A 111164-nucleotide genomic window follows, 5' to 3' on the forward strand; every position below is an offset into this window, starting at 1 on the left:
ATCTACGCAGATACGAAGTTAGAAGTTCCAGCAGATACTGACATGATGGCTTTAGAAGCTGCAATGATCGAGAACTTCCCTGAATTAAAGAATCCGACTATCACTCGTGAAGGAAACACAATCACATTTACTGCAAAAGCAGGAACTAAGGGTTCTGATATGTTAGAAGTTATCTATGCGGACACTAAACTAGATGTGCCAGCAGATACTGATATGAAAGCATTGGAAGCAGCTATGATTGAAAACTTCCCAGAGCTAAAGAATCCGACTATCACTCGTGAAGGAAACGTTGTTACTTTCACTGCAAAAGCAGGTACAAAAGGTAATGTTGTTCCGTTTGTCCGTAAGTTTGCTATTGGTTTAGCTAAAGTAGCTTAGTAGATTTAAGGGGAAACTAACATTTTTTCCTTCTATCCACTAAAAACAAATGGAATAAATTATTTTCTAGGGGAAACTAGTTTAATACACTGGTTTCCCTCATATTTTGTTTGAATTTAATAGATTGAGAGGTTTACAGAATGGAAGAACCAGTTGTTTTAACTGTTCAAGCTGAATCTGTTGTTGAAACTGAAACCACTTCAGATGATAAAACATCTCCCCTACTGCCTTTACCAATGAGGGTTATGCAAAGTTTTGAAGTAGTTCAAGAGTCTAACTTCTGGCCATCCGAAGTCACATCAGTAGTTAGTGATTTAATGGCACCATCAACGTTTGAAGAGTTAGGAGCAATCTTAAATAACACAACATCAAATTCCATCAATAGCATGGATCAGACCATACAGGCACATAACAAGAATTATCGTGGATACTTATCCGAACTTGATAAAACGCCAAATGTCTTCTCCTTCGATGTTGATTATATTTAATGAGAAAGGAGAGTTTGGATGATTATTAATAATGATGTCCAATTTCGCCGTGGAATATTCAATATATTATTCACTTTAAAAACAAGTGTCAGAAATGATGTGTTTAGTGAAATTATTGAAGACCTTCAGGGAAAACTAGAACAGCTTCCAGCGAATGACTTGGAACAATCTAAACAGTTTTTCTTTGAGGTAACAAACAAAATAATGCAAGGTCTTTCGGATTACTACAACATTTCTCATGAACAAATTAGTGGTGATGTAGTTCATAATGATGTATTCACTTTAACGATGGATGAAAACACATCAGAAATGATTAAGACCTATGATAAATATAAAAATATGGCTCGCTTTAGAGATTCATTTCTTCAGTCATACAATTATGATTTCTGGAGAAGATTCCGCTCTAATTACTACAACCCACGAATTAGTGATGTATGTACAAAAGGGGAAGATAAAAGTCTTGTTTTTAGAACGAATGAGATTCCAGCTATGGGTCCGCTGTTCTTACCAAAAGACAGAAGTGGTAAGCCTGTAGGAGTTACTACTGAATTTCAGTATCTTAGTAGTTTATTAAACAGAGTGAACTCAGAAAAGAAATATATCGATGATCTTCGTGAGGATTACGAAACATTAAACAAAGCAGTTAAAGCGTTCGATGAACGACTTAAAGCATCCTTACGCGAAGAACATATTCGTTTTGGAATTATTCATCTTAAAGAGATTCTTTCCAAAATTGTTATCCCGGTTGCATTGATTGAGGATGATGAATTACGTGAACTATGCAAAGAAAATAACCGTCAGGTATTTGTTAAAACACCTACAATGGATGACTTAATGTATATTGGTTCATCTGTACATATCTACTCGTCACACGACATAAGTGATGATTCTAGCTATGTAGCTAAACCAATTATGATTTCTGAAACACTTCCAACTGATACGGAAGAGTTAAAGTATCTAGGTGTTGGTCAATACACAGGTTATGACGATGAATCACCGCGCAGTTTAGAAGGGGCAAACCCATTCATTATCAACAACAATATCTTTGTTAAAGCTTCTTATGAAGACTTCCTTGCACTTATCCCTGAGGAATTAGTGGAAGAAATGGGAATCTGTAAGAATCTAGTGGATTCTTTGGAGAACCCAGTGGAAGATGTTCAATTAGAAGAAAATGAAACTCTTAAGTCTATTATTGACAGTATTAAGCGTGACCAAACATTGGATCATAAAAAAATCATCGACGATTTCATGGCTTCTTCTACATATTTCGAGAGTGAAGAAGACAAGGAGACAGGACCAGTGTTTATTCATGCAGCTGAGTATCAATTTGAGAAAAGCAACGTTTCTTTCAATAGAGATCTCTTAAAGAAAACAGGTAGACATCCAAACGGTTATCTTATTCTTAAAGATAACGCAGGCAATCATGCAGGCATTCGAGTGAATGAAGAGGGAGTAAGTGAAATTTATATCAATACTGATATTGATAACATTTTCAAAGCTCTTCAATTGCCCGCTGGACTCTACACGATTTATTCTTTCGGAAACAGAGACATGACAAGGCAAAGAGCTATTCTTACAATGCAACATTACACAGGATAACTTGGAGGAGAAAATATGGTTACACCTAAAACAACGATTGTCTTAGAACCAGAGAAAGTAACTGTAGAAACGGTTAACAAAGATGGTATCAAGACAATTAAAAATACAAATATCGAAACAATTCAGCAAATCTTCATGAAAGAACAAGCAATGGAAACGCCATTGTTACCTTCTCAATGGGGAGTTGTTAAGTATTATCGTAAGAATCATTATGAAGGATATGTACTAACGACGCCTCCAACAGAACGTGTTGTTAAATTTGATATCGGGCGTAGTAGTGGGTTACCTACTGAAGTTACTCTACCAATTCCGCCTATGTTGTGGGTTTTCGAAGTAATGACAGATCAAAGCGGCAAAAAGAGATTAACTCATTCAATAACTTATGTTCTAAAGCATGAGCTTCTGTCGTTAAAGGATAAAGTATTCCACGCACCATTCTGTAATATTGGTACAAGTCATGGTATTTGTTGGGGTAGGACTTTACCTGAGGTACCTGTTCCTAAATCCATTCAAAGCATTCCAGCTCGATTCTTTTCGCAGCCGTTTAACTATGATTTATCAGGTAATCGTGTAAAACCATTTGAATGGACACATCCGAATGGGAATACAGAAGACACAGAATCAGCTATTTATCACATGATGAATGAAGCGAATAAATTAAAAGCTGCAAAAGAAGCAGGGGAGGCATACTCTTATCCATTTGACTCGTTAAAACCTGCTGGAACAATGGACGTAGACACTGCAATCAAAACATATTTACCGGGGATATTCCGTTAATTTTTAATGGAATATACGTTAATTTATTAGAAATTAATAGATTCCCCTAGATTATAGTGTATTACCATTGTTAGTAGGGGAATCTGTTGTTTTCTGATTTATACTAGTGTATAAAACTATCTTTATGATAGAAAAAGAAAAGAACGGGAGAAAAGATAATGACACTTAATCTTACAAATCTACTAGCGAGTCAAGTAACAGGGTATCTTGCTTACAATGACCATTACAACACAGACACTTTGAAAAAGATTAATTACGTTACTGCAGCAAACGGATTATTCCGTGTTGAAAAAACACCAATTGCTATTTTTAAAGTAAAGGTTCAAGAATATAAGAAACCTATTCCAGGTTTAAAGACAATGGAAGAAGGTCCAGAACTTATTGCTCCAAAGATTCCATTTAAGTTTTTACAAATGGCACTTAGCTTCTATTTAGATGTTTATGAAAAAGATAAAACAGAAGCTTCGTTGTTATTCTTCTGGAACAAAGATAACAAACGTTTACCGGACGTGTATTCTGACAACACACCAGTTAAGGGATTAATGACAGAAGGAGAACTTGTTGTTTATGTACCACGACAAGAAAACCAAGGTGGTCTTTCAGAGTTCCACAAAGATCCAGTAGTAGATTGGTTAAGAACTAACCTTTGTATTCTTTGCGAAACGCACAGCCATCACGTTATGAACGCGTATTTCAGCAGCACGGATAATGCAAATGAAAATGCTACTCAGTTTTATGGTGTTTGGGGATATATTACAAATCAACAACCAAAATTTGCATTCCGTTATGTAAGTGGAGATGCAAAAATTGAAATTAGTCCTGATGTATTATTTGATTGGCCAGTTGTTAAAACAACAACAACTTCTGTAATTACTTCTGAAGTTGAAGGGTTTGAACCGCTGACTTATGTAGAAGAAGAGACTGGATTATTCCAAGGACCACACAAGAAACTTGAGTATCCTGCTGAATGGATGGAACAACATACTGCAAAAAGAATTGTGCCATCATTCCCTAGAACAACAGCGCTTGGGCAATCAACTTACCCATTGCACAATAGAAGTTATGTCTCCCGTTTCGATGGAGGACTTGACCAAATCGGATGGGATTTTGAACACGATCCGAATGCATTTAACCCAGCTTTTGAAGAAGATCTTTCTTCGGGATTGATGTCAGGTCATACAATTGCAGGGTCAGGTTTTGAAGGTGCTGAAGTTATTCAGTTTATGAACTTAGCTGATGAAAAAAACAAGTTAGATATTCGAGACAATATTTATGACTTGTGTGCAGAATATGAACGACATGGTTATTCGCAAGTAATTGAATCTACTATTCATGGTATGAAACAAAATGCAGTTTAATAAGTGTGTACGGGGCTAACGCCCCGACACTTTATGCTATACAGGAAGGGAGAAAAATAATGGCATTTCAATTAAATTTAGAACCAACTTTTACGTTAAATACTAGCTATCAAATGGCAAAAGTTTTTGTTGTTGTTGGCGCTGGTGGTACAGGTGGTTACTTTATTCCAAACTTAGCACGACAAATTTCTATTACTAATAAACTACGTCGTATTGAGCGACTACCTGAACATAAATTACTTATTATCGATCAAGATGAAGTTAGTTTGTCTAACCTTAATCGTCAAAACTTTGTTGAAAAAGATCTTGATAGCAATAAAGCAGAAGTTTTAGCTACTAGATACGGAGTTGCTTTCCAGACGAATATTCAATTTCTGGATCAATACATCACAACTACTAAGATGTTAGAAGACATTGTACTTGCTAGTTGTAGTGACATTAACACTCAGATTCCAGTTATTGTTGATTGCGTGGACAATAACAAAACTCGTGTCTTCATTCATGAAGCAGTTCAAAACTTAAAGAAAAAAGTTCGTGGTATCTATTCTTTAAGTAGTGGTAATGAATTCTTAAATGGTCAGGTTGTTTGTGGCTTTGTTCCTGGAAAAGGAAGTAATTCATCTTCCATGTATAACAGCTCTTGGTTCCGCACACCGACAGTTACAGAAATGTTTCCTGAAATTCTTGAAGGTGGAGATAAGCTTCCAACTGAATTAAGTTGTGATGAAGCAGCTGTATCACATCCGCAAAATATCATGACAAACATCAATGCTGCTACTGAACTATTTAAGTTTGCAAACATCTTGTTAACAGCTAACACAGAAAACGAAGAGCTTCCCGGCTTAAAATACTTTGCAGTTACTTTTGATACACAGCAAGGTACTACTCGTACGTTCCTAAATAAGAAGAGTGTAATCGATGAATTTATTGCTTAATTCAAATCAGCAGATGGCTCAGGATTTTAGCCATCTGTTTTTTTCTTTTGAAGAACATATGGAACGCGGGGAGCAAGAAAAAGCAAAAGAAATTTCGAAAAAACAAGATATGCTATTGAAAGAACTTAAGGTAAGTGGCTATGATGTAGGCGCTTTGTTAGAAGAGTTAAAAACAAGAAAAGCATTTAGAAAAAGCTATGAGACTATTATTGTTTTTACTGATGGTGGTGTAAGAAATAATCATGATGTTAGTCAAGAATCTATCGCTGCAAGTGCATTTGCTATTTACGGTGACCAAAAGATGTTAACTCATGAATCTTCTTTTATTGGTGATTCAATTCAGTTACCTTCTGGTGAAAAGATTGATATTAACTCTACATTTGCTGAGTATCATGGATTGCTTCAAGCGTTACTATTTGTTGAGAAGTATAGAGCTTCAGCTAAAAGAATAATATTCCTAACTGATTGTGCATCAATGGTGCAACACATTCAACAAAAGTTACCACAACAAAGAGTATTTAAAGAATATGTTTTAGATTTAATTAGTAAATTAGATAGTATCCCTAATGTAGAGTTAAAGCACATACCAAGAGAGCATAATAAGATCACAGACGGGCTTGTTAACCAACTCTTAGATAAATATGAAAGGGGCGAATATACATGCAATTAACAAATGAAGAAGCAGCTAAGTTAATGAAACAGATACAACCACATATTAGTGGATTCTCCTACATTATTCAGAAAGATGGAGAAGACGGGCAAGAAGTGGTTTGTGGCGGAAAAATTAAACTTGTTTTTGACATGTATAAATACAATGACCAAACAGAAGGAGATCTTTCCTATGTAACAATTGAAGATGGTCTTGGTGAATTATTAATTCTAGTACCTGGTGTTTTATGGAGGAAACTCGGAGCCAAGAAAGGTGACGTTGTAATCGCAAGTGGAAAACTGTTTGCTTTAAAAAGAGAATGTAAATTCAAATCAAAAGCAGGCACAGATATTATTGTACCGCATGGATATGAACCTTTCCGCGTGCTAGTTAGAGAAATTAATATACTACCAGAAGAAGGCGCTAAATAGCGTCTTTTTTATTTACCAAAAATTTTAAGAATACTATTTTCTCCTGACCTATTGACTTTTCGTTTTCAAATGGTTGTGTTTGTACAAGCGAAAAAAGAATAATGGTCGAACGCCCTTAAATCGACTTGAAATAAGAGGTAAGGTGAGCTGAGCCAATGCATAAAATCAGCGTACTCTCCATTAGTCAAGGAATTTCCGCTGTTTACGTCCGGGAGAGGAGTCTTAGAGGGGTGACGACTACCTCTTGCAGAGAAAGGTCGGGTGGAGTCCTGGTTCTTACGAGAACGTAGCTTACGGACAATACAGTGTTGGGCAGGATTAACATTGTGTTCGTATGAAGGGAAACCTTATGTAAAAACGGCGGTGACTCATAATCTCTCAGGTACTTATACAAAAGTAAAAGTGTCATTACATTTATCCTATCCTACATGTTGAAGTCTTATCTTCGGCAGTAGGGTAGGTATATTATGATCTACTACAACTCGGCAGCTAACCAAAAGTATAAGTACCTAAGTAGCTGTCATCTATAAAGTTTTTGTCATCCATTTAGGTTATCAACTATCTGATAAAAGACAGTCAACAAAGACAGAAAGACAGTCGGTAATCTAAAAGACTACAAAAACCAAGAAACAGTAAACCAAATCATGAGGGAGATGAATAGGTTGACAACTGAAGAATTAGAACCGGTAGAAGGTATTGTTCCGGATGTAGTACCAGATGTAGTTATACCTGATGTATCTGATTTCCTTATTGGAGGAAGTAAGTACATCTTAGATCCTAGTACATTAAAAACACAAGAAGACGTCCTAAACGTTATTAAGCATTTCTCAACTAGAGTAGAGCTTCATGTGTTTGACATTGTAGGTATCGAACGCTATGTAAAACCAGTAACAAATAATCAAACACACTAAGAGATAACTCAGGAGGAATTTAATTATGAAAACATTAACTTTAACTAAAGAATATATCGAATCGGTAGCAAAATCTTTAATCCATGCAACTCCACAAGAAGTATTGGACTTCAAAGCATTAATGGAAATTCATCCGCAAGGCGAAGAAATTGTTGCAGCACTTAACGAAGTAGGTCCTCGTCTTATTGTTGAGGCATTACTTGAAGCAGTATTTGCTGATGTAGCAGAAGCTGTTCGTGAAGAAGAGAAACAAGAGCCTACACCTAATGTATCATCAGTTTCTCAATTCACTGCTGAAGAACTTTCTAACTTCATTCGTCAACAAGCTCCAAAAGCAGAAATTGAACCAGTATTTATTCCTTACATTAAACCAGAACCACAAGTTGATGTCTCTGCTTCTATTAAAGAGCAAATGAATTACAAAAAACTTGTAGAAGGTATTAAAGCTCAAGCTGAATCTAAGCCAGCGTTTGACCTTTCTGCTTCTATTAAAGGACAAGTAGAAGAGCAAAAAGCTGCTAAAACAACTGAAGAGAAAATCAAAGGTATTCTTAATGAAATCGTTGAGGAAATCATTAATGACGATGCTGCTAGTGAAGTAATTAGCTTAGACCCTAGCACAATTAAATTATATGAAGTTGCATTTTCTACTGTTTTCTATACAAAAGCAAACCAATTAGGTTTTGCAGAGCCTGTAGAATATGCTCACGAATACACAGCATATATCTTAACTTCACTTGCTTCTTACTTAGTTGAAGAAGAAGGATTCGAACTTGCATTCAATGTAGTAGAAGGCAAAGTAGTGGCGGGCTTAGTTTAATAGCCTATTTATATGAGGCGGGTTCTTCCCGCTTCTTACTATTAAACAACGAACATACTGGAGGAAAACATAGATGATAGTAGGAAAAAGTGCAGTACGTCAATTATGTAATGATGTTGACGATATCGCAGTAGAGATTCGTATGACTGTTCAGGCTCAAATTGACCGTGCAACAGATAAAATTGACTCGGAATTAAATTCTTGTGGACGTGAATTACGTTCAGCTGAAAAGATTTTACAACAGATCCCGCAACTGATGTCTCGTTTAGCACAACAAATTGGTCCCGAAGCACCAATTCATATTAAAAACTCATTAGCTTCTATTACAGATGAGGTAACGGCGAAAGTTCAGACAATCGGTGACAACATGCAAGAGGTTCAACGTAACATTGCAGATGTTGATAAATACACTGATGAAATTGACCAATTAACAGATGTTGTGAGTGGTCACTGTAAGAAATTAGATGAACTAACAGATCGTTATCAGAAGTAATCGGAGGATATGAATATGAATAATTACAACCCACAACCTGGTGGAAGCAATTTATTGGCATCTGACTGGGGAAATACAAATGCAAGATTTGTAGCACAAGATATTCGTCACGTTGCTGATAAAGTACAATTCGCATTACAAATGCTAAAAAGTGTTGTAGATGGTTCGGATGTTATTGAAAAAGAAATTATCGATGCATCAAATGCAACTACTCCAATTACTCGTGAAGGATTACGAGCATTCGCCTACCGTATTGATGGACAACAAGTTCAAATCAATCAAGTTATCAGCCACCTAGAGCAAATGATGCGAGACATCAATAGTTCTACGGAGACAATTCAACATTCGAGAACTGGCTGGTAATGAAGAAAATATAGGGTGGTTACGGCTACCCTTGTTTTCCGGAAGGAGAGAAGTAGATGGATGATAAGTTTCTTGTCCAATCCCTTTTATATGGGATTAATCAATTAGCGACGAAGCAATTAACACCAATAGACGCAGGTAAAGACGTTCTCATCTCTTCTATGAAGGTTTTAGATGTTGGTAAGGAAGTAGTTGTACCTAAATTATTTAATAAGGCAGCTTCATCTTGCTATGACATAAGCAACCACAGAATGATTAACAACTTTCCTTTATTATGCGAAGTGTTAACAGCTTATTTAAGAAAAAAGAAAGAACTAACTGCTCAAGACAGAGTTAAGCGTGAAGAACTATTTAAATATCAACGTAATGGAAGTTCTACATTACCTTTACAGTTTCATGATTTCTTCATAGTAGAGCAAGCATATATGTTTTCATCAGCGTATCTTGATTCGTCAGATGAGTATGTTTACGAATACGACGGCCTTGTAGAGTTAAGCGCATTAGTCGCTATCTATCTTTTTAAAAATATGACACGAGAAAATGAGTATAACTATCATGGGATTTGTAACAAGATGGATGAAAATCCAGGCGGTCTCTATAAGTTTAAAAGTGAAACAAACGTTGTGTCATATATCAATAGCATTGTAGCAAATATTGATGGTATTGATGAATATGAAGAAGATGAAGACGAGGACGAAGAAGAATGACGATGACACTGACTAATAACAAAATAGTACCTTTCGCACATTTGCATTTACACACCCCAGAAGGTAGCTTACTAGATGGATTCTGTCGTATTGATCCAATGATAAAACTAGCTCAAGAATTTGGTATGGATTCAATCGGAGTAAGTGATCACGGAACATGTTTCGCTCATATTCAGTTCTATAAAAAATGCAAAGCAGCGGGTCTTCATCCTGTTTTAGGAATGGAAGGATACATCGCCCCTAGAAAACAGTGGAAAAAAGCAGATTTTGATAGAATCAACTACACTGATGTTGCGTATCGTACAAAAGAAGAACTAGCGAAATTAGAAAGTGAAGGATATTTAGCTTTTGAAAAAAAGCAAAGAGATTCTTTCACTAAAGGTAAAACTACAAAAACTGAACATGTTGAGTTCTTAGCAAAATTATATGAAAAGGATCCAGCAGCGTTTGATGCATTAAAAAAATCTACTCGCTGGTATTTATCAGGAAAGCAAGATGACAAACAAAAGCGTTTATTTGAATGGTCTCCTAGAATAGCTCACTTGCTTATGATTGCTAAAAACAATGAAGGTTATAAAAACCTAATTAAGCTAACAACGATTGGTTCTGTAGAAGGGTTCTACGGAAAACCTCGTGTCGATTATGGTGATATTAAGAAGTACGGTAAAGGAATTATCGCAACTTCATCTTGTCTTGGTGGAACAATCCCACAGTTAATTCGCAGAGGTAAGTATCGTGTAGCAAAGAACCATATTAAGTTCTACCAAAAATGTTTTGATGAATTTTATCTTGAGATTCAACCTAGCACAATGGAAGATCAAATCCTTGTAAATAATGTTTTGATAGAGTGGTCGAAAGAATTAGGCGTTCCTTTAGTAGCAACTTCAGATGCACATATGTTGCGTCCTGAAGATCGTCCAGTTCATAAAGCAATTACTTCTATTAATAAAGGCAAAAAAGATGAAGATGAATCAGATATCGACGTCTATGAGCATTGCGTATTCTATTCTGCTGAAGAAATGTTAGCAATGGGAATGCCGGAAGAAGCATTGATTAATGCTTATAACATAGCTCACTCTTGTCATGTTGATTTAGATGAATCAAGTATTAAGTATCCAGAGTTCGAAGTTCCAGATGACTTTGATTTCGATAGTTATCTTGCTCATATTTCAAACAAAGGCTTAATGGAGAAAATAGCAGAGGGTAACTTTGTAGGGGCAAACTTCTACAAAATGTATAGAAAATATAAACGCAGACTTGATTATGAGTTAGAAGTCATCAAAAACAAAAACATCAGTGCTTATATGTTGATAGTTTGGGATTATATTAACTATGCAAAACGTAATGGTATTTTAGTAGGCCCTGGTCGTGGTTCAGCTGCAGGTTCACTTGTAGCATACGTCACAGGTATTACTAACTTAGATCCGATTCGTTACAATCTATTATTTGAACGTTTTATTAATCCAGAACGCCCTGGTTTCCCAGATATAGATACTGATTTCGATTACTTAAGACGACATGAAGTAATTGAGTACGTAACTAAGAAATATGGTGCAGATAAAGTAGCACAGATTGCAACATTCGGTACTCTATCTACTAAATCAGCATTGAAAGATATCGGTCGAGCACTTGGTATTGACCATAATGAAATTAATGAATTAAACAAATACATTCCTTCTCATCAAGGTAAAGTAATGCCTATCTCTGAAGCTTTAGAAGAGATTAAAGAAGTAAAGGCTTATGCGAAAAGGTATCCAAGACTATTCGAATTAGCTTTAGAAGTAGAAAGTATGCCACGTACTCAAGGTATTCACGCCTGTGGAATGCTGATAACTGCTGAACCAATTACAAATGAAGTAGCACTTGTAAGAGGAAAAGGCGGAGAAAGTATAGCGGGGTATGATGGTCCTACTTTAGAAGCTAAGGGATATATTAAGTTTGACTTCTTAGGACTTAAAAACTTATCAGTAGTTGAACTTTGCCGAAGAATGGTTGAGGATCGATACGGTTATCTAATTGATGTAGATAATCTAATACCAGAAGATCAAAAAACATTCGATATGATTCAAAGAGGAGAAACGGACGGAGTATTCCAGATTGAATCTGACGGAATGAAGAAAATGTTTATGGGTCTAAACAAGGTAGATTTTGAAACATTAATTGCAGGTGTATCATTATACCGCCCAGGCCCAATGGATTATATTCCGAAATACACTGCATTGGCGAATGGTCATGAAGAAGTACCTCAAGTACATCCTGCTTTTGATGAAATCACACGCAATACGTTCTCTATTATGATTTACCAAGAGCAAGTAATGCAGGTTTCTACTGAAATGGCTGGATATTCAAAAGGGGAAGCGGACGTTCTTCGTAAAGCGGTCGGCAAAAAAAAGATAGAAATCTTAGAGCCAGCATTAGAAGAACTTCATAATCGACTAACGCAAAATAACGTACCGACTCAGGTAGCTACAAAGATTTGTGATGATATACGTCCATTCGCTGGTTATGCATTTAACCGATCTCATGCTGCATGTTACGCATATATCGCTTATCAAACTGGTTACCTTAAAGCTAATTACCCTCTAGAATACATGACTGCATTACTTCAAGTATTCTACACAGAGGAAGATAAGGTTGTTAAATTAGTAAAAGTAATTCGAGATATGGGAATTGAAGTATTACCTCCGGATATTAACCGTTCAGAAATTGGATTTACGATTGAAGGAGAGAATGCAATTCGATTTGGATTAGGTGCTATCAAAGGTCTTGGAGAAGCAACACTAGAAGCAATTATTGAGGAAAGAAAACCACGAATGGCTCCTGCTGTTCGTGATGAAGATGGATTAGAAACTGTAATTTCAAAAGAGGAAGCAGATGAAATCGCAGCTACTCCTGATTTAGGGATTGTAGTAGGTTCTGTTGCTGTTGGTGGACCATTTACATCAGCACAAGATGTACTAAGACGTATCCCTAAGAAGAACTTCAATAAGAAAGCTATCACATCATTATGTTATTCAGGTGCTTTTGATGCATTAGCAGAAGGAGTATGTAATAACCGCTTTGAGTATTTAGCCCATATGTTTGATATTCGTGGTGAATCACCAGATACAGAACTAATTGAACAAATTACAAAATATACAGACCGTATTAAGTTCGAAAAAGAACGTGAGGTACTTGGATTGTATATTAGTGGTCATGTTCTTGATCGATTAGCTGAACCTACAGATTGGGAAGGTCTAGATGATGCTACACACACAACAATGGTATCTCTTACAGAAGCACGCGTTATACGCACGAGGAAGGGCGACAACATGGCTTTCTTACGAGTTGATACATTAGAGGGTGAACGTAGTTTAACACTGTTCCCATCCCATTACGAGCAGGTAAAAGAAGGCTTAGTCGCAGGAATGATAATGAAGGTTGGTATAAAAGGTCAGATGAACTGGCAACGAAACCAAAAAGACTTCATTATCAATTCAATTACGATTCCGAAGAAGATTAACAAAGATATTTGGAAGCGAATTGAGAAAGATAATGTCCAAGTAGGAGCGGCTTAAATATGCTAAAAAACGAAAAGAAATTGCTTCTAGTTTGGGCTCTAGTACTCTTTATAGAAGCAATATGTTATACAGAGAAACCAACTCAAATAACCCAACTGTTTCTTTCCTTGAGTATCGTTTTCTTTTTAGCTGTCCTGCTTGATATCATTGTTAAACTTATTAGAAATTCAAATTAAATAGGAGCGGAGTAAAATCCGCTTCTGCTTATTAATAAACGAGGAGAAATATAATGGCAAAAGTAGTTAGAAACAAAACAAGGTTATGGAAGAAAAGAATTGCGGAGTATTTAGCTAGCGGGGAAAGCAAGTATCATTTTTGCAATGGTAAAGACTTCCACGAATCTAATCTTGTTTATTGGATGAAGAAGCTTGGGATTGAAGATACGGGTACTAAAAGTTACCGAGCAGCACAAGCTAAAAAGAAAGAGGTAACAGATAAGCAGTATTTCGCTAAAGATGTTACTCATCTGCTTAACATTTCAAATAGAACTTTATGTCGATACTCTGTTCTTTTAGAAAAGTATGGGCACAAATTTGGTAGAAATAAATACAAACACCGTATCTACTTTATTCAAGACATTGCGCTTTTAAGAGAAGTACACGGTGCTAGATCTGTAGATAAAACAGTAGAAGAAACAGTGGCTGACCTAATTCGTGGTAAAGCTGTAGCAAATACACAAGAAGTAAAAACTACTCAGTTAGTTTTACCGTTATTAAATTCAGCGGGAGAACCTGTTAAGAAGTCAACAAACAAACAAGATAATATCAACACAGATAAAGATGATTTCTTACGAATTAAAATTGGTGAAGCTTCTATTGAAGTAAAACCTGGTTTTGATCCGGCATTTGTTAGTGACGTAGTAAAAGCACTTTCTGTAAATATCTAAGATGCGGAGCGGTGAAAAATCCGCTCTTGTTTTAATATGGGGGCAAATATGATTGTTCAACTATTTTTACGTAATAATTCAGTGGTTGAGATTAGTACAAGGCATGTAACTATAGAAGGCTTTGCTCAAGACCTTGCATCTATAGGGAATGGAACGGCTATCGAGGGCACTCAAATGGTCAAATATGGAGATTTTATTGATTTTTACAGTGGAGATTTTATTCGTTATTCAGATATTGTTGCATTTAAAGAACCAGTAGGGGGTTAGATTATGAAAAAATCAATTGGTATTGTATTACTTGGAGTCATGCTATTAGGAGCATGTGAAAACTCAGCAGGTGCTTCATTAGGCAGACTAAAAGTAATAGGAGAAGATGAAGTAGCTAGCGATATTACCATTTTTGAAGACACAGCGACAGGTTGCCAATATATGAATACAAATCAAGGTTACGCTGCATCTGTTACACCTATCTTGACACCAGAGGGTAAACCTTATTGTCCGCAGAAGTAATTAATACAAAAAGGGAGTGAAATATAATGTTAGAACTAAGAGGTAAATATAACAGCGCTAAGGTGTTTACAGACAACGTAGAGGAAACTGCTATGGGGCAGATTATTGAATTATGTAACCAACCTTTTGCTGAGGGTAGTAATATCCGTATTATGCCCGATACTCATGCAGGAGCGGGTTGTACAATTGGTACCACAATGACAATAACTGATAAAATTGTCCCAAATCTCGTCGGAGTTGACATTGGTTGTGGAATGGAAGTTGCTATTATTGATAAAAATAAAACAGAAATTAATTTTGACCAGTTAGACGAAGTTATTCGAAAGTATGTACCGAGCGGCTTCAATGTTCGTTCTAGTAGTCAGCGTCATCCATTTTCAAAACAAGTAAAATTCCGTGATGTAAGAGCACCTTTTAAGTTAGATCGTGCTAAAGATTCTATTGGTACTCTTGGGGGTGGCAATCATTTTGTTGAATTATGTCAACTTGACGACAAAGTTGTACTTGTTATTCATTCTGGTTCTCGTAATCTTGGAAAACAAATTGCAGAACACTATCAAAATCGTGCTTATGATGAGTTAATGAACGTTAAGCATGAAAAAGACCGTGTTATTGCCGAATTAATAGCAGCAGGTCGTCAATCTGAAATCCAAGAAGCATTGAGTAAGTTGAAGAAACCAAAGATTCAGAAGGATCTTGCTTACTTAGAGGGTCAAGGATTTAAGGATTATATGAACGATATGAAAATCGCTCAACACTATGCGTTACTAAACCGTAAGGCAATGGTTGATGAAATTGTTACGAGAATGGACTGGAAAGTTGTAGACTCATTCACAACTATTCACAATTACATCGACATGGATAATATGATTCTACGAAAAGGTGCTATTTCTGCTCAGGCAGGAGAGCGTGTTATTGTTCCTTTAAACATGCGTGATGGTAGTATTATAGCTTACGGCAAAGGGAATCCGGATTGGAACTTCTCTGGTCCGCATGGAGCAGGAAGATTAATGTCTCGAAGCAAAGCAAAAGAACTAATTCCTTTTGAAGATTATCAAGAGACAATGAAAGATGTATGGACAACATCTGTCGTGCAATCTACACTAGATGAAAGCCCAATGGCATATAAGCCTATGGCTGAGATTGTTGAACACACGAAAGACTCATTGGATATTGTAGATATTATTAAGCCACTATACAATTTCAAAGCTCATTAAGAAAAGCGGGCTCCTGCAGCCTGCTTTATATATGAATTCATAGGAGGGTTTTACATGTTTGATTTAAGAGCAAGATATCTTCACTTAGTAGGCGAGCTTACTATGCTTAACCACCACTACTACACAATGGATAAGCCAATTGCATCTGATGCAGAGTACGACAGACTTTATGATGAATTAGTAAAGATAGAAGAACTACATCCGGAATGGACAGTGCCTCATTCTCCTTCTAATAGAGTGGGTGGAGAAGTTCTTGATAAGTTTGAGAAGAAAGAACACACAATGCCACTTTACTCATTAGAGAAATCTCAAACTTATGATGGGGTTCGAAAGTTTGTTGAAGATGTTAAGCGTGAGTTTCCGAGCGCTACATTTACAATTGAGCAAAAGATGGATGGATTAGCTAACGTTTTACGTTATAGCGGAGGTTCTTTTACTGAGGGCAGAACAAGAGGTACTGGTAAGATCGGAGAAATTGTTTCTGAACAAATTAAAACAATCCGTTCTATCCCATTGAATATTCGATTCCAGGGCGTAATTGAGCCACGCGGAGAAGTATTCATGCCTATCTCAGGGTTCGAAGCTTACAATGCTTCCTTGCCAGAAGGAGAAGCACCATTAAAGAACCCACGAAATGGAGCTGCTGGTGCTTTAAGAAACTTAGATCCACGAATTGCAGCTTCAAGACCATTAGATGCATTCTGGTATGACGTTGCTTATAGCGAAGGAATCAAGTTTGAAACTCAAGCAGAAATGATGACATTCCTTCAAGAACAAGGATTTAAAACAAATCCGTATTTCTTTGTAACTGACTCTATTGATGTAATCATTGAGAAGTTAGAAGAAATGAAGGAAATTCGTCCTACATTAAACTGGGACATCGATGGAATGGTTATTAAAGTTAACGAGTTACATATTCGTGAAGAGCTAGGCTATACTTCAAAATTCCCTAAATGGGCTATTGCATACAAGTTTGAAGCCGTTGAAGAAACGACTACTTTAAACTCTGTTACATGGGAAGTAGGTCGTACTGGTAAACTTACACCACTAGCTCATCTTGAGCCTGTTGATATCGGTGGAACTACTGTTACAAAGGCTACTTTAAATAACTATGACGACATCTTACGTAAAGGCGTTAAGGTTGGAGCAGAAGTATTTGTTCGTCGTAGTAATGACGTTATTCCTGAAATCATGGGAATCGTTGAAGGTAGTGAAGGTACTGAAATCGTGCCACCTACTCATTGTCCAGAATGTGGAACCGTATTAATCCAAGACGGTGCTCATCTGCGTTGTATGAATATTGATAGCTGTACTGCTCAATCAGTTGGTAAATTCACTCACTTTGCTTCTCGTGAAGCGATGAATATCGACTCTTTCAGTGAGAAAACTGCAGAACAATTATTTGAAGCAGGTTTAATTCGCAATAGCTTCGTTGATCTATACCGATTAGACAGAAATGAACTATTGAAATTAGATAGATTTGGAGAAAGAAAAGTAGACCGACTATTGGCTGCTATTGAAGAATCCAAGTCAAGAACACTTGAAGCGTTCATCTATGCACTAGGTATGAGACATTCAGGAAAAGGAACTGCAGAACGACTTCTACGTTATTACAACAATATTGATGATATAGCGAATGCATCTGTAGAAGACTTAATGAGAATTGAAGATATTGGTTCGGCTGTAGCACAAAGCATTTATGACTACTTCCATAACGAACGCAATCTTCAAATGATTGAGGAGTTAAAAGCCCTTGGTTTAACACTTACACACGTAGCAGCAGTGTCTTCTGGTAATCAATTAGAAGGTAATACATTTGTTATTACAGGTAAGGTATCGCGTCCTCGTAAAGAAATTGAAGCGTTCATTAAAGAACATGGTGGTAAAGCATCTGGTTCAATTTCTAAGAACACGAATTATCTTGTTGCAGGTGAAGCTGCAGGAAGTAAATTAGCAAAAGCACAAAGTTTAGGCGTAACTGTTATCACTGAAGAACAGTTATATGAAATGGTTAACGAAGGTTAATTTAGTAGGGGCTAACGCCCCTACTTTTTTTGTTGTCCATAAAATACTAATTGACAAAACACTTTAAAGAGATTGTATTAACTAAAGTATTTTGGGATTAAGTTTAATAGTTGTAAATTTTAATCTGACAAATTAAAATCTCTTAGCAAATGAGCAAGAGAAACACACTTTTAGAGAGAGAAATGTGCATCTGGACCCAGATGGCCAGGAACAGCTGGCGCTGCACCCATCTCTGGGGCACCTGAAGCTCACCCGGATGAGGCTGCACTGCATCTCAGCTCCAGGAGCTGGAGTTAGATCCAGAGAATTGCACTATTCTTCGTCAAATATACGAACGCGCTTTCGAAGAACTATTAAACAAGAAGATAAAAAGAAAGGATATTGATATGTACTATACACACAACACAAAGAATCAAAACGATTCAAAGTATCAGCGTTTTAGTACTACTAAATTAAAATCCGAAGAAATAACAATTGAGCAGTACCGTGAGTTCGAAGCAATAAATAAACAAATACTCGGACTAACAAAGAAAATAAAAGACTGGTTAACCAATAATCAGTCTGCTATTAAGTATTCGATTTTTAATCTACCTAAAATGACTGGTGGGTTTAGAACAATTAAAGCACCGGAAGAAAAACTTAAATCTTTTATGAGAGAAATTAAATTTGATTTAGAAAGCATTGGCGTAGTACCACATGATTCAGCTTATGCATACATACCAAACCGTGACTGCTTAAAAGCAATCCAATGTCACCAACGGAATAAATCAAATTGGTTTCTCAAAATGGATTTAGAGAAATTCTTTAACAATTGTTCTGAACAAGTTATTACGATCCAATTAAAAAAGCTGTATCCATTCAGCTTAATGACTGAAACAGATTATAAGAGTTTTATTAGTAGTTTATGTGGTTTAGCTTGTCATGAAAATGAATTACCACAAGGGACTCCGCTCTCTCCGATACTTACTAATTGGTTGATGATTAGTATAGATACTCAAATTAACAACGCATTGGCAGAAAGAAGCGAGGAGTCCTTTATTTACACTAGATATGCTGATGACTTGCTTGTTAGTAGCAAACAACCATTTAGGCATGAAGAAATTGTTGAACTGGTTAAAGGAGTATTAGAACAAGAAGGAACTCCATTCACTATCAAGGATACAAAAACTAGATATGGTTCAAAATCGGGGAAGAATTGGAATCTTGGCATTATGTATAACAAAGATCATAACCTTACAGTTGGTCATAAGCGTAAGAGAAGGATTAAAACGATGTTGTTCCAATTCTATCAAGGACAACGAGATAGAGGATATGCTTTAGAACTAAACGGAGAATTAGCATATCTTAAGAACATCGAACCTGATTATCATGATTACTTAATAGGTTTTATGAATAGAAAGTATAGACTCAATTTCAAAAAAGCTATTAACTTAGCAATTAAACAAAATTGATTCTCAGGGGTGCTAACGCCCCCTCCTTTTTTGAATTTAATAAAAGGAGAGATTTTATCATGACAGAAAAAATTACAATCGCGGTTACTGCACATCGTCCAAATCGATTATACGGGTACGATTATTATTCACCAGGCAATCTTGCTATTGCTACAAAACTACGAGAACATCTTCTTTCCCATTTAAAACAAGGGAAACAAGTACATGCAATAAGCGGTATGGCATTAGGTGGAGACACAATTTACGCATTGGTTGTCCTTAAATTAAAAAGACAAGGATATAACATTACCTTAGAATCAGCTATTCCATGCACTGCACATGCTAGTCAATGGCCTAAACCATCACAAGATCAATGGAAGAGTATTGTGGAACAAGCTGATGTTGTTACATATGTTAGCAAACTCCTGTACAAGCCTTATCTTATGCAAAAACGTAATGAGTATATGGTAAATCAATGTGATGAACTAATAGCTATTTTTGATGGGACGAAAGGCGGAACTGCTAACTGTATCGATTATGCTATGAAAAAGGAGAAAAAGATTATGACGATTAATCCCAAAGAATTAATTATTCAACATAAAGGCGACATTCTACGTTCAGATTGTGACGTAATAATGCATCAAGCAAATTGTCAGTCTACGATGGGAAGTGGTATTGCTAAACAAATTCGAGCAGAATTCCCGATTGTGTATGAAGTAGATTGTGCTTCTCCGTTTTCTCCTGCAGAAAAATTAGGAACATATACTCATGCAGCTGTTCATAATAACGGAAAAGATATAGAAATCGTTAACTTGTATGGGCAACTTTACTATGGAGCAGATCGACAACTATATACAAACTATGAAGCTTTGAAAAAAGCTTTGTTCAGCTACTTGACTGACCGCTTGTTAAGAGAACGTTCCTTATCTCAATTAAAGATTGGTGTACCTAAGTTCATGGGTTGTGCAAGAGCAGGTGGAGATTGGAATGTAGTTACAGGCATCTTAGAAGAAGCTACTAAGCAATTCAATATATCTATTCATACTTATGAGTTTGCGGGGTAGTATCAATGGCTAGAGCAAGAAGTCACAAGGATTTAGTAGAATTTAAAATCCGTGAAATAAACAAGTATCTGTCTGGTTCCGGTCAATCTCTAATTCTCAACAAAGAGCTAGAGAACGACGAACCATATTGGGCTCTTAAATGGGAGAGGGATTTGGATGCTGATCATGTCATAGAAGAGCATGTTTATAGCGGTGAAATCTTTGACATCTTTGTTTGTTTAAGCGGTATAGAAAATGGTATTCGAATGCAACGATACAAGGAGGAGTCTCATAATGGAATCAGAACAAACACAGGTAGTTGATTGTATTAATAAAGGCGACCTTGAAATGTTACTAAATGTAATTTTGAATGAAACACAAAATGCAATGGAGGTCTGCAAAAATAATGACAATCCATCTATAACAATTAAATATATGCAATTAATTATATCTCAAGCTTTATTAGCCTGGGACATGCAAGAATTCGAAGAAGCAGATGGTGAAGACTATTACGACTTCATGAAGGAAGCTTATGAAAAAGTTAATCGTTTTAAAAGAATTGAATGGAGAGGGTAATCAATGGACAAGTTTGGGGATCGTATGAAGAAATACGAGAATGCATATCGTATTAAGCTACCTGAAAGAATGCCCGTAATTGTAAGGATTGACGGAGCACACTTTCATACATATACAAAAGGTTGCACTAAGCCTTTTGACCAAGATCTAGCAGAAGCATTCTGGGAAACATGTAAGTATTTAGCTCAAAACATTATGGGTGCAAAGTTGGTTTATCATCAATCGGATGAGATTAGTATTCTTATTACAAACTATGACAAGATTTCAACTCAGTCTTGGTTTGAAAATAATCTTCAAAAGATAGCTTCTGTTTCAGCTTCTATGGCAACTGCAAAATTCAATGAAGTTATGAGAGAGAAATATCCGGACAAACCCCTTGCTACATTTGATGGTCGAGCATGGGTACTGCCACAAGATGAGGTTGCAAACTATTTCCTTTGGAGGCAACAAGATGCCACAAAAAATAGTATTTCAATGGTTGCTCAAGCTAACTTCCCACATAAAGCATTACAGGGGCTTAATGGTAAGGATATGCAGGATAAGTTAATGACTGAGAAAAACATCAACTGGAATGACCTACCTGTATGGCAAAAACGTGGTGTATGTATCATTAAAGAATCCTACCAAAAGAATGGTGCTTTAAGAAGTCGATGGTCAGTAGATCATGAGACTCCTATGTTTTCTAAAGACCGTGAATATGTTGAACAATTCGTTTACTTAAATAGAGGTGCTGCAGCATGAAGAAATTAATCAAAACCGTATTAATTGTAGGATTAGCAACAGGTATTTTAGCTGGGTGTAATGATGACCCGTACATGAAGGAACAAGACGGCCAGATGGTTAGCATTGAATACAAGGTGCTAATAAAAGACAAGCTTTATTACATTCCACATGAATATGATGAAGCTGATCTTCCTCCGAGATATGACAAATTTCTATCAGACAATCCTAATTTAGAAGTTGTTAGTGTCTCTACGAATAACGATGAGAGCACTCATAATAGCATCAATGGCTACTATATCTTTACAAAGAAAAAAGAAGACCAATAGTAATTGAGCAGGTGAAAGCCTGCTCTTACTTAATCAAAGGGAGAGAGTTATAATGACAGAAAAATTTACGTTCTTTTGGAATGGACCATTTTCTCAATGGCATCAATCTATGTTTATGGAAAACGGACAAGTTTTTACGTGCGCCGAGCAATATATGATGTATCACAAAGCTATGTTAATGGGTGATATTAAAACTGCACAATTAATTATGGATGCTGGTTTTAACCCAAGAGAACATAAAGCATTAGGTCGCAAGGTAACACCATTTAATGCAGAGTTATGGAATGATAACTGCAAAGAAATTGTTTATCGTGCTAACTACCTGAAGTTCACACAAAATACTGAGCTTCTTGAAGTATTGAAATCAACAAAAGGGACAGAACTTGTTGAAGCAAGTCCATACGATAAGATTTGGGGAATTGGATTATTAGAGACAGATCCTCGTGCTCAAGATAAAAGCACATGGCAAGGAACAAATTGGTTGGGTGAGGTTATTACTCAATTACGTATTCATTTAATTGGAGAGTAGGCTAATAGCCTGCTTTCTCTACATTGTTCACTACAAGAAGGGTTGGCGTCCTTCAAACTGTTAATGTTTGTCTCATGAGAAGGGTGCGGTTAACTACGACGATCTACCTCCATACCGCACCTTTCTTGTAGTGAACAATGATTATGTACTTAGTTAATGAGTGGGCTATGCCTGCTCTTATTTTATTTGTAGAAGGGAGAGAATCATAAAATGAACGAATTACAAAACTTAGGATGGCGGCGACTGTTGTTAACCAAAGAAGAAAAGTTTCGAGTAGATTTAAAAACACTTGGTAAAGAAAAAGATAAAGTTCAGAAGGCAATTATTATCTTCGAAAACTTAACAAAACCTCGTTACGCTTTTCACTTATTAAAAAGGTCTTTACGTCCTTATATCTATAAAACATATTGGGCTATTACACCTAAGCGATTACGAGTTTGTAGAAGAGGGACAACTATTCAAGAATTCTTACCTTGGTTTAATAAAACCCATCTTTATAAAGACAGTACAGGTGTGATTAGTCGAGCATATGGTGGAGATCCCGCGTATGTATACTCTTGGAAGAAAGCCCATGAGATCATGACGAAGTATAAGAAAGAAGAAGAACAAAGACGTTTGCAATTTAAAATAGATATGTCTCTTAGAAGAATAGTTGGAGGGAAATAATATGAGCGAAGCTATGTTTACAGTAGAAGAAGTAAAGACAAAATGCCAGGAGAATAGTTGGTTGAAGATTGGTGGTTGTGATTTTGAAGACGACCCAATGATGGAACTTGACTATGATTACGGTCTTTATACTTGTTCAAGTCTTCAAGAATTAGAGCAGAAGATGAAACAGGGAAACTGGTCTATTCGTTCAGCTTTTGCATATGGTCGATTATTATTTGTAAATCAGGTGAATGGCGGAGACGAATGGTGGACATGCTATAAACATGAGGACGGTAGTATCGAAAATTTCGAATCTATTACCTTCAGAGGGTTTATTAATCAGGGCGAGTTTGAACAATTAATGGAAAGATTGCTACAGGGCCCCGATGCTTATTGGGGAAGAAACGAAGAAAAAGAGGGAGCTTAGTCCCTCTCAGTTACATTGTCTAACCAGCTTTCTATTGTCTGTTTGATGTGTTTTGAATGTCCTTTAAAACCATCTAGGATGTAGCTAATTAGCTGAGCTAATGTAATTTCGTTTGTTTCATAAGGATTTTCTTTTCTTATGTAAGTAAGAACTTTCTTAAGCTGGTCTTTTCTGTTGTCATCTAAGGTTTCTTCAACAAACCTAGTTACGTATTCGTTTACGATATCCGTATTTCTAACAGCAGCATCGAGCAAGATAGCTGTAGCTGTCGAAACTGTTGTATCTAATGCATATGCTAAATCAGCTAGATGATCATACGTTTCTTGTCTAAAACGCATTGTAATTCTTGTTGTTGATTTCGAATGTTTTCTAACTCGTTCAGACATTAATTCTCTATTACCCATATATAGAGTATCTTTAAATTTGTAACTTCTTCTGAACCTTTTGGACAAGTAATCAATTACTTTTTTAGAATACAAACCATGCGTACAAAATATTTCACCGACATCTTTCATTGGTGTGTTGGTAATGTAGGAGATTCGAGAAACGCAGTCATACAAACTGAGTTCAACAGTCGGCTTCACGTCCTTACGTTTGTCACTTCTTATCTTCCTCTCTTTTACTTTACTCATCCTATTTCACTCCTAAAATCGTATTTTAAGTTTGGGACACATTCTTTTTGTACTAGATATAAAAATCATATGTTGGGGGATGGGGAAGTAGTACAGCATGTATAATTTTTCTGCAAATGGGCATACTGAGGAATTAAGGAGGCGGTAACGATGGGCGTAAAAGTTAAAATATCTTCAGCTGAAGCAAAGAAAATTGCAAAAGGTTGCCTAAGCCAAAGTACGAAATATGGATTACCACGTAAAAAGAAATAGATATATTAAATATAGAAAAATAATTAAGTGGGGGTTTTTAGATGTATAGAATGTGGCGGGAATATGCTTCAAAACCTACTGATTTACCGACTGACGATTTATTAGAAGCGGTAAAAATGTCTATAAATTGTGAAGCTGATTTTTATATATACGGAAGAATGATAGCTAGTTGGATGGGCCTTAGTATGGAAGAGAATATTCGTCGATTAGATAAAGAAGGAATCGAAACATATGTTGTAGACGGAGATTATCGTTTCAAATACAAAGACCCTGAAAAAAATGTTAAGCGTATATTCTTTGAATTTATAAATATAGGTGACGGAAAAGGCGAAGTCCATTTGAACAGTTATCGTTCAAGAAAGGATCAGCCTTTTTATTCGTCTATTGAGGAAATTTATGAACTGTTAAAAGAGGACTGTCCTCACATTCATACACTAACTGTTGTAGATTTTTCAGGGGATAAGTATGAAGGTTCATACAAGCATGAATTAAGAAAAGCTATCTAAAAATAATGGACAAGTTCTCCCCTCACTATTGAGGGGTAATAGGGGGATTTTGAATCATTATTTTAGTAACATTTTGGAGGTTGGGTGGGTATAGATTAGATTTCACTACATTCTAGGGGAATCTACTTTAAAACACTTCAAGGGTGATTTCTTTAACATAGATAAGTCTACGAGTAAATGAATTATCAAGCGATCTTTTATTAGGTCGCTTTTTTGTTTGTGTTCACTTTTAGAAAATATATTTATTAATTCCAGAAATTACCCTTGAATTTATATAGATAACTGCTTATTTTACAACAGAGTTGAAATCAAGCAATAAAGAGTGAGTAGAGTATAGAAGAACATATATATGTGATTTATCTTCAACTAGATTTATATTGTTCTTCTCAAAATAATGGTGGGGGCTAACGCCCCTTCTCATTTTGAATAAAGGGTGATTTAGAATGGTTTCACTTAGTGAGTTAAAAATTACTCGTCCGAGACCTTATGTAAATACAGAACCGAGATATTTTGAGATGGAGTATATGAGTGAACCATATCTACCGTTTGAAACAACATATGTGAATCATAGTTTGCGTTCTCCGTACATGAGAGAATCAGACAATATAGTGGAGTATATGGCTATAGAAAGAGAAAATGAGCGCAGCAGGGATACTATGAATAGGCTCGTGGGACTACACCATGATTTTGTTCGTAATCACAGGATGCATCCGAATGCCATATTTCTTAATCGCGACGATCATTATCACGTAAGAAGATATAACGATTTCCAATACAACGGAATCGAAGAAACCTTTCAGGGTCTCAAAGTAATACCAACTATAGCAGATAGATCTTATGTAGGTATTATCAACCTTGAACATTGAGAAGGCTCCTTGAGTCTTCTGTTATTTTGTACTTAGAAAATGAGCTTCAATAAGTTGAATCTTTTTTTGTAAGTATAAAATTGAATAATTTCCTATCAAACACTTAATATGATGTGAACTCTAATTAGGAGGAATGATCATGAACGCAGAAGAGATTATGGAATCATTGAAAAAACAGATGGAAACCCATATAAATCAACTACTAGATCAGGGTGTTCGACCTCAAAATATTGAAATCGAATTACTGCATTTTGCTAGAAAATTGATTTATGTAGAAAGACATTAGATTGCTTAAACAAAAAAAGAGAGAGCGATTATTCACTCTCCTTTTTTTCTGCATCTAAACCTTTTCTAACTAATAACAGCATAGCGACAGTCCAATATCTAATATTATTTTTCTTTTGATATTCTTCGACTTCTGCTATTAATTCGTTGGGAACCCTAACGTCTTTTCTTGTGCTTCCACTATCGTTCATGGAGAACCTCCCGGTAAAATTCTACATAATATTACATTATTGTACTTGACTTGTACGTGACACGGACGTATCATGAATTAGAACTGTACGTGACTGACACGTATCACACCTGTACAAGTGTTTGGTATCTAAGAAATTATATCATCTCTTCAACAAAAATGACACAAGCGTGTCAAAAAAGGAGGAACAAATGTCTCTAGGACTAGAAAAACATCACACAGAGAATCAACAGTTCAGAAAAGAAAATGAAGTCTTATTAGGTGCAAAGCAAGCAAAACTCAGGGAAAGCTTCTTTGGTAGAGTTATCGTTATTGCCATATTCTTAATTGCTGTATATGGAATGACTATGGTAGTAGACCAAACACTTTTAAAGGGTACTAGTTATTACGTCAGCTTGTTATCGTCAATATCTTTATTGTATTTGTTATTCCGAGTTGTTTTATCTTTCTTCTACAAACCAGTGAAACAAGAACCACTGGAAGATTATAAGGTTTCTGTAATTATACCTAATTTTAATGAAGGAGTAGAATCAGTAAAAAAGAGTATTGATTGTCTTATAAATCAAGATTACCCAATACACGAAATTATTTTTATTGATGATGGAAGTGAAGACGATTCAGGATATCAAGAAGTACTTAGAATTAGTGAAGAGTTTAATTCTTATGCTGAAGTAGCAGCAACATTAGAGAATGGTGCTCAAGCATCAAATACTAGACACTTACCTAAAATAATTGCACACAAATTTGAGAAGAACCAAGGAAAGCGTGCAGCACAAACTTGGGGATTCAAAAAATCTACAGGCGACATTATCTTTATTGTGGATTCAGATGGTTATATTTATTCTGATGCATTAAGAGAACTGTTAAAACCTTTACGTGATCCTAAAGTTTCTTCTGTTGTAGGACATATCCTACCAAGAAACCAAAAGAACTCTATCATGACTAGACTACAGGATGTGTTATACACTAGCGCTTTCCGTATTGGTCGTGCAGCACAATCTGTAACAGGTACTGTACTTGTTTGTTCAGGTGCTTTAAGTGTTCATCGTAAGAAAATTATTATGGATAACTTAGATTTCTTTACTAGTGCTAAATTACTAGGAGTTGAAAATGAAGCAGGGGATGATCGCTGCTTAACAATGTTTGCTTTACAAGATGGATATAAAACTAAGTATCAAAGTACAGCACTTTGCGTAACAGATGTTCCTGAAAGAGCAAAGAATTTCTTTAAGCAACAAGTGAGATGGAATAAATCATTCTATGTTTATACTATCTACACATTAAAGTTCGCTTGGAAAAGACCAGCTATGCTATTTTGGACACTCGGAGAAGGTTTCATGTGGATCATTTTCGCGGGTACTAAAATATACGAATTGTTTAATGGAACAACTTTACCGATTTGGCTAGTGTTACTGTATTCGGCGGCATATTTAATTCTCGCTGCTATGCTAAGCGGTGCGTATTACATATTTAGAAATCCATTAGTATTTTTAATTACACCATTTTTATCATTAATTCATATGTTAATTCTTTTCCCTGTTAGAATTTATGCTTTATTAACACTTAAGAAAAGTGGCTGGGGAACTAGATAATAAAGGAGGAACAATAGTATGTCTATTCCAGCATTGGATACGTCAGCAACTATTTTAAATTCAGAATATACTAAATTATTAGAAAGAGTATCCACTAAACAGGCGATTACAACTGTAGTAGGACTTGGTTATGTAGGTCTACCAAATGTTTTATCAAAAGCAAAATCAGGTTTTAAGGTAATTGGTTTTGATGTAGACGCAAAAAAAGTAGAACAAATAAACAGAGGTATTAGTTACATTGGAGATGTACCAACTGATGAGTTAGCACCTTATGTTTTAAATGGTTCAATCATTGCAACTACAAATAGTGAAATTGCATTTTCTCATGCAGATGTTATTACTATTTGTGTTCCTACTCCGATTGATGAATTCAAACAACCAGACTTAAAGTACGTGGAATCTTCTATGGATTTCATTTTGGAAAATATTAAACCAGGTACACTAATTATGTTAGAAAGCACAACATACCCTGGTACTACGGAAGAGTACATTGTTCAGCCTTTAATCGAGAAGGGGTTTGAGGTTGGTAAAGATGTTTTCGTAGCGTATTCTCCAGAAAGAATCGACCCTTCAAATGGCGTATTTAATGTTGATAATACACCGCGCATCGTTGGCGGACATACTGATTCTTGCACTCATATCGCAAAACAATTTTTAGGACATAACACAACAGTTGTTTCTTCAACGAAAGTAGCAGAAATGGCTAAGGTTTATGAGAATACATTCCGCTACGTGAATATTGCTTTAGCTAATGAACTTGCTTTAATCTCTGATAAGATGAGTATTGATGCTTGGGAAGTTATCGATGCATCAAGTACAAAACCATTTGGGTTTATGCCATTTTATCCTTCAGCAGGTGTAGGTGGTCACTGTATACCAGTTGATCCATACTATCTTTCATATAAAGCGAAGCAATTCGATTACACAACAAAGCTCATAGACATTGCTGGTGAACTAGATAGCAAAATGAAGGAACACACTGTTAATAAGATGATTAAGATTTTGAATCAATCTGGTCAATCAATCAAGGATGCTAAGATTGCTATTCTTGGAGTAACATATAAAAAAGATGTAGATGACATGCGAGAATCTTCTATATATAAACTCCTACCTGTTCTTGAACAATATGGAGCAGATGTAACCTTGTTTGACCCGAATGTTCCTAAAATCGAAACGAAGTCAAAAACGTATGAGATTAATAATCTTGAATACGAGAAATTACAAGACTTCGATCTTGTATTTATTCTAACAGATCACTCAGCTTTTGATTTCCAACTGGTTGCTTCTCATTCTCGTGTTATTTTCGATACAAAGAATGCATGTAAGAAACAAGAAGTTAAAGGAGTGTACTACAAACTATAATGGATAAAAAAGAATTCCCTAAACTAGTAAGTATTCCCGATATTGTAAGTATTACAGAAAAAGAAAGACATGAAATTTGGAATCTCCATCGAAGAGAACCGAATTTTCCAAAGCCTTTGCAATTTGTAAACAATGGCAGAACACCTATCTTTTTCTTAGATGAAGTATTGCACTTCTTCAAGGATGCTCAATAAAGAAGAAGCCGGTTGGAATTCAATTCATATAATAATGTAGGCGAAGAGAAGAGGGGGAGCTACCTTCTTCTCTTTTGTTTTACGAATAAAAGGAGTGAGATTATGAAACCGACTCTACATGGTATAAATCAGTTAAGCAATGTTATTGTAACTAGGATTCCGTCAGATAAGATTAATGTAAATGCCCTTATCGAAACGTTTGAAAGTAATCAGGATAAAGCTACTCCTACGGATTGGCTACAGCAATATGATGAAATTTCTTCTATATATAAGATTTTATTTACAGAAGGTGAACTTCCACAAGAAATGATAGACAATACATCTCATGAAGTATTAGAGATGGCTTGTGAACACATTTCTCATGATCTTGAAGAACTCGTTCAAGAACCAACAATTACTAATGGTCGTGATTATTATTATGAATTTGGTAGAAGTTTAGGGGTGGAGGAACAAGCTTCGAAATTAAAAGAGCACTTACCTGAGGATTGTGATTTTATATGATTAATCATCTTGAAGCAGGATATTACAGAGATACACTTCGTTATTATTCCTATGTTAAAACTCAAACACATATAAATAAATTTGTTGAATACCCAAAAGACATTGTAGAACCCACTTATATTAGCTTGGGTGAGCAGATGTCTTTTTGTAATTACATACCAGAAGTATTAGAAAATCTAGCGAGCTCAACATGTTTAGATTATCCTAATGAAGATTTTGGCCGTTGTATCGGAAACATTCAATCAAATGTTCAAGATCATTGTCCAATTGAGGTGGCGGGTATTTTTCATTTTGGTTTACTGTTAGATCACCTTCATTTATTTACAGAAGCTGAGGAAGCTGAATTAAAGGTTCGAATAGATGACATGTTTCATAATCTAGGTGACGTATGTATGAGTTTTAAAGAATTTTACGAAACGTATTTTGCAAGTCAGTTTTTTGGGGGATATTCATCAAGGTATACACAATTTGAAAAACATATGGATTATACGTATATAATTTGGTGCGATTTTGAATTCCATACCACTGAAGAATTCGGACCTAGATTTATGGGAGCTTATTCAAAATTTGCTGAAGAATACTATGAATTCTATAAAGAGTTAGTAGATGAAATACAAAAAAGAAAGCAGGTGAACGCATGTTAAAGTTTCCTGTATTAGAAGCTAAACGAAATCTGTTCGTTCAAACTTTAATTAAAGCATATGACATTACAGATGATGGATTAATTCAATTCTTGAAACAATGCACCTCAGAAGAATGCGATTTATACATACACGAGTTGCAAGAGGCATTACCTTACATGTTCGATTTTGATTTTGATTGGATTGATGTACCTCATGAAGTTTCGGAAGACCATGCAGACGGATGGAACTATTTTATAGTTGGGGCTATACGTGTTCCTGCATTATTACCTTATGCGGATCAACCAGCTTTTATTGAATTCACTAGGAATATTGAAATACTTACAAATACAAGTTGCGGAAATTTAATTGAGTTTGTTTACCTACCAGATTCTAAAATTGCATCTAGTGATGATCCTGTTCATTCTACTTTTGCAAATCAGCCTGGTACTTTCATGATAGGCATGCAAGACAATGGAGGTCTTGATATAAACGAAACGATTGAATTTTTAACAGAACTTAGAGATGTTAACGACTCTATTATTTCATTAGTTGAAGGGAGAGAATTACCACATGATTAAAATTACAATTGGAGACGAAAAATTACCACTTGTCGAATACGAAAAAAATGGAACACAACGCGCATTCCATATAGACCACAATACACTATTTGAATTTGTACAGAAGAACTGCTACGAAACAAAAACAAATACTAAGAAGTTAGATATACCTGTTTTTGAAACACCTGCATTACCACCTGGAACTGTTAAATATATGGCTTTACCAGATGGAAAAATTGTTTTATTTATGGAGAAGAAAGAATTCAAACATAACTTAACATATCATTCAACAAAGTATAAGCAAATTCCATTCCCAAACTTATTGTTTGTTTTTGTATTTAGACCGAATGGAGATAAATATGTTCTTGAGAATAAGAGATGCTATGCATTCCGAGATAAAGTATTTCGTGACACAACTAAGTTATATCGTTTTCCTTTCTCACACGTACAAAAAGATGGAGAAATGTGTTTCTTCTTTTTAACAGAGATGCAGGACTTAGCCCAGATGTCTTCATTTATTCACAACTGGCTTTCTGCAGCGTTTACAGATCATTACTACAATTTAGAGACTAAAAATAAATGGGGTTGGCCTTTGCGACAAATCTTTAGTGAAACGCAGGGACAACCTCATTTTAATTATGACAAATTAATTGAAGAGGATTATACATCAGTGGACTTAGTTCAAAGGTTTGTTAATGTGTATTTCCCAGTTAAATAAACGGACAATATTAATTCACTAGGAAGAGGGTATTTATATGACAGAGAAAAAAGACTTATTCAATATTGATTTATCACAGAACGACTTCTTAGATCCAACAGAATCAAAAAAATTTGATGGCTTATTTCAAACGACAGCAGGTACAAATTTATTCGATGCTCCTAGTAGTAGTCCATTTGATAATGTAGCACAGACTGAAGCACCTGTAGTAGTTCAAGTGAAAGAAGAAGAGAAACCACCTGTAGTTCCAGCTAATAAGGAAGAAAAGAAACCAGCAGGTAAAGCAAAAGGAAAAGATAAGAAAAATACTAAACCAGCTGATAAAAAGAATATAAAAGTAGATACAACTTGGAATATCGCCTATGCTGCACAGCAATACAATCCACCAGAAAACGATATGACTTTAGAACAAGTTCGTGAATGGTTAGAACTAGACTATCCTGAGCTTTCTAAAGAACGTTGCCATATGGATGTTGATGCAGACAAAAAACTAATTGTGCCTATCGTAAAAGGCGCAAAGAATGGGTGATTAAATGAAAGCGCTAGAATTTTATCCAAGTAGAACAATGCATTTTGATATTGTACAAGTTGGTTGTGGAGGAAATGGGGGATATATAACGCAGCGATTAGCTAAGTTAATATCCTCTTTAACTAAGAATTCAAGCCACACAACTTTTGATTACACATTAGTTGATTTAGATAGAGTTGAAGAAAAGAACTTACAAAGACAACCATTCTTACCTAGAGATTTAGATAAGAATAAAGCGAAAGTGTTAGCAGAGAGATATGGAATGTCTTATCAATTTCCTATCTATCATCGTGAAGAATATGTAGAGTCAGTTGAAGAATTATCGAATTGTTTCCGATCTAACCAGGAGACATACGTTCTTGATTCTTCTCGTGTTTTGTTCCGTGTATTAATTGGCGCAGTTGATAATCATGCTTCGAGAAAAATTATGCACGAATACTTTATGAAAGATCCTAACATCATCTACATAGATTGTGGAGTTGATGGTGTATTACTTGAAGGCACAGATGAAGAAAAGATTCGTTCCGGATACGCAGGTCATTGCGTAGTGGGATTACATCATAACAACACAATGCTTGCACCGGTTGCGGGAGTTTATCCAGACATATTAGAAGATAGTGAAAGTCTCTTACCTTCACAAAGTTGCGGACAAAATATTGTTTCCCAGCCGCAAAGGATGCAATCAAATGAAATGGCTGCATTGATTACAATGGGATACCTAAATCAAATCTTTGCAGAAAGAAGATTATATCATCACTATACAAACTTTAACGCTCTTACTCATTCATCAAGAGCTACATTATTACCAGTTAGACCAACAACGGAAGGAGGTGCTAAAAATGTGTAAAAAGGTAACGTCAGTTATTTGTAAGCTTAGAAAAAAGCACAAAGTAGATTATTATTCTGATGTATGTATTACCTGTAAAAGAAAAGTAAGAAACCATTCTTAAGAGGGAGGGCTAACGCCCTTTCCCTTTTTAAATTAGTTAAACGAAAGAGTCCTTTTGCCGAAGGGCTTTTTCTTTTGTCTAATTTATTGCCGAAAAAACTATTGCCCTGTTATTGCATTTTTAGAAACAACTGCTTACGTTCATCTAAGTCAATCAGAACGTGAGAGGAGTAAGCAGATTATGAAACTAGTAAATTCAATTGAAAAACAAATCGATTCATATGAAAAGGAGAGAATACTAATGAACGTAAAAGAATTTGATCACTTATTAAAACGAGTAAACATCGAAGAGGATAATGCTGTTAAGCAACGCATGTTAACGGTTATTGAACAATACTTAAGTGCATTATCATCTAACACTGTAGTAGTACCAGATGTAGAAAAAACAGTAGCACCAGTTGAAACAGTTACAGAGGATGTTGTTCTGCCTGTAACAGAAGAAACAGTATTAGAAGCAGATAAAGAAGTAGTTCTAGATCAGAACGCGGCAGCTGCTCTGTACAGTCAACAAGTGGAGCAAGAAGCTAAAGAAGAGGATGCTAAATTAGCAGAACATCTTTTACATGAACAAGAGCAACAAGAAGAACAAGAAGCAGCTGTAAAATATGAAGCTGCAGATATGAACACTGAAGAAATTAAAACTGTTGAAAATACGGAAGACGAGGCTGAAGCAAGATTAGAAGAACCTGAGCAAGTAGAACTTCCAATCGATACACCAATCGAAGAACCAACGGTAAAAGTTGAACCTGTAACAGAAGAAGTAGTAGAAACACCAGTAGATGCAACAGAGTATGTAGAAGAGTTTGGTCTTATTTCTACAGCTAAAGAAGAAGAACATATGGCTCAAATCATTGAGCGTGGTGGTGTTATCTTCCGTGAAAAGCGTTCATTCATGTTAATGCTTTGCTTAGATGATGAAGTAGTTGCTATTGCTAAGACAATTAAGTTAGAGCAATTCCCAGAGCATGTACAGAAACATCTTAAGGGTGACGGATTCATTACTTGTGATGTAGTTTCATTTGGAGAAGTAACTAAGCGTTCTCGTGCTCGTTACACAAATGTTACATATAAAAACCTTCAATTATTAGAGAAGGATCACTGGGTTGTAAAGAACGTTACAAACCTTTTAGAAAAAGGAGAAGTTCCAGAACACGTTAAAGAAGCTGAAACTAAAGAAGTTGTGGCTGAAGAGAAACCTGTTCAAGTAGTAGAACCAACAACACAAGCAGAAGTGGAAGAAAAACCATTTATCGTATCTAGCTTTATGATTCACCCAAGCTTTGTTGCTACATTTGCAAATCAAAAAGAAGCTGTTATGGCTCAAAACTACGGAATTACTTCTGTAGATGGAATCGCTCGATTATTAACGCAAAATGCTAACGGTACAGTTGTAGTTGGTGTTGATGAGAAAACAGCTCTTAAACCAAACAACTACATGGCTAAAATCCTTGACTACACAATGAGAGAGCAAGATGGAAAAACATTTGTTCAATTTAAATTAGATGCTAGTGTTATTGAATCAACTGTGCAGCCGGCGCCAGTTGATCAAACACCTGCAGCAGAAACTCAAGTATCTGAACAAGCACCAGTAGAAGTAGTAGCTAAAGGAGAAGTCCCATCTGACTTCCCTTTAACAAATGAAATTGCATTACCATTACATCCAATGGCAGAATCTATGTTTAGTTTAGAAGCTGCTAAAGCAATGGTTGGACAAGTTGTTCACTTAGGATTATTCATTCGTCCAGAAGAACAATTGAAACGTGTTTCATTAATGTACGATGTATTTGAAATGGCGACAGCATCTAATACATTAACAAAAGAAACAATGCGTAATTCTAAATGGTTAGCTCGTATTACAGACGTTAACTTATTAGTGGATCAAGGAACTCAACGTAAATCATTATTCTTAGTCTTTGACCGATTAGAAGAAGTAACGGTATTCCCGTATGAAAAAGAAGGGGAAGCTCGTGAAGTAACAAGTTTCTTACCAATTAATGAAGAAGTATATGCTGAAAGACAACAAGAGTTAGCTAATGCACATGCAGCTGCAGCTGTTAAGACAGAAGTAGCTCCTGTAGTTGAAAATGCACCAGTAGTAAACGCACCACAGCAAGAAACGGTGTCTGCAGAAGCGTTAATGAATAAAGAATATAATCCTGCAGAAGCGAAACAATTGATTAATCCTACAGCAGGAACTAACTATACACAAGGATATCAAGAACTAGTTCAATCTCAAGCTAAAGATATGGCTGGAGCTGTTCAAGAAATCCGTAATCAAACACAAGTATTACCAACTTCTCGTCAAGAATTGACAGAAGCGGCGAATGGATTAGTTACAGGTGTTATCAATCAAACACTTAAAGAAACAGGCATCCATACACAAACTGAGCAAAAACAAACCGTTCAAGTAATGGGCAATTTACAAGACGGTGCAGGTAATTTAACTCAAACTGAAACAGTTATTCGATTTGCGACGGGCTATTCACCGCAATCTTGGGCACAATCCGTCGGCAAACGAATTGACCTCAAGAGTGAGTTGCAATTAGGAAACGGACCTGTAACAAACAAATTAGTATCAATGGTAGGTAAGAACGGAGCAGTTGTAGCACAAGGGCAAGTACCTATGACTGAAGCTCTATTGTTGGACGGCAACCAACACTCAGCAACTCTATTAGGCATTGAAGGAGCAACACAAGAGCAACATGGATATGTTATCTCTCTACGTTTAGGAGAGTTCAATAAAGTAGCTTAAGTTTAACCTTGAGCCAAATTTAGGAAGTGGTTAATTTAGTCGTGCATTCCAATCTATACGGAGGTGTACGACTATGGCCATTTCAGTTAAACAAAATCTTGTGGCTACAAGCAAATACCCAATCAAGTGTCCTTATTCTATGAAAGCAGAGTACATTACAGTGCATAACACTTACAATGATGCTCCTGCTAAGAACGAGGTAAATTACATGATCGGAAACAATAACGAGGTATCATTCCACTTCGCAGTAGATGATATTGAAGTTATTCAAGGTATTCCGGTTGATCGTAATGCTTGGCATTGTGGTGATGGTGGTGGTAACGGAAACCGAAAATCTATCGGTGTTGAAATCTGTTACTCATTATCTGGTGGTGCAAGATACACTAAAGCTGAAGCTTTAGCAATTAAATTCGTTGCTCAGTTACTAAGAGAGCGCGGATGGGGAATTGATCGTGTTCGTACTCATAAGAGTTGGACAGAGATTGGTGTTAAAAACGGTAGTTCTAGAGCAGTTAAGAATTGTCCGCACCGTATCTTAGACGAAGGACGTTGGAATAGTTTCTTAGCAGCAGTACAAGCTGAACTTAATGGTTCAACTGTAACGCCGCCAGTAACTCCACCACCTTCTACAGATGGTATTGGTGTTGTTGAGATTCTTGTTGCAGAATTAAACGTTCGTGAATCTGCTAGCTTTGATTCAAGAGTTGTTAAAACTGTGAAGAAAGGCGAAACATACCAGACTTGGGGATTATCTAACGGCATGTACAACGTTGGAGGAAACCAATGGGTATCAGCAGGACCTGCTTATGTTAAGTTTACACCTGCAGGAGGTTCTTCTAATGGAACACCTGAAGACTTAGCAGGAAAACGTAATCCAATCGGAAAAATCACAACTACTGCAAACTTAAACGTCCGTACTAAACCTTCGACAGACGGAGATATTATTCGTACTATCTCTAGTGGCGACACATGGAACATCTACGAGATTAGTGGCGGATGGGCGAGAGTGCATGATGGTTGGGTTTCTCTATCTTATGCGAACCTAACAAGATATTAATTCCCGAAAAGGTAGGCACATTATGTGTCTGCTTTTTTATTTGTAAAAAAAACTTTTAAAAATTTTAAAAAAGGTATTGACTTTCTTTACTCATAGGGTTGAATTAGTAATCTAGTAATTGCATTCAACGTTTTTTCAATAGATATTAGGATGGTCTTCGCTGTGAGGAGGAAGACCCTAGTGATGATTCACTAGTATTAAGGGAGTGGTAGGAGCCCTTAATTTACCTATGAGAATAAAGGGAGGCAATATATATGAAATTATCATTACATCGTGCATTAGCAGAGTTAAAAATGTTAAACAAACGTATTCTTTCTTCTATTAATGAAAAGAAATACGTAACATACCAAATTGGTGAAGAAAAACCAAAAGGGTATCAATCAACAAAAGAATTTGAGGAACTTGCATTAGCTGGTTATCAGTCTGTAACGGACTTAATTAAGCGCCGCAACGAAATCAAATCAAAGCTAATCTTGGCGAACGCAACGACGAAAGTGAGTATTGCTGGTGTTGAAATGACAATTGCAGAAGCGATTGATCAACAAGAATTCATCGAATATAAGCAATCACTTCTTAATGAATTAAAACGTCAATTAGCTGTAGTCAATCAGAAGATGGAAATCGAAAAGCAACAAATGGAGAATCGCTTAGATAAGCGTTTAGAAGCAGACCTTGGTTCTAAAGATCGTAAGAATCACGCTGCAGAAGTTGAAGAAATCACTGAAAACTTCTTAAAGCGTTACAATCCAAAAGTGGTTGATCCAATCGAAATCCGTAAAGAGATTGAGACACTTGAAACTGAAATCAATGCATTCTTGATTGAAGTAGACTCAGTTAAGTCAGAGGCGAATGCCACTACTTTCATTGAGATTTCTGCTTAATCTATAACTAATATTGCTACTTACACGGAACGTTAAAACGTGTATACGTCTTGCCGGGGGACGTTAAATTCCCAGCTCCAACATTTATGACCAAGATATGGGCGTACTTACATACAGAATATTCGTATAGGACGAATTAAAATTTGATTAAGAAATAATCAAAACAGGTAAGAAAAGCTCAAAGCTCAAGGTTTAAAGTGTAAGGATTAGGGTTCAAAGTTCTTATTTTCTAAAGTTTAAAACACAAAGATGAACGATTATAAAAACCCTAGATGACAGTAAAATGGTCTTTATGCACACCTTCAATCACTGCTAGGCTGTGTAGGTAGCAATTAATTAAAGTAAATGTTGACAAATAAAAAAGAAGTGCTTATGTTGTTAAAACAAAATCACAGTATAAGTACTTATGTTATTAAATATTATTATTCTGGCGTAGCACAGTGGTAGTGCGCTCGGCTGTTAACCGAAAGGTCGTAGGTTCGAATCCTACCGTCAGAGCCAAATTATGCGGACGTGGTGGAATTGGCAGACACGCTAGACTTAGGATCTAGTGCTTCGGCGTGAGAGTTCGAGTCTCTCCGTCCGTATCTAATATGGAGGGTTACTCTAATTGGTAAGAGAACAGTCTTGAAAACTGTCGTAGGGTAAAACCGATGGGGGTTCGAGTCCCTCACCCTCCGCCATATTATGCGCTTTTGGTCTAATGGCTATGATTTCTGACTTCCAATCAGACGGTGCGAGTTCGATTCTCGCAAGGCGCTTATATACGGATCTTTAGCTCAGTTGGTCAGAGCAGACGGCTCATAACCGTCCGGTCGTAGGTTCGAGTCCTACAAGTTCCATTTTCCTTACAAGGTAACCACTCCTTAGTAAGTGGGATAATCCCCTGAGGTGATTTACTAGTTCAGCCTTGAGACTCATGAACTAGTTTCTACCTATATTATAGCTGGCGGGAGGTTGGCAATCTCACTTGGGCTCATAACCCTTGAAAATCTGGTTCGATTCCAGAGCGTAGCAACCGTAATTAGAATCCGGCATCCATGTCTCATTTCAATCACTCCTTTATTTTATTTTTGTGTTACTGAATCCCCATTCGGTATTTACTTTCGCTAATGGGTGTCGGATTGTAATTATATCTTTCGTGGCGTGTTCGACAAGCGGCCTAAGTCATCGGACTTTCTATCCGATATTCAGGGGTTCGAATCCCCTACACGCTACCATTTATATCATGTTAGACTCGGGAAGGTCCAAGCCGTCTCTTGGTTTAGAGAAAATGATTCTCTGATTTTCCTTTCTAGCACCATACCGAAGTAAGTTCAAATGTCAGACTCAAGGACTAAACCTTAATTGGTCTCCGTGGCGTGCGGGTTCAAATCCTGCCTTCGGTTTCATGGCTCTTTAGCTCAGTTGGTTAGAGCGTTCCCCTCATAAGGGAGAGGTCGATTGTTCGAGTCAATCAAGAGCCATTAATTATATTGGGAATTAGCCAAGCGGTAAGGCAAGGGACTTTGACTCTCTGATGCGGTAGTTCGAATCTATCATTCCCAGCCAATTATATTATGGGTTTTAAAGCAAGAAGAGGTTGGTGCACTGAATGGCCACAGAATTCCTAGGTTCGAATCCTAGTAAAACCCGTCTTTATTATCCGGATGTAGCTCAGCTTGGTAGAGCACTTGCTTTGGGAGCAAGGGGTCGCATGTTCGAATCGTGTCATCCGGACTTTGTTTATGTTTAGGTATTTCACTTTGCCCCTATGGTGTAACAGGATAGCACATGAACCTTCTAAGTTTAGAGTCCAGGTTCGAATCCTGGTAGGGGCGTTAGAACTTTTATAAGTTTCTAATACATCCAAAAGGAGTTTGATATTATTGACAAACCTTTATGATTTAGTGCTAGAGTATGATCGAGAAACGAAAGTAATTACAAAGCGAATTGAGATTCCTTGGCGCTATGATTATGATTTCAATCAAGGCCAACAAGACTGGCAAATGCCTTCTTACCCTGAAACAGCCTATGATGAGTATGCTAATCAATTCGTACCTCATGTACGATTAGGTGCAAGCTATACAAATCTTTCGGGGAATAAATTGCAACGCGGTACTTACCAAGGAGATTTATCTTCAATTCAAGTAGGTGACTTGATCACTCAAGAGATGCTAGATGGACACTACTTAGTTGGTGGAACTGGCGCTCGTAGCCAAGACTATGATAAGGATAAAACGCAAGCAGCTTTATATGGTGTAACTGGAACTCAGTTTAATCTTGTACGTTACTTAGCTAGCGCACGATTCTACTGGCACGCTACAGATCAACACGCAGAAGATGCATTTGCAAAAGGTCTTATCACAGAAGAAGATAAGATCAATATCTTGTCTGTACATAAATCAATGTATCATTAATATCAAACAGGGGCTTATGCCCCTCTATAATGGAGCTGTAGAACAGTTGGAGTGTTCGTCTGCCTGTCACGTAGAAGGTCGCGGGTTCGAGTCCCGTCAGCTCCGCCACAAAATTTTATAAGGAGACTATCTTATGTTCAACGATTTCAGTACAGGTCAGAAAGGTAACGTTGGGTTAGGAATGGCTATCGCTTATTTTAGTAAACTAGGGTACACTGTAGCACTTCCATTAACAGATACTCAAGCTTATGACTTGATAGTTGATATGAATGGAGAGCTTAAGAAAGTCCAAGTTAAATTTACCACCCGAACCATACCAAATGGAAACTACTATGTAGACATGAGGTTAAGAGGACATGTAAATGCAGAAGGAAAATACTATCAAAAAGAAATGGATAAGACTCAGATAGATTATGTTTATATCTGTACGGCTGCATTTTCTGAGTATTTATTTCCTGCAAATGCTATAACTTCTCAAACAATGGCTTTGGGCGATAAATGGAAGGATTATAAAATTAGTTAATATTATGGCCCGGAAGTTCAAAGGGTGAATACCTAGTGTTTAGACTAGGTGGGTTTTCGGTTCAATTCCGAATGCGGGCCCCATTTATATCTCAGGCCATTTTGAGCCATATGCCGGCATAGCACAATTGGTAGCGCAACTGACTTGTAATCAGTAGGTTGGGGGTTCGAGTCCCTCTGTCGGCATCTGCTGTGCGTCTCCCCTTAAAAGAAGTGTCCCTTCGGAGGCGTACAGTTAACAGGACACACATTGTTTTTAAGTTCCTCAGCGAACAGAGTAGAAGTATTCCGATGCTCTACTCACATTATTTTTCACACACATGTATGACACCAACGAGGGCTAACGCCCTCAACCTTTTTGGGTCGATAGCGAAGTGGTTAAACGCAGCGGACTGTAAATCCGCCCTCTCAGAGTTCGATGGTTCGAATCCATCTCGGCCCACCACATAGGAGTATAGTTTAAAGGTAAAACAGAGGTCTCCAAAACCTCCGTTGTGGGTTCGATTCCTACTGCTCCTGCCAATTATATATGAAGGTGAACTGGAAATTGGAGACTGACTGGTAAAGAGCAGAGACCGTGGGGTCAATTCCCCACCACCTTCACCAGAATTATATTAGAGGTGATATTAGTTGAAGTCATTCTTTAACAACTTAATCCCTAGAGTTTATAAGACTAGAAATACAACAACTATTTACTGGTTAGGATATGAACTAGTTCTAGGTAACTAATGCAACCATAATACTACAGAGAGGTACCCAAGTGGCTTAAGGGGCTCCCCTGCTAAGGGAGTAGGCGGTAAAACGTGCGCGAGTTCGAATCTCGTCCTCTCTGCCATATAATAATAATTCTCTCCCTCAAATCACATTTAAATTTGTTACGAAACGTGTTTATCTCTACACTTAAAAAGGGATACGAAGAACCGCTAAATGTAGCGGTTTTTTTGTTTTAAATAAGGAGCCTTTTCTTGTAGAAAAAAACTACTTGAGAAGGCTCTTTTTGTCTTGATTTTTAATTTTTAAGTGCTTACGTTCTGGAAGGAGTTATTTAATTGATCAATTTATCAACAATTCATGAAAGCAACTTAACTGCATTTCATCGAAATCATTTTATTTTAGCAGTAACAGACTTAAAGGATACTTCTATTTTCAAAGACCATGACTTTACTAACGATAATCATATTTCAATCGAAACGTGTAGGCGTCTCTTCCCGAATGCTAGTGAAAAAACTGTCGCGAGTCTGCTATTAACAGCTTTGCAGATGAAGATAGAGCAGGGAGAAACGCACTTTTTATTTGTCTTCAATGATGACAATAAAGAAGAGTCTCTTGATGTGATTAATGGTTTAGTTCATATCTTTGAACTTACTCCAACCTCCGATGAACAGAAAGCGTATTTTGATTTCTTAAAAACGTATGCACTGAATTGGACACACATTCTGATTGCTGAAGAGCAACGCCTAAATAAGATTGGATCAACAAAACAACACTGATTTTTAGTAAGAGGGAGAGGGTCTAATTGGCCAAGGTAGTTTTTTATTATGGAAGCATGAACAGCTCAAAGTCAGCACAGTTGATTATGACCGCATTTAATTTCGAACAACAAGGAAAGAACTTCGAGATCGTTAAGAGTTCTCAGGATACAAGGGATACAAAGATTAAGTCTCGTGCCCTAAGTATTGAGATGGATTGCACACCAATTACTCATTTCACGGAATTAATTCAGATAGCAATGCTGAAAAAACCTGACTGGTTATTTGTAGATGAAGTTCAATTCATGGACAAGGACATGATCGATACACTTTCGCATTTAGCAGATGATTTCGGGATTAATGTTGTTGCCTACGGGTTAATGACAGATTTCCAAGGTCAGTTATTTGAAGGAAGTAAGCGATTAGTTGAATCAGCAGATAGTATTCGTGAAATTAAGAACCAATGCATTCATTGTGAGAATAAAGCAAATCGAAATGTGCGCCTAGTAAACAACATTCCTGTCTTTGAGGGAGAAGTCGTGCAGGTAGGTGGCAATGAGTCTTACTCAAGTGTTTGTCGCCGCTGCTACAACAAAATAAAAAGAGAATCTAAATCTACTCAGAAACAATAGGGGTGATATAGCGATGGCAATGCATAAGAAATTGAGCGTTGGAAGCATGTTGTTTACTTATCATGAACCACGTTATGACTATTCGAATCATCGTTATGGTCGTGATAAGTACATCATTGAATTCAAAGCCTTATACATTCATAACCGGCGTGAAAGAACGACTGGGGCGAATGTACCAAAATCATTAATACCTACGCTTGAAAAGTTAGGTATTAAATATGAAACAAATCATTACGATCAAGACAGTGTTTGTGCTGTTGGGTGCAGGAATTATATCTATAGCAGATGTAGTTCACCAATGCCTTATCCTTCAGTAGAACAAATTAAATTTGCTCAAGAAAAACTCGAAAATGAGTTAAGCGCAGCAACTGCACGTAATGAAGGAGTCTCTTTAATGGAAGTAGAGTTTGTTCAAGACTTTAAAGAGAAAAAAATGTCTAACAAAGACGCTGTATTTTCGTTGTTAAAACCGCTTCATGACTATGTAGCGAATGAAACATATATATCAAACTAAAAAGCCGGAGGTAATTTATTATGTATCAAAAACAATTAATCGTAGGTCGTTTAACTCGTGATCCAGAAAGCACTCCTTATGGGGAAAACACAGTTTGTCGTTTTGCTGTAGCAGTAGATGATGGTTACGGCGATAAAAAAACTACTGACTTCTTTAATGTCTCTGCATGGGGAAAATTAGGTGCAAACGTACAACAGTACACTAAAAAGGGTTCGGTTGTTTTAGTAGAAGGTAAAATGAAATCTTCTAAAAAAGACAATGTGACTTATTGGGAGCTTCGTGCAGATAATATCAAATTCCTTTCTTCTAATAATGATGGTGGACAAGGTAATGGTCAGCAACAACAAGGTCAAGGACAGCAGCAGTTCCAACAACAGCAACAACAGCAATTCCAGGGGCAACAGCAGTTCCAACCACAAGGTCAGCAACAACAGTTCCAAGGTCAAAACCCTTATGCTCAACAAGGTCAACAACAGTTCCAACAACCTCCATACCAACAGCAAGGACAACAAGGGCAATACAACCCTGAGATGTTCGCTGGTGGCGTGAACATTAGTGACGATGCTCTACCATTCTAGGGTAGGGTATTCGTTTCTTGAGGTGATTATATGAGTACTCAACGACGATTACGATCAGAGTTAAAACAAGGGCTTCATCAATTCCTGATGGGCCTTTATAACTCTTATTTACAAACGTTACCGCATGAAGAAGCAGTAGAACAAATTTCTGTTTGTTTAACTGAGGAGTTTGAATACTTTACTAAACAAGCTATGAAACAAGAAGAATCTCTTGATCTTGGAAGCCTTATTAATAAGGTAGAAAAGCGTGCTAGGAGTGAAAGGGACTCTGCAAAGCAGTTCGGGTTGTATGAAGATGTGGAAGTCCTAGTGCGTGCACAGGAGATTCTCGCAAAATACAACACGACGGAGGACAATAAATGAGCATTGAAAAATTAATGTCTACAATCAACAAACAACTAGGGGAAGACACAATCGGTTATTCGGTTAATACAGGTCCAACTATTAAACTCTTCTCAAGTGGTTCATTAACAATGGACTTAGCTTTAGGTGGAGGAGTAGCAAATGGTCGTATTATTGAGTACTTTGGTAACTCAATGGCTGGAAAAACAACACTAATGTTTCTTCATATAGCTGAAGTTCAACGTAAAAATGAAGGCTATGTTGCTTTCATTGATATGGAACATGCTATGAATAAAGAACTAGCACAACAATACGGAGTAGACTTAGATAAATTAATCTATGTAAACCCAAAAACTGCAGAAAATGCTGTAGATATTGCTGATAGTCTTATTCGCTCAGGGGAAGTTCGTTTGATTGCAATTGACTCTGTATCTGCAATGGTTCCGACTAAGATTGTGGAATCTTCTGCTGAACAACAAACTATGGGTCTACTAGCTCGTTTCATGAGTACAACAATGCAGAAGTTAACTGGTATTGCTTATGAGCATAATTGCACAGTTGGATTCATTAACCAAATTCGTGAAGCTATCGGTAAATTTAGTCCAAATGGTACGCCAACGACAACTTCTGGTGGTCGTGCATTGCCATTCTATGCTTCTCAACGTATTCGAGTTACGATGGGCGAATACATTAAGCAAGGTAATGAGATCATTGGTCACTGGGTAAAAATTAAGGTTGTGAAAAATAAAATTGCAGTTCCGTTCAAAGAGGCTTCGTTCCCATTGATTTATGGGCATGGTGTAGACCGTGTTGACGAAGTAGCTCAGGTTGCCAAATTAGCAGGTTTTGTTGTTCAAGCCGGAGCATGGTATCGAATTATTGATGAGGAAACCGGCGAAATCCGTACTCACAATGGACAAGACCTAAAGTTCCAAGGACAAGAAAAGTTGGTTGCTTATTTACATGCTACACCTGAGATTGCTGCTGAACTTGAAGCGAAAATCCGTGGAGTAGAAGTTGAGCTTCCAGATGGTGAACGTGTAGATGAAGATGGTTATGGTGATGTGGAAGCAGCACCAAAAACAGAATTACAAGCTGCAGCATAAAAAATAAAAACAGAATTAGTCCCTACATGATATTTCCTACTCGATTAGGCTACATTCTGTAATATCTTGAGAGGTATCGAATATGAATATGTTACGTTCAAGCTTTGGTGGACACTTCGCAGGATCTGGTATCGTTCAAGATGCTGATATGCGAGATGATTTCATTATCCGTCGCGGTGTTAAAATTGATCGTGGGGTTACACTTCCTACTGATAAATTTAGCAGCGATAAAGATGGTAAGAAAGCATTTAATGATTACTGCGAATCTATGTCCAGCGAAGTAATAACATACAATATGTATGAACAAACAGAGCCCGTTGCTCTATAGTCAAAAAGGTAAGGCCGTTCACTAGAAAGTGGGCGGTTCTTCTTTTTGTCTGAAAATATAAAACAATTACATGAAAAATGACCTAAATGAATCTTAAATGACATCTATGTCATTCAAGCCAAATCGATTTTAATTAAAAGTATAATAGCATCATAAGTTGCTAGATAAATTGGAGGACTAATTAAAATGTATATAGATAAAATGTTTGAAGAATTAAAAGCAAAAATGGTTTATGAATTACAACAGGTTACATTATCAAACTTTAACAGATATGAAGAATGGGCTAAACCTCATCACAGAATTATTGAACAGCTTGTAGAATTAAGCAAAATGAGTTACGAAGGCGGCGGTGTTGGAGTAGATGTTGTATTAGAACCAACAGAAGTATTAGCACCAGAAGCAATTGTTGTTGAACCAGTAGAAGTGGTAGACACATATCCAGTTGGACACGTATTTACTTTCCTTAAGAAAGCATTTGGCGGTGTAATTGAAGAATTAAAATATCCAATTCCAGAAGAACTAGTTCGTAAGCTTTCTATGGAAAATGAAAATAAACTTGAAATAGTAGGTATCAAAGGTGAATTCCAAGATGGTTCACCAATTTATGAATTCCGTATCGTGGATCGGAAAAATGTTCCGAACCCTAACTTAGCAGAAATTAAGATGGGTATCGTTGAAGAAATAGGTAGTCGATTAGTAGTTACAAGCACAAACAACGGAGCAATTTTTGTAAATGAATCACCTGCATGTTTATATATTAATGAAAAAGATGCACAACGTTTCAAAATTAGTAAAGACGACATTATTGATGGCCGTTTCTACACAAATAACATTACAAATAGTTTCCGTGCAACATATAAATACGACACAGACGAAATCGAAAAAGAAACTTCTGTTGAGTCAAAACGATTAACATATCGTCAAAACAATGCAGCTGAATCAGAATCGGGCTTCTCCATGATAGATCGACTTGATAAAACACCTTTTCTGAACAAAAAAATCCTATTAGTAGGATTAGAAGGACGTATGAACAACTTTAAAGATTCGTTAGATGGAGTAGAGGAAATACAACTTACTCATCTTACAGGGGATGAACACAAACAAAAAATTCGTGCTCAAATTCTTAAGTCTGACTACGTAATTATTAGTACGCAAGAAAATAGTCATGATGCAAGTAAGTATGTTGCGAAAATTTGTAATGAATTTTTCGTTCCATGCAAATCAACATCTGCAGATGGATTATTCGGCGTATTAATGGATGTAAAAGAATTAATTGACCAACAAGCAGCTTAATAGGTGAGGGCTAACGCCCTTACCTTTTTTAATATGGGAGGAAAAGTTATGAGCAATATTACTACAGAAGTAAATCATTTCATGGTAGATGGGAAACTAGTTTGCGTGGTCACCACTTATCAGGATGGTTCCTTCCTATGTGACTCAAGACATGATGTTACAAGTGAAGTACATAAAGTTATTGAAGGAATTTCGGTTGGGTGATATAGAATCATTCACTATTATATATAAAACAAAAAACTAAAAAACTGGAGAGTGTTGAAAATGAATAAAGAACTAAGCTTAAATGGGTATGGTTATAACAAAGAGGACAGCAACAACGATCAATATCCTCAATTTGAATTAAGTGTAAAGAACTTCTTTGATATGGCTATTGATTCAGGAAAGAAACTGTTCACTACAAATGTTGGTGAATTATATGAAATCTATTTAAATAATCTACCTGCAGAAGCTCGTCAGCATTACACTTGTAACGCTTGTCGTACTTTCATTAATCGCTTCGGTGGTCTTGTTACTATCGATGAAGATGGAACTATGAATTCTGCAATGTGGAACGAAGATATTACACCAGGTTTCTTCGCACCAGCAGTTTCTGCAATGAAAAAAGCGGTGTTAAATTCAAGAGTAAACGGTGTATTTATTCCAGATGCACGAGTATTAGGTATTCCTCGTACTGGTGAATGGACTCATTTATCTGTAGCATTACCTCAAACACTAGTAAATCGTTCTGTAATTCGTACTGCACATCAAGTTACGGCAGAGAAATTAGAAGACTTTAAAATGCTTATCAGAGCATTAATGGAGTATTCAGTTGATGTAGTGGATCAAGCGGTAGGACTTTTAAAAACAGAATCTTTATATCGCTCAGAGAAGTGCTTAGGTACTGCTGAATGGTTTAGAGAAGTGCATGCAAAACGCGACAGCGTTAAAAATTCTCGCAATAAAGAAAACATTGTTTGGTTAGCTGTTGCTACAGCACCGACAGGTTTCTGTCATGTTAGAAGTTCAATGATTGGAACGCTTCTTGATGATATCGCTTCTGGTATGTCATTCGATACAGTTAGTCGTCGATTTGCTGATAAGATGCACCCATTACAATACCAACGTCCACAAGCAGCTCCATCAGCAGGCAATATTGCTCAAGCTGAAAAGATTGTTGAGAAATTAGGAATTCAAAAATCTTTAAGTCGTCGATTTGCACGAGTAGAGGAACTAAAAACAGAATGGACTCCTAAAGGTAAATCAGAAACTGCTAAAAGTACTGGAGGTATCTTCTCACATCTTCAATCAAAAGATAAGAAAGAGTTACCGAAAATGAATGTACCACCAGTCACTATGACATGGAGAAAGTTCATGGAAACAGTTCTTCCATTAGCAGAAGAAATTGAATACCAAGTTAAGAGTGTTGATAACTTCTCAGCTATTCTTACAGCTTCATATGAAGATGCACCGCCGATTTTACAATGGGACAAAGAAGAACAGCGTAATCCTTTCTCTTGGTACGTTTACAGTGGTGGCTCAAATGCTAGCAAGTGGAATGTATCTACAGGCTACCAAAAAGTAACGGCAATTACATTCCAGCCGTCTATGTGGTATGACGAAAATGCTCATCAAGGAAAAGCAGTATTCCTTATTCTAGATGGAGCAAAAGATAATCGATTTAATAGTGCTGGTAATGCATTGTTCCCAGAAATCCTTAAATCAGAGTTACGTGAAATTCGCTCAACTCTTGAAGCTTATTCCAAGGGTGCAACTATTGAAGAATACGAAGAAGCTTCTGCTTGTGGCGTTCGATTACAATATGGTGCAACTTGGAACGCAATGGTTCGTGTAACAACAAAAACAGGAACAGCAGTCTACAAGCTTGATCGTTGGGATTGATAATCTCAACAACTTTAAATAAGTCTCGGGTGATTTCGGTTGCCTGAGACTCTTTTTTCAACAACGACAAAAAATAAAAAACAACGAGAGAAAAAGGAGCAATATACAATGAAAATTATTAACTTTGGAAGTACATATAAAATCTACGGTGACGACTTAAAAACTTATGACAAATTACCAGCTGCTACATATAAAGTAGAGTTCAATCCAAGATCAGGTTTCTCTTTAGAGAAGATCGATAACTTTACATCAACGGAAGCAAAGATTTACGGAAGTCACCCAGAAAAGATTAGTAAAGTATTAAAATCATATGACAAATTTGAACGTAGCTTAGGTATTATCTTGAGTGGTAATAAAGGAATGGGTAAATCTATGTTTGTTCAACTTATTGCAGAAGCAGTTGTTAAAAAGGACATCCCAGTTATTATGGTAACAAAGGCGTTCCCAGGCATTGCTGATTTCATTGAACAAATTAACCAAGAAGCATTAATTATCTTGGATGAATTTGAAAAGATGTTTAATCCTCGTAATGAAGAAGCAGAAAAACAAGAGAACTTACTTGGGTTATTTGATGGTACTTCTCAGAAGAAACGTATTTATGCAATTACGGTAAACGATCTTAACAAGGTAAATGAGTTTATGTTAAGCCGTCCTGGTCGATTCCATTACCATATCCGATTTGATTATCCAACTGCTACTGAAATTGAAATCTACCTAAAAGATAAAATTGATGAGCAGTATCACGGCGAAATCAAGCATGTTGTAGCATTTGCAAATCGCGTGAAACTTAACTATGACAGCTTACGTGCAATTGCATTTGAATTAAATGAAGGGTATTCATTCCGTTCTTCTATTGGTGATTTAAATATCTTAACAACAGATTCACAACGTTATGACGTTAAAGTGATTCTTGATAATGGCAAGACTATCGAATTAAGAAGCAAGAGTATCAATCTGTTCAGTGAAACGATTGGACTTAGTGGTTATATGAGTGGCGGGGGTTACTTCTCTATGGATTTCAATCCATCAAATATCGTTGAAGAAACACATAAGATGATTGTTGATGGAGAATTTGTAAAAGCAAAATTCCAAGATGAAGATGATGAGCCATTAAAAGGAATCAAAGTGGAGTCTGTCATCATTACACATACAGCTGAAGCGGGCGTTAACTACAAATTTGCTAGCTAATTTATAAATAAAACAAAACATGGCTCTCCCCAGTGGAGGGCCTTTTTATTTGGAGGGAATTACATTGTCAACAACTGCTACTATTACAAAAGATTCAGAAGTGCGTTTCACCATAGAAAACAAGTCGGGGTATTTAAATACAGAACTAGGTATTCGTAAAGTGAAGCTATTCAAACCTTCTACCAAACAACAAGGGATTGGTGTTGTTACAACAATGTTAGTTGATGCAGGGATTGGAGAAACCCGTATTGTGGTGTTCAACTCTAAAGAGAATTCAGGCGAACTCTACCTACGTGCTCCTCAATCAAAAAGCTTTGTTGGTGGAGAAGTTAAATTCTATGACGAAGTAAAAATTAATAAACCTTCTCAAGATTACTTACTTTCTCTATTGGATTCTTACGTAGAAAAAGAGAATGTTCAGCGAGTGAAATTACTCTAATTCGCGGGTTGACTTTCCTATTTCTAAATCCTTACGTTATAGCAAGAAAAGAAAAGGGAGGATGGAAATTGGCTTTAATAGATGACTATCAGAAGGATACTTTAAAACTTATCTTAGCTCAAGAATGGACTCCAGATAATCGTGCAGTATGGGAAGATGGATCACCGATTGCAACAAAACGAATTTTCGGTGTTGTTAATCGTTATGATTTATCAAAAGAATTCCCAGCACCAACAACTCGTCCACTACCATTAAAAACAATCTTTGATGAAGTAGATTGGATTTATCGTAAACGTTCTAACAACGTAAATGATATGAAGGCGAAAATTTGGAACCAATGGGCATTTAAAAAGACAAGACTTAGATTCTCAAAATCATTTCCTTTTGTTCGATTAGAGAAAAAAGGTTCAATTGGTAAGGCATACGGATATCAAGTAGCTAAACCTATACATGGTTATGACAATCAAATGGATTATGTCTTGGGAGAACTGAAACGAGATCCATTTACTCGTAGAGCAGTAATTGAAATGTGGAACGTAGATGATACAGGAAGAATGAATTTACCTCCATGTGCTCACCACTTGCAATTTTGGTCAGATGGAAAGAAAACAAATCTGATTTTAAAACAAAGATCTCAGGACTTTGTTACAGCAAATGCTTTTAATGTATGTGAATACGCAATACTTTTACACATGGTTGCTCGTCATATCGGGCAAGAAGTAGGGGAATTGTTACATATTATCGGAGATTGCCATATTTACAACAAACACCTTGAATTGGCAGAAGAGCTTGTTAAAAGAGAGCCTTATGCCGCTCCTACTTTATGGATTAATCCCGAAAAAACAGATTTTTATAGTTTTACAGCAGATGATTTCCGCTTAGAAAACTATGAGAAACACCCACAAATGAAAATTGAGGTAGCAGTATGATTAGCCTGATTGTAGCTGCAGATGAAAACAATGCAATTGGCTTTGAAAATAAACTGCTTTGCCGATTGAAGGACGATATGAAGCATTTCATAAAGAAAACAAAAGGCAAACCAATCATTATGGGTTATAAAACTTTTGCTTCTCTTGGTCACAAACCATTAAAGGACCGATTTAATATTGTACTCACTAGAAGTCCAATGGCTTTAACAATGGATCATCTGCATTTAGTAGATGAGAACCTTGTATTTGAAAGCTTAGAGTACATTCAATTCATGATTGAACAGTCGAAAGATAAAGAGATTATTGTTATTGGTGGTCAACAAACATATGAGTTGTTCCTACCGATGGCTTCTCGTGTTTATCTTACACGCATTCATCATAAGTTCCCTGAAGTAGATTCATACTTTCCTATGTTAGACAGTTCGGAATGGTCGTCTAAGTTAGACGCAAAACATGCAGAAAGTGAGGACAATGATCATCCGTTCAGTATATATACTTTTGAAAGGAAGGGTTAAATATGTTAAAGAATCGTTCATGTTCATGGTGTGACGGCACCGGTATTGTGAAGAGTGGCTTTTGTAGTATGTGTAAAGGAAAAGGACATGTTGAAGTACTCAAACAAGTAGAGACTTCTTCTAAAAAACAACCTAGCTTAGCTTGTCTTATTCGTTCTATTTCTAAGCATACAACTCCGGAGCAGTTTTCGAACATCATGAATGATTGCTAAGATTTACCCAACTAGAGCAAAGGCTCCTTGAAAAAGGGGCTTCCTTTCTTAAAAAGTGAATACCCTCAACAATTAATGTGAGGAGGGACTTATATGTTCCAGAGTAATCAAGGAGGAAAACAAATGACAGCAGTAACTACAGAAGCTCCACCAGTGGAGCAAGACGTTGTAGAAGAACCCGTTAAATTAGAAAAGAACTATTTTGCGGAAATGGCAGGTATGGATGTAACGAAATACCTAGAAAAGAAAAATGGATTCTCTTATATGAGTTGGGCTCATGCAGTTGAACAACTTAAACGAAAACATCCTGATGCAAAGATTAATGTAAAACGTTTCCCTGAGCCTGAAACAGGTGGTCTTTTAGTACCATATATAAGAACCGCTCTTGGATACTTTGTAGAAGTAGAAGTTATCGTAAATGGTGTTTCTGTATCTGAACCTTTCCCAGTATTAGACTTCCGTAATAAACCAATCGCTAAACCTACAACATTTGACATCAATAACAGTATCCAACGTGCAAAGGTGAAAGCTATTGCAGGTCATGGACTTGGACTATACGTATACGCTGGTGAAGACTTACCAGTTGATTCTGATGATAAGGGGCCTAATCAGGCTCCTCAAAACTATCAACAACAGAATTATCAGCAACAACAGCAATATCAAAACCCACCACAGCAACAAAACCCTTATGCAGCTACAGATCAACAGAAGATTACTATTCGTGATTTAGCAACGCAAATGGCAACATTGTCATTAGGTGCAGGGGCTGGACAAGATGCTGTAGTAGCTAAAATGAAAGAGATTTACGAGCAATTTAAGATTACTGCTAATCTTACACAAGAAATTGCAAATGTAAAAATCAACGAAATCGGAGCGGCTGTTAAAGCAATTCACGATAGTCGTATGATGCAACAAACTCAAGTATCACAGCAACAATCAAATAACCTATTCAGCATGCCACAGGCTCAATAAAGCTTGTTTCATGTGGGCTAAGTTAGGAATAGGAAAAGTATGATATGGTTCTTACTTCCGTAAATCGTTATGGTAGCTAAGTACCATATTTTCTTTTTCGAGGTGTTGCATATGTCCAAAGAATTTATTATGGATAACAAAGGGGCATTAATTCGTATTATTGTCTTTGCGTTAGCTTGGTTAAACCAGTACTTGGTTGCCAAAGGTCAACAACCGTTACCTGTTGTAGGTGAAACGGAGATTGCTGCTGTTCTTACTTTTGTCGCGTCAGTAATGACATTGGTAAAAGATAATAAAGTAGCACCTAAGGCGAAAGAAACCAAGTAATAGTGCCACCTTGTAAGACGAGTTTAAATACTCGTCTTATTTTTTTTGCTGACTTATTGACGAATCCGATTTAACTGCTTACGTTTCCATAAGAAGTTTAGGGAACGAAACAAATCAACACCTATAGTTAATCGAAAGGGGGAGGTAATTTGTTAGCTACAGTAGAGAATCCTTTGATGGGTACATTAAATAGTAGCCAACAAAGAGCAGTTTTAACAACAGAGGGACGAGTCCTTGTGTTGGCCGGAGCTGGTTCGGGAAAAACAAAAGTGTTAACTACTCGTATTGCTTATTTACTGGAGCAGGGTGTAGATCCTTGGCGTATTCTTGCCATTACATTTACGAATAAATCTGCTAAAGAAATGAAGGAACGAGTAGCTGGTATGGATAGTCGGGCTTCTAAGAGCTGGATTGGTACATTCCATAGTATCTGTAACCGTATCCTATCTACTAATATTCATCATCTAGGAATAGATATGTTTACGTTAATGGACGATACAGACCAAAAGGCAATTATGAAGACGGCAGCTGTTCAATTAGGATTAGAAGCGGACAAGACAATTGTTTATAATCTGATGTCTCAAGTTTCCACATGGAAGAATGCAGGAATAAGTCCTGGTCAAGCACAGGCCGAAAATACAGGAGATAAAGAGAAGCTTGCTGTTTCTCATATTTATCAACGATATGAAGACTTAAAAGCTATTCATAATTATTTTGACTTTGATGACTTGCTACTTAAAACGGTTCATCTATTTCAAAATAATCCAGAGTTACTAGGGAGATATCAAAACACATTCCGCTACATTCTCATAGATGAATTTCAGGACACCAACAAAATTCAATTTGATTTGATTGAAATGTTATCTCAAAAACACGGAAACATTTTCTTAGTTGGTGATGCGGATCAATCTATTTATTCATTCCGTGCAGCGAAAATTGAGAACATCTTAAACTATCAGAAGATCCATCCGGAAACTCAGCTGATATTGTTACAAGAAAATTATCGTTCTACTCAAAAAATCGTAAATGCTTCCAACTCGTTAGTTGGTAACAACAAAATGAGATTAGAAAGAGAAGCCTTTTCTGTAAGTGGAGTAGGGGATGACATTCATGTGTTCCGATTCAATGATGCATCTAGGGAAGCAGATTTTGTTGCCCGAATGATTGTGAATATGAGAAAGGCGACTCAGTGTGATTGGAAAGACTTCGCTGTTCTTTATCGAATGAACTTCCAGTCAAAGCATTTAGAACTCGCTTTACGTGATGAAAACATTCCATACAAGATTGTTGGAACAACTTCTTTCTATGATAGAAAAGAAATCAAAGATCTTGTCTCATATATTCGTGCAAGTCATAACTTAACAGATGATTATGCACTTGAGAGAGTCATCAATGTACCTAGTCGTAAGATTGGTAAAACAACGATTGAAAAAATCTATGCGTTTGCTCATGAAAGAAGAATTCCATTCTTTGTTGCTTTACAAAACATTGATGAAGTAGCAGCTCAATCAAAGATTAATAAATCGACAGTTGCAAAGATTAAAGAATTTGCGACGTTAATGCAAGAGCTTAGTCAGTTAGCATTAGTCGGTGAATTCTCTGCTACTAAATTTATGCAAACACTTATTAAGAAGACAGATTTTATGGGTCAGTTTGATAAGGAAAAAGAAGAAGATGAAGCTAGAATCGAAAACGTAACTCATTTACGTGACTACGCTCGTCATTGGGATGCACAGGAAAAAGAAATTAACTCCTTAGCTCAATTTGTTTCTGAAATCACTTTAGATGGTGATTCAGATGAAGATGAAACTGATTTCGTTACTTTAACATCTGTTCACTCTGCTAAAGGTTTAGAATGGCCTGAAACATTCGTGATTGGATTGGAAGATGATGTGTTTCCACATTATCGTTCTAAGCAAAAACTCTCAGACTTGGAAGAAGAGCGACGCTTAATGTATGTAGCTATGACCAGAGCTGGAAAACGACTGTACCTCACTCATTCAGCCTTTAAATATGAGTACGGTTCCCAGAAACCGATTAGGCAAAAACCTAGTCCGTTCTTGGGAGAGATTCCAGACGATTATAAAACGGTCATGATACAAACGGCTTAAGTCGTTATTCTCCAGGAGGTAACATCCAACATGAATATTTTAAAACTATTTAAAAACAAAAAGACTAGAGGATTTGAAGTGTTAGATGATTTTAAAGAGCACTTTGAAAACTTTTCAGTATTAAAGCCAACTCGTAAAACTCTTAACGCTGCAGGATATGATATTGCTGCAATCGGTGATTATGTTATTCCGCCGAATTCAAAAGCGATTATTAATACAGGGTTAACTGCCTATATGAAAGAGGATGAATGGTTAGCTCTATTTGTAAGAAGTGGCTTGGCTTATGGGAAGGATTTAACCTTACAGAATGCAACTGGCGTTATCGATGCTGATTTCTATGGTAACCATATTCGAATTCTACTTCGTAATGAAGGAACAGAACCGTTTGTTGTAAAACATGGAGATCGTATCGCACAAGGTATTTTCCTTCCTTATCTTACAGCCGATGATGATTATGCATCAGAACTTCGCACTGGAGGATTTGGTAGCACAGGTGGGGTGAGCGCAGCATGATTATCATAGCATTAGAAGGTTTAGATAAGTCAGGTAAGAAGTCTCAAGCAGACAAGCTACACAAAGCTTTATATGAACGCGGTTATAACGTAGAACAATCTGAGTTCCATCGTTATGATACACCAACCGGTGGGTTAATTCGTCAATTTCTTGATGGAGAATATAATCCGGGGCAACTTGCAATTGAATGTATTATGGCAGCAGATAAGTATGCTCAACTTAGCTGGTTTGAAGAGTTATCTGAGAAATTAGATGTTCTTATATTAGATCGATACTTAGTAAGCCAACTTGTATATAGTACAGCAAATGGTGTTGATATCGATTTTACAGCAAGTTTACTAGACCGTATGCCAGAGCCTAACTTCCAAATCTTTTTAGATATTGAACCGGAAGAATCAATGAAGCGAAAAGGTAAGCATGGTGAAAACGACAAGTATGAAAGCGATAAGGAATTATTAACAAGAGCTCGTGATCTTTATCTTCGTTATATGAAGTTAGAAGAGGAAGATGGAAATGCAATGATTCTAGATGGAACATTAACCGTCGAAGAATTGCATCAACAAATCTTGGAGCGCACATTATCCCTATTAACAGAAAGTAAGGAGGAATAGTGCATGAATCCAATTGTTGATATGACAGCACAAGAGTGGGTAATTTATCGCAATACTTTAAATCGTGATACACAATCTATTAACATTCCTACCGATGTGAACCCAGCGATGGCTATTAGTATTTTATCAAGAATAGATAACATATACTCAACTCTTCGTATTCAATTCTCTGATTTAGAATCATCTAAAGAACGAATTGATTTAATGGTGAAAGAGATTGAGCGTGTCGGCTTAACAGGAAAGAATGAAGACGAAAGAAAGCGTAACGCTGTTATGGAAGTAAGAAAAGTTACTACCCAAGAAGGATTAACTTTGTATGATATGCAGCGAGAATCAACAGAACGATACATGTTTATTAAAGGAATTTTAGATGTTCTTATTAACAAGCAAAATCGTCTAATAACAATCAATGGCTTACTTAAATTAGATAAGGATTTAATGGTTTCGCAAGACTCATTTAATTCTTTAGGTAGAGCCTCATAAAAATAAAGAAAGGAGAAACTTACGATGACGATTACGGAACACGCTGTCAGGAGGTATAAGCAACGTGTAGGGAAAAGAACAGCTTCTAAAAAACGTGTTGTGATGCAAATAAATCGAGATCTTGCTCGTGATGTGAAATACAAAAAGAAATCCAAAGTTAAAGATCATTACATTCTAGTCACATCTAGATACCAAGCTGTTTGTTATAAACACAGAGTAGTTACCATCACAGGTTTAAATGAAGATGCTTCTAATTTCAAGCAAACATCTAGTTGCGACGAGGAGTTGAGTCTAGTTGCATAAGTGTAATGAAGAAACACATAACAAGTGCGAAAACTCGGCTCTCTGTCATTTATGCGATGGAGTTCGTCTTTATAAGAACAGTAAAGAAGAAAGACAACGTAAACTAGAAGCAAGAGAAAGAAATAAAGAAGCGGAGCGTAATGCTGCTTTCCGAACTCATAAAAGTGAGAAGAAAGAGGGTATGGCTTTTGAAAAAGATGTAACAAAAAGATGGAACGCTGCTTTCAACAAAGTAAATAAGCAAGAGGACTTGTTTAAGCAGGGGAACAAGAAAACAAAGATTCAAAAACCTCGTATACAAGTTGATGAACCGGCGAAGGAAGAACATCCTAAGCCGATAGAAAAACCAGTTCCTTCTATTATATTATCGTCAATGGGTGCCACACCAACAATGAAGAATAAACCAATCGTAGACGCAAAACGTCAAGCGAACAGCGGAGCTTTGTGGTATGCAAAAGGAGACATTAAAACCCAAGACTACTTAATGGAATGTAAAGAACGAGGTACTATCAACGCACGAGGCGAAAAAACAATAAGTATTCCGAAAGACTGGCTTTTAAAACAAGAACTCGAAGCTTTTCAAGAGAATCGTCCTTATTGGGTGATTCCATTCCGATACAAAAATGACGACTCTATTTACTTAGTAAAGTCATTTGATCAAGAGATTGAGATGTATCAACAATTGAGAAGTCTAAGAGAAGAAAATGAAAAATTAAAAAGACAGATTGGATAGAATACTCAGAAAGATGACAAAGTTGTCATGGAACGTTTATCTAAAGTTAATTGGTATCTTACTACGGAATATGGCAGAATAAATATAGTAATAGAACTTATATTTAAAGACTTTAGGAGTGAAGTATTTGAATTCTGCAAATCTGGGATGGTTTGTTTTGTCCCAAACTATATTAGGAATTGGTAACTATGCTATTATGTGCTCCTTATTCCGTTTAAGATTCCATAGGCACATTACTATAATTTCAGTTATTTCTTTTTTAACTAGTGTGGTTAATTATTCTATATACTTTAATAAGCAGCATGAAGGGCTTGGTTATTTGGTGCCTATAATAGGTATGGTCATATCTTTCCTTTACCTAGCAGCTGTAGAAAAAGTTCCTGTAATTTGGTCACTTATAGTGACAGTTGCAGGTGGAGTAGTCATTCCGCTACTTATTCAAATTGCGATTATGTATTGTTCATTTGGATTCTTTAGTCCTGTTGAACTAAAAGAGCATATTTGGAGAAATTACGCAATGGATATTACCTCTGGTTTTATCTATGGTACATTGGCGTTTGTTCTTTATTCTCAAGACTGGAATTTCAATTTTGATTTTGAAAAAATACGTTTTAAGAGAGAGAAGCATTTAATAGTAGGACTTTCCCTTTTTGGAGCAATTTATTTGCCAGCGTCATTCTTTTTGTCGCAAGTAAGAGGTATTGATTTAAATATCACATTCCTAGCTATCAGCTCTTCTTTATTATTCGTAATCCTTCTAGTATTTGCGATAAGGAAAGATAGGCCAGAAATACAATATGTAAAACCGATTACGGAGGTGAAAACCAATGTTTAAGAAATTAGTCGTGTGTCTTTCAACAGCTATTGCTTTAGCAACGATCCTTACATTTGCAGCTGATTCGGATAAATCAGTTGTTAAATCTGACACTACTACTCAAACACAACAAGCAGAAGCTATTACAAGTGGCATCTCTTGGTGGTGGGAGTAATGAGCGAAGAAAGCTTGCATCTTTATGATTGCGGCTTTCTTTTTTTTGTTTGTATACATATAAATAATCAGACTTGTATGTAAATAAAAAAAATGTCATCGAACGTTCATTCTATTTTAATTGGTATATTATTGCTGAATATGTCAGAATTAACTTTAGTCAGCAATGATATCCAAGAGAGGGTTTTACAATGAGATTTCATGAAGATTTTACAAGGTGCGAATGCGGTAGTGCATATCTAAGAAAAGAGATTTGCGTTCTTGCAAACTATGAAAAAGATTCGGCTGAAAAAGTAGTAGGTTTTAATGAGCTCCCTGAAAGAAACGAGATCCGTTATACATGTTCAAATTGCAATAAACTCATTCATATAACAAGGGAGTAAATATAATGTCAAACAATGAAAAATCAGAAAAAAAGTCAAATGTATTTGAAGAAACTTTTGGTGGGCTATTAGACGACAACAAGAAAGAGCCGGACGCTGTAGTTCACCAACCTAAAGAAAAATTAGAAGATGTTCTATTTGGAGCAGAAGAAAATCAAACGCTTTCTCATGAAGATGCAGAGAAAGCAGCTGAAAACTATATTCCTCCTTCTATTGGAGATGAACAGTGGGAGCAATTTGTAGGTCGAGTACCTTTACCTCCTATTAATAGAGAACAAGAATCAAGAGCCGTATCTATTGGCTTACAAGAGATTCGAAAAATGAAGGAGTACATGTTATATATTCATCGTCATATGATTAATGAATTTAACCGTATCTATGCTTCATTCCCTATTCTCTTTGCAAAAGATTTTGAAGAGAAATTTGGTACTGCACATAAAGAGTTAGTAACAATCATGGAAGATGTCGAACACTTAGTTGCTGGTGACATCGATCATGTAGAAGCAGTAAAAAACGACTTCAAACTCACGCAAATCTTCGAAGAAAAGCGTTTATCACTTCTTTATGACCTTTTAGAACATTACAACAAGAAAAAATAAAAATAGATAACAATAAGCACTTGCCAAATCGATGTGTAAGTGCTTATGTTTCTACTTGGACATTTTATATTGTAATTTAAATGGTTTTTAAGGTAGAAACAACTGTTGTAAACATTGCGTAGAGGTGAGGTAGTTTATATGGAGAACAAACAAATCGTATCATACAATGCACAATCAAGAGGACATAAGACCAAGGGTAATACATACAAAGATCGTTACGTCGAGAATACATGCCCTGAGTGCGAAAACCCTCGTGCTTATAAAGATGAATGGAAGACAAGAATTAAGTACACATGCTTAAAGCGTGCTTGCCGTCATCAATGGTTCGAAAAAAAAGAATTTCCTGAAGTAAAAGAATAAGAAAGCCAATATATAAAGAGTCCATTCTTTTTTTAGAGGGCTCTTTTTTTATTTCTCCATACCAATAAACTAGTAATCTTCTCACACATGATACAGCAGAAATACAACGATGAGAGGATTTGATTCAACATGAAACAAAAAATCACAAAGGGCAAAGTAATACAAAACTGTTTGAAAGCAACAGCAGCGATCGTAGTGGCTAGCGGCGTAGGATTTCAATTTCACGAGATTCAAGAACTAAACAAAGAAGTAACAGCCTTAGAAAAGAATCACAATAAAACTGTCCTAGAATTGAAAACCGCTAAAGAAAACAACAAAACGCTAGAAGAGCAGAAGAAGCAAATTCAATCTGCTACAGAACAGCTTTCCGTAGAAATGGAAGAGCTAAAACATAGTAAAGAAGCTATTGAGCAAGAGAAACAAAAGTCTCTAGAAGATAATCAAAAACTTCAAGCAGAGAATGCAGAATTAGCTAAGCAAGTACGCGAAGCGAAGGAGTCTGCCAGGCCAGTAAAGTCTGATAAACCAAAATCAGACACTGTAAAACCTGTTGTTTCTAATCCAACTCCTAGCGCTGCTCCAACCCCAACTCCAGCTGCAGCTCCTGCTAAGAATACTAGTGAGAATGCTGGTGTTTCTAAAACAATCATGGGTGTTGGTACTGCTTATATGATAAATGAGCCAGGGGTAACAGGTCTTACTGCTTCAGGTAAGAAAGTACAACCAGGTATGATCGCTATGGACCGTTCAGTTCCATTTGGTACGAAGGTAAGAATCACATGTGAATCTTATCCATCTATCAACGGTATCTATACAGTAGAAGACCGTGGTGGAGCTATCAAAGGTAACATAGTTGATATCTACATGACCGATGCTGACAGAATGTATGATTTCGGACGAAGAGATATAAAGATAGAGTTTCTTAACTAACAATCGAATAGGAGGGTCCCGCTATTGTTTTCACTCCGTTTACAGGGTGACCAATTAGACATTCGTATTGAAACGAAACTATCTACTCAAATGTTCCGCGAATATACGGACTTCATGAGGTCACTACCGGGTGCATATTATATTGAGCAGGAATATAAGTGGATGGTTCCAAAACGTCATGTAGACGCTTTTGTTGAACGCTACGAGGATATAACCGCTTGGCACACAACTATAGAAAGTATTAAGGGGATTCAAGAAGTTTTACTTCCTGAGTTCCCTATGTTAGATGATTTTTCGGATTTTAAATTACAGCCATATGAGTTTCAGCAACAAGGTATTTCCTTCTTAACTCATGTCAAAAGCGGTATTATCGGAGATGACATGGGATTGGGAAAAACGGTGCAAACAATGGGTGCTGCTCACATGTTATGGAAACAAGGAAAAGTAAAAAAGGTTCTCGTTATTTGTCCGTCTTCATTAAAATATCAGTGGTCTTCAGAAATTGAAAAATTCCTGGGGCATACCAATATTGTTATTGATGGTAAAAATACAAAAGAGAAAAATAAAGCTTTTCTTAAATTCATTAATGGCGATTACTTATTTGGTATCGTCAATTATGAATTAGTTCGAAGCATGAGTGATATGATGAAGGAATTTCATTATGATGTAATTATTGCTGATGAAGCCCACCGATTGAAAAATAGGGGGTCTATTACCTATAAAGCAGTTAATGCATTACCTTCTACATATCGATTCGCAAGTACTGGTACGCCACTTCAAAATAACGTAGAAGAACTATATGCTTTAGTTGAATGGGTACAACCAGGGTTACTAGGTAAGGTTACCGAATTCAGAAAGAAATACATTGTTTACGCTTCCAAGTTTGGTAGACGTTTCGTTCCAATTGGAAACAAGCGATTGGGTGAACTTCGCCGCATTATTTCCCCTTACATGCTTCGTCGTTTAAAGAAAGATGTTGCACAAGACTTACCACCAATGATTTTCCATCGTCGAGATGTTGAAATGAATAACGCTCAAGCCAATCTATACAACAAGATTCAGGAAGATTTCCTAACTCTATTAGAAGAGTTGTCTTCCCAACAAGTAAATGGTCAGTATGATCAAGAAGGCAATTGGGTTGAAGAGAAACGTAAGAAGGAAGATCAAGTACTAGGTTACTTATATATGATGGTTGCTTCATCAGACCATCCTGCTTTACTTCAGATGGGGCAAAGTGGTATGTCTAAGCATTACCTAGCATATATTCCGGAAAACGTTAAATCTCCGAAGCTGACAGAACTAGTGGATATATGTAAAGAACGTATAGAAGCAGGCATAAACAAAATTGTTATCTTTACTCAATTTGCTAAAATGCAAACGCTTATAGATGAAGAGCTGAGTACATTAGGTAAGGTAGCGTTACTAAATGGATCAATGTCTTCTGCTCAAAGACAAGAGCAGCTAGAAACGTTTAAGACAAATCCTGAGTATAAATTCTTTGTGCTAACAGATGCAGGGAACTACGGTTTGAATATCCAATTTGCTAATACACTTATTAATTATGATTCTCCGTGGAACCCAGCTACATTTGAACAACGAGCAGGGCGTGTACACCGTATTGGTTCTACACATAACGTAGTTGATATTATTAGCTTGGTAACAATGGGAACGATTGATGAAAAAATCCAAGAAACATTGGAAGAAAAACGTAAGCTTGGTGTAGCTGTTATTGAACGAAATCAATCTGAGCGAAGCATGATGAATGGATTAATTGCTTCTATTAAAAAGAAATCAATTGCTAAAGCTGCATAGTCAGACAAGGAGAGGGTTAACACCCTCTCTTTTTTTGTTTTATAAAAATAATGGATGAGGTGGAAAAAAATGAGTAAGGCATTAAGAGAGAAATCGTTGTATCCTATATTTACTGAACAAAAGTTCAGGGACTTTATTACAAAAGATAAAGAGTCTGTATGGGAATGTCAGGTTGCATCAACATACTCATCCGATAGGTTTGAGGAAGTAGCAATTCTAAAGTTATCTGTAAAAGATGCTAAAGCAATTCCGTTTATTCTTCTTAGATACAATAAGGATGTTTATGCAGCTAATAGCTTTGGCAGATTTAATAATTATTTAGAAGTTGATGGTGTATACCTGATAGATAAGGATGCTATTATATTTGCTTCTGATTATCGCTCAAAAGAAATTAGGCCGTTGGTTGAGGATATGAAAATATATACAGCAGAAGAATTAGACGAGGAGATGGAGGAGCATCTTCAGCAAAGTTTAAAAGAGGCAGTTGCTATGAAAAGAATGCTAGGTGTTGAACCCGATAAAGATCATGAGTATGAAAGCTCTGTTTTTGATTGGTATGTGAATGGAAAGAAACCTATTGATTTCATTTGTAGAAATACAACACTTACTAAATCACTTAGGAATGATGGCAAACTTAAATACATGATTAAATACATTCGCGGAGAAGATATTATAAAAGATGGTTTGCAGAATATAAATATAGACAAATACGCAGAGATTCTTGAGTTTGTTGAACAGAAATTTAATGAGTACGACAAAAGCGAAGAAATGAAGCGTAACATAGAATTATTCCGTATTCTTAAAGAGGATTTGTCTAATGCAGTCACTGTAAATATTACTAAAAAAGATGGAACAACTATAAAGGTTGAAAATAGCGTGAGACTTTGGGATAGCACATACAAGGTTGGACGATATGATAATGAAGTATTATTTACAGATATTGATTGCATTACATACAAAAAGAAAACTTATGGGAAATTAGATTCACCTACCATGTAGTTTTCATCTTCTTGCAGGATTTTTCATGTTGCGCTACAATACTTTGCACGCAAAAATCCTGTAGGAGGTAATAAATTGTATAAAATATTATTACTCGAAGATGAATATGAAATCGGTAGCACACTTGAAATGATTTTAAAAAGCGAAAATTACCATGTAGAGTGGTTTACTACTGGTGTTGAAGCTGTTAATGCTGCAATACAGAATAACTATGATTTAATGATATTAGACGTCATGTTAAAGCAAACTGCAGCTGGAATAGATTCTCGTATTTCAAATGGTTTAGAAGTTGCAAGGCTTGTAAACCAAAACAAGAAAATCCCGTATCTTCTCTTAACGTCAAGAAATGAACCATTAGATATCATGCAAGGTTTAGACATGGGAGCTGAAGATTATATTACAAAACCATACGATCTTACAGTTCTATTAGCAAGAATTCGAACAGTCTTACGAAGAACTAGTGCTGGTGAATCTTCTAATGATGGAGTTACGCAGTGCGGAAATATTGAAATCAATTTATTAACGCACAAGGTAACTGTTGATGGTAAACAAGTTCATTTAACCAATCAACTTTTTGAGCTGTTACATTATTTTGTTGCTCACAAAGGTAAGATTATTTCCAAGGAAGAATTATATAGGAATATTTGGGGGTATGACCCTTCAGAACTGCAAGAAACAAACACCTTAGAAGTAAATATCCGCCGATTGAGAAACTCAATTGGTATCGACATTATTAAGACAGTTCGAGGTAAAGGTTATGTCCTTGAAGTCTTTAATTCTTAGAAGAGCAAAAGAAAATAGGTTGCGTAGAAAGTTGACGGCAATGGCAGTTATTGCCGTCACTTTGGTTACTATTCCTATTCTAGTAACATTTCTCATTTTTGATATTTTAGAAGGTGGGGAAGAGTTTTACAACCGAATGAAGTATAGATCTGTTCAAATTGAAAATGAAGTCTGGGAAGCTGGAGGAGTCAGTAAAGTGTCCCCAGAATTTTTTGAAGGTGTTGTATCTAAAGGTGAAGAAATAACAGTTTCTTCTACAGATGATCGTAGCAAACATGTTTTCTTTGGCAAAAAAGATGAAGAAGAAGATTTGGTAAAAGGTGCGAATGCTAAAATCGCCTCCTTTATAATAGAAGTTTTATCTGCAAGATATAAAAAAGAAATAGAAAAAGTGGGTAACTTAACCGTTCACAAAGATGAAACAAGCGGTCTTCATTATATGACTTATAAATATACTTTTAAACATATAGATCATACTGATAAAGTATTGGTGAAAAGAAGTGTAACACCAACTGTTATAAAGCCTATAGAAAAATATCAAAAATTATTTTTTCTAAGCATATTATATATCATACTTTTCTCAAGTATTTTTTCTTATTTTGGTCTTGGACTTGTATTCCGTCTACTTGGGAAAGTTCTTGATAAGATGTTTTCTGAGTTAGAAGAAACGGATTACAAAACAAGAATAAAAGTAACGGGGATGTATGGGAAAGAAATTAGTGGTGTTAAGCATAAAGTAAATGACATTTTAGAACGAATGCAAAAGATTATAGAAGTCAACATAGAATCAGTTCAGGATGTTTCTCATGAGGTGAACAATAAGTTAACTTCAATTAAACAATCTGTAGATGTTCTAAGGTATTTTGGAACAGATGATAAACAAACGGTAGAGAAAAAACTGAAAGCGATTGATGATAACGTTGAGCAAATTACAAAAGTTATGTCTACAATCCTTGACTTAGCAAAATTAGATCGAGGCGCTCAGTTTTGTCCTGCAGAAGATACCAATATAAAAGAGGTAATTGACGAGTATATGGAGTACATGAGAAAGGTTTTTCCAGAATTCAACTTCACTAGCAAATGCGACGTAGAACATTCTATTATTGCTATTAATAAGCAACATTTCTTATTAGCCCTGAATCCAATTATTGAAAACGCAGTTCGATATTCTGTGCATAGCAATGAGGTTATTGTCCATATTAAGAATGTAGAATGCCCGAATTGTTTGTACGTAGATATCATCAATTGGGGACATCAAATTAAAGAAGAAGAAATTCCGTTTTTATTTAATAGGTATTACAGAGGAAGTAATCTTGATAACTCAATAAAAGGATCTGGACTAGGTTTAACCATATCGAAAAAAGTGATGGATGTATACAATGGTGAAATTAATGTAGAAAGCAGTACGGATGGAAAAACGGTCTTTACATTATCTATACCCATCGTATCAGGAGGAGAGGGGGATGCCTAATGAGAAACAAGATTAGGAAATTCCTCAAAAATTTCGTGAAGCGCGACCGATTACGTGTTCAAGTGGTTGCATTTACTATAGGACTTATTCTTCTGTCAGCAATACCAGTAAATTTATTTTCCATGTATAACGAACTACAACTTACAACTCAAAGAGAATTTGAGGGCATGTTTTCTAGGGCAGAAAAAATACAAAAAAAATTAGAGCTAATACAAGATGGTGGAGGAAAGCAGCAGATTGATGACAATTTTTTTAAGTTTTTGAGTTACTCAGGCGAGTCGATAAAAGTAAGAATTGGTCAACCTGGGATTGGAGAGTATAATTATTATTCTCCCCCTGATAGTGATGAGAATTTGGGCTTGTTTGGGTCTCAACTCTTAACTTTATTTGTCCCAACTTTTTTTGATTCCATTAGGGCACATATGAATAAATTAGATTCTTCTGCAAAACAGGCTAGTTATAGTTTTTATTCTGATGAGAAAAATAAAGCATATGGTATCGTTTCTTATTCTTTTAAGCATGAAAATCATGTTGATAAAATAACTATAAAAAGAGATATAACGACAAATTTGAAAATGCAGATAATGATCGGTTTAGAGAGCCTTCTATACATGTTCCTTTGGTTTCTTTTCTTTTCAGTCATATCGGCATTGGCGGGTTTGAAGTTTATATTTCGACCACTACAAAACGCAATTGATACAAGTTTTGAAGGTGTTGTAGAAAATAATTATCAAATAAAAATAGAAGATCCTTTGTACGGAGAAGAAATATCTAAAATTGTTAATCGTTTTAATGCTGTTTTAGATAGGATGAATGAACTTGTACAGAACAACCTAAACTCCATGCAAGATGTATCTCATGAAGTAAAAACATATCTGACGGCAATAAAACAGTCTGTTGATATGATTAAATTTTATGGTAAAGAGAATAAGGAATTGGTTGATGAAAAACTACTTGCTATAGAGGATAATATTGCTAGGGTCACATCAATTATGTCAACGATCTTAGAACTTGCTCGTTTAAAACAAATAACGAATATTGATAATGCAAACTATTATGAAGTAAAACATCTAATTAATTATTTGCTACGATTCAAAGCGGAATCATATCCGGATTTTATTTTTGATACTTGTTACGATGCAGAAAGTGTTGAGATATTTGTGGATCGAAATCATTTCTTCTTAATGATGAATCCAGTCATTGACAATGCAGTTAAGTATTCGATTGATTCAACCTGCGTCAAGATAAACGTAATTTCTAAAACTAATGATAATACGGTCTCTATTTCTGTTACAAACAAAGGAGTTCCTCTTGATCCTAAAGAAATTCCATTTCTTTTTGACAGGTATTATCGTGGGAAGAATTTAGAATACACTAAACAAGGTTCTGGTTTAGGATTAACAATTGCTAAAGAAGTAATGAATATATATAAAGGGGAAATAATTGCTCAAGGCACACCAGATGGTAAAACATCTTTTGTATTGAGTTTCCCAAAAGCTATACGAATAGAAGACTCAGGAAAATAATCCTGGGTCTTTTTTTATTTTTATGTTGCAAAGTAAAAATCAAATGGATACATTCTGAGAATGAAAGGGGAGTACCACATTGAATTACTCTTTCGATATTAAAGAAGAAGACTTAACACCTGGGCGAATATGCTTAGGTGCAGTAAAAGTAGAAATGGGACGTATGTTTTTATTTGGTTCTCAAGAAAGGTTACATGAAATGGTTTCGTTTGTCCCAGGATTGGGTAACGGAGTGTACGAAGTGTATGCCGTCATAAAAGATGTACCAGGATACGGTTACCGAACTACTAAAGTCGAAATCGAATGCATCTCTGATGAAGAGATTAAGCATTACGAGAAAGAACAGTCTGACCGAGTATTGGAGGTGGTGTATTGATTTCTGAGTTTCACTTACGAAAGAAAATGTTCAACTATATGAATAAGAATTATGGAGTATTACTTCGTATTCTTGATAGTTGGAACGAAAAACTTAATCATGGTATTCCAATGCCGCAGGAAATGTTAGCGGATTTATTTGGACATGAAATCAATAATGCAATGGTAGATGAGTTTGTCGATGCTTACGACGTACCAGGAACTTTTGTTGCTGTGTCTGTTGGAGCGTGGATGAATGAAGACAACCCTTTTCAAGTTGTGTTTGTTTATAAAGTTGAGATCCATACAGAAACTGAGGACAGCGTTGAAATGTTTGTAATGGGTGACGAAGCTACCCTTATCGAATATTGCAAAGAAAAGGGGTATAGATAAGTATGTGGATTGTATTGTTTGTATCCTTTTATGTTGTTACCGGGATTGTTTATGGCTTTCAACATATGATTAGTATTTATACCATGATAAGACAAGCAGGAGATAAAGAAGCGTTCTTACGTGAAATGGTAGCTATGTATGAGTTAACTCCTCAAGGAGCTGAGTATTATGCACAGCTGCAAGACCTGTACGTTGAAAAAGGTGAATTACTGGCCGAGTACAAAATATATAAAGCAAATGAAGGTAAGTATCAGTTCCTAACATTTCTTTTTGGTTTTGTTCTTTGGCCATACTATATTTTTTCTATATCAAAAAGAAAAAGAACAACTAAGAAAAGAGAGATGGGGCGATGACCATTCTATTGGTAGATGGAGTCGTTGGAGCTGGCAAGACAACTCTAGCGCAATTAATAAGTGAAAGATTTAACATTCCTATTTTTGAAGAACTAGGAAACCCTGATGCGGAACGATTATTAAATCGATTCTACGCTAAGAAAACTCGTTGGGCATTTACAACACAAATCTTCTTTGCAAATGAGCGATGGGAAATGATTAAGAAAGTTCATGATGAAGGTCATGGTATTTTAGACCGCTCAATTTTCGGTGATAACATCTTTGCAAGTATGTTAGCTGAAGATCTTGAGGACGGCGGAGAAGGTATGACATGGGAAGAGTATCGTACATATAAAAAGTTACTAGATCAAATCCTAGAGCATTCTCAACCACCTGAACTATTAATCTACCTACAATGCAGTGCTGAAGTTGCAAAGCAGCGAATTGATAATCGCGGACGAGGTATTGAAAGCGAAGTAGAAATGGCTTATTGGGAACGACTAAATGACAAGTATGACGTATGGTACCAAGACTATGACCATTCTCCAAAAATCTTAATCAATGTAGATAATTTGGATTTTGCAAACAACGAAGAAGATAAAGAGTCTGTACTTGCATTAGTTGGCGAAGCATTAGAAAAGATTAGCTATACAAAAAAAGAAAAAGCAGGGGCTTAATACCCCTGCGCTCTTTTCTCTCTCATTTCTACATACTGCAGAATAAGAGAATCCGGTATAGTTCTATATAATTCATCAGGAAGATGACGGGCACCAGTGGCACCAGCTTGTTTGGCTTCTTTGTCCATCTGTTTTAGTTCTTTTTGACTGTATGGTGCTATGTCAGCATTCCACTGATGATAACCACAACTTTTACATTCTAGAAGAACGTTTCCGTTTTCAGCTTCTTCAAAGACCATTAGGGAGCCACCACATCTTACGCAACCACGACCAGAATCTTGCCATGTCTTAGCTTTTACACCCGAAGTTCCATCATTGTATTTGGTCCAGTTCTTAAAGGTTTCTTGGGCGAGTTCACCAAACTCCTCCCAGTTCTTTTCATCATCTTTACGTTGTCCGTAAAGATTGTCGGTGTCCATAAATTCATATTTTTTTTCCATTGTAAAACTCCTTTCAAAAGAGGTGATAAAGTGTCAACAGCTCAACTAGAAGTTGAAGTGTCAAAGATAAAACAAATTAAAGAGCGATATGGCGATTTAGACATCATAGATATGGTCCATCAGTTTCTCACTACAGAGAATGCTGCCAATCAACAAAAGCGTATCGACCAAGGACGATTAGGTAAGTTCTATCCGTCTTCAATTGGAAGGTGTAAACGTGCGGTGGTTTATCAGATGTTGGGTTATCCAACTAAACCGATACCAGGACAAAACCTTTTAATTATGGAGAATGGAACAAGTTTTCATAATCGAATGGAAGATATCTTTGAAAAGATGGGGATCCTTATTGCTCCCGAACTCTCATTAAAAGATGAGGAATTACGCATAAGTGGACGTTCAGATGCTATCATCTGGAATTATCTAAAGTCAGATGACGAAGAGGATGCAGAAGATATCGTCTTAACAGCCAAGGTTCCGGAGAAGTACAAAGATCAGAAAGGCATAGAAAAGACAAAGATGGTAGACAAAGAAGTCTATCGTGGTCCAGCTAATCATATCCTTATTGTCGAATTCAAGTCAATTAAGAATAAGAACTATGCTAAGTTACCGAAATCTAAGCCAGATAAGAAACATGAAATGCAGTTGCAATTGTATTTCTATCTAACTGGTATTAGAAGAGGTATGGTGTATTACGAAAACAAAGATACACAAGAATCTAAGTCCTTCCATGTCTATTACAATGAAGAGTTGGTTGAACAAGTTAAAGCGGACATAAAAGAAATTCTTGATTATGTAGATCGTCGAGAACTACCTGAGAAAGAAGGGAATGCATTAGACATTATGTGTCGTTATTGTGATTTCCGTAATTTATGTCATGTACCAATCTCTGAAGAAGAATGGTTAGAACTATATTTCAAAGATGAAAAAGAAGCCTCCTAACATGGGGGCTTTTTATAAAAGGAGAACAAATGCTTAATTTTATTGGAAGAGGTAGTGCATTCAACACAAAAGAAGGAAACAACTGCGCTTATATAAAAAAGGATGACCATTTGTTTTTAATTGATTGCGGTAGTTCAACATTCGGCCGCTTGATTGAATCTAAATTGCTAGATGAAGTGAAACAAGTAACTGTACTGCTCACTCATTTGCATCCTGACCATGTAGGTTCATTAGGGGATTTAATTTTCTATGGGTATTACTCAATGGGAAAGTTAATGAAACCAAGTGTAACTGTGTGCGCTCCATACGATTTAAAGATTGTAGAAAACTTAAAAACGATGGGCGTAGAAAGAAATACATATGAACTATTACAATTCGGTGGAAGTGTAGAACTTTATTATGATGAGTTTACTTTAAACATTAATACTGTTTGGGCAAATCATGTAGAGGAATTATCTTGCTTCGGATACATTATTAAAATCTGTATCGATGGTCGTAACCATACGATTTACTACAGCGGAGATTCCAATGATATCCCGTTGGGTGTTTTATTCATGTTAGAGTATGACCAGATTGATTACTTTTATCAAGACACATGCATAGCAGACTACGAGAAGAATGTTCATCTATCACTAAGAAAACTAGATGAGCTAATCAAACAAGACGTAAGGCACAAAGTCTACTGTATGCATTTAGATGAAAAGTTCGATGAGCAAAAAGCAAAGGACTTAGGATTTAATGTAGTTTCTATTACAACGTAAATTTAGGGAGGAATATATATGAGTGAAAGCAGAGTAAGGTTATTTGAGCAACGTATGGCAGATGCAGGGCAGGAACAGACTCTTCTTGCATTAGATTGGGTTAGGGAAGAGATGTGTGCCACAAAAGGATTTGCGCGTCATGATGGGACAGATTATTACAATCATTGTGTAGATGTTGCACAAGACTTATTTAATCACGGTATAAGAGATCAAGATATCTTATCGGCAGCTCTGCTTCACGATATCGTTGAAGATGTTGATGGAATCACTTTAAGAATGGTTGAAGACAAATTCAATGCTAATGTCGCTAAAATGGTTGACCTTGTTACGAAAGAAAAGTCTGTTGACTATAAAAAAGGTGAACTCCTTAAAGTATTATATCTTGAACCTATCCTTAGTAATGTGGGCGCATGTCTAATTAAGACTTCTGATAGAAAGCACAACTTCAGCACATTGCGTGATGCTACTTCAGAAAAGAAAATCAGACAAGCTATTGAGACTGAGAAGTTCTTCTTCCCATTCTTTAAAGAAGCAAGAAATCGTTATCCAAGATATTCATCGTATTTCTTGTCTGCTAAAACAAATATCAAACCACACTTAGTAGAAATCATAGAGCGCTATGAAGAAGAAACGATTTTAAAAGCTAGAATTGCAGAGTTAGAAGCTCAATTAAGTAAAGTTCCTGTATTACAATAGATAGGTGGGGTTGATAAATGAAGACAAAGATAATTTTTGATTTGGAAGCTACTTGTGAAGACAAGAAAATTAATCCGAATTTCGACAATGAAACAATTGAAATTGGTGCGGTAAAAATTGTAGACGGTAAAGTGGTAGATGAATTTCAAAGTTTTGTAAAGCCTGTTCGAAGTAATGAGCTAACTGATTTTTGCAAGGAGCTTACTCATATCAAACAAACTGATGTTGATAATGCACCAGGTTTTTCAGAAGCTATTGCAAGCTTTAAATCTTGGGCGGGAGATTCAGAGTTTCTGTCGTGGGGGTTCTATGACAGAAAGCAATTAGAAAAAGATTCTAAGCATCTGAATCTGTCTGCAGATTGGTTAATAAACCATCGAAGCGTAAAACATGAACACCAAAAAATTAAGCAGCTGGATCGACCTGTTGGAGTTCCAAAAGCATTAAAGATGGAAGGTTTTAAGTTTATTGGAACACATCATCGAGGAATTGATGATGCTAGAAATATTGCAAAAGTTTACCTAGCTGTTTTTAATGACCAATAAAAAAGATCCTCCTTGTTAATCGCAGGGAGGATTCTTCATTATTTCTTTAAGTTTTTTCTTAATTTGTTTACGCTTATTCCAAATAGTATCACGGTGATAACCCATTTGGGCACCAACTTCTTCATAGGTCATTCCTTTATAGTCGTAAAGGGAGAGTAGAGTTCTTTCAAAATTATTTAATTGGTTAAAGGGATAGTCAGCGGTTTTGCCTAGTATCCAATTAAGTCCTATTTTCTCTTTTTCATTTTGAAAGTAAAGGTCGGAGCGGAGAGTTTCTTCTATAATAATCTCACTGTTCTCATCCCTATAATCTTCTAACATGTCTATACGATGTGAATAGAGTAAATCTTTGAAGAGATATTTGTAATGAGCATAAACTTTGTATCGATAACTATTGAATAGGTATCCACAAAAGTTTTTTTTCTTTCCTTGTTTCTTATACTTCCTAGCCTGAGTTAATAAGAGCAAGCAAAGATCATTTATTAAATCTTCATCTGTAATATGTCTCATGCGATAGTTAATCATCTGAACAAGCTTCCGTGTAGCTTTTTTCGTATGAGCATATTGATAGTTGGGGATAAGAGCCTTATGCAGGGTTTCGTCTGAGGTAAACTGTCTGAGGAATTGCCTTGTATCTCTGTCATTAAACTTAATCACACCAAAGCGTAAGAGGGAAAAGTACTTATTGAGGTACTTCGATAGTTCTTTTGTTTCCGGATCATAACCAAAAGACTGGATTATTTCTAACCCAGCCTTCTCGGAACCTGCTTGATATTCGAACACTAAAGACTCAATGTGTTCATACTGTTGAGTTTTATCGTCCATACTTTTCTAAGTGGGCTAGGATACGTTCCATTTTTACAGTGTCGTCATTTGCATTTTGTTTACGTTGGTATTCTGCAACCTCTTGAAAAAGGTTTGCTTCAAAAGCTAAGATGTCTTCTTTATTATAATTCATGACTTCATCCATCTCCAATTCGTAAATGATGTTGAGTAGGTCATCAATTTTATCTTCATCTTCTATGATTTGAGAAAACTCTTCAAGAGACAAGTCTACACCTATATTGCCACGGTAGATTTTCAAGCAGCTACACCTTCCTTATGTAAGTCTACACATGCCCAGGCAATGCCGATAGCATCTGTTAAATCGTTATCTTTCTTGAATTCTAGATTCTCAAATTCATAGATAGCAACAACCTTATGGAAGGTATCTTCTTTCTTAGCTTTACCCGAACCGTGGAATATTTTACGCCAGCTAGTAGGGTAGATAAGTTCAATCTCTAGCTTGTGTTTCTTTGCAAGATAAAGGATTGTGCCCGATACTCGTGTTAATTTTTTTAATGTATCGATGTTTAATTTGCTAAATTGGTCTTCACAAAGGATTTTAGTAATATCATATTTTTCGAAGAGGGCTTCAATACGTTCGATTTGATAAAGGATTTTATCTCCTTCATCACCTTTAGTAGGGATATCGATTTTGCCAGCTTCGACAATATCATGCTTTTCGTCCATTACACAGTATCCTGTGCATTTAGTTGAGGGGTCTAATCCTAAGTAGTACATATGTATCCTCTCCTATATTGTAACAGAATCTAGGGGAATAACCTAGAAAATTATTCCCCGTCTTCTACTAAAATTGATAATCCATGAACCATGTTTTTGATGTATTCTCTTACATAGCTCTTTGCCCAATCTGGAATCTTTTCATAGCGAACTTGTTCTCCTATGAAGCAAGAACGTAATTCCATACGGCGCTTAGTCATCATTTCATCAATTTCTTTATCTAGAATAGAACCAAGTTGTCCCATTCGTTTGTTTTCCATTAATTTATCAAGCTCTGTATCGAGAGTAGAATGTTTTGATAGTAGGGAAGCAACAGCTTTTGAAGTTACTGTATTTAGTAGTAAATCTTGAAGCTCATTTTGGAAGGCTGGTTTCGGGGGAGTTAAATCAAGAGTGCCACCGAAATGTCCATTTCTAACATCAAAAGTAGTAGTTAGTGAAGGATCGATAACACCATCTGCCTTTATCATTAATCCTTCTTCTTTTTGATAGATAGTTTTATTTTCGAGGTCAACTGTAATCGTTTCTTCCTCTTCTTCTTCAACTACGTATACTGGATTGTCTTTTACTTGTTCTTCACTCATGCAGACTCAACCACCTTTTCTGTATATCCGAAAGTAGACTTGTACTTTTCACCTAAATATCCGTATGGAGTTTTGTCATCAAAAACAAGTTCGTCACAGGCAAATAAAAACGATTCTTCGTCTACTAAGTTGTCGGTATTAAAACCACCTTTGCGTTCAATAAAACGAAAGCCTTCAAAACGAATAGATACTCCTTCGTTATTTTTGAAGAAAACGATAAATTCATCTTCTCCGTTACGGTTCATATGTGATCTGATAGGCGAACTATTAAACACATATGCGCGCATGATACCACTAATTGGGGAAAACTTATCGGTGTCAAATGCTTCACCAGAATCCATTGAGTAAAATGTTTCTTGGTATTTAATGTCAAATACTTCTGGTAGAACATGACCGTTTAATACTGGAACCATTTCGAATCCACCAATAGCAGTAAATGTTTTGCTTTCCTTAGCAACTTCTTTTACTTGTTCACTCATTTGTTTGATAACCTCGCTTTTGATTGATGTTTAGCTAAGCGTCGAGCTTCGCGATTTTGGAATGGGATAACGTTATCCTTCTTCATTTGATCTAGACGTTTCTTAGCTTCTTCGTAGATGTTCATTTGGCCATCTAAGATGTTTACTTCTTTTTCTAATTGGTCTAGTTCTTCTGGAGTTAACTCTTTTCGAAAGACCTTATCAAGTGTGTCATTTTGTTCTACATAAAAAGCAGAAACAATAATTGAACCTTCTTGGTCAATACCAACTTCAATCATGTCGATACCTTCACGGATGTACTCGTGTAAACGAAGGTACTCAACAACTGTTTCGATAGTTAAAGTTGTTTTGATTTTGTTCACTTGTTCTTCAGGACTTAGTTGGAAGTAACCTGGTGTACGCTCAACCATCTTATCAATAACTTCTGCCTGAACTTCAGGAGTAAGTCGAATTGTTTTTAAGATTGTTTGGATAGCAAAGTCACTTACATGAATGTGTTCCATATTTAAGTTAGCTACTTCATTCTTAGTAATGAAAATACCTAACACTTCTTTTTGATCAGTTAATTTACTCATTTTCTTTCTCCTCTTTCTTAGTTTCTTGTAGAGAGTTTTCAGAGAAAGACTTTTTAAGTTCTTCATTTAAGATAGTTACATCGCCGTTATCTGTCATCTCCATGACTTTTTTACCTTGACTGTTAATAAATTTAAGCACATTAATTCCTCCTTGAACTAACTTGTCTTTAAGTATTTGAACCATTAGAGCTGTAGTTGTAAAGAATTATCTCGAATATTTAAAGATGGGTTAGCTTAACTTAATAACTGTAAGAAAAAGGTGTCTTTTAGCTTTTTCGTAAATATGGTATAAAGGTAGGTAGGATTGCTTGTGAAGGGAGTTAATAATGAATAAGCAAGAGGCAATAGAAATTATTAAGAATTCTTTTTATCACTTGATGTTCGAAGAGAACGTTAAAGTGGGTTCTATCGATATTCTTTTATATTTTCCGTCTATAGGTATAGCTATTTTAGAACCTAAAAAAGATAGGAAACACTTACTCTTAGAAGATAATATTGAAGATATGGATGAACTGTATATTAAAAAAGAGTTGGAAGCTAAACCCATCTATTTAGATTTAGAAGAAGACAAATTCAATATTGGATTTGTTATTAACGACATACTGCTGGAAGCGAAATTCGCGCCATCAGAAAATTTTTTGGAGAGTAGGGGTACGTATTAAGGAGAGAAGTCTTGGTGATCAAGTGATTCTCTTTAAAAGTCCCAACATTCTTTTACTGAGTCTTGTTATAAGGAGTCTTAGATTTATTCTCCTTGGTATGTACTCCACTCTAAATAAACTATACTTAACAAGAGTGTCGCATTTGTTTGCGGCGCTTTTTTATTTGGAGGAAGATACATGACAAACGAAGTAATGAATGTTGAGGTTTTAGTTCCTATCTCTGAGATGGTTTTTGAAGGACGTTCCTTTTCTATCTATGGAACATTTGAGGAGCCATTGTTCTTAGCTAAAGATGTAGCTCAATGGATTGAGTATGATGTTTCATCAATTAATAAGATGTTAAGAAATGTAGATGAGGATGAAAAGGTCCGGAAGATTGTTCCGACCCAAAGTGGTGCTCAAGAATCTTGGATGCTTACAGAACAAGGTATGTATGAAGTATTACTACAATCTCGTAAGCCTGTAGCAAAAGAGTGCAAGAAAGTTGTTAAGGCCCACATGAAAGAGTTACGTGTTTCCGGCGTAACTCTGAGACAGAATCTAACACTTCAACAACAAACGGTTGTCTTATTAAGTAAATTAGACGAAGTACTAATTCAACAAGAAGCAGAACTTGCTCAACTTAATGCTCAAATTGAGTCGTTAGGCGAGCAAACTGAACTACTAGAAGAAGAAATTCGAGTGGTTGATAATCAAATTAAAGAACTTAAACCATATGCCAAGAAATACAAAGAGTTCTTATCTGAAGATGCTCTGATGACCATTGATGATTTTGCTCGTATTATGTTCCCACGTTACAGCTTAGGTCGTAACCAACTGTTCCAATACATGCGTGATAATCGTATGCTTGGTTCAGAGGGGCGTAATCGCAATATGCCACACCGCCAACTTGTAAATCGAAATATCTTAAAGCTATTAAAAGGGCAAGTCTTTATCACGAAGCAAGGATTCGATTACCTTTGTGATTCTTTAGACTCTCATTTTAATCTTTAATAACTAATCAGCAGGGGAGAGATCCTCTGCTTTTTTCTATTTAATAAAAGGAGCGGATTTAATGAAAAATCTATTAATGGAATCAACAAATGATGTAAGAACAAATATTTTAATGGCAGCGGATTTCCTGAAAGAACAAAAGCGATTGTTAAAAAAGCAGTCAAATGTAATGCAGAAACATAAAGAAGAGAAAGAAGAAAAAGCAGAACGTCTTACTAAGAACTCCGAAGAGATTGAATTAAAAGGACAAGAACGGGAGTTACTGATTAAAAAAGTAGAGAACTTGTTAAAGGTGCGTTTAGAGAAAGATGTTGTACTAGTGGAAGCTGGTCATGACTCTAAGCGTTATATTCGCTGCATCTATAGACAGAATCGAACAACGTTAAAAGGCTTCTTAGAAGACCTAGTAGCTGTCTATGGAGACGGATTAGATGAAGAAATGAGAGAGAATCCTATTCCTTCATTACTTCAGCTATTGCATGAAAAGAAGGTTTTGAAGAAAGACTATAAGCCATATTCTACTGCATTCTCTAAAGGATATTTCGAAGAGAAGCCAGCACGAATCTATGTTGATTCTAATAAGAACGCAATTCGTGTAGAGACAGAGGTGTATATCACTGCAAGTGGTACAAACCGCTTACGTCTTAAAGAATTAAAACCTATTATCGTTGCAGGAAATTCCATTTGACAAGAGAGGGAGAAGTGCCTATGTTTGTGGCGCTTCTTCTTTCTTTACATGTAAGACTTTTGTACCGAATGAAATTACTGAAAAGGTGAGATAAATGAAATTAACAGATGAACAACTTAAGAAATTACCACGACAATGTTTGGATTGGAATGGTGGCGGAGCAGTTATTATCAACAAAGCCATATTAAAAGAAATCTGCAAAGAGCTATTAGATTACCGAACAGGTAAAAATAAATCTTAAGGAGAGATAATTAATGAATGAACTAGTTTTTATAAATAAAGATACCAATGTTAGATTCATGGTTTCAAGATCTACACAATTACTCGTACCTCAAATAGGTGCGAAGATTTTTTTACAAGATCCTAACGATTTAACCTACCAAGGGTCAGTGTATATGGTGTATCACCATTACGGACAAGGTGAGGGGAAATACCTAACTGTTTATGTTGTTTTAAAAGATCTTAAACGAATCGAAGCATTACCATTTTAATAAAGGGAGAGACCAAAATGAGTGTTACTACATTAGAAAAAGGTTTAACTTTTGAACAATGGTTAGAAATGCATTATGGGTACACCGGAACAGAGGATGAGATCGAAGCAGCCATTCTAGAACATAACAAAGCAGCGGTTGCTGAAGTCTTTAAAGAAGACTGGTGTTTAACTTACAGGTCTGCTCAAATGGAAGTTGTTAAATTGTTTGAGGAAGACTACATCAAGGATTCCAAAGAAAAAGGTTGGGAACGACTTACGAAACGATTCTGGTGGGAATAAAGGAGGAAGAAATATGTGGGTAGAGCCAATGAGTCTTGCAGGTGGAATAGATGATTATAGCTTCGGCGAACGTTATGATGGACCACTTCCAGCAGGAAGAAAAGTTTACTTTCTTAATGCAAATGGATATGACAGCGAAAGAGAACATGCAGCAACGTTTTTTGAGGAAGGGCAAGTATTGACTGTCGAAGAGATACATGTAGGTAGAAGTAACTCAAAAGTGTCATTCGTTGAATGTCCAGGTAAAACATTTAATACAGTAATGTTTGCTGATTGTGTCAAAGAAGGAGAATTGAAGAATGAAAGCGTTCCGAGTGTTTTATCAGACGGCTGGTAGATCAACCTCTGCAGTTGTATTAACAGAAGATGAATCAACATTAGAAACATCATTATCTGAAAAAGATTCTGATTTTGAAATAGGAGATAGATATTCTCGTATCTCAAACAAAAGGGAAATGCCTTTGTCCAATGTGATGGTACGTGACTTATCAGTTGCAGAATTATTAAAGCTAATGGGTAAGGAGTAAAGAAAATGTTTTCGTTTATTTGTTTTGTTTTATGGATAGTGTCCCTTGTAATGATGTTTATTGATTATCACTGGGGATGGTTAGTAGTACTTGTTTTAACTACACTGTACTTCATACTTCGCTTTGGAGCAGGTGGCAGCGGTCCTGATTTTGACTTCGATTTCGATATTGGAGATTAATAGTTTTGTCTAAGGAGGTTTATTAAATGAGCTGCTTACTTAAGCAAACATACACCGAAACCTTTGAAGTAATAAAAGTTTGGGTGAACTTTATGAGCTATAAAAGCTATAGCAGATATCGTGAAGATACACCTAGATGCGAAATATGTCGCACTGATTTTAAAGAAGAAGACAATACTAATTTGGCTTTTATCAAAGATAAAAAGAATCATCTTATCTGTGATAAATGTACAGATAAAGCAATTAAGGGTGGAGCAGAAAGGTGTGAACGTTAAATGTACTTCGGATACATGGAACCTTCGGAACTAATGCACTTGGGAAACTGACAGCCTGCGCCGATATGACGAGCGTAAATACTACTGTTGGTTCCTAGGGATATTATGTTTAATCAAGAGGAAATCAAATTATGGGAACAAGAACAAGCAGAAAAAGAAAACAGTCGCTATTGTACAACTAAGAATACTCGCTTGTTCGATCCAAAGAAAGAACGTTTATTTAAAGCACGTAAGCGTTGTGTACTGAAATGGTTCTGGGGTATTGAAACAAAAGATAATCGTAAAGAATGGCAGACACATATTCGTGCAGTTAACAAACAACGTGGTTTCGGTGAAGATGCTTATCATCCAACCAAACATGAATACCATACAGGCGGATACCTAACATGGTAATACAAGATGGGGCGTTAGCCCCTTACATATCAGGAGGAAGAAATGAAAAAGGAAAGGGTTGATATTCTAAAAATTGGTTTAAGTCGTTGGGAGGTAGATTTAGAAGCAGGAACTGTAAAGACAAGAAAAGGAATAGCTTCCACAATAGACAAAGACGGTTATGTTCGTATTGGGGTTAAGCATGAAGGTAAGTATTGTAACTTTGGTGTTCATGAGGTAATAGCATATGCTGCTGGCTTAGACCTGGACGGGAAAGAAGTAAACCACAAAGACGGTAATAAACAAAACAACAGTATTAGTAATCTTGAAGCGGCTACGAGAAAAGAAAATATTGTTCATTCTTTTAAGACTGGTTTAAATAAAGGACCAAAAGGGTCAGAACATGGAAGAGCAATTCTTAATGAACAACAAGTCGCAGAAATCAAAGAAGTATTAAAGACTGGAGGACATGGTATTGGAAGGCAGCTTGCTGCAAAATACGGTGTTAGTCCAGCTACTATATCACAAATAAAAAAGGGGAATCTTTGGAATGAGTAAAATATATTTAGTCTCGCCATTCTTTAATGAAGAAGAATTAAAACATGTAGAAAAAGCAGAACAGGTATTACGTGCATTAGGTCACACTGTATTTTCACCGAGAGAGAACCAATTACCTGAAGTAGAATTCGGTTCTTTTGAATGGCGTACATTCGTATTTAAAAACGATTTAGAACATATCAAATGGGCAGACATGGTATTCGGTATCATTGGTGAAAACTATGATGACACTGGTACTGCTTGGGAATTAGGCGCAGCTTATATCTTAGGAAAACCTGTACTGTTGTTTAATCCAAAGGGAGAAATCATCAACCTTATGATTACTGACAGCTTACATGCATACTTTGAAGATATGGATGAAGTAGCTCGCTATGACTTTGCTACTCTACCAATCAAGCCATATTTAAAACCAGTAAAATAAAAAGATAGGGGAGGCTAACGCCTCCTCCCTTTATGAATTGAGAGTTGAGAAAAATGAAAATTGATTATGCTTCAGATTTACACGCTAACCACTGGATGCTTTGGACGAACAACCAAGCGAAGTGGGAAAGTAGAACAAGAGAATTCACAAGGAAACTTATAGAGAATGGTAATGGAGAAGTTCTGATATTACCTGGTGACTTTAGTGAATGGAACCAACAGTCTTTATGGATTTTAGATGAAGCAGCAAAGCATTATGAGAGAGTATATTTCACTATTGGCAACCATGACATGTACATTATTTCAGGAAGCCAAAAGAAGAAGTATAAGGATTCTATAGGTCGCATTAATGAACTGATAGAAAAAGCTTCTGAAATTCCCAATGTAGTTCCTCTTGTTCAAAATGTAGATACATACAAAGGCAAAGTATTTGCAGGAGATGTACTATGGTATCTTCCTAAGTCACAAGCTGATTGGGAGTTCCTTCGCAATGTATCCAATGATTCTAGATACATATCAATCAATGGATACGCAGGTAGCGATGTACCAAGAAAGCTACATAAGGAATCTATGGATTGGTATGACACATTAGAAGAGACACATGTTGATGTATTCGTTTCTCATGTTCCGCCAGTACATAATCCATTTACACCATATGAACTCAATACTTGTTATATGACGGATGTTCCTTTCATTAATGTAAACCATTGGATTTGTGGACACGATCATATTCAAGGTGAGTTTGAAAAGGCTGGAGTTCAATTCCATATGAATGCGATTGGATACCCAGACCATTACTCCAACTATCCTAAAAAGAATGTAGTACCAGAAGGGGAAATAGACGAACACAAATCCTTTGGTATTAAAACATTTGAAATATAGGGAGGTTGGGCTTGTGATATCTATTCCTATTGTTATCGCTACTGTTATTGTTTGTAGATTAACAAAAGATTTCTTCTTTAAAAAGGAAGTATAAATCGAGGTGACATAATTTGAATTTACGGGGATGTAATATATTATGGTTTGAAAATCCTAATACGTTCACGATTGAAGATTTAAAGCTGCTGAAATATGCATTTGAAAAAGGATTTAAGCCATTAGGTGATAAATTTGCGGAAGACAATAAAGAGTGGATTGAGTGGAAGAAGGAAGTTGTATCAGTAATTAAAGATAAGCTAGTCTAATTTAGACATAAGAAAAAACCACGAGATTACTCGTGGTCTTCTTTTTTACTAACTTTCTGCTTAACGCTTTCAATTTCTTTCTCAAGATAATCAAAGTTTTGTGTAACTTTGTTTTCTAAACTAGTGAAATTGAATTGCACTTCTTTAAGTGTTGTTGCAATGCCCTCAAGCTGCTGAGTATTCTTTTCTAAGTTCACGAACAATTCTCTTTCACGATTGTCAGAACGAAGACGATCTTCAGCTACCATTTTATAATGATCTTCACGTTGTTCTTTCATGTTTTCATTCATAGCAGTGATTTGTTCCTTATGACTATCACTAACGCTACGAACGTATCCCATAACCTTAACGGACATGATGATGACAAATATCATGATGATTGCAAAGAGAACCATAAATGGCTTATCACCTTCAGTTATGCTAGTAAATATCTTTTCAATAATACCTAACTCATTTGGTGTCATACAGCGACTACCTCCTTATCTGGAGTCAAAATTGTAATCTGTCGCAGTAGTTCATCATGGGGCAAGATTTGCACATGAAACTTTGTCGCGGATAAAAATCCTCCTGCTTTATTCCGTTACGAACTCCTTTTAGTACGCTTTTAAGGCGCTTAATTTCATTCTCATCTCTGTATAAAGACAATTGTTTATCTGTACCGATGTAATCAAATACGAATCGGTCGGGTGTAGATTGGAATAGTTCCTGGAAGGCATAAAACATAGCGGTTGCTCGTAGGTCATGTCTGAGGAAAAATCCAGAGGAAGCGTCAGTTTTGTTATTGCTGGTTTTAAAATCAACAATCTCAATCATGCGCTTATTGTTTGAATCGGTGTACTCTCGAATCAGTTCAAATTCGCCTGTAAGGATTAGGTCGTCTTGAACGGCAATACGGAAAGGGTAATTGACGGCAATAGGTGTGCCGGGATTATCTTTGTTCTCTGCATAGAAAGCATAGATAGCTTCCATGCCCCGGTTTAAAATCTGTTGCGTTCGTTGTTGATCTGTTCCTGTTCGTGCAAGTAGGAAGTTATCCTTTGTACGTTTATCCTCTTCAAAGATGGAGTAATAATAGTTAGCCCACTTATCTCTCATTTGTCGGAGAGTAGGGAGTCTACCTTGCATTACTTCATAATAAAAGTAGGAAATAGTTTGATGAATGCCCTTTGAGTACAGTACTGCACTTTTATAGTCGTCTTCAGAAGGTATCTCATGAATCTTAGTCAGCTTGTACTTCAATGGACACTGCATATACGTATAAATATCATCCATACTTAATTCGATTTTTGTCATGTTATCTAACTCCTTCTTTATCTCACGTTTTCCCTATAGCAGCGGTAATGCATTTGATAATGTATTTCCCACTCAGGGTCTACGTTGTGCATATGTTCGTCCTGCTTTGCGTTAATAATTTCTCGCCCGCAGAACTTACAGTACGGAGTATATTGACGAAGTTGTGATTGCATGTGGCGGTCCATAATTGTATCGCCTTTAATCGTGTCGAATGGTGTTGCACCGTAAAGTTGGTGCATGTTTTTTATTCCGGCCATTCACTCACATCCTCACATTGTTTTAGTGTTGCTTCGTAATCAATCTCTCTCATCCTTTGTTCTTCTTCTACTAGTAATGAAATAGATTTAACCAATTCTTTAGCTAGTACATTGTCGGAGTTTCTTAGTCGATACAGTAGTCTAACTTTGTTCTGAAAAGAATAGTTAGCCCATTCTTCTTCTCCGATATATACATTAACTGGTGGCTTCTCTGAGTTGTCGTTTTCAATGTAGTCGATCATTGTTTAATCGCCCCAATCGCTATATTCATTTGCGGGATCTTCATAAGCATGAGATCCGCAGACCGGGCAACCTTTTGTATCTCGCTCGTCAATTACATACTCAATCACGTATTCTTGGGAACAGTTTAGGCATTCTACCCACTTTTCCGCGAATTCGTATTTTCTTCTTCGGTTCGTCACTTTTTTTGTCACCTCTCTTACAGATATACAACAACCTTTAGTGGTAGGTATTGTCAAACTCTTGTTTAGGCAATTCCTAACTGTTGTTCATGATTAGGATTGATTTTTCAATTATGGAAAGGTTGTAATGAGTTATTGCAGAAAGGTGGTGCTAAAAAATGAATTATACAAAGATGATTGATGAAGCAATTGACTTGTTCTTAGAACTATCTAAAGCTTCATCAAAGAAAGCAAAGGAATCAGCATTAGAAGATATTAAGAGTAATGAACTTGCTTCTCAATTGCTTGAGCTTCTAAAAGATAAAGCTGTTCAAATTCTTGACGTTGTAGTTCCAGAAGGGAAAGAAAAGAATGATGGTCGTACACGTTTAGGTCATTTTCTTCAGTTTGTTAAAATGGCGGAGAGAATGGCAGAGGAAGAGATTAGTGGTTGGGTATTTAACTATGCTTTTCGCAATGCGGACCAAGATGAACTAGCGGTGTATAAAGCTATCTTAACGAATGCTATATCATTACCAACTTCTAAAGAACAAGTTAAGAAGTCAACGAAAGAAGAGGAAAAGATTCAAGAAGAAGTCGAATCTGAGTAATTCTATATTTACGAAACAGCAAGCGGGTAATTGTCCGCTTGTTTTTTTATTATCTTGACTTTCTTCTAAAAGGGGTTATGTTACAAACGCTCCTGTGAGAGAAACGAAAGGGGAGACCAACTTGAATAATCAAATGATTATCCTTGCATCAAGGTTCATGGATGAAATCAAAGATTTTGAAAAAGATGCTCACGGAAAAATCAACTGTGACTCTAATTATAAAAAAGAAGTTATTAACGATATTGGAGAAATCTTAGCAGGGGGATCTGTTACAGCTAAACAGTTTCACGAACTATTTGATAAGGAAAAGGATAATCCTCAAAAAGGTCTTTTCTATAAACCAAGTAGTATCTTAGATTCTCACAATATCCAATATGTAAGGAAACCGTATAGGGACCCTGACAACTTATTAGTACCTGGACAATTCTATTTCCACCCAAGACTTCAATTAACTCCACCGCCACCGATGTTGAAAATTTCGGATGATGGAACAATTGAAGCTTCTTATGATGATGAACCGTTTTATCTAGAGATAGTAGATAAGATTACGAAAAAAGATCTTGTTGATTATTTCTATGCGAAAACGAATTCACCAACTCCGGAAGCTACATTAGCAAGGGATATAGGTGCTTTTGATCATATGCTCCGTTTCTGGGACGTGGATTTTATCTTCTATTTAATAGATGAAGCATTTACATGTTCGTTAGATAACGGAAAGCCAATGCCTAAATCGCCGCTTGATATTCAACACTTTGAGGCAGAAGCGTTATTAGTGCATGAAGCTAGAAAAAATACTTGTTATGAGGAGGGTTTAGACCGTGTTCTACCAAGGGCAATTAGCTAATCACCCTGCAGCTGCAGAGGTAAAGACACCGACTATGCCTGAATCAATGGTACAACCGAAACCATTCTATGTGGAATTTGGTCGTAATAAACCAACAAAGGAAGGCAATATGTTTATCCGCAATGAGTATCGTGAAGTGAACTGGATGAACTATCATCAGAATTGTTTTGATTATATACAAAAGAATCCTGGATGGGGTTTGTATGCAACAGCTTTCCAGTATAGCACAAGTGACCCTTATACAGCGGATCTTCGTGGAGATTTTTATTTAGACTTCGATGATGAAGATGATATTAAGAAGGCTCAAGAAGATGCACTTCGTATCATTCAACATCTTACGATTAGTCCGAATTATAGAATCCCTGCAAATATGATTAAGGTGTTCTTTAGCGGTAAGAAGGGGATTCATGTTACTGTTCCATACCAATGTTTTGGTGTTGACTGGCATCCTCATTTAGACCGTATGTATCGAATTATGGCAGAAGAATTAATGCCATTTGCACCAAACCAAACACTTGATATGAAAGTGTATGAAAGACGTCGTTTGTTTAGATTAAGAGGAAGTCAGCATCCTTCTACTGGTTCTTATAAAGTGCCAATGGAATTAAAGAATTTGTTGGCTTTATCTGAAGTAGATATTCAGCAAATAAGTAAAAACCCAAACTATGGTTCTTGGATTAAGTACGACAAGCCAAGAGTTATTCAAGAGGCTGCTCGATACTTTAAAGAAGTTGAGCACAAGTTTGTTCAGCGATTCAAGAAAACATTTAGCAAATCAGGTGAAGCACAAACAATCGATTTTGATCCGCCTTGTTATGAAGAGATGATTGATAACGGTCCTGTTAAAGGTGCTAGAAACCACATAGCATGTATGCTTGTTGCATTTTGGAGACAACGAGGATACTCCGAACAAGAAGCGTGGGATATGTTAATCGAATGGAATAATGGCAGCCTGCCAGAAAGAGAACTGCAAACACTGTTTCGATCCAATTTCAAAGGTCATTATGTTTATGGTTGTAACACGATTAAAACCTATGCGTCTTGTCCTGCTACATGCAGAGAAGACTGTAAATTCTACAAGAGTAATTAACCATCATGACTAAGGAGTTGTAATCAATGTTTGCACAACCAGCAACAGAAAGCCAAGAAAATGTTTCAAGTCCGTTTTCTGCTCCGAATCCAGGGCAAGAATTGTTTTGGCCAACAGCAGAAGATCTAGCGGAACAAGACAAGCCAAAAGAAAATGTCGTTCCTTTTAATGTAGTATCCAGTCCAGCAGTCTTTGAAACGAATCCAAATGAAATCACACCAGATCTTGTTCGAGAAGTAGCGGGTGATGTAGTCCCGTTCTTCCGAACCAAGATGCTTAATACGATTGATGCAGTAGAGGAATACTCCTGGAATCGTGGTGAGATGGGTGGATTAGACTGGGGATTTGATAGTTTAAACAAAGCCTTTGAAGGATTGAATACCGGTGTTCATTTAATTGGCGGTCAATCCAACATTGGTAAATCATCATTCATGCTTCAATTAGCATGGCAGATTTCACAATCAAACCAAGTAGTCACGAAAGAAAGACCAAGAAAAGCCTTCGTCTTGTATTTCTCTTTAGATGATAACAACAACGAGTTATTACCTCGTCTAGTTGCAATTGATCAACGTATTCCAATTAACGTTGTTCGATTCCCTAAAAAATATCAAGACAATGCTACCTACATGGAAAAACGTGCTCAAGGTGTGATTGCCCTAAAACAATCTGCAGATTATATCAACATGCAGGATGTAAACAATGGTTCTGATATTGAATACATCCAAGAAACAATGGAAGCTTACCATGTTGAACTACAAAAAGTAGATCCAAGTTATCAATTAGTTGTATTCATCGATAACTTCCATGATATTACGATTGGTGACGAGAAACTTCGTAGTAAATCTGGTGGAGAGAAATATGACCACATTGCCGATTTACTAACGAAGATTGCTACTAAATATGACTGTCCAATCGTATGTACAGCAGAATTTAGAAAGTTAAATGGTAACAGAAGACCAACACCTGATGACTTACGTGATTCAGTAAAGATTCTATATGAAGCAAAAGCTGTAATGCTTTGCTACAACGAGGTTTCCCTTCGCGGTCAACAATCAACGGTTCATTGGATGAGACCTGACAACCCTAACAAACAACCAGTTTATGAAGTTCAGGTTGGTAAAAATAAGTTTAGTAGTTTTAAGGGAAGACTGTTCTTCGAATTCATACCTGAAATGGCTTACTCACGGGAAGTTCCTGAAGCAGGGGCTCAGCGTTATGCTCAGATGGTGAATGGATAGAGAGGAAGAATCATATCATGAAGAAATTTATTGAGTCATTTAAAAGAGAAGTAAGAGAAACTCTTGAGTGTTGTAAGAAACCTTTATGGACATTAAGGTATTTCTTTTATGGATGGGCGATAGGCGGAGTTATAGCTACTGCCTATTCCTACAAATTAGAAGAGATAGATGTCTATGACGTATTTATTCGTATTACTGCAGCAATTATTATGTTCCTTCTTCCATTAGCTTTTGGAGAGAAGAACGAAATAGGGAGTAGTGAGTAACTATGGAAAACATTTTATATAGAGAACAGGATGAGAAAGGGCGCGAGTTCACCTTGTATGGTGATATCAACCGCCTAACTGAAAGGTTGACTCCATTATTCAATGTAGACCCTGATGATGAGGATTATGGAATTAACTATGTAACAAAAGGTGATCCGTGGGGTAGAGAAAGATGGACTGAAGAAGAACGACAACAAGATGAAGATCGTTTTCGTGCCATCTTAAGATACATGCCTTGGGACTGGAAAGACTTATTCGACAAGATCCCAAGAAAGAAAAATGGAACTTTTGCGAAGAACCGAGTGGTGACTGTTCATCGTGGAGATACATATGCACATTACTGGGAAGATTCCTATGGTTGGAATGGACCAGAAGTACGTATTAAAACAAGTGATGATTTTACAGCTGAGGTTTATCTCGACTATGTGACTGAAAAGTATTAATAAAAATTAGGAGGAAATATAATGACAACTTTAAAAGAGCGTTTAATGGCTGAATTAAAAGATGCAATGAAAAACAAATATGTGATGAAGAAGAATATCATTACTTTAATTCGCGCAGGTTTAGCTGCTGCAGAGAAAGAAAAGCGTGCTCCATTAACTGAAGTAGAAGAAGTAGCAGTAGTTCAACGTGAGCTTAAACAAACAAAACAAGCTCTTGCGGAAGCTGTAAAAGCAAACCGTGAGGACATCGTTGAATCAGAGAAAGCAAAGATTGCTATTATCGAAACTTACTTACCAAAGATGATGACGGAAGAAGAAATCGTTTCTTTCCTAACATCTAAGGGTGTTCAAAAAGGTGACCACATTGGTAAAGTGACTGGCATCCTTATGAAGGACAACAAAGGTAAAGTGGATGGTTCATTCGCACAAGAAGTAATTAAGAAGCACTTTGCATAAAACAAAATGGGAGGCCCGGCTATTTAGCTGGGCTTTATAAAAAGGAGAACAACAATGATTAAACTCAATGGTAAAGTAATTGAATTTAATAAGTTTCCAAATGGAGAAACAAAGTTAGATGGGGAACAAATCACAAAGGCCTTATCTTTCTTTACTGAGAATTACATCATGTTCAAATATGAATCAGATGATGATTTCTTCAAATTAATGATACTTAAACGATTCTTAGATGAATCTTCAAGTAAAGGTACGATTTTAGATATTACCTATATGCCATATAGCCGTATGGATCGACGTATGGGCAGCGATGTTTTCACCTTGAAATATGTATGCGACTTTATTAATTCACTTAATTTTAGTCAAATCTACGTCCACGAATCTCATTCAGACGTCGCTACTGCTTTATTAAATAACTGTATTGCACTTGAAGATGGTGCTCACTTATTTGAACTTGTTTCAGAAAAAATTGAGTTTGATGCAGAAAAGGATTATGTACTATTCCCGGATGCTGGTGCTCAAAAACGTTATAGCAATCTAGGAATTACTAATGAATTAGTAGGGTTTAAGAAACGAAACGTTGAAACTGGAAAAATCGAAAGCATAAAAATTATCGGTGATATGGAGCCAGGTCGCAAAGTCGTAATTCTCGATGACCTAAGTTCGTTTGGTGGCACATTCATGATGAGTGCGGAAGCTTTAAAAGAACTAGAAGCAGGAGACGTCTTCCTTGCTGTTACTCATTGTGAAGACAGCATCTTTAAAGGAAAGATTCCTGAATCAGAATTAATCACAAAAGTTTTCACTTCCGATTCAATCATTAGTGAATCAACTCACGAGAAGGTAGAAATTATCTACCCAATGTGGAGTGGGGAAGAAGAGGACGAAGGAGAAAGAGAAGCTTCTGATGACATCAAAAATAACCGTGTAAAAGAATTTGAAAGTGTGGAAGAAGCTTGTAAGTGGTTAGATTCAAATGAAGAAGAACAACAAGAGGGAGCAGTAGAAGCTGCTTAATTAACTTACACCAGGAGGAAATTATTATGACTTACGATAAACATTTAACATCATTTAAAGCGAAACCGGTTTGCCCACCAATGTTACTTTGTGACTATTATAAAACATCTCATATCGATCAATACCCAGAAGGTACGGAAGTAATCTATTCTACGTTTACTCCACGTAGCAATCGCTACATGCCATATGCAAATGAAGTAGTAGTATTTGGTATTCAATCTTTTGTTAAGAAATATCTAATCGATTACTTCAATGAGAATTTCTTTAACCGACCACTTGAAGATGTAGTAGCAGAATATGTTCGCTACATGAAACACACTTTATTTATTGAAGAGCCAAATGCTTCACATATCATTGAGCTTCACAAGTTAGGTTACATGCCATTACAAGTAAAAGCATTGCCAGAAGGAACTCTAGCGCCAATCAAGGTGCCAGTTTTATCTGTTGAGAACACACGACCAGATCTTGTATCTACTTTCTGGATTACTAACTATCTTGAAACAATCATGTCGAATGAAATTTGGTTACCAATGACAAGTGCAACTGTTTCTTATCAGTACCGAAAGTTATTAATTGATATGGCTATGAAAACAGTAGGTCATGCTAACGATGTACCGTTTCAAGCTCACGATTTCTCTATGCGCGGAATGAGCAGCTTAGAGTCTGCTATGGCAAGTGGAGCAGGACACTTATTATCATTCGTAGGAACAGATACGGTTCCAGCTATTGCTTACCTTGAACATTACTACAATGCGGACATTGAAAAAGAATTAGTAGGAACGTCAATACCTGCCACTGAACATTCGGTTATGTCAGCAAACACAGATGCAGATAACCGTGATGAGTTCGCAATATACAAGCGTCTTGTAACTGAGGTATACCCTAAAGGATTCTTCAGTGTAGTTTCTGACACGTATGATTTCTGGGCAGTAGTAGGAGAAATTCTTCCTCGTCTTAAGAAGGAGATCATGGGACGTGATGGCCGTATGGTTATTCGTCCTGACAGTGGAGATCCTGTTCTTATTCTTACTGGTAACCCAGAAGGAGAAACAGAGCTTGAACGCAAAGGCTTAATTGAAGCTCTATGGGATATCTTTGGTGGAACAATTACTGATAAAGGGTATAAGCTATTAGATACTCATATTGGTGCAATCTATGGTGATTCTATTACTCTTGAGCGTGCGAAAGCTATTGTTGAGAAGTTAGAAGAAAAAGGCTTCGCTTCAACAAACGTTGTATTCGGTGTAGGATCTTATACTTTCCAATACCAGACTCGCGATTCTCTAGGCTTTGCTATGAAGGCTACGTATGCTGTAGTAAATGGACAAGAGCGTTTATTATTCAAGGATCCAAAAACAGATGATGGGACTAAGAGATCTCAACGTGGTCGTGTAGTAGTAACAGAAGATGATGACTTTGGCATCATTGGCATTGATGGTTTAAATAAAGAACAAGCAAATGCGCTTAAAGATGTAGATTTATTACAAGATGTATTTGTTAATGGAAAGCTTATGCGTGATGAATCATTAAGTGAAATTCGTGCGCGACTTCAAGCAGCATAAATTTTGACCTATTGACAAATTGAAAACAAATGGTTCTATTTTAAAGACTGAATTCCTGACTGGGGTTCGGTCTTTATTTATTAGCAATATAGAAAGAGGTTTTACTGATGGATTTTTACGTTTATAGGTTTCTTGACGTTGAGAACCAGATCATATACGTCGGCAAAACCAACAACATAAAAAATAGGATGCGACAACATTTCGGAAAGAACGGTCATTTACCGGAGGAATGTTATGAACAAGTAGCCCTAGTAGAGTGTATTGAATTAGATAGTGAGTCAGATATGAGTGTATTAGAACTGTACTTCATTAACAAATGGAAGCCAGTATACAACTCAAGCAAGAAGTATTCATCTATCATGTCGATTGAAATTGATGAGAGTAATTTTTGTTGGGAAAGTCTTGAGCAAATGGAATATGATCCAAAAGGCGAAATAGACGCATTAAAGCAAGTTGCTGACAAATACAAAAATCAATTAAAAGAAAAAGATAAAGAGATTGCTAAACTGAATCAAAGTTTAGTAAGCGTAAAATCTCAGCGTGATAGTTTGAAAATAGATTTAATGAATTTAAATACACAACGTACAACAAGAAAACGAAAGAGTAAGACAAGGGAATTTTCTTATTCTGAAATCAAAACAGTACTATCTTACCATAGTGACATAGTGTTTCTTGGTAAAGCTTTCTTAAATGATAATAAGTCTCCTATGTGTGAAATCTTCGTATATAAACAGGGCGGTAAAATCACAATTGAAGATACTGTAAGTAAACGTGTATCTTGGGAAACAGAATTCGGTGAAATGTTTAAACACCTTGATTTACATATGCAAGCAGGTTTTCTTCAGTTCAAAGCTCTAAGTGATGATATGACAGAAAAAGCAGAAGCCGCACTAGAAGAGGACAAGGAAAGACTTAGGAAGATTCATGAGGAAAGAGCAAGAGAAATAAATCAAAGCAAAATCTATGCTAACAATTTAAACAACTGCAAAGCTGCTTAGACATGAATTATCCTACTTGAAATAGCAGATTGTTTATTGTTCGTGTGAATACATTAGGGGTTGATTTGAATAGCTAAAACAGCATTAACAACTCAATTAGAAAGACAGATATACTTTGCTACAAAAAAGATGGGTGTCTTTGGTTGTTTCGAAGTCACTATCGGATTTAATGGCAATGAACGAGTCGATTATATTACTTATGACACTAAGGGTATTTGGCGCTGTTATGAAATCAAAGTTTCACTTGCTGATTTTAGAAGCAAGGCAAAGAAAACTTTTTGCGGACATTTCAATTACTTTGTAATGCCTAAAGAATTATTCGAGAAGGTTAAAGATGAAATACCATCTCATGTAGGTGTTTATGTTAACGGGATGTGCGTTAAGAAAGCCAAAAAGCAAAAGCTATTAGTGGAAGAGAAAGTATTAAAAGATTCATTGATTCGATCATTATCAAGAGAGTCGGACAAGCTTTTCCAAAGCGCAAGTCCTGCAATCGTATCTTCACTGAGAAGACAGTTAAGTTCTACTCGAAAAGAACTTGATGATTATCGAAAGAGATACAGAGAGTTAAAGAAAGGAAGGTCTGCATGAAGTTTTTAAAGGGTACAAAGTTTCATAAGGCTTTAAACATTTTTATTATCGTGGGTTGGTTATTTATATTTGCTGATTCTACTTATCGTGTAATTGCAGGACCTCGTACACATTTATGGATAGATATTTTCTTTATAGTCCTAGCGACTATTTTCACACCTTTTTATGTAATAGATTACCGAAAGAAGTTCTCTAAAAAGAAATAGGTAGGTGATTCCATTGCAAATCAAATGGCTACATAACAATACGGATTCTAAGATGCTAAGTGCATCAGAAAATCTAATGTTAGAACTATCAAGTGAATATAGGAAATGTTTACAAGATGACAAACCAGAAGAAGCAGGAGAAATCTTGCAACTATTGATTATCTTCATTTCTGATTACGGAATTGAATACCCACGCCTCAAGATTTTAGAAAGCTTTGAAACTAGGGTTAAATTCAATTATGTGAAGGAACGTATTAAGGAAATTCAGGATGTGTGGAAAACTACCATCATTTAATGGGAGGAATTATATATGGCTATCAATCTTATTAAGGCTGGTCAAACAGTCGTACTAGCAAAAGAAAATGCAGGTTTAAAAAAGGTAACTCTAGGGTTGCGATGGGGAGCATTAGTTGAGAAGAAGGAAGAGAAAAAGGAAAAAGTAAGTCTTTTATCTGCAATCTTCGGTGGTGGTCGCCGTTCATCTTCTAGTGATTCATATATGTCTGCTGGAGCGATTGATGTTGACTCTGCAGTTATCCTATTAGATGAAAAAGGTCGTAAGGTAGACCGTGTTTACTATGCTAAACGCAATGCTCAAGGTGTTTATCATGCAGGTGATGACCGCAGCGGTAACAATCAGTTCGGTGAAGTAGATAATGAGGAAATCTATGTAGATCTTCAAAAACTGAATCCGGCTGTTAAAGAGATTTATGTTATTGCGAACATCTTCTCAGGAGCAAATGACTTTAATGACCGACGATTACGCGGTTCATATGTACGTCTATTGAATTCTGAAAACAACGATGAGTTAGTACGCTACGAATTGGATGAATTCAAGGGGATGCGTGGAGTAGTTCTTGGTAAGCTTTACAAGCATAGTGGTGATTGGAAGTTCAAAGCTTTAGGACAAGGTGTTCAATCTGGTTCTATTGATGTAATTGAAAGAGCAATTATTGGTTAATCAAAACAAACTCAAACAAAAAACTAACATACAACAGGAGGAAATTAATCATGGCAGTTAATTTACAAAAAGTAGTAGGCGGACAACGAATCAATTTACGTAAGGAACAACCAGGACTGAAGAAACTTCGTGCTGAGATCTCTTGGGATGAAAACCGATTCGATACAGGTGGTAAACACGATTTAGATATCTTTGCAGTAGCTCTTCAATCTAATGGTAAATGTCGTGAAGATCGTGACTTCATTGTTGCTTTCGGTTATGACGATAACGGAAACAACTTAGCTATTCATCCAAGTGGAGCAATTGTTCACAGTGGTGATGAAATGTCAGGAAGCAAAGACGGTGCTGATGAAGTTATCTCTGTTGACTTCACTCGTCTTCCAGCTCATATCACTGAGATGCACTTCATTGCTAGCACAAACGATGGTGTACGCTTCGGTGATGTTCGTAATGCAAAAGTAGTTCTTGTTAATGACGAAACAAACGAGCCAATGTACGAGTACGATTTAGAAGAAAACTACTCAACTGAAACAGCAATCCTTCTGTTCAAGCTTTACTTAAAAGATGGCGACTGGAGATTTGGTGCTGAAGGTAAAGGCTACAACAAAGGCGTTGAAGCATTTATCGTTGAGTACGGATTACAAGTAGGTTAATTGAATGAGAGAAAAAGCAAAGAAGGTCGCAGATAACTTTAAATTTATGATTCTACTATTAGTAGTAGAAGTTGTCATGTTCTTTGTTTGCAAAGTACTAGTATGGGTGGAGCTATTGTTCCGCCCTTATACTAGTGTCGGAGCAGCAATGTTGTCCTTTGGGCAGCATATTTTATTTGGCATTTTTGGATTTATAATCACAATTCTATTGTTTGGAGGAAAGAAAAAATGAGTTTATTCGTTTTCTTATTAGGTGCAGTTGCAGGATGTTTCATTTGGGATTACGCAGGTGACGATATCAAACGTGCAATCATGAACCGTCGTTAATCTATTTCACACAAAACAACATGGGAAGAGGAAATTAAATTGGAAAATTTATATATCGTTTTTATTTTGGTACTTATGGAAGGTTTATTGAGTGCAGATAACGCACTTGTATTGTCTATGATGGCAAGCAAAATTAAAGACCCTGTAAAGCAGAAGAAAGCATTGTATTACGGTATGGTTGGGGCAGTTGCATTTCGTGCCATCTTTATTTTACTAGGAACAATTATTCTTAAGTTCTGGATTATTAAAGTTTTAGGTGCAGCGTACTTATTACACTTAGCTATTAGCCACTTCAAGTCTCAAGGCGAAGAAGAAATGAACGTAGATAAATATGAAAATACAATTTTCCACAAGATCTTAGGTAAGTTTGGTGTTCGTTTATCACAGTTTTGGGCAATCGTTGTATCAATCGAATTTATGGACTTAGCATTCTCAATTGACAGCATTACAGCAGCATTAGCATTAAGCGACAAGTTCTGGGTATTAGCTTTAGGTGGAGTTCTTGGAATTATCATGATGCGTTCAGTTGCAGGAGTATTCATTAAGCTAATCAACCGTGTACCAGAAATGGAACACACAGCATTCGTTCTTATTGCAATTATCGGTCTAAAGATGTTATTAGGTACGGTTCATTACATGGTTAACTTTGTTGTTTCATTCACTGACAGTGCTTATCAAATGCAAGAAATCCATATTCCACACTGGATGTTCTTCGGAGTATTAATCATTACTTTCGGTATGACATTTGTTGTACATGCTATTAAGAAAAATAAACGCGCAGAAGCGTAAGTAATCGGGAGGAACAGGTATGACTATCTTTACTAACTTACCATCATTAACAGATAAAGTAGTTCATCATTTGTCACATAATGATAAGGATGGATACGCTCCACAAGTCGTATCAAAGGTCTCTAAGCTAAACACAGCTGAATTTATCCATTGCGGGTATTCTAACTTCGAGAAAAAGCTAGAAGACCTGGTTACTTTCTTTGAGGAAGCTAAAGCTCTAGATGGGCATGCAATCTTAATTACAGATATTACACCAAAGTCAGAAGAACTAGTAGATCGATTAAACGGTTTATTTGAACGCGGTCTTGCTGTGGTTCTTCTTGATCACCATGAGAAAGCTAACTGGATTAGCAAAAAGTATCCTGAATGGGCTTTTATCGAGAGTGAACTTAATGGACGAAAAACTTGTGCTACTGAATTGCTTTATATCTATTTAAAAGAGAATGAACTATTCAGCACTGAGGTTGCGGAATCACCATATTTCGCAAGTTTTATTGAACAAGTTCGTGCTTATGATACATGGGATTGGAATACTAATGGCAATGTAGAAGCAAAAGAATTAAATTCTCTTCTTTATACATTTGGTCCAAGTAAATTTATGCATATGCAGTTTGCAAAAATTGTTGAACATATGAATGATCCAGAGGCTGTTAAATACACATTTAACGAAACGGAGAAACTCTTTGTTGATGTTGAAAACAAAAAAGAGGCGAAGTATATTGAATCTCGTTCTAAAACAATGGCTGTTCGTACATGGAACATTAATGGTGAAAACATGGAGGTTGGCGTAGTATTCGGTGACCAATATCATTCAACACTAGGAAATGTTTTAAGCCAAGAAAATCCTCATCTTTTATTTATTGCTATTCTTGATTTAAATATCGGTAAGGCTAGCTTGCGTACAATTCATGACAATATCCATCTTGGAGATATCGCTGAAGCAATCGCTCCTGGTGGCGGTGGTCATCCAAAATCAGCTGGTTTTGAATTTGGTTCAGAAATCAGCTTAATGAAAATTGAAGAAGCTATTGGTGTTTCTTCAGTAGGTATTACTACAAACTCTTGGAAAGAACAGTTGTTACAAGTAGCTAATTAATGATAGTAATGCCATCGTTATCCAGTCGAGAGATCGTAGCTTAGAAGGTTGAGAGATATATAGCAACAGCTTATATATATAATGTAGCGTTCATCATACGATATGTATCCTCTTATGTGTTTGTTATGTTATTTTCTCCTTCTTACTTCTCTCTCTTCTTGGGGGTCTCTAATTAGAGGCCCCTCTTTTTTATTTAAACTGGAAAGGTGGTTAGCAATATGATTGTTGGAGATATTATTGTTGTAAGTGGAAAGTCTTTCATTTCAAAGGTGATCCAAAAGGTGGCGGGTTCTAAATGGACTCATGTAGCTTTATATGTTGGTGGAGGGTATATCATAGAGATTGATTGGAATACAAAGTCCACTATTGTAAGAGAGAAGTATTCTACTAGTGATTTAGAATGTGTAGTGTTAAGAAATAAGGATGAATTAACGAAAGAACAACGAGATGCCATTATTTCTTCAGCGGTTACATATCAGAAAAAAGGTTTTAGATATGATTGGCTTCGACTAATTTCTTTATATCTAAAATCAAAGTTCCCGAATAGTAAACTAATAGACAAGTTTGATAGAAAGAACAAATTTGTTTGCACGGAATTAGTAGATGAAATCTTAAGATCAGCAGGAATTGATTTATTTCCAAATCAAGGTGGGGAGATTTTCCCACATGAATACCTTACTTGTGAACAACTCATGCAGTTGAAAAAAGTGAAACGTTATAGCTATATGAAGGCTAGATGAAACGTCCATTTAAGCAGTTGACTTTTAATAGGTCAACTGCTTATGTTTTGTTTCGAATAAAAAACAAACAAGAAGGAGTTTTACAATGACAGGTATTTTAGTAGGTCTTTTAGGTATTATTCTTACATTTGGTGTTGCCTTCTTAATGTCAAACGACAAGAAGAACATCAATTACAGAGCAATTCTAGTTTTACTTGTATTACAAGTAATTGTAACGCTAGTTATGTTCAAAACTACTGCGGGTTTAAAAGTGGTAGAAGCTGTTTCTAACGGCGTAAATAAAGTATTATCATATGGAGTTGAGGGTGTTAACTTCGTCGTAGGTGGACTAGTTCCAGAGGGCGTAACAGTATTCTTCATCAACGTTCTTATGATCATTATCTTTACTTCAACTTTATTATCTATCTTAACTCATATCAAAGTGCTTCCTTTAGCAATTAAATGTATTGGTGGAGCGCTTGCTAAGGTTACTGGATTATCAAAAGTTGTCACATTTAACTCAGTGAATTCGATTTTCTTCGGTCAATCAGAATCATTATTAGCAGTTAAAACACATCTAGATAAAATGAATGACAACAAATTATTCATCATTTGTACATCAGCAATGGCTTCTGTATCAGCTGCTATCATGGGAGCATACATGACTATGATTCCAGCAAAATATGTTTTAGTTGCTATGATCTTAAATGCTTTATCTTCTCTAATCATTGCTACAATCGTTGCACCGATTAAGAAAGAAGAAGATGAAGAGATTAATATCAAAGATGTATCTCAAACAAAATCAATCTTTGAAGCTATTTCAGTAGGTGCTCTTGATGGCGGTAAGGTTGCTTTAATCGTAGCTGCTATGTTAGTTGCATACATTGCTTTAATCGCATTAATCAACGCTGCATTCGCTGGTATCTTCGGAGTGGATCTTACTACAATTCTTGGTTATGTATTTGCACCTATCGCATTTGTTATGGGTGTTCCATCAAGTGAAATTGTAACTGCAGGTTCTATTATGGGAACTAAGTTAGCAACAAATGAATTCGTAGCAATGCTTCAATTCAAACCTATGATTGCTGACCTATCTGAAAAGACTGTAGCAATCGTTTCTACGTTCTTAGTATCATTCGCTAACTTCTCTTCAATTGGTATTATCGGCGGCTCTATGCAAGCTATCAATGGAGAAAAAGCAGGTACTGTTGCTAAGTTTGGTCTTAAGATGTTAGTCGTAGCTACTATGGCTTCAATCTTAACTGCTACAGTGGTAGGATTATTCGTGTAATGTCTAGACGCAGAACAAAAAGATGGTCCGCATTTTTTGAATTTCTAGGGGCTATCGTTGAAGGATTCTTCGAAATTATTTTTGCTATCTTTAAATAAGAATGGAAAGGCGAGACTTAGTTCTCGTCTTTTTATTTTGTAGTGAAGTGGTTGGGAGACGATACACTTATTCATTGAGCCTTCTAAATCAAATGGTTACTTTTAGTATCGATTATGATTATAGGGGGTCTTCCAATGGAATTTAAAATCCAATCAGATGTAATTGAGATTCAATCAACGCCACCTATTCAAACAATTGACTGGGGTGTCAATGTTGTTCAGGCTCCTGAAATGTGGTCAGTAACAAAAGGAGAGGGTATTAAGGTTGCTGTATTAGATACAGGTATCGATGCTACTCATCCGGATCTTGCTGCTAATTACAAAAAAGGAATGAACTTTACTACGTCTAACTTTACTGACATAATAGATAGACAGGGACACGGTACGCACTGTGCAGGTATCATTGCGGGTTGCGATAACTCAATTGGTATTGTTGGGGTTGCTCCTAGAGCTGAATTGTACATCGCTAAAGTATTAGGGGATGATGGTTCTGGTTCGATTGAAGCAATTGTAAAAGGAATTGATTGGGCTATCTCTGAACAAGTAGATGTCATTTCTATGAGTCTAGGCTCTTCAGTTGATCCTGGTCCTGTTCTGCACAATGCAATTAAGCGTGCTCATGAAGCAGGTATTATTATTGTTGCTGCTACTGGTAATGAGAATACTCATGTTGGATGGCCAGCATCATACGATGAAGTAATTGCGGTTGGAGCCATCAATCAAAGTATTGATAGAGCTAACTTCTCTAACTTCGGTAGTGAAACAGATGTAGTTGCTCCAGGTGTAGACATTTATAGTACATACCCTGTAGGTCGTTATGCGAAACTATCTGGTACGTCTATGGCTACTCCAATGGTTGCAGGAGTAATTGCTCTTATTCTAGCTCGCTATCGTGACATCGGTAAAAAGTTAACTCCTGATCAAATCATGCAATTAATTCGTGAGCATTCAGTTGATCTTGGGCAAAAGGGAACTGATGACATGTTCGGTAACGGACTAGTAAGTGTTCATGAATTATTGAAAACTAGTTAAGAAAAGGAGAGGGCTTCGGCTCTCTTTTTTAATGTTAAAATTTACTTCTTGAATTTTTTTCTGAATAGCTTATGTTATCTCAGAATTACTATACATCATGAGAAATAATCTACGAGAAAGGTGAGTCTACTTTATGGCTAATCAATATAGCAACGGATGGACAGAAAAGGATATTGAATTCTTAGAGAACAGTATTGGAGTATATTCGTATGATAGGATTGCCAAAAAGTTAGGCAAAACTCCTATGGCTGTTAAATCTAAAGCAGAAAAATTAGGTATCGGAAATACAAAGTTAGCAAGTGGATTAATAACGATACATGAATTAGCACAATGTTTATGTGTATGTAGCAAGACGGTGAAAAAACTTGCTGAAAATCATGGTATGCCTACAGTGCAAAGAGATTTTCGTATAAAGAAAGAGGACGGAGTGAAACGTCTTTTTACTTATATCGATATAGATAAGTTTTGGAAGTGGGCGACAGAAAACAAAGATCTAATCAATTGGTATCAAGTACCTAAATACGCTTTAACACCTGAACCGGAATGGATAGAAGAGCGAAGAAAAGAAGATTATCAGAAATGGTTGAAAAGACCGAGACCTTGGACACCAGAGCAAGATGCTCAATTGTGGCACCTGTTTTACACTGAGGGGAAAACTCAAAAAGAAATAGGTCTAATCATGAACAGAACTAAGATCAGCATAGAGAAACGCATAAAACGATTAAGAGAGCAGAAGCTAGTCGCTGTTTAATAAGCGAGGTGATAGTATGACGACCCTTTTTATTATTATAGTTATTTCCATTTTACCCATTGTGATCGTTGAAATTGGGGAAAGAAAGAAACCTAAATGTCCTTGTCATGTTAGTGATTATAGATGTGAAATCTGTAGTCATAAAATGAGAGAAAGCAGAAGGTAATGAATAAGATGTTCTCCACCAACCATGTTCTAAATGTTCAATAGTTATTTTAAATGCATAGTCAGTAGCAAATAAGCTTACAAAATCTGCTATGGAATGTATAATTAATTTAACTACTGAAAGATAAGAATGTGGTTTTTTATTTAGAAGGGGTGTTATAGGTGGAGGAATATCAAAATAGAGGGTTCTTATTAAAACAGCGTTCATACTTAAAGTTATATATCTATAAAATAATTGATCGTAATAAAGGATATGGTTCACAGTATCTTAATGACTTGAGGGAAGAGTTTAAGTTTTTAGGCTATCATCCAACTCATACGGAACTATATAAAATATTACATGAATTGACAAGGGATGGATATGTAAAACGGGAGAAAAGAATAAAAGGGGAAAAGGGAGTAGATTTTCAAGAAATCATTCTCTATCAATTAACTGATGACGGTAAGAAAGAATACAACAGATATAAACAACAGATGAAAGTAGAACTGGAACGTTGCAAAGGATTGCTTGATAAAGCACTTAAAGATCATTATGGTCCAGTTAGTTAGGGGGTATAATGGAGAAACCTTATTTAGTACGCTCTATGTGTATTGGAAACTATAAGCATTTCAAGGTTGGCCAGGTATATACAGTAGAATGTCACGGAACAATTGACTGGGGATTTGATTATAGAACCTTTAAAATTGAAGGGGAAGTATTGCGCCCAGGTTTATATAGCTTGTGTTTTGAACAAATAAGAGTGTTGGGCTTAAATTAAAAAGGCTGAGGATAAATTCCCCGGCCTTTTTGTTTTACTCAAATACTTCATCTATTAATTCACGTTCGTCGTCTTCGAACATGTGAGTATAGATCTGAGTCGTATTCATTGATGAATGACCAAGAGCTTCTTGTACTCCTCGAATGTTTCTGGTCTTTTTAAATACATTCGTCCCGAAACTATGGCGTAGTATGTGCGCTGTTAGTTCGGGCTTTCCATAGATTTTAGCATATTTCATTATCATTTTTTGAACAGTGTTTTTACTGATAGGATTAATCTTACCTGCATATTTTGTAACAAATAAAGGAGAGGTCGGTTTATCGTCTGCTTTATAATGATCCTCTCTAACTTCAAGGTACTGTACTATATATTCTAACGTTTGTTTAGAAAAGAAAACAACATCTTCTTTGCTTCGTTTTCTTTCTATAACTAACTTGCGAGATTCTAAGATAATGTCTTTCAGTCTAATACTACATAATTCACCAACACGAATGCCACTGGTTAATAGTAGAGAGATGATTGCAGCATCTCTATATCGATTATGTTTCCAGTACGCTTTCTCCATGTTGGAGATTTGTTCATTACCATATCCGACTAGGATAAAATCTTGAAACTCTTCCAGTTCCTCAAGTCTTATAATGTTATTCTTTAGTTTTTGAGCCCTGGCTCTAACTGAAACTTTAGAAGTGAATACCTTTGTATTCTCAAGTACATTCTTACTTAGATAAGGTCTGCCTGTTTCACGATCTGTATTCTTAGTTAAATAATCAAATAAACTTCTAAGGGCACTAATCTTTCTACTGATTGTGGTGTCCTTATTTTTTGTTTTGTAATATCTATTACCTTTGTTGTGAGAATCCTCACGATACTTTAAATGAGAACGGTAATGCGATATATCAATCTCAATTAATCTCTCTAGGTCTTCTAGGGAGATTTCTTTTATTCCCGGTTTTTCCGGTACGAAAGTATGCCAAAACCATTCTAAAAAGTCTTGGATATCTATTGTATATGAGAGAACTGTTGTAGGCGTGAGTTGATCTAAGCTCACTTGTATGTATTCAGAAATATAGTAAGGAAACGAAGGACGTAGTTTTTCTAGCTTCTCACTATCCTTTTGGCGTTCAAGTCTCATTATTTTCACCTCACTTCTATTTTATATCTCATTTTTTCCTTAATCAAGAATGAATGTTCGATTTTTAGAAATCTATATGTTGGGCTATGCCCATATGAAAATCTAAAAAATAGGCCATATCTCGAATTGACTTTTAGAAATCAAATGGTTGTATTTTAAAAAGTTTCAAAGAAGGTGTGATGCACATGATTGTATTTGACAGCAAGACTGGAAACGTAAAGAGGTTCATTAAGAAGCTCGGTATTCCAGCTGTACAAATTACACCCGACTTAGTTATGGAACAGCCTTTCATATTGATTACTTATACATCAGGATTTGGTCAGGTTCCAGAAACTACACAGTCATTTCTACAAGCCAATAATTCATTCTTACAAGGAGTTGCAAGTAGTGGTAACCGTAATTGGGGCGACAACTTTGCAGCTGCGGGAAGAATTATTTCAGAGCAATATCACGTACCGCTGATTCATCAATTTGAATTAAGCGGAACAAGAAAAGATATACAAATAACAAGAGAAAGGATAGAGGAACTATGTCTCACGTTGCATTAAACAATGAAGTTGGGATCTTAAAAGATGGATTCTATCAACTTGCAAAAGACAAAGAAGCTTTAGAGGTATTTCTTGCCGAAGTAAAAACAAAGCAATTAAAGTTTGCTTCGATATTAGAAAAAATCAAATACCTAATTGAACACAATTATTACTACAATGTGTTCGGAGAATATACGGAGGAAGAAGTACAGCTTGTTTATGAAATGGCTTATTCTCATAAGTTCGAATTTCAATCCTACATGGCTGCTACAAAGTTTTATAAGGACTACTCATTACGTTCAGACGATAAGAAAATCTACTTAGAAGATTATGAAGATCGCGCTGCAATTGTTGCTTTATATTTAGCATCAGGCAATACAAAGAAAGCATTACGTTATGTGAACCAAATCATGAAGCAAAATTACCAACCTGCTACACCTACATATTTAAACTCTGGTAAAGCTCGTGCTGGGGAATTAGTTAGTTGCTTCCTATTAGAAATGGATGACTCATTAAATAGCATTAACTACAACTTATCAGTAGCAAAACAATTATCTAAAATTGGTGGAGGAATTGCGATTAACTTAAGTAAGTTACGTGGTCGTACTGAAGCTATAAAAGGTATTGAGAACGCTGCTAGTGGTGTATTACCGGTAATGAAGTTAATGGAGGATTCATTCTCTTACATTAATCAACTTGGCCAACGACCGGGTGCTGGAGCTGCTTACTTAAACATCTTCCATTGGGACTTAATTGAGTTCCTTGATTCAAAAAAAGTAAATGCCGATGAGAAGACACGTATTCAATCTTTATCTATTGGATTAGTTACACCGAGAAAGTTCTTCCAATTAGCTGAACAAAACAAAGAGATGTATTTATTTGCACCTGCTACTGTTTATAAAGCTTATGGAATCCACCTAGACGATATGGATTTAGATAAAATGTACGAAGAGTTAGTGGCAAACCCTATGGTTCGTAAACGTAAGTTAGACCTTACAGCTCGTGAGATGTTAGTTAAGATTGCAACGATTCAATTAGAATCTGGCTATCCTTATTTTATGAATAAAACAAATGCAAATGAACAACATCCATTAAAAGATTTAGGCGACGTTAAAATGTCTAATCTTTGTACTGAGATATTCCAGTACATGGAGACAAGTGTAATTAACGATTACAATGTCGCGGATTGGATTAAGAATGATATTTCTTGTGTATTAGGTTCACTAAACATTGTAAACGTAATGGAGAACAAAGATGTAAAAGAAGCTGTGCATACTGGTATGGAAATGTTAACAGATGTTACAGATAAGTCTTGTATTGAAAACGCTCCTGGTGTTAAGAAAGCGAATGCTACATTACACTCAGTAGGTCTTGGAACAATGAACCTTCACGGATTCCTTGCTAAGAACTTCATTCCATACGAATCAGAAGATGCAAAAGACTTTGCTCGTGTATTCTTTGCAATGCTGAACTATCACTCTATCGAAAAATCTTCAGAGATTGCTAAAGAAAAAGGAGTGTCTTTTGAAGGGTTCGAGAAATCTGAATACGCAAAAGGTACTTACTTTGAGAAGTATTTAACAACTGAATTCTTACCTCAATCTGAAAAGGTTAAGAAACTGTTTGAAGGTATTCCGATTCCAACAACTGAGGATTGGGAACGCCTAATGAAGCAAGTTCAACGTGATGGTTTATACCACTCTTATAGACTCGCAATTGCTCCGAATCAAAGCTCAGGATATGTACAGAACGCTACACCAAGCGTAATGCCTATCGTTGATAAAGTAGAAACTCGCTCAACTGATAAAGCAACTACTTACTATCCAATGCCTTACTTATCAAAACAAACATTCTTCTCTTATAAATCTGCTTATGAGATGGATCAAATGAAGGTTATTGATTTAATCGCTGAAATCCAACCTCACGTAGACCAAGGTATTTCATGTATTCTGCATGTTACAAATGGTACTTCGACAAGAGATCTTGCTCGTTACTACATCTATGCAGAGAAGAAAGGGCTTAAGAGCCTTTACTATACACGTACATCAAATTCAACTGTAGAAGAATGTATTGCTTGTGCAGTATAAGAGAGAGGAGTAATAGTGGTGATTAGTACTACATCAGTAGATTTAAAGAAACATAAAGCTGTTAACTGGACCAAATACAATACAGAGTATATCGAGTCCATCTATAACCAAATGCGCCAACAATTTTGGCTAGAGAATGAGATTCCTGTATCAAAAGACAAGAACGTTTGGGACATGCTTCCGAAAGAACAGAAGGAAGTATACAAGAAAGTTCTTGGCGGTCTAACGCTATTAGATACAAAGCAAGGTGGAGAGGGTATGCCACTTGTCTCATTACATATGGAAGACCCTCAAAAGAAAGCCATTATTAATTTCATGGCAATGATGGAGGATATCCATGCGAAATCGTATTCTCATATTTTCATGACTCTTTGTGAAAATGAAGAAGTAGATGCGGTGTTTGACTGGGTTGAAGTGAATCCATTTCTTCAAAAGAAAGCTGATATCATAACAGGTCATTATCGTAAGTTATTAAAACCTGATGTGGATCCAAAAGAATTATATATGGCTATAGTAGCATCAGTATTCTTAGAAAGTTTCTTATTCTATAGTGGGTTCTTCTATCCATTGTTCTTAGCGGGACAAGGACAGCTAACTGCTTCCGGTGAAATCATCGCATTAATTTTAAGGGATGAGGCAATTCACGGAGTAACAGGTGGTATCTTTGCTCAAGAAATCTACGAGAATCAGCTGACTGATAAAGAAAAAGAAGAAGTAGATAAAGAAGCAATTCAGCTATTAGAAGTGTTATACGCAAATGAATTAGATTATACGAATGATGTGTATGCTCCACTTGGACAAGACATGATCGAAGAAGTAAACAAGTTCCTACGCTATAACGCAAATAAAGCAATGATGAACTTAGGATATGACCAATACTTTGATGATGAGTATGTTAATCCAATCGTTCAAAACGGACTACAAACAAAAACGAAACAACATGATTTCTTCTCTGTTAAAGGAAATGGATATGTAAAAGCCATTAACGTTGAAGAAGTACGAGACGAAGATTTTGTGTTTGAAGGCCTTCCATCATATGCAGCTTAATTCATACATCAAGAAAAAGGACGGTATTTAAAATGGAAATTATTAAATTTGGTTTAAATGGGTGCGGCCCTTGTGTAACAGTTGAAAGATTTTTAAAAGACGAGGGTGTAGATTTTACATCTGTTAATGTAGAAGAAGAACCTGCAATGGCAGCTGAACATGATGTACTGTTTTCTGTTCCAGTGGTAATTCTAAAAGATGGTGACAAGGAAATCATGCGTACTTCTGGTTATAATCCTGGCCAGCTAGGAGAAATTATCGACCTGTACCAAGGTGCACAATGATGTTAATCAGTGCTATGTGCCTATTAGTTGTTTCAGCTTTTGGGTTCGTAGGTAGTTTAGCTTTTACAGTTTACCATTTAGAGAATAGAAACTGGATTCGAATGTTCATTGGAATCATCGGTATCATGTTCTTCTTATTTTGGGGATTTGTAGATGCTGCTGCAGTAATGATATTTTGGTAGAATGAGGGCCCTGTTTAGGGCTCTTTTTTATTTTGCCTATTGACGTTTCTTATGAAGTGCTTACGATAGATGGAGCCTGAATAAAAGGTAGTGATTGATAATGGAAGAATTTTATTCACGGGATGATACAGTGTTAGTAAGGTGGATTCCGGAGTATTGGTACGACTACACAGGAGATAGTGGCATTGAACATGAGCCTGTAGAGTTTTTATATATGCCATATAGATATAAATGCTGGGGAAAGGGAATGTAACAAGATCCGTAAATTATTGGATCTTCTTTATGAGGAAGGTGAAGTCAATGAACAAGGTTGAGAAATTAATGGATAGTGTAAATGAAGAAGTGTATCAAGAACGTCTTCGTCAAAATGAAAAGTGGGGTATCCAGCGACATCCTATCGGTACGTGGCTATCTATCTTAGGTGAAGAGTTTGGTGAGGTATGCCAAGCTGCTCAAAGTGAATTAGGATTAGCTAGTGTGAAAGATACAGATGCAGACGATTTGTATATGGAATGTATTCATGTTGCTGCTGTTGCTTCAGCCATTGCAGAACAAATTAAGGAGCAACAAGCCTTGAAGGAGGTAGCTTAATATGTGTGTTTGTGGAAGTGATAGAAACCCAGGGTTCAGACAGTGCTGCGGCTCTCTTTCATTAAAGAGAAAAGAGGAAGCTATAAAAGAGTTACAGAAGACGTACATGGATGATACAATTGTGAATCATCCGAAGTATGAGGAAATCATGTTAATGACTCTTCATGATGTAATTCCACATCTGAGCCATCATGGATTAAATATCCTTACTGGTAGAATAGATTTACTTAAAAGAATGAAGGGGGCTTCAAAATGACAGATTTAAAATTAGAACAATCCAATTTAACGTGGTTAGAAGATAGAACAATCATCTTGTCTCCAACAGGTAGTTATGCCTATGGAACAAATACAGAAACGTCTGATAAGGACTACAAGGGTGTATGTATCCCACCAGTTGAATACTACTTAGGTTTGGATTCATTTAATGAGTACAACACATCAGGTGGTAAAAACTTCAGAAATACAAAAGATGATGTCGATGTAAACATCATTCATGTAAATAAGTTTGTTAGAGATGCTATGCAAAGTGTTCCTAACAACATCGAGATCCTGTTTGTTCGTCCGGAGGATTACATCAAGGTCGCTCCACTAGGACAAATTTTAATCGATAACCGTCATTTGTTCTTATCAAAAAACATCAAGTACCGATTCGGTGGATATGCGAATTCGCAAATCCAAAAGCTGAAGAATAAGAACTCAAACGGAACAGGTAGACGTGACCTAATCGATGCTCACGGCTACGATACAAAGTTCTTTATGCACAGTATCCGATTACTAACAAGTGCAACAGAGATCTTGGAGACAGGTGACTACAGTACATATCGTCCAAATCGTGAGCTTTTATTAGATTGTCGTAATGGTAAATACACTTTCGAAGAAGCATTAGAAATGGTTGAAATGTACGACAATGAATTAGCTGCAGCTTATGAGAAGTCAGAGCTTCCTGCAAAAGCTGATTATGACAAGATCAATAAGATGTTAATGGATATCAATAAACAAGGACTTGCTCTTTAATGAGCGGTCCTTTTCTTATATAGAAAGGTGAGAATAGAAATGGATGATTGGAACAAAATCAAAGAACTAGTTGATAAGTTGAATAGAGAAACGGATCTTAGATATGATTGCTTAATTCAAATCTTAGATGAAGAATTAGGCGAGAAAAAAAGAAATGAATTACATCGAAAATCAATGACTCGTTTTAAAGAAATCAAGGGTTGAAAGGGGAGTAATAATATGATTCAAAAAATGTTAGAAGTATCTACCGCACACATTACTTACGAAACAGCTAAGTGGTTGGATGGCCAAGTTGAGGCAACAAAAGATAATAAGATGGATCTTATTGTTTATGAAAAAGGGGAGTATGGAGCATTTATTCCACTGTATCCAGAAATGCTTATAGGTAAGTTATTACCAGAGTCGTTGGTGCTCATAATTGGATATGCAATGGGGAAGGAATGCTCTTGGATTATGCTTGATAGAGATATTGAAATAATCGATGATTTACCCACTCACAACTGGTAAAACGCCCAAAATAATTCCAATCTATGTTATAATATAAAGACAATACTAGAAAGAGAATTGATAAAAATGATATACAACTATAAAACCAAGAAGTGGACTGAGTGCTATTATCGCAAAATAGGTCCTAGTGAAGTAGGAGAGTATGTTCCTCCTAAGTGGGTTTTCGATTTTAAAAAAGATCTTGAAGAAGGTTTTGAAGTTTTTACCCTGGAAACATTCGAGTACCCAGGAGAAGTTCAGGGCGTTATTGCTCTTAAAGTAAATAAGGCTGAGTATACTGTACATCTTAAATCTGCAGAATGTGCGGATTGTAATAAATATCATGTTAGAGGTCTAAAAAGGAATGGCGTAAATAAAGATAGAATATATACAGGTGTAGGATACAACCTAGTAGCATTCGCTTGTCAGT

At 36.2% G+C, this 111164-nt stretch carries 149 protein-coding genes, 17 tRNA genes and 1 pseudogene (1 of these 167 running past the window's edge); 152 read left to right on the forward strand and 15 right to left on the reverse strand.

Annotation, left to right across the window (positions count from 1 at the left end; all coding sequences use genetic code 11):
- From F3I02_RS00015 to F3I02_RS00150, 28 genes and pseudogenes are all read left to right on the forward strand, one after another.
- Positions 1 to 378 (forward strand): annotated as a pseudogene (locus tag F3I02_RS00015) (hypothetical protein); the annotation flags it as partial.
- Between the two features lie 140 nt (positions 379 to 518).
- Positions 519 to 866: a hypothetical protein gene (locus tag F3I02_RS00020; protein ID WP_196477246.1), complete on the forward strand. Its 348-nt coding sequence runs from the start codon at positions 519 to 521 to the stop codon at positions 864 to 866.
- An 18-nt stretch (positions 867 to 884) separates the two neighbouring features.
- Complete coding sequence (locus tag F3I02_RS00025) at positions 885 to 2465, forward strand: hypothetical protein (protein WP_196477247.1); 1581 nt, start codon at positions 885 to 887, stop codon at positions 2463 to 2465.
- A gap of 15 nt (positions 2466 to 2480) precedes the next feature.
- Positions 2481 to 3242 carry a hypothetical protein gene (locus F3I02_RS00030; RefSeq protein ID WP_196477248.1) on the forward strand — a complete coding sequence of 254 codons (762 nt, stop codon included), beginning with the start codon at positions 2481 to 2483 and terminating at the stop codon, positions 3240 to 3242.
- Positions 3243 to 3400: 158 nt separating this feature from the next.
- Positions 3401 to 4600, forward strand: a complete 1200-nt coding sequence (locus F3I02_RS00035; protein ID WP_196477249.1) for a hypothetical protein — start codon at positions 3401 to 3403, stop codon at positions 4598 to 4600.
- Positions 4601 to 4659: 59 nt separating this feature from the next.
- Entirely contained in the window at positions 4660 to 5535 is an 876-nt protein-coding gene (locus tag F3I02_RS00040; protein WP_196477250.1) for a ThiF family adenylyltransferase, read from the forward strand.
- Positions 5519 to 6205 (forward strand): reverse transcriptase-like protein, encoded by a 687-nt coding sequence (locus F3I02_RS00045; protein WP_230876725.1) that lies wholly within the window; start codon positions 5519 to 5521, stop codon positions 6203 to 6205. The genes F3I02_RS00040 and F3I02_RS00045 overlap by 17 nt, the downstream gene beginning before the upstream one ends.
- Positions 6196 to 6615 carry a DNA-binding protein gene (locus F3I02_RS00050; protein ID WP_196477251.1) on the forward strand — a complete coding sequence of 140 codons (420 nt, stop codon included), beginning with the start codon at positions 6196 to 6198 and terminating at the stop codon, positions 6613 to 6615. Before F3I02_RS00045 ends, F3I02_RS00050 begins: the two co-directional genes overlap by 10 nt.
- 653 nt (positions 6616 to 7268) lie before the next feature.
- Positions 7269 to 7526 (forward strand): hypothetical protein, encoded by a 258-nt coding sequence (locus F3I02_RS00055; protein ID WP_230876726.1) that lies wholly within the window; start codon positions 7269 to 7271, stop codon positions 7524 to 7526.
- 25 nt (positions 7527 to 7551) lie between these two features.
- A complete protein-coding gene (locus tag F3I02_RS00060) occupies positions 7552 to 8346 on the forward strand; it encodes a hypothetical protein (protein WP_196477253.1) in 795 nt (264 codons plus the stop codon).
- A gap of 73 nt (positions 8347 to 8419) precedes the next feature.
- On the forward strand, positions 8420 to 8839 hold the full coding sequence (locus F3I02_RS00065) for a hypothetical protein (RefSeq protein WP_085782777.1): 420 nt from the start codon (positions 8420 to 8422) through the stop codon (positions 8837 to 8839).
- A gap of 15 nt (positions 8840 to 8854) precedes the next feature.
- Positions 8855 to 9202: a hypothetical protein gene (locus F3I02_RS00070; RefSeq protein ID WP_196477254.1), complete on the forward strand. Its 348-nt coding sequence runs from the start codon at positions 8855 to 8857 to the stop codon at positions 9200 to 9202.
- A gap of 56 nt (positions 9203 to 9258) precedes the next feature.
- Positions 9259 to 9909, forward strand: a complete 651-nt coding sequence (locus tag F3I02_RS00075; RefSeq protein ID WP_196477255.1) for a hypothetical protein — start codon at positions 9259 to 9261, stop codon at positions 9907 to 9909.
- On the forward strand, positions 9906 to 13466 hold the full coding sequence (locus F3I02_RS00080; protein ID WP_230876727.1) for a DNA polymerase III subunit alpha: 3561 nt from the start codon (positions 9906 to 9908) through the stop codon (positions 13464 to 13466). Before F3I02_RS00075 ends, F3I02_RS00080 begins: the two co-directional genes overlap by 4 nt.
- 232 nt (positions 13467 to 13698) lie before the next feature.
- Positions 13699 to 14355 (forward strand): IS66 family insertion sequence element accessory protein TnpA, encoded by a 657-nt coding sequence (gene tnpA, locus F3I02_RS00085; RefSeq protein WP_230876728.1) that lies wholly within the window; start codon positions 13699 to 13701, stop codon positions 14353 to 14355.
- A 48-nt stretch (positions 14356 to 14403) separates the two neighbouring features.
- Positions 14404 to 14622, forward strand: a complete 219-nt coding sequence (locus F3I02_RS00090) for a hypothetical protein (RefSeq protein ID WP_196477256.1) — start codon at positions 14404 to 14406, stop codon at positions 14620 to 14622.
- Between the two features lie 3 nt (positions 14623 to 14625).
- Positions 14626 to 14865 (forward strand): DUF6440 family protein, encoded by a 240-nt coding sequence (locus tag F3I02_RS00095; protein WP_196477257.1) that lies wholly within the window; start codon positions 14626 to 14628, stop codon positions 14863 to 14865.
- Between the two features lie 26 nt (positions 14866 to 14891).
- Positions 14892 to 16082, forward strand: coding sequence for an RtcB family protein (locus tag F3I02_RS00100; RefSeq protein ID WP_196477258.1), 1191 nt, complete (start codon positions 14892 to 14894; stop codon positions 16080 to 16082).
- Positions 16083 to 16136: 54 nt separating this feature from the next.
- The gene (gene ligA / locus F3I02_RS00105; RefSeq protein ID WP_196477259.1) at positions 16137 to 18107 is read left to right on the forward strand and encodes an NAD-dependent DNA ligase LigA; all 1971 of its coding nucleotides are present in this window, start codon (positions 16137 to 16139) and stop codon (positions 18105 to 18107) included.
- Positions 18108 to 18493: 386 nt separating this feature from the next.
- Positions 18494 to 19558 (forward strand): reverse transcriptase domain-containing protein, encoded by a 1065-nt coding sequence (locus tag F3I02_RS00110; RefSeq protein WP_230876729.1) that lies wholly within the window; start codon positions 18494 to 18496, stop codon positions 19556 to 19558.
- A gap of 59 nt (positions 19559 to 19617) precedes the next feature.
- The gene (locus tag F3I02_RS00115; RefSeq protein WP_196477260.1) at positions 19618 to 20601 is read left to right on the forward strand and encodes an SLOG family protein; all 984 of its coding nucleotides are present in this window, start codon (positions 19618 to 19620) and stop codon (positions 20599 to 20601) included.
- Positions 20602 to 20606: 5 nt separating this feature from the next.
- On the forward strand, positions 20607 to 20903 hold the full coding sequence (locus F3I02_RS00120) for a hypothetical protein (RefSeq protein ID WP_196477261.1): 297 nt from the start codon (positions 20607 to 20609) through the stop codon (positions 20901 to 20903).
- Positions 20875 to 21156 carry a hypothetical protein gene (locus F3I02_RS00125; protein ID WP_098265071.1) on the forward strand — a complete coding sequence of 94 codons (282 nt, stop codon included), beginning with the start codon at positions 20875 to 20877 and terminating at the stop codon, positions 21154 to 21156. The genes F3I02_RS00120 and F3I02_RS00125 overlap by 29 nt, the downstream gene beginning before the upstream one ends.
- A gap of 3 nt (positions 21157 to 21159) precedes the next feature.
- A complete protein-coding gene (locus F3I02_RS00130; protein ID WP_196477262.1) occupies positions 21160 to 21897 on the forward strand; it encodes a tRNA(His) guanylyltransferase Thg1 family protein in 738 nt (245 codons plus the stop codon).
- A complete protein-coding gene (locus F3I02_RS00135) occupies positions 21894 to 22205 on the forward strand; it encodes a hypothetical protein (RefSeq protein ID WP_196477263.1) in 312 nt (103 codons plus the stop codon). Before F3I02_RS00130 ends, F3I02_RS00135 begins: the two co-directional genes overlap by 4 nt.
- A gap of 52 nt (positions 22206 to 22257) precedes the next feature.
- Positions 22258 to 22734 carry a riboflavin biosynthesis intermediates N-glycosidase gene (locus F3I02_RS00140; protein ID WP_196477264.1) on the forward strand — a complete coding sequence of 159 codons (477 nt, stop codon included), beginning with the start codon at positions 22258 to 22260 and terminating at the stop codon, positions 22732 to 22734.
- Between the two features lie 210 nt (positions 22735 to 22944).
- On the forward strand, positions 22945 to 23400 hold the full coding sequence (locus F3I02_RS00145; RefSeq protein WP_196477265.1) for a hypothetical protein: 456 nt from the start codon (positions 22945 to 22947) through the stop codon (positions 23398 to 23400).
- Position 23401: 1 nt separating this feature from the next.
- Positions 23402 to 23809 (forward strand): hypothetical protein, encoded by a 408-nt coding sequence (locus F3I02_RS00150; protein WP_196477266.1) that lies wholly within the window; start codon positions 23402 to 23404, stop codon positions 23807 to 23809.
- Here F3I02_RS00150 and F3I02_RS00155 read toward each other — a convergent pair.
- Positions 23806 to 24441, reverse strand: coding sequence for a hypothetical protein (locus F3I02_RS00155; protein ID WP_196477267.1), 636 nt, complete (start codon positions 24439 to 24441; stop codon positions 23806 to 23808). The two genes, F3I02_RS00150 and F3I02_RS00155, sit on opposite strands and share 4 nt — an antisense overlap.
- Positions 24442 to 24734: 293 nt before the next feature.
- Between F3I02_RS00155 and F3I02_RS00160 the strand changes: the two genes are divergently transcribed.
- Together F3I02_RS00160 and F3I02_RS00165 are read left to right on the forward strand one after the other, a co-directional pair.
- Positions 24735 to 25199 carry a hypothetical protein gene (locus tag F3I02_RS00160; protein ID WP_196477268.1) on the forward strand — a complete coding sequence of 155 codons (465 nt, stop codon included), beginning with the start codon at positions 24735 to 24737 and terminating at the stop codon, positions 25197 to 25199.
- A 1005-nt stretch (positions 25200 to 26204) separates the two neighbouring features.
- Positions 26205 to 26351, forward strand: coding sequence for a hypothetical protein (locus F3I02_RS00165; protein ID WP_196477269.1), 147 nt, complete (start codon positions 26205 to 26207; stop codon positions 26349 to 26351).
- A 28-nt stretch (positions 26352 to 26379) separates the two neighbouring features.
- Here F3I02_RS00165 and F3I02_RS00170 read toward each other — a convergent pair whose 3' ends face one another.
- Positions 26380 to 26541: a hypothetical protein gene (locus tag F3I02_RS00170; RefSeq protein WP_196477270.1), complete on the reverse strand. Its 162-nt coding sequence runs from the start codon at positions 26539 to 26541 to the stop codon at positions 26380 to 26382.
- 190 nt (positions 26542 to 26731) lie between these two features.
- On the opposite strand from F3I02_RS00170, the gene F3I02_RS00175 reads away from it, so the two are divergent.
- From F3I02_RS00175 to F3I02_RS00505, 67 genes are all read left to right on the forward strand, one after another.
- Positions 26732 to 28132, forward strand: coding sequence for a glycosyltransferase (locus tag F3I02_RS00175; protein ID WP_196477271.1), 1401 nt, complete (start codon positions 26732 to 26734; stop codon positions 28130 to 28132).
- Between the two features lie 18 nt (positions 28133 to 28150).
- A complete protein-coding gene (locus F3I02_RS00180; protein WP_196477272.1) occupies positions 28151 to 29494 on the forward strand; it encodes a nucleotide sugar dehydrogenase in 1344 nt (447 codons plus the stop codon).
- A gap of 296 nt (positions 29495 to 29790) precedes the next feature.
- Positions 29791 to 30189, forward strand: a complete 399-nt coding sequence (locus F3I02_RS00185) for a hypothetical protein (protein WP_196477273.1) — start codon at positions 29791 to 29793, stop codon at positions 30187 to 30189.
- The gene (locus F3I02_RS00190; RefSeq protein WP_196477274.1) at positions 30186 to 30833 is read left to right on the forward strand and encodes a hypothetical protein; all 648 of its coding nucleotides are present in this window, start codon (positions 30186 to 30188) and stop codon (positions 30831 to 30833) included. Before F3I02_RS00185 ends, F3I02_RS00190 begins: the two co-directional genes overlap by 4 nt.
- Complete coding sequence (locus F3I02_RS00195; protein ID WP_196477275.1) at positions 30827 to 31390, forward strand: hypothetical protein; 564 nt, start codon at positions 30827 to 30829, stop codon at positions 31388 to 31390. Before F3I02_RS00190 ends, F3I02_RS00195 begins: the two co-directional genes overlap by 7 nt.
- Positions 31383 to 32087, forward strand: coding sequence for a hypothetical protein (locus F3I02_RS00200; RefSeq protein WP_196477276.1), 705 nt, complete (start codon positions 31383 to 31385; stop codon positions 32085 to 32087). Before F3I02_RS00195 ends, F3I02_RS00200 begins: the two co-directional genes overlap by 8 nt.
- A 37-nt stretch (positions 32088 to 32124) precedes the next feature.
- Entirely contained in the window at positions 32125 to 32616 is a 492-nt protein-coding gene (locus tag F3I02_RS00205; RefSeq protein WP_196477277.1) for a hypothetical protein, read from the forward strand.
- A gap of 4 nt (positions 32617 to 32620) precedes the next feature.
- Positions 32621 to 33463: a ThiF family adenylyltransferase gene (locus tag F3I02_RS00210; protein WP_196477278.1), complete on the forward strand. Its 843-nt coding sequence runs from the start codon at positions 32621 to 32623 to the stop codon at positions 33461 to 33463.
- Between the two features lie 283 nt (positions 33464 to 33746).
- Positions 33747 to 36317 carry a hypothetical protein gene (locus F3I02_RS00215; RefSeq protein ID WP_196477279.1) on the forward strand — a complete coding sequence of 857 codons (2571 nt, stop codon included), beginning with the start codon at positions 33747 to 33749 and terminating at the stop codon, positions 36315 to 36317.
- A 73-nt stretch (positions 36318 to 36390) separates the two neighbouring features.
- On the forward strand, positions 36391 to 37374 hold the full coding sequence (locus tag F3I02_RS00220) for an N-acetylmuramoyl-L-alanine amidase (RefSeq protein ID WP_196477280.1): 984 nt from the start codon (positions 36391 to 36393) through the stop codon (positions 37372 to 37374).
- Positions 37375 to 37628: 254 nt separating this feature from the next.
- Positions 37629 to 38255, forward strand: coding sequence for a hypothetical protein (locus F3I02_RS00225; protein WP_196477281.1), 627 nt, complete (start codon positions 37629 to 37631; stop codon positions 38253 to 38255).
- Positions 38256 to 38681: 426 nt separating this feature from the next.
- Positions 38682 to 38756, forward strand: a tRNA-Asn gene (locus F3I02_RS00230).
- Positions 38757 to 38762: 6 nt separating this feature from the next.
- A tRNA-Leu gene (locus F3I02_RS00235) sits at positions 38763 to 38842 on the forward strand.
- 8 nt (positions 38843 to 38850) lie between these two features.
- Positions 38851 to 38938: transfer RNA gene (locus tag F3I02_RS00240), tRNA-Ser, on the forward strand.
- Between the two features lie 6 nt (positions 38939 to 38944).
- A tRNA-Gly gene (locus F3I02_RS00245) sits at positions 38945 to 39016 on the forward strand.
- A 7-nt stretch (positions 39017 to 39023) separates the two neighbouring features.
- Positions 39024 to 39097: transfer RNA gene (locus F3I02_RS00250), tRNA-Ile, on the forward strand.
- A gap of 301 nt (positions 39098 to 39398) precedes the next feature.
- Positions 39399 to 39475, forward strand: a tRNA-Glu gene (locus tag F3I02_RS00255).
- Positions 39476 to 39559: 84 nt separating this feature from the next.
- Positions 39560 to 39643: transfer RNA gene (locus F3I02_RS00260), tRNA-OTHER, on the forward strand.
- Positions 39644 to 39647: 4 nt separating this feature from the next.
- Positions 39648 to 39721 (forward strand) — tRNA-Met (locus tag F3I02_RS00265).
- A gap of 10 nt (positions 39722 to 39731) precedes the next feature.
- Positions 39732 to 39806 (forward strand) — tRNA-Gln (locus F3I02_RS00270).
- A 94-nt stretch (positions 39807 to 39900) separates the two neighbouring features.
- Positions 39901 to 39974, forward strand: a tRNA-Pro gene (locus F3I02_RS00275).
- A 28-nt stretch (positions 39975 to 40002) separates the two neighbouring features.
- Positions 40003 to 40075 (forward strand) — tRNA-Arg (locus F3I02_RS00280).
- 48 nt (positions 40076 to 40123) lie between these two features.
- Positions 40124 to 40654, forward strand: coding sequence for a hypothetical protein (locus F3I02_RS00285; protein ID WP_196477282.1), 531 nt, complete (start codon positions 40124 to 40126; stop codon positions 40652 to 40654).
- A gap of 31 nt (positions 40655 to 40685) precedes the next feature.
- Positions 40686 to 40762 (forward strand) — tRNA-Asp (locus F3I02_RS00290).
- A 25-nt stretch (positions 40763 to 40787) separates the two neighbouring features.
- Complete coding sequence (locus F3I02_RS00295; RefSeq protein WP_196477283.1) at positions 40788 to 41177, forward strand: group I intron-associated PD-(D/E)XK endonuclease; 390 nt, start codon at positions 40788 to 40790, stop codon at positions 41175 to 41177.
- A 112-nt stretch (positions 41178 to 41289) separates the two neighbouring features.
- A tRNA-Thr gene (locus tag F3I02_RS00300) sits at positions 41290 to 41362 on the forward strand.
- 174 nt (positions 41363 to 41536) lie between these two features.
- Positions 41537 to 41621, forward strand: a tRNA-Tyr gene (locus tag F3I02_RS00305).
- A gap of 3 nt (positions 41622 to 41624) precedes the next feature.
- Positions 41625 to 41698, forward strand: a tRNA-Trp gene (locus F3I02_RS00310).
- A 9-nt stretch (positions 41699 to 41707) separates the two neighbouring features.
- Positions 41708 to 41782, forward strand: a tRNA-Phe gene (locus F3I02_RS00315).
- Positions 41783 to 41922: 140 nt separating this feature from the next.
- Positions 41923 to 42011: transfer RNA gene (locus F3I02_RS00320), tRNA-Ser, on the forward strand.
- Positions 42012 to 42225: 214 nt separating this feature from the next.
- Positions 42226 to 42666, forward strand: a complete 441-nt coding sequence (locus F3I02_RS00325) for a hypothetical protein (protein ID WP_098265092.1) — start codon at positions 42226 to 42228, stop codon at positions 42664 to 42666.
- Between the two features lie 26 nt (positions 42667 to 42692).
- Positions 42693 to 43277: a thymidine kinase gene (locus tag F3I02_RS00330; RefSeq protein ID WP_098265093.1), complete on the forward strand. Its 585-nt coding sequence runs from the start codon at positions 42693 to 42695 to the stop codon at positions 43275 to 43277.
- A 13-nt stretch (positions 43278 to 43290) separates the two neighbouring features.
- Positions 43291 to 43791: a hypothetical protein gene (locus F3I02_RS00335; protein WP_196477284.1), complete on the forward strand. Its 501-nt coding sequence runs from the start codon at positions 43291 to 43293 to the stop codon at positions 43789 to 43791.
- A gap of 20 nt (positions 43792 to 43811) precedes the next feature.
- On the forward strand, positions 43812 to 44369 hold the full coding sequence (locus F3I02_RS00340; RefSeq protein ID WP_196477285.1) for a single-stranded DNA-binding protein: 558 nt from the start codon (positions 43812 to 43814) through the stop codon (positions 44367 to 44369).
- A 30-nt stretch (positions 44370 to 44399) separates the two neighbouring features.
- Positions 44400 to 44732, forward strand: a complete 333-nt coding sequence (locus tag F3I02_RS00345) for a hypothetical protein (RefSeq protein WP_196477286.1) — start codon at positions 44400 to 44402, stop codon at positions 44730 to 44732.
- On the forward strand, positions 44729 to 45817 hold the full coding sequence (locus F3I02_RS00350) for a recombinase RecA (protein ID WP_196477287.1): 1089 nt from the start codon (positions 44729 to 44731) through the stop codon (positions 45815 to 45817). Before F3I02_RS00345 ends, F3I02_RS00350 begins: the two co-directional genes overlap by 4 nt.
- Positions 45818 to 45899: 82 nt before the next feature.
- Entirely contained in the window at positions 45900 to 46145 is a 246-nt protein-coding gene (locus F3I02_RS00355) for a hypothetical protein (protein WP_230876731.1), read from the forward strand.
- 186 nt (positions 46146 to 46331) lie between these two features.
- Positions 46332 to 47438 (forward strand): hypothetical protein, encoded by a 1107-nt coding sequence (locus F3I02_RS00360; RefSeq protein ID WP_196477288.1) that lies wholly within the window; start codon positions 46332 to 46334, stop codon positions 47436 to 47438.
- A 48-nt stretch (positions 47439 to 47486) separates the two neighbouring features.
- Positions 47487 to 47642 carry a hypothetical protein gene (locus tag F3I02_RS00365; protein WP_153587191.1) on the forward strand — a complete coding sequence of 52 codons (156 nt, stop codon included), beginning with the start codon at positions 47487 to 47489 and terminating at the stop codon, positions 47640 to 47642.
- Between the two features lie 60 nt (positions 47643 to 47702).
- A complete protein-coding gene (locus F3I02_RS00370) occupies positions 47703 to 49319 on the forward strand; it encodes a hypothetical protein (protein WP_196477289.1) in 1617 nt (538 codons plus the stop codon).
- Between the two features lie 108 nt (positions 49320 to 49427).
- A complete protein-coding gene (locus F3I02_RS00375) occupies positions 49428 to 50507 on the forward strand; it encodes an ATP-binding protein (RefSeq protein ID WP_196477290.1) in 1080 nt (359 codons plus the stop codon).
- 49 nt (positions 50508 to 50556) lie between these two features.
- Positions 50557 to 50946, forward strand: a complete 390-nt coding sequence (locus tag F3I02_RS00380; RefSeq protein WP_230876732.1) for a hypothetical protein — start codon at positions 50557 to 50559, stop codon at positions 50944 to 50946.
- A 68-nt stretch (positions 50947 to 51014) separates the two neighbouring features.
- Positions 51015 to 51875, forward strand: coding sequence for a thymidylate synthase (gene thyA / locus F3I02_RS00385; RefSeq protein ID WP_196477292.1), 861 nt, complete (start codon positions 51015 to 51017; stop codon positions 51873 to 51875).
- Complete coding sequence (locus F3I02_RS00390) at positions 51872 to 52390, forward strand: dihydrofolate reductase (RefSeq protein WP_196477293.1); 519 nt, start codon at positions 51872 to 51874, stop codon at positions 52388 to 52390. Before thyA ends, F3I02_RS00390 begins: the two co-directional genes overlap by 4 nt.
- Positions 52391 to 52392: 2 nt before the next feature.
- Positions 52393 to 52602, forward strand: coding sequence for a hypothetical protein (locus tag F3I02_RS00395; protein ID WP_196477294.1), 210 nt, complete (start codon positions 52393 to 52395; stop codon positions 52600 to 52602).
- A gap of 93 nt (positions 52603 to 52695) precedes the next feature.
- Positions 52696 to 53574 carry a Sak single strand annealing protein gene (locus F3I02_RS00400; RefSeq protein WP_196477295.1) on the forward strand — a complete coding sequence of 293 codons (879 nt, stop codon included), beginning with the start codon at positions 52696 to 52698 and terminating at the stop codon, positions 53572 to 53574.
- Between the two features lie 129 nt (positions 53575 to 53703).
- On the forward strand, positions 53704 to 53901 hold the full coding sequence (locus F3I02_RS00405; RefSeq protein WP_230876733.1) for a phage holin: 198 nt from the start codon (positions 53704 to 53706) through the stop codon (positions 53899 to 53901).
- Positions 53902 to 54050: 149 nt separating this feature from the next.
- Positions 54051 to 56012 (forward strand): ATP-dependent helicase, encoded by a 1962-nt coding sequence (locus tag F3I02_RS00410; protein WP_196477297.1) that lies wholly within the window; start codon positions 54051 to 54053, stop codon positions 56010 to 56012.
- A 30-nt stretch (positions 56013 to 56042) separates the two neighbouring features.
- Positions 56043 to 56525 (forward strand): dUTP diphosphatase, encoded by a 483-nt coding sequence (dut, locus tag F3I02_RS00415; RefSeq protein WP_196477298.1) that lies wholly within the window; start codon positions 56043 to 56045, stop codon positions 56523 to 56525.
- A complete protein-coding gene (tmk, locus tag F3I02_RS00420; RefSeq protein ID WP_196477299.1) occupies positions 56522 to 57136 on the forward strand; it encodes a dTMP kinase in 615 nt (204 codons plus the stop codon). Before dut ends, tmk begins: the two co-directional genes overlap by 4 nt.
- Before the next feature lie 3 nt (positions 57137 to 57139).
- The gene (locus F3I02_RS00425; protein ID WP_196477300.1) at positions 57140 to 57619 is read left to right on the forward strand and encodes a hypothetical protein; all 480 of its coding nucleotides are present in this window, start codon (positions 57140 to 57142) and stop codon (positions 57617 to 57619) included.
- Between the two features lie 24 nt (positions 57620 to 57643).
- On the forward strand, positions 57644 to 57922 hold the full coding sequence (locus tag F3I02_RS00430; RefSeq protein ID WP_000156298.1) for a hypothetical protein: 279 nt from the start codon (positions 57644 to 57646) through the stop codon (positions 57920 to 57922).
- Entirely contained in the window at positions 57915 to 58655 is a 741-nt protein-coding gene (locus F3I02_RS00435) for a hypothetical protein (protein ID WP_196477301.1), read from the forward strand. Before F3I02_RS00430 ends, F3I02_RS00435 begins: the two co-directional genes overlap by 8 nt.
- Positions 58656 to 58773: 118 nt before the next feature.
- A complete protein-coding gene (locus F3I02_RS00440) occupies positions 58774 to 59490 on the forward strand; it encodes a hypothetical protein (RefSeq protein ID WP_308018090.1) in 717 nt (238 codons plus the stop codon).
- Positions 59483 to 59644, forward strand: coding sequence for a hypothetical protein (locus F3I02_RS00445; RefSeq protein ID WP_180358550.1), 162 nt, complete (start codon positions 59483 to 59485; stop codon positions 59642 to 59644). Before F3I02_RS00440 ends, F3I02_RS00445 begins: the two co-directional genes overlap by 8 nt.
- A 387-nt stretch (positions 59645 to 60031) precedes the next feature.
- Entirely contained in the window at positions 60032 to 60625 is a 594-nt protein-coding gene (locus F3I02_RS00450; protein ID WP_196477303.1) for a hypothetical protein, read from the forward strand.
- A gap of 138 nt (positions 60626 to 60763) precedes the next feature.
- Positions 60764 to 60985, forward strand: a complete 222-nt coding sequence (locus F3I02_RS00455; RefSeq protein WP_196477304.1) for a zinc ribbon domain-containing protein — start codon at positions 60764 to 60766, stop codon at positions 60983 to 60985.
- 129 nt (positions 60986 to 61114) lie between these two features.
- A complete protein-coding gene (locus tag F3I02_RS00460) occupies positions 61115 to 61915 on the forward strand; it encodes a 3D domain-containing protein (protein ID WP_196477305.1) in 801 nt (266 codons plus the stop codon).
- A 24-nt stretch (positions 61916 to 61939) separates the two neighbouring features.
- Positions 61940 to 63727: a DEAD/DEAH box helicase gene (locus F3I02_RS00465; protein ID WP_196477306.1), complete on the forward strand. Its 1788-nt coding sequence runs from the start codon at positions 61940 to 61942 to the stop codon at positions 63725 to 63727.
- Between the two features lie 69 nt (positions 63728 to 63796).
- The gene (locus tag F3I02_RS00470; RefSeq protein WP_196477307.1) at positions 63797 to 64726 is read left to right on the forward strand and encodes a hypothetical protein; all 930 of its coding nucleotides are present in this window, start codon (positions 63797 to 63799) and stop codon (positions 64724 to 64726) included.
- Between the two features lie 75 nt (positions 64727 to 64801).
- A complete protein-coding gene (locus tag F3I02_RS00475) occupies positions 64802 to 65509 on the forward strand; it encodes a response regulator transcription factor (protein WP_196477308.1) in 708 nt (235 codons plus the stop codon).
- Positions 65484 to 66980, forward strand: coding sequence for a sensor histidine kinase (locus F3I02_RS00480; RefSeq protein WP_196477309.1), 1497 nt, complete (start codon positions 65484 to 65486; stop codon positions 66978 to 66980). Before F3I02_RS00475 ends, F3I02_RS00480 begins: the two co-directional genes overlap by 26 nt.
- Positions 66980 to 68506, forward strand: a complete 1527-nt coding sequence (locus F3I02_RS00485) for a HAMP domain-containing sensor histidine kinase (protein ID WP_196477310.1) — start codon at positions 66980 to 66982, stop codon at positions 68504 to 68506. The genes F3I02_RS00480 and F3I02_RS00485 overlap by 1 nt, the downstream gene beginning before the upstream one ends.
- A 79-nt stretch (positions 68507 to 68585) precedes the next feature.
- Positions 68586 to 68882: a hypothetical protein gene (locus tag F3I02_RS00490; RefSeq protein WP_196477311.1), complete on the forward strand. Its 297-nt coding sequence runs from the start codon at positions 68586 to 68588 to the stop codon at positions 68880 to 68882.
- Positions 68879 to 69253: a hypothetical protein gene (locus tag F3I02_RS00495; protein WP_230876734.1), complete on the forward strand. Its 375-nt coding sequence runs from the start codon at positions 68879 to 68881 to the stop codon at positions 69251 to 69253. Before F3I02_RS00490 ends, F3I02_RS00495 begins: the two co-directional genes overlap by 4 nt.
- A 2-nt stretch (positions 69254 to 69255) precedes the next feature.
- Entirely contained in the window at positions 69256 to 69606 is a 351-nt protein-coding gene (locus F3I02_RS00500) for a hypothetical protein (RefSeq protein WP_196477312.1), read from the forward strand.
- Positions 69603 to 70262: a deoxynucleoside kinase gene (locus F3I02_RS00505; RefSeq protein ID WP_196477313.1), complete on the forward strand. Its 660-nt coding sequence runs from the start codon at positions 69603 to 69605 to the stop codon at positions 70260 to 70262. Before F3I02_RS00500 ends, F3I02_RS00505 begins: the two co-directional genes overlap by 4 nt.
- Here the strand turns inward: F3I02_RS00505 and F3I02_RS00510 are convergent.
- On the reverse strand, positions 70259 to 70702 hold the full coding sequence (locus tag F3I02_RS00510) for a hypothetical protein (protein ID WP_098265122.1): 444 nt from the start codon (positions 70700 to 70702) through the stop codon (positions 70259 to 70261). The two genes, F3I02_RS00505 and F3I02_RS00510, sit on opposite strands and share 4 nt — an antisense overlap.
- A gap of 30 nt (positions 70703 to 70732) precedes the next feature.
- On the opposite strand from F3I02_RS00510, the gene F3I02_RS00515 reads away from it, so the two are divergent.
- The 4 genes from F3I02_RS00515 to F3I02_RS00530 are packed head-to-tail and all read left to right on the forward strand — an operon-like array spanning position 70733 to position 73643.
- Positions 70733 to 71641 carry a CRISPR-associated protein Cas4 gene (locus F3I02_RS00515; RefSeq protein ID WP_196477314.1) on the forward strand — a complete coding sequence of 303 codons (909 nt, stop codon included), beginning with the start codon at positions 70733 to 70735 and terminating at the stop codon, positions 71639 to 71641.
- Positions 71642 to 71670: 29 nt separating this feature from the next.
- On the forward strand, positions 71671 to 72402 hold the full coding sequence (locus F3I02_RS00520; protein ID WP_196477315.1) for an MBL fold metallo-hydrolase: 732 nt from the start codon (positions 71671 to 71673) through the stop codon (positions 72400 to 72402).
- 18 nt (positions 72403 to 72420) lie between these two features.
- Positions 72421 to 73098 carry an HD domain-containing protein gene (locus F3I02_RS00525; RefSeq protein WP_196477316.1) on the forward strand — a complete coding sequence of 226 codons (678 nt, stop codon included), beginning with the start codon at positions 72421 to 72423 and terminating at the stop codon, positions 73096 to 73098.
- A 17-nt stretch (positions 73099 to 73115) separates the two neighbouring features.
- A complete protein-coding gene (locus F3I02_RS00530) occupies positions 73116 to 73643 on the forward strand; it encodes a 3'-5' exonuclease (RefSeq protein ID WP_196477317.1) in 528 nt (175 codons plus the stop codon).
- 15 nt (positions 73644 to 73658) lie between these two features.
- On the opposite strand, the gene F3I02_RS00535 is transcribed toward F3I02_RS00530, so the two are convergent.
- Genes F3I02_RS00535 through F3I02_RS00565 form a run of 7 tightly spaced genes read right to left on the reverse strand, consistent with a single transcriptional unit; the run spans position 73659 to position 76983 of the window.
- Complete coding sequence (locus F3I02_RS00535; RefSeq protein WP_196477318.1) at positions 73659 to 74468, reverse strand: helix-turn-helix domain-containing protein; 810 nt, start codon at positions 74466 to 74468, stop codon at positions 73659 to 73661.
- Positions 74458 to 74727: a hypothetical protein gene (locus F3I02_RS00540; protein WP_000708631.1), complete on the reverse strand. Its 270-nt coding sequence runs from the start codon at positions 74725 to 74727 to the stop codon at positions 74458 to 74460. Before F3I02_RS00540 ends, F3I02_RS00535 begins: the two co-directional genes overlap by 11 nt.
- Positions 74724 to 75206, reverse strand: coding sequence for a crossover junction endodeoxyribonuclease RuvC (locus F3I02_RS00545; protein ID WP_196477319.1), 483 nt, complete (start codon positions 75204 to 75206; stop codon positions 74724 to 74726). The genes F3I02_RS00540 and F3I02_RS00545 overlap by 4 nt, the downstream gene beginning before the upstream one ends.
- Before the next feature lie 50 nt (positions 75207 to 75256).
- A complete protein-coding gene (locus tag F3I02_RS00550; RefSeq protein ID WP_196477320.1) occupies positions 75257 to 75790 on the reverse strand; it encodes a hypothetical protein in 534 nt (177 codons plus the stop codon).
- Entirely contained in the window at positions 75787 to 76269 is a 483-nt protein-coding gene (locus F3I02_RS00555; RefSeq protein ID WP_196477321.1) for a hypothetical protein, read from the reverse strand. The genes F3I02_RS00550 and F3I02_RS00555 overlap by 4 nt, the downstream gene beginning before the upstream one ends.
- Positions 76266 to 76844: a hypothetical protein gene (locus tag F3I02_RS00560; protein ID WP_196477322.1), complete on the reverse strand. Its 579-nt coding sequence runs from the start codon at positions 76842 to 76844 to the stop codon at positions 76266 to 76268. Before F3I02_RS00560 ends, F3I02_RS00555 begins: the two co-directional genes overlap by 4 nt.
- Entirely contained in the window at positions 76837 to 76983 is a 147-nt protein-coding gene (locus F3I02_RS00565) for a hypothetical protein (protein ID WP_230876737.1), read from the reverse strand. Before F3I02_RS00565 ends, F3I02_RS00560 begins: the two co-directional genes overlap by 8 nt.
- A gap of 187 nt (positions 76984 to 77170) precedes the next feature.
- Between F3I02_RS00565 and F3I02_RS00570 the strand changes: the two genes are divergently transcribed.
- The 15 genes from F3I02_RS00570 (at position 77171) to F3I02_RS00640 (ending at position 83474) form a co-directional block, all read left to right on the forward strand.
- Entirely contained in the window at positions 77171 to 77506 is a 336-nt protein-coding gene (locus F3I02_RS00570) for a hypothetical protein (protein WP_196477324.1), read from the forward strand.
- Positions 77507 to 77683: 177 nt separating this feature from the next.
- Positions 77684 to 78499, forward strand: a complete 816-nt coding sequence (locus F3I02_RS00575) for a BRO family protein (protein WP_196477325.1) — start codon at positions 77684 to 77686, stop codon at positions 78497 to 78499.
- A 61-nt stretch (positions 78500 to 78560) separates the two neighbouring features.
- A complete protein-coding gene (locus tag F3I02_RS00580; RefSeq protein WP_230876738.1) occupies positions 78561 to 79187 on the forward strand; it encodes a hypothetical protein in 627 nt (208 codons plus the stop codon).
- A gap of 94 nt (positions 79188 to 79281) precedes the next feature.
- A complete protein-coding gene (locus F3I02_RS00585; RefSeq protein WP_180228127.1) occupies positions 79282 to 79428 on the forward strand; it encodes a hypothetical protein in 147 nt (48 codons plus the stop codon).
- A gap of 13 nt (positions 79429 to 79441) precedes the next feature.
- A complete protein-coding gene (locus F3I02_RS00590; RefSeq protein WP_098586951.1) occupies positions 79442 to 79678 on the forward strand; it encodes a hypothetical protein in 237 nt (78 codons plus the stop codon).
- Between the two features lie 17 nt (positions 79679 to 79695).
- Positions 79696 to 79959, forward strand: coding sequence for a hypothetical protein (locus tag F3I02_RS00595; RefSeq protein WP_196477326.1), 264 nt, complete (start codon positions 79696 to 79698; stop codon positions 79957 to 79959).
- Between the two features lie 13 nt (positions 79960 to 79972).
- Positions 79973 to 80296: a hypothetical protein gene (locus F3I02_RS00600; RefSeq protein WP_196477327.1), complete on the forward strand. Its 324-nt coding sequence runs from the start codon at positions 79973 to 79975 to the stop codon at positions 80294 to 80296.
- A complete protein-coding gene (locus tag F3I02_RS00605; RefSeq protein WP_098265139.1) occupies positions 80259 to 80486 on the forward strand; it encodes a hypothetical protein in 228 nt (75 codons plus the stop codon). The genes F3I02_RS00600 and F3I02_RS00605 overlap by 38 nt, the downstream gene beginning before the upstream one ends.
- A 5-nt stretch (positions 80487 to 80491) precedes the next feature.
- Positions 80492 to 80665 (forward strand): hypothetical protein, encoded by a 174-nt coding sequence (locus F3I02_RS00610; RefSeq protein WP_196477328.1) that lies wholly within the window; start codon positions 80492 to 80494, stop codon positions 80663 to 80665.
- A 26-nt stretch (positions 80666 to 80691) separates the two neighbouring features.
- Positions 80692 to 80940 (forward strand): hypothetical protein, encoded by a 249-nt coding sequence (locus F3I02_RS00615; RefSeq protein WP_196477329.1) that lies wholly within the window; start codon positions 80692 to 80694, stop codon positions 80938 to 80940.
- A gap of 105 nt (positions 80941 to 81045) precedes the next feature.
- Positions 81046 to 81333 carry a hypothetical protein gene (locus F3I02_RS00620; RefSeq protein ID WP_196477330.1) on the forward strand — a complete coding sequence of 96 codons (288 nt, stop codon included), beginning with the start codon at positions 81046 to 81048 and terminating at the stop codon, positions 81331 to 81333.
- A gap of 42 nt (positions 81334 to 81375) precedes the next feature.
- Positions 81376 to 81870, forward strand: a complete 495-nt coding sequence (locus tag F3I02_RS00625) for an HNH endonuclease signature motif containing protein (RefSeq protein ID WP_196477331.1) — start codon at positions 81376 to 81378, stop codon at positions 81868 to 81870.
- Positions 81863 to 82291 carry a nucleoside 2-deoxyribosyltransferase gene (locus F3I02_RS00630; protein WP_196477332.1) on the forward strand — a complete coding sequence of 143 codons (429 nt, stop codon included), beginning with the start codon at positions 81863 to 81865 and terminating at the stop codon, positions 82289 to 82291. Before F3I02_RS00625 ends, F3I02_RS00630 begins: the two co-directional genes overlap by 8 nt.
- A gap of 53 nt (positions 82292 to 82344) precedes the next feature.
- Positions 82345 to 83172 carry a metallophosphoesterase gene (locus F3I02_RS00635; protein ID WP_196477333.1) on the forward strand — a complete coding sequence of 276 codons (828 nt, stop codon included), beginning with the start codon at positions 82345 to 82347 and terminating at the stop codon, positions 83170 to 83172.
- A 110-nt stretch (positions 83173 to 83282) separates the two neighbouring features.
- Positions 83283 to 83474 (forward strand): hypothetical protein, encoded by a 192-nt coding sequence (locus tag F3I02_RS00640; protein ID WP_196477334.1) that lies wholly within the window; start codon positions 83283 to 83285, stop codon positions 83472 to 83474.
- A 26-nt stretch (positions 83475 to 83500) separates the two neighbouring features.
- Here F3I02_RS00640 and F3I02_RS00645 read toward each other — a convergent pair whose 3' ends face one another.
- From F3I02_RS00645 to F3I02_RS00660, 4 genes are read right to left on the reverse strand one after another with little or no spacing between them, the layout of a single operon-like run.
- Positions 83501 to 83938 carry a hypothetical protein gene (locus tag F3I02_RS00645; protein WP_196477335.1) on the reverse strand — a complete coding sequence of 146 codons (438 nt, stop codon included), beginning with the start codon at positions 83936 to 83938 and terminating at the stop codon, positions 83501 to 83503.
- A gap of 25 nt (positions 83939 to 83963) precedes the next feature.
- On the reverse strand, positions 83964 to 84767 hold the full coding sequence (locus F3I02_RS00650; RefSeq protein ID WP_196477336.1) for a PD-(D/E)XK nuclease family protein: 804 nt from the start codon (positions 84765 to 84767) through the stop codon (positions 83964 to 83966).
- A gap of 17 nt (positions 84768 to 84784) precedes the next feature.
- The gene (locus F3I02_RS00655) at positions 84785 to 85006 is read right to left on the reverse strand and encodes a hypothetical protein (protein WP_196477337.1); all 222 of its coding nucleotides are present in this window, start codon (positions 85004 to 85006) and stop codon (positions 84785 to 84787) included.
- Positions 85007 to 85011: 5 nt separating this feature from the next.
- Entirely contained in the window at positions 85012 to 85266 is a 255-nt protein-coding gene (locus F3I02_RS00660) for a hypothetical protein (RefSeq protein ID WP_196477338.1), read from the reverse strand.
- Between the two features lie 338 nt (positions 85267 to 85604).
- Here F3I02_RS00660 and F3I02_RS00665 point away from each other — a divergent pair, with 338 nt between their 5' ends.
- The 24 genes from F3I02_RS00665 to F3I02_RS00780 all read left to right on the forward strand — a co-directional run bounded on the left by F3I02_RS00665 (position 85605) and on the right by F3I02_RS00780 (position 103384).
- Entirely contained in the window at positions 85605 to 86036 is a 432-nt protein-coding gene (locus F3I02_RS00665) for a hypothetical protein (RefSeq protein WP_196477339.1), read from the forward strand.
- Between the two features lie 121 nt (positions 86037 to 86157).
- Positions 86158 to 86880, forward strand: coding sequence for a hypothetical protein (locus tag F3I02_RS00670; RefSeq protein ID WP_230876739.1), 723 nt, complete (start codon positions 86158 to 86160; stop codon positions 86878 to 86880).
- On the forward strand, positions 86855 to 87970 hold the full coding sequence (locus F3I02_RS00675) for a primase C-terminal domain-containing protein (RefSeq protein ID WP_308018115.1): 1116 nt from the start codon (positions 86855 to 86857) through the stop codon (positions 87968 to 87970). The genes F3I02_RS00670 and F3I02_RS00675 overlap by 26 nt, the downstream gene beginning before the upstream one ends.
- Before the next feature lie 26 nt (positions 87971 to 87996).
- Positions 87997 to 89208 carry a DnaB-like helicase C-terminal domain-containing protein gene (locus F3I02_RS00680; protein ID WP_196477340.1) on the forward strand — a complete coding sequence of 404 codons (1212 nt, stop codon included), beginning with the start codon at positions 87997 to 87999 and terminating at the stop codon, positions 89206 to 89208.
- Positions 89209 to 89225: 17 nt separating this feature from the next.
- Positions 89226 to 89474: a hypothetical protein gene (locus F3I02_RS00685; protein ID WP_196477341.1), complete on the forward strand. Its 249-nt coding sequence runs from the start codon at positions 89226 to 89228 to the stop codon at positions 89472 to 89474.
- Positions 89475 to 89476: 2 nt separating this feature from the next.
- Positions 89477 to 89917 carry a hypothetical protein gene (locus F3I02_RS00690; protein WP_196477342.1) on the forward strand — a complete coding sequence of 147 codons (441 nt, stop codon included), beginning with the start codon at positions 89477 to 89479 and terminating at the stop codon, positions 89915 to 89917.
- A 21-nt stretch (positions 89918 to 89938) separates the two neighbouring features.
- Positions 89939 to 90373, forward strand: a complete 435-nt coding sequence (locus tag F3I02_RS00695) for a GatB/YqeY domain-containing protein (protein ID WP_196477343.1) — start codon at positions 89939 to 89941, stop codon at positions 90371 to 90373.
- 54 nt (positions 90374 to 90427) lie between these two features.
- Entirely contained in the window at positions 90428 to 91387 is a 960-nt protein-coding gene (locus F3I02_RS00700) for a ribose-phosphate pyrophosphokinase (RefSeq protein WP_196477344.1), read from the forward strand.
- 26 nt (positions 91388 to 91413) lie between these two features.
- The gene (locus F3I02_RS00705; RefSeq protein ID WP_196477345.1) at positions 91414 to 92949 is read left to right on the forward strand and encodes a nicotinate phosphoribosyltransferase; all 1536 of its coding nucleotides are present in this window, start codon (positions 91414 to 91416) and stop codon (positions 92947 to 92949) included.
- Positions 92950 to 93056: 107 nt separating this feature from the next.
- Positions 93057 to 93947 carry a nucleotide excision repair endonuclease gene (locus tag F3I02_RS00710; protein WP_196477346.1) on the forward strand — a complete coding sequence of 297 codons (891 nt, stop codon included), beginning with the start codon at positions 93057 to 93059 and terminating at the stop codon, positions 93945 to 93947.
- Positions 93948 to 94076: 129 nt separating this feature from the next.
- Positions 94077 to 94538, forward strand: coding sequence for a hypothetical protein (locus F3I02_RS00715; RefSeq protein ID WP_196477347.1), 462 nt, complete (start codon positions 94077 to 94079; stop codon positions 94536 to 94538).
- Complete coding sequence (locus F3I02_RS00720; protein WP_098265155.1) at positions 94535 to 94744, forward strand: hypothetical protein; 210 nt, start codon at positions 94535 to 94537, stop codon at positions 94742 to 94744. Before F3I02_RS00715 ends, F3I02_RS00720 begins: the two co-directional genes overlap by 4 nt.
- Positions 94745 to 94757: 13 nt before the next feature.
- A complete protein-coding gene (locus tag F3I02_RS00725; protein WP_196477348.1) occupies positions 94758 to 95039 on the forward strand; it encodes a hypothetical protein in 282 nt (93 codons plus the stop codon).
- 15 nt (positions 95040 to 95054) lie between these two features.
- Entirely contained in the window at positions 95055 to 95705 is a 651-nt protein-coding gene (locus tag F3I02_RS00730) for a TerD family protein (protein ID WP_196477349.1), read from the forward strand.
- 50 nt (positions 95706 to 95755) lie between these two features.
- Positions 95756 to 96358, forward strand: coding sequence for a TerD family protein (locus F3I02_RS00735; protein WP_085782675.1), 603 nt, complete (start codon positions 95756 to 95758; stop codon positions 96356 to 96358).
- Positions 96359 to 96362: 4 nt separating this feature from the next.
- Positions 96363 to 96590, forward strand: a complete 228-nt coding sequence (locus F3I02_RS00740) for a hypothetical protein (RefSeq protein WP_196477350.1) — start codon at positions 96363 to 96365, stop codon at positions 96588 to 96590.
- A gap of 134 nt (positions 96591 to 96724) precedes the next feature.
- Complete coding sequence (locus F3I02_RS00745) at positions 96725 to 97474, forward strand: TerC family protein (protein WP_196477351.1); 750 nt, start codon at positions 96725 to 96727, stop codon at positions 97472 to 97474.
- Positions 97475 to 97493: 19 nt separating this feature from the next.
- Positions 97494 to 98570 (forward strand): phosphoesterase, encoded by a 1077-nt coding sequence (locus tag F3I02_RS00750; RefSeq protein ID WP_230876740.1) that lies wholly within the window; start codon positions 97494 to 97496, stop codon positions 98568 to 98570.
- 218 nt (positions 98571 to 98788) lie between these two features.
- Positions 98789 to 99310 carry a hypothetical protein gene (locus F3I02_RS00755; protein WP_196477352.1) on the forward strand — a complete coding sequence of 174 codons (522 nt, stop codon included), beginning with the start codon at positions 98789 to 98791 and terminating at the stop codon, positions 99308 to 99310.
- A gap of 85 nt (positions 99311 to 99395) precedes the next feature.
- Positions 99396 to 100580, forward strand: coding sequence for a NupC/NupG family nucleoside CNT transporter (locus tag F3I02_RS00760; RefSeq protein ID WP_196477353.1), 1185 nt, complete (start codon positions 99396 to 99398; stop codon positions 100578 to 100580).
- Between the two features lie 233 nt (positions 100581 to 100813).
- Positions 100814 to 101710 (forward strand): S8 family peptidase, encoded by an 897-nt coding sequence (locus F3I02_RS00765; RefSeq protein WP_196477354.1) that lies wholly within the window; start codon positions 100814 to 100816, stop codon positions 101708 to 101710.
- Positions 101711 to 101843: 133 nt separating this feature from the next.
- Positions 101844 to 102461 (forward strand): sigma-70 family RNA polymerase sigma factor, encoded by a 618-nt coding sequence (locus F3I02_RS00770; protein WP_196477355.1) that lies wholly within the window; start codon positions 101844 to 101846, stop codon positions 102459 to 102461.
- 327 nt (positions 102462 to 102788) lie between these two features.
- On the forward strand, positions 102789 to 103175 hold the full coding sequence (locus F3I02_RS00775) for a helix-turn-helix transcriptional regulator (protein ID WP_196477356.1): 387 nt from the start codon (positions 102789 to 102791) through the stop codon (positions 103173 to 103175).
- 8 nt (positions 103176 to 103183) lie between these two features.
- A complete protein-coding gene (locus F3I02_RS00780; RefSeq protein ID WP_139888757.1) occupies positions 103184 to 103384 on the forward strand; it encodes a hypothetical protein in 201 nt (66 codons plus the stop codon).
- Between the two features lie 34 nt (positions 103385 to 103418).
- Here F3I02_RS00780 and xerS read toward each other — a convergent pair whose 3' ends face one another.
- A complete protein-coding gene (gene xerS, locus F3I02_RS00785; RefSeq protein WP_196477357.1) occupies positions 103419 to 104516 on the reverse strand; it encodes a tyrosine recombinase XerS in 1098 nt (365 codons plus the stop codon).
- A 185-nt stretch (positions 104517 to 104701) separates the two neighbouring features.
- Here xerS and nrdI point away from each other — a divergent pair, with 185 nt between their 5' ends.
- The 12 genes from nrdI to F3I02_RS00845 all read left to right on the forward strand — a co-directional run.
- On the forward strand, positions 104702 to 105064 hold the full coding sequence (nrdI, locus tag F3I02_RS00790; RefSeq protein ID WP_196477358.1) for a class Ib ribonucleoside-diphosphate reductase assembly flavoprotein NrdI: 363 nt from the start codon (positions 104702 to 104704) through the stop codon (positions 105062 to 105064).
- Positions 105046 to 107130, forward strand: coding sequence for a class 1b ribonucleoside-diphosphate reductase subunit alpha (gene nrdE, locus F3I02_RS00795; protein WP_196477359.1), 2085 nt, complete (start codon positions 105046 to 105048; stop codon positions 107128 to 107130). Before nrdI ends, nrdE begins: the two co-directional genes overlap by 19 nt.
- 18 nt (positions 107131 to 107148) lie before the next feature.
- Positions 107149 to 108177: a class 1b ribonucleoside-diphosphate reductase subunit beta gene (gene nrdF / locus F3I02_RS00800; RefSeq protein ID WP_196477360.1), complete on the forward strand. Its 1029-nt coding sequence runs from the start codon at positions 107149 to 107151 to the stop codon at positions 108175 to 108177.
- A 32-nt stretch (positions 108178 to 108209) separates the two neighbouring features.
- Positions 108210 to 108461 (forward strand): glutaredoxin family protein, encoded by a 252-nt coding sequence (locus F3I02_RS00805; protein ID WP_196477361.1) that lies wholly within the window; start codon positions 108210 to 108212, stop codon positions 108459 to 108461.
- On the forward strand, positions 108461 to 108643 hold the full coding sequence (locus F3I02_RS00810) for a hypothetical protein (protein ID WP_196477362.1): 183 nt from the start codon (positions 108461 to 108463) through the stop codon (positions 108641 to 108643). Before F3I02_RS00805 ends, F3I02_RS00810 begins: the two co-directional genes overlap by 1 nt.
- 100 nt (positions 108644 to 108743) lie before the next feature.
- A complete protein-coding gene (locus tag F3I02_RS00815) occupies positions 108744 to 108896 on the forward strand; it encodes a hypothetical protein (RefSeq protein WP_196477363.1) in 153 nt (50 codons plus the stop codon).
- Between the two features lie 47 nt (positions 108897 to 108943).
- Positions 108944 to 109234, forward strand: coding sequence for a nucleoside triphosphate pyrophosphohydrolase family protein (locus F3I02_RS00820; RefSeq protein WP_196477467.1), 291 nt, complete (start codon positions 108944 to 108946; stop codon positions 109232 to 109234).
- A 1-nt stretch (position 109235) separates the two neighbouring features.
- Positions 109236 to 109490 carry a hypothetical protein gene (locus tag F3I02_RS00825; protein ID WP_196477364.1) on the forward strand — a complete coding sequence of 85 codons (255 nt, stop codon included), beginning with the start codon at positions 109236 to 109238 and terminating at the stop codon, positions 109488 to 109490.
- Entirely contained in the window at positions 109487 to 110248 is a 762-nt protein-coding gene (locus F3I02_RS00830) for a nucleotidyltransferase domain-containing protein (RefSeq protein WP_196477365.1), read from the forward strand. The genes F3I02_RS00825 and F3I02_RS00830 overlap by 4 nt, the downstream gene beginning before the upstream one ends.
- 39 nt (positions 110249 to 110287) lie before the next feature.
- Complete coding sequence (locus F3I02_RS00835) at positions 110288 to 110452, forward strand: hypothetical protein (RefSeq protein ID WP_196477366.1); 165 nt, start codon at positions 110288 to 110290, stop codon at positions 110450 to 110452.
- Positions 110453 to 110467: 15 nt separating this feature from the next.
- Positions 110468 to 110755: a DUF5983 family protein gene (locus tag F3I02_RS00840; protein WP_230876741.1), complete on the forward strand. Its 288-nt coding sequence runs from the start codon at positions 110468 to 110470 to the stop codon at positions 110753 to 110755.
- A gap of 66 nt (positions 110756 to 110821) precedes the next feature.
- Positions 110822 to 111164: the 5' portion of a hypothetical protein gene (locus F3I02_RS00845; RefSeq protein WP_196477367.1), read on the forward strand. Its footprint extends 188 nt past the window's final position; only the first 343 of its 531 coding nucleotides appear in the window; it begins with the start codon at positions 110822 to 110824; its stop codon lies beyond the right edge, outside the window.

Source organism: Bacillus sp. SRB3LM (assembly GCF_015712745.1).
In the GTDB taxonomy this organism is placed as follows: Bacteria; Bacillota; Bacilli; order Bacillales; family Bacillaceae_G; genus Bacillus_A; species Bacillus_A thuringiensis_K.

Coding starts and splice junctions, on each gene's coding strand:
- F3I02_RS00020 (WP_196477246.1), top strand. CDS start 519: ATGGAAGAACCAGTTGTTTTAACTGTTCAAGCTGAATCTGTTGTTGAA.
- F3I02_RS00025 (WP_196477247.1), top strand. CDS start 885: ATGATTATTAATAATGATGTCCAATTTCGCCGTGGAATATTCAATATA.
- F3I02_RS00030 (WP_196477248.1), top strand. CDS start 2,481: ATGGTTACACCTAAAACAACGATTGTCTTAGAACCAGAGAAAGTAACT.
- F3I02_RS00035 (WP_196477249.1), top strand. CDS start 3,401: ATGACACTTAATCTTACAAATCTACTAGCGAGTCAAGTAACAGGGTAT.
- F3I02_RS00040 (WP_196477250.1), top strand. CDS start 4,660: ATGGCATTTCAATTAAATTTAGAACCAACTTTTACGTTAAATACTAGC.
- F3I02_RS00045 (WP_230876725.1), top strand. CDS start 5,519: ATGAATTTATTGCTTAATTCAAATCAGCAGATGGCTCAGGATTTTAGC.
- F3I02_RS00050 (WP_196477251.1), top strand. CDS start 6,196: ATGCAATTAACAAATGAAGAAGCAGCTAAGTTAATGAAACAGATACAA.
- F3I02_RS00055 (WP_230876726.1), top strand. CDS start 7,269: ATGAATAGGTTGACAACTGAAGAATTAGAACCGGTAGAAGGTATTGTT.
- F3I02_RS00060 (WP_196477253.1), top strand. CDS start 7,552: ATGAAAACATTAACTTTAACTAAAGAATATATCGAATCGGTAGCAAAA.
- F3I02_RS00065 (WP_085782777.1), top strand. CDS start 8,420: ATGATAGTAGGAAAAAGTGCAGTACGTCAATTATGTAATGATGTTGAC.
- F3I02_RS00070 (WP_196477254.1), top strand. CDS start 8,855: ATGAATAATTACAACCCACAACCTGGTGGAAGCAATTTATTGGCATCT.
- F3I02_RS00075 (WP_196477255.1), top strand. CDS start 9,259: ATGGATGATAAGTTTCTTGTCCAATCCCTTTTATATGGGATTAATCAA.
- F3I02_RS00080 (WP_230876727.1), top strand. CDS start 9,906: ATGACGATGACACTGACTAATAACAAAATAGTACCTTTCGCACATTTG.
- tnpA (WP_230876728.1), top strand. CDS start 13,699: ATGGCAAAAGTAGTTAGAAACAAAACAAGGTTATGGAAGAAAAGAATT.
- F3I02_RS00090 (WP_196477256.1), top strand. CDS start 14,404: ATGATTGTTCAACTATTTTTACGTAATAATTCAGTGGTTGAGATTAGT.
- F3I02_RS00095 (WP_196477257.1), top strand. CDS start 14,626: ATGAAAAAATCAATTGGTATTGTATTACTTGGAGTCATGCTATTAGGA.
- F3I02_RS00100 (WP_196477258.1), top strand. CDS start 14,892: ATGTTAGAACTAAGAGGTAAATATAACAGCGCTAAGGTGTTTACAGAC.
- ligA (WP_196477259.1), top strand. CDS start 16,137: ATGTTTGATTTAAGAGCAAGATATCTTCACTTAGTAGGCGAGCTTACT.
- F3I02_RS00110 (WP_230876729.1), top strand. CDS start 18,494: ATGTACTATACACACAACACAAAGAATCAAAACGATTCAAAGTATCAG.
- F3I02_RS00115 (WP_196477260.1), top strand. CDS start 19,618: ATGACAGAAAAAATTACAATCGCGGTTACTGCACATCGTCCAAATCGA.
- F3I02_RS00120 (WP_196477261.1), top strand. CDS start 20,607: ATGGCTAGAGCAAGAAGTCACAAGGATTTAGTAGAATTTAAAATCCGT.
- F3I02_RS00125 (WP_098265071.1), top strand. CDS start 20,875: ATGGAATCAGAACAAACACAGGTAGTTGATTGTATTAATAAAGGCGAC.
- F3I02_RS00130 (WP_196477262.1), top strand. CDS start 21,160: ATGGACAAGTTTGGGGATCGTATGAAGAAATACGAGAATGCATATCGT.
- F3I02_RS00135 (WP_196477263.1), top strand. CDS start 21,894: ATGAAGAAATTAATCAAAACCGTATTAATTGTAGGATTAGCAACAGGT.
- F3I02_RS00140 (WP_196477264.1), top strand. CDS start 22,258: ATGACAGAAAAATTTACGTTCTTTTGGAATGGACCATTTTCTCAATGG.
- F3I02_RS00145 (WP_196477265.1), top strand. CDS start 22,945: ATGAACGAATTACAAAACTTAGGATGGCGGCGACTGTTGTTAACCAAA.
- F3I02_RS00150 (WP_196477266.1), top strand. CDS start 23,402: ATGAGCGAAGCTATGTTTACAGTAGAAGAAGTAAAGACAAAATGCCAG.
- F3I02_RS00155 (WP_196477267.1), bottom strand. CDS start 24,441: ATGAGTAAAGTAAAAGAGAGGAAGATAAGAAGTGACAAACGTAAGGAC.
- F3I02_RS00160 (WP_196477268.1), top strand. CDS start 24,735: ATGTATAGAATGTGGCGGGAATATGCTTCAAAACCTACTGATTTACCG.
- F3I02_RS00165 (WP_196477269.1), top strand. CDS start 26,205: ATGAACGCAGAAGAGATTATGGAATCATTGAAAAAACAGATGGAAACC.
- F3I02_RS00170 (WP_196477270.1), bottom strand. CDS start 26,541: ATGAACGATAGTGGAAGCACAAGAAAAGACGTTAGGGTTCCCAACGAA.
- F3I02_RS00175 (WP_196477271.1), top strand. CDS start 26,732: ATGTCTCTAGGACTAGAAAAACATCACACAGAGAATCAACAGTTCAGA.
- F3I02_RS00180 (WP_196477272.1), top strand. CDS start 28,151: ATGTCTATTCCAGCATTGGATACGTCAGCAACTATTTTAAATTCAGAA.
- F3I02_RS00185 (WP_196477273.1), top strand. CDS start 29,791: ATGAAACCGACTCTACATGGTATAAATCAGTTAAGCAATGTTATTGTA.
- F3I02_RS00190 (WP_196477274.1), top strand. CDS start 30,186: ATGATTAATCATCTTGAAGCAGGATATTACAGAGATACACTTCGTTAT.
- F3I02_RS00195 (WP_196477275.1), top strand. CDS start 30,827: ATGTTAAAGTTTCCTGTATTAGAAGCTAAACGAAATCTGTTCGTTCAA.
- F3I02_RS00200 (WP_196477276.1), top strand. CDS start 31,383: ATGATTAAAATTACAATTGGAGACGAAAAATTACCACTTGTCGAATAC.
- F3I02_RS00205 (WP_196477277.1), top strand. CDS start 32,125: ATGACAGAGAAAAAAGACTTATTCAATATTGATTTATCACAGAACGAC.
- F3I02_RS00210 (WP_196477278.1), top strand. CDS start 32,621: ATGAAAGCGCTAGAATTTTATCCAAGTAGAACAATGCATTTTGATATT.
- F3I02_RS00215 (WP_196477279.1), top strand. CDS start 33,747: ATGAAACTAGTAAATTCAATTGAAAAACAAATCGATTCATATGAAAAG.
- F3I02_RS00220 (WP_196477280.1), top strand. CDS start 36,391: ATGGCCATTTCAGTTAAACAAAATCTTGTGGCTACAAGCAAATACCCA.
- F3I02_RS00225 (WP_196477281.1), top strand. CDS start 37,629: ATGAAATTATCATTACATCGTGCATTAGCAGAGTTAAAAATGTTAAAC.
- F3I02_RS00295 (WP_196477283.1), top strand. CDS start 40,788: ATGTTCAACGATTTCAGTACAGGTCAGAAAGGTAACGTTGGGTTAGGA.
- F3I02_RS00335 (WP_196477284.1), top strand. CDS start 43,291: ATGGCAATGCATAAGAAATTGAGCGTTGGAAGCATGTTGTTTACTTAT.
- F3I02_RS00340 (WP_196477285.1), top strand. CDS start 43,812: ATGTATCAAAAACAATTAATCGTAGGTCGTTTAACTCGTGATCCAGAA.
- F3I02_RS00345 (WP_196477286.1), top strand. CDS start 44,400: ATGAGTACTCAACGACGATTACGATCAGAGTTAAAACAAGGGCTTCAT.
- F3I02_RS00350 (WP_196477287.1), top strand. CDS start 44,729: ATGAGCATTGAAAAATTAATGTCTACAATCAACAAACAACTAGGGGAA.
- F3I02_RS00355 (WP_230876731.1), top strand. CDS start 45,900: ATGAATATGTTACGTTCAAGCTTTGGTGGACACTTCGCAGGATCTGGT.
- F3I02_RS00360 (WP_196477288.1), top strand. CDS start 46,332: ATGTATATAGATAAAATGTTTGAAGAATTAAAAGCAAAAATGGTTTAT.
- F3I02_RS00365 (WP_153587191.1), top strand. CDS start 47,487: ATGAGCAATATTACTACAGAAGTAAATCATTTCATGGTAGATGGGAAA.
- F3I02_RS00370 (WP_196477289.1), top strand. CDS start 47,703: ATGAATAAAGAACTAAGCTTAAATGGGTATGGTTATAACAAAGAGGAC.
- F3I02_RS00375 (WP_196477290.1), top strand. CDS start 49,428: ATGAAAATTATTAACTTTGGAAGTACATATAAAATCTACGGTGACGAC.
- F3I02_RS00390 (WP_196477293.1), top strand. CDS start 51,872: ATGATTAGCCTGATTGTAGCTGCAGATGAAAACAATGCAATTGGCTTT.
- F3I02_RS00395 (WP_196477294.1), top strand. CDS start 52,393: ATGTTAAAGAATCGTTCATGTTCATGGTGTGACGGCACCGGTATTGTG.
- F3I02_RS00400 (WP_196477295.1), top strand. CDS start 52,696: ATGTTCCAGAGTAATCAAGGAGGAAAACAAATGACAGCAGTAACTACA.
- F3I02_RS00405 (WP_230876733.1), top strand. CDS start 53,704: ATGGATAACAAAGGGGCATTAATTCGTATTATTGTCTTTGCGTTAGCT.
- dut (WP_196477298.1), top strand. CDS start 56,043: ATGAATATTTTAAAACTATTTAAAAACAAAAAGACTAGAGGATTTGAA.
- tmk (WP_196477299.1), top strand. CDS start 56,522: ATGATTATCATAGCATTAGAAGGTTTAGATAAGTCAGGTAAGAAGTCT.
- F3I02_RS00425 (WP_196477300.1), top strand. CDS start 57,140: ATGAATCCAATTGTTGATATGACAGCACAAGAGTGGGTAATTTATCGC.
- F3I02_RS00430 (WP_000156298.1), top strand. CDS start 57,644: ATGACGATTACGGAACACGCTGTCAGGAGGTATAAGCAACGTGTAGGG.
- F3I02_RS00445 (WP_180358550.1), top strand. CDS start 59,483: ATGTTTAAGAAATTAGTCGTGTGTCTTTCAACAGCTATTGCTTTAGCA.
- F3I02_RS00450 (WP_196477303.1), top strand. CDS start 60,032: ATGTCAAACAATGAAAAATCAGAAAAAAAGTCAAATGTATTTGAAGAA.
- F3I02_RS00455 (WP_196477304.1), top strand. CDS start 60,764: ATGGAGAACAAACAAATCGTATCATACAATGCACAATCAAGAGGACAT.
- F3I02_RS00460 (WP_196477305.1), top strand. CDS start 61,115: ATGAAACAAAAAATCACAAAGGGCAAAGTAATACAAAACTGTTTGAAA.
- F3I02_RS00470 (WP_196477307.1), top strand. CDS start 63,797: ATGAGTAAGGCATTAAGAGAGAAATCGTTGTATCCTATATTTACTGAA.
- F3I02_RS00480 (WP_196477309.1), top strand. CDS start 65,484: ATGTCCTTGAAGTCTTTAATTCTTAGAAGAGCAAAAGAAAATAGGTTG.
- F3I02_RS00485 (WP_196477310.1), top strand. CDS start 66,980: ATGAGAAACAAGATTAGGAAATTCCTCAAAAATTTCGTGAAGCGCGAC.
- F3I02_RS00500 (WP_196477312.1), top strand. CDS start 69,256: ATGTGGATTGTATTGTTTGTATCCTTTTATGTTGTTACCGGGATTGTT.
- F3I02_RS00505 (WP_196477313.1), top strand. CDS start 69,603: ATGACCATTCTATTGGTAGATGGAGTCGTTGGAGCTGGCAAGACAACT.
- F3I02_RS00510 (WP_098265122.1), bottom strand. CDS start 70,702: ATGGAAAAAAAATATGAATTTATGGACACCGACAATCTTTACGGACAA.
- F3I02_RS00520 (WP_196477315.1), top strand. CDS start 71,671: ATGCTTAATTTTATTGGAAGAGGTAGTGCATTCAACACAAAAGAAGGA.
- F3I02_RS00525 (WP_196477316.1), top strand. CDS start 72,421: ATGAGTGAAAGCAGAGTAAGGTTATTTGAGCAACGTATGGCAGATGCA.
- F3I02_RS00530 (WP_196477317.1), top strand. CDS start 73,116: ATGAAGACAAAGATAATTTTTGATTTGGAAGCTACTTGTGAAGACAAG.
- F3I02_RS00535 (WP_196477318.1), bottom strand. CDS start 74,468: ATGGACGATAAAACTCAACAGTATGAACACATTGAGTCTTTAGTGTTC.
- F3I02_RS00545 (WP_196477319.1), bottom strand. CDS start 75,206: ATGTACTACTTAGGATTAGACCCCTCAACTAAATGCACAGGATACTGT.
- F3I02_RS00550 (WP_196477320.1), bottom strand. CDS start 75,790: ATGAGTGAAGAACAAGTAAAAGACAATCCAGTATACGTAGTTGAAGAA.
- F3I02_RS00555 (WP_196477321.1), bottom strand. CDS start 76,269: ATGAGTGAACAAGTAAAAGAAGTTGCTAAGGAAAGCAAAACATTTACT.
- F3I02_RS00560 (WP_196477322.1), bottom strand. CDS start 76,844: ATGAGTAAATTAACTGATCAAAAAGAAGTGTTAGGTATTTTCATTACT.
- F3I02_RS00570 (WP_196477324.1), top strand. CDS start 77,171: ATGAATAAGCAAGAGGCAATAGAAATTATTAAGAATTCTTTTTATCAC.
- F3I02_RS00575 (WP_196477325.1), top strand. CDS start 77,684: ATGACAAACGAAGTAATGAATGTTGAGGTTTTAGTTCCTATCTCTGAG.
- F3I02_RS00580 (WP_230876738.1), top strand. CDS start 78,561: ATGAAAAATCTATTAATGGAATCAACAAATGATGTAAGAACAAATATT.
- F3I02_RS00585 (WP_180228127.1), top strand. CDS start 79,282: ATGAAATTAACAGATGAACAACTTAAGAAATTACCACGACAATGTTTG.
- F3I02_RS00590 (WP_098586951.1), top strand. CDS start 79,442: ATGAATGAACTAGTTTTTATAAATAAAGATACCAATGTTAGATTCATG.
- F3I02_RS00595 (WP_196477326.1), top strand. CDS start 79,696: ATGAGTGTTACTACATTAGAAAAAGGTTTAACTTTTGAACAATGGTTA.
- F3I02_RS00600 (WP_196477327.1), top strand. CDS start 79,973: ATGTGGGTAGAGCCAATGAGTCTTGCAGGTGGAATAGATGATTATAGC.
- F3I02_RS00605 (WP_098265139.1), top strand. CDS start 80,259: ATGAAAGCGTTCCGAGTGTTTTATCAGACGGCTGGTAGATCAACCTCT.
- F3I02_RS00610 (WP_196477328.1), top strand. CDS start 80,492: ATGTTTTCGTTTATTTGTTTTGTTTTATGGATAGTGTCCCTTGTAATG.
- F3I02_RS00615 (WP_196477329.1), top strand. CDS start 80,692: ATGAGCTGCTTACTTAAGCAAACATACACCGAAACCTTTGAAGTAATA.
- F3I02_RS00620 (WP_196477330.1), top strand. CDS start 81,046: ATGTTTAATCAAGAGGAAATCAAATTATGGGAACAAGAACAAGCAGAA.
- F3I02_RS00625 (WP_196477331.1), top strand. CDS start 81,376: ATGAAAAAGGAAAGGGTTGATATTCTAAAAATTGGTTTAAGTCGTTGG.
- F3I02_RS00630 (WP_196477332.1), top strand. CDS start 81,863: ATGAGTAAAATATATTTAGTCTCGCCATTCTTTAATGAAGAAGAATTA.
- F3I02_RS00635 (WP_196477333.1), top strand. CDS start 82,345: ATGAAAATTGATTATGCTTCAGATTTACACGCTAACCACTGGATGCTT.
- F3I02_RS00645 (WP_196477335.1), bottom strand. CDS start 83,938: ATGACACCAAATGAGTTAGGTATTATTGAAAAGATATTTACTAGCATA.
- F3I02_RS00650 (WP_196477336.1), bottom strand. CDS start 84,767: ATGACAAAAATCGAATTAAGTATGGATGATATTTATACGTATATGCAG.
- F3I02_RS00655 (WP_196477337.1), bottom strand. CDS start 85,006: ATGCACCAACTTTACGGTGCAACACCATTCGACACGATTAAAGGCGAT.
- F3I02_RS00660 (WP_196477338.1), bottom strand. CDS start 85,266: ATGATCGACTACATTGAAAACGACAACTCAGAGAAGCCACCAGTTAAT.
- F3I02_RS00665 (WP_196477339.1), top strand. CDS start 85,605: ATGAATTATACAAAGATGATTGATGAAGCAATTGACTTGTTCTTAGAA.
- F3I02_RS00680 (WP_196477340.1), top strand. CDS start 87,997: ATGTTTGCACAACCAGCAACAGAAAGCCAAGAAAATGTTTCAAGTCCG.
- F3I02_RS00685 (WP_196477341.1), top strand. CDS start 89,226: ATGAAGAAATTTATTGAGTCATTTAAAAGAGAAGTAAGAGAAACTCTT.
- F3I02_RS00690 (WP_196477342.1), top strand. CDS start 89,477: ATGGAAAACATTTTATATAGAGAACAGGATGAGAAAGGGCGCGAGTTC.
- F3I02_RS00695 (WP_196477343.1), top strand. CDS start 89,939: ATGACAACTTTAAAAGAGCGTTTAATGGCTGAATTAAAAGATGCAATG.
- F3I02_RS00700 (WP_196477344.1), top strand. CDS start 90,428: ATGATTAAACTCAATGGTAAAGTAATTGAATTTAATAAGTTTCCAAAT.
- F3I02_RS00705 (WP_196477345.1), top strand. CDS start 91,414: ATGACTTACGATAAACATTTAACATCATTTAAAGCGAAACCGGTTTGC.
- F3I02_RS00710 (WP_196477346.1), top strand. CDS start 93,057: ATGGATTTTTACGTTTATAGGTTTCTTGACGTTGAGAACCAGATCATA.
- F3I02_RS00715 (WP_196477347.1), top strand. CDS start 94,077: ATGGGTGTCTTTGGTTGTTTCGAAGTCACTATCGGATTTAATGGCAAT.
- F3I02_RS00720 (WP_098265155.1), top strand. CDS start 94,535: ATGAAGTTTTTAAAGGGTACAAAGTTTCATAAGGCTTTAAACATTTTT.
- F3I02_RS00730 (WP_196477349.1), top strand. CDS start 95,055: ATGGCTATCAATCTTATTAAGGCTGGTCAAACAGTCGTACTAGCAAAA.
- F3I02_RS00735 (WP_085782675.1), top strand. CDS start 95,756: ATGGCAGTTAATTTACAAAAAGTAGTAGGCGGACAACGAATCAATTTA.
- F3I02_RS00740 (WP_196477350.1), top strand. CDS start 96,363: ATGAGAGAAAAAGCAAAGAAGGTCGCAGATAACTTTAAATTTATGATT.
- F3I02_RS00750 (WP_230876740.1), top strand. CDS start 97,494: ATGACTATCTTTACTAACTTACCATCATTAACAGATAAAGTAGTTCAT.
- F3I02_RS00755 (WP_196477352.1), top strand. CDS start 98,789: ATGATTGTTGGAGATATTATTGTTGTAAGTGGAAAGTCTTTCATTTCA.
- F3I02_RS00760 (WP_196477353.1), top strand. CDS start 99,396: ATGACAGGTATTTTAGTAGGTCTTTTAGGTATTATTCTTACATTTGGT.
- F3I02_RS00765 (WP_196477354.1), top strand. CDS start 100,814: ATGGAATTTAAAATCCAATCAGATGTAATTGAGATTCAATCAACGCCA.
- F3I02_RS00770 (WP_196477355.1), top strand. CDS start 101,844: ATGGCTAATCAATATAGCAACGGATGGACAGAAAAGGATATTGAATTC.
- F3I02_RS00780 (WP_139888757.1), top strand. CDS start 103,184: ATGGAGAAACCTTATTTAGTACGCTCTATGTGTATTGGAAACTATAAG.
- xerS (WP_196477357.1), bottom strand. CDS start 104,516: ATGAGACTTGAACGCCAAAAGGATAGTGAGAAGCTAGAAAAACTACGT.
- nrdI (WP_196477358.1), top strand. CDS start 104,702: ATGATTGTATTTGACAGCAAGACTGGAAACGTAAAGAGGTTCATTAAG.
- nrdE (WP_196477359.1), top strand. CDS start 105,046: ATGTCTCACGTTGCATTAAACAATGAAGTTGGGATCTTAAAAGATGGA.
- F3I02_RS00805 (WP_196477361.1), top strand. CDS start 108,210: ATGGAAATTATTAAATTTGGTTTAAATGGGTGCGGCCCTTGTGTAACA.
- F3I02_RS00810 (WP_196477362.1), top strand. CDS start 108,461: ATGTTAATCAGTGCTATGTGCCTATTAGTTGTTTCAGCTTTTGGGTTC.
- F3I02_RS00815 (WP_196477363.1), top strand. CDS start 108,744: ATGGAAGAATTTTATTCACGGGATGATACAGTGTTAGTAAGGTGGATT.
- F3I02_RS00820 (WP_196477467.1), top strand. CDS start 108,944: ATGAACAAGGTTGAGAAATTAATGGATAGTGTAAATGAAGAAGTGTAT.
- F3I02_RS00825 (WP_196477364.1), top strand. CDS start 109,236: ATGTGTGTTTGTGGAAGTGATAGAAACCCAGGGTTCAGACAGTGCTGC.
- F3I02_RS00830 (WP_196477365.1), top strand. CDS start 109,487: ATGACAGATTTAAAATTAGAACAATCCAATTTAACGTGGTTAGAAGAT.
- F3I02_RS00835 (WP_196477366.1), top strand. CDS start 110,288: ATGGATGATTGGAACAAAATCAAAGAACTAGTTGATAAGTTGAATAGA.
- F3I02_RS00840 (WP_230876741.1), top strand. CDS start 110,468: ATGATTCAAAAAATGTTAGAAGTATCTACCGCACACATTACTTACGAA.